Raw genomic sequence first — 113,281 nt, 5'->3', positions numbered from 1 at the left:
GCCTCTATTGTCGATGCCCTGCTGGCGGCGGGGCATGTGCGCATGCGTCCGGTGCTGTTGACGGCGGGTACAACGCTGTTGGGCAATCTCGTGATTATTCTCGACCCGGTCTTCAGTGGCCTGGCCCTGGCTATTATTTTTGGCATCATCGCGTCGACCCTGCTGACATTGGTGGTGGTACCGGTGGTGTATCTGCTGGTCTTTGACCGCGAGCGCGGGGAGGTTTCAGGCGATGCGTAGTATTTTGCGGTGGGTGCCCGCCGTGGCGGCAACAGCGGTGCTGGTGCTGCTGGTGGCGTGGATGGCGGGCGTCTTCGATAACCGGCTTGCGCCCGGGCTCAAGCCCCGCTCCGACCAGGCACAACAACCCGCCTTTCGGGTCGTGGAGGAGCTGGTTGCGGTCACCGAGCCGGTGCCAGGGTCCGTGGAGGCGAAGCAGGCAACGCTTGTGGCATCGCGGATCATCGCCCGCATCGAGCGTATTCTGGTGCGGGCCGGTGATACGGTCAGAGCAGGGCAGCTACTGCTGGAACTGGAGAAGACCGACCTGGAAGCGCGGGTCGCCCAGGCCGGCAACCAGATTACGGCGGCGCGGGCGCGCTTCACCGAAGCAGAGCGCAACTTGCAGCGCAGTATCGAGTTGCAGCAGCGCGGTCTGTTGTCAGCGTCTGACCGGGAGGCAGCGCAGGCAACACGGGACAGCCTGCAAGCTGACCTGCAACGCACGGAGCAGGGGCTGGAAGAGGCGCGCGCGGCGCTGGCTTACGCCTCGATTCACTCGCCACTCGACGGACGGGTCGTTGATCGCTTTGCCGAGCCCGGTGATATGGCCGCACCGGGAACCACATTGTTGTCGCTTTATAATCCGCTGTCGCTGCGGGTCGAAGCCAGCGTGCGTGAGCAGTTGGCGGTCACTCTTACCGTGGGCCAGGCTGTGTCTGTGAGCTTGCCGGCGCTGGATAGCGCCGTGCAGGGTAGTATCGAGGAAATTGTGCCAGCAGCCGAGCCTGGCTCGCGCAGCTTTCTGGTCAAGATCCGGTTGCCCTACGACGACCGCTTGTTGCCGGGGCTCTATGCGCGGGTTGACGTGCCGGCGGGCAGCGAGCGGCGCATGCGCGTGCCCGAGGCATTGCTGGCGCAGGTCGGCCAGCTTTGGGTGGCCACGGTCGCCGGCCCCGAAGGGCCTGAGCGACGCTTCCTGCGCGTCGGGAAACGCGACGGCGATGGCCGCGTCGAGGTGGTTGCCGGGCTGCAGGCCGGGGACGAGCTGCTGCCGCTGGCGCAGAGCAGTGAGCGTTAGTCAGCCGTCCTTGCGCAGGTTGTCGGGGCCCCAGTAGGCCTTCATGCTGCTGATCTTGCCCTCGTCGTTGAATTCGAAGACATCGATGACGTCAATCTGCATGCCCGGCATCACCACATGAAACGGGAAAGCAACCGCGTTACCCGCGCAACGCGCCTGTCCTGACAGGCGCAGTTTGGCGCCGGCTCCCAGCGCACCCTGATAGAATTCGCAGATAGCATCCAGCCCGTGGTGGGCGTCAGTGCCCACAGGGTCCTCCACAACCGCGTCCTGTGCGTACATGCTGCGAATGATCTCGACGTCGCCCTTTTCAAACGCCTCAACGTAACGCTCCACCATCGCGATCTTGTCTGCATTGTCCATAATTGCCCTCCGGGCTCTAAACAGTGTTATGTCAGTAGCCACACAGTGTTGCGTAGCGGTCTTTGTGGAAACCGGTATCGCCGAATATCTGCATGGCCGTGCGTGCGCGCTTGAGAAAGAAACCGATTTCCAGCTCATCGGTCACACCGATGCCACCGTGCATTTGCACGGCTTCATTAGTGGCGAGCTTGGCCAGTTCATTCAAATTGGCCTTGGCCAGACTGGCCATCAGCGCCAGCTGCCGGGGCTGCTCATCCACGGTAGACAGGGCCTGCAACACCACAGACTGCGCCAGCTCCAGCTCAGCCTGCAGGCGCGCCGCGCGGTGCTGCAGGGCTTGGAAGCTGCCAATGGGTACGCCAAACTGCACTCTCTCTTTGAGCCATGCCACGGTGCGTGCGAAGACTTCCTCAACGCTCCCCAGCATCTCCGCAGCCAAGGCGATTCTGCCACGATCAAGCACGTCCTCCAGCCATGTACCGGCTTCACCTGCGGTACCGATAACCTGTGCGCCGGAAATGGCGACATCGGTAAAGCGGATGTTGGCCGTATTCCGGCTGTCGGCCATGACGGTGCGCTCGATGGCAACACCGGCTGTGTCGCGCGGCACCATAACCACCGAGAGGCCGTCGCGGCTGCCGGGGTCGCCGCTGCTGCGGGCCACCACCAGCAGGGTATCTGCCGAGTGGCCGTCGAGCACAAATACCTTTTCTCCGCTGAGCGCAAAGCCATCGCCCGCCGTTTCCAGCCGCGTGGCAATATGCTGGGGTCGATGATGCGGTGATTCCTCCAGCGCGAGGGCCAAAGTGAGTTCACCCGCCGCGACCTGGGGGAGATACTCGGTTTTCTGGGCCGTGCTGCCGCCGAGCAACAGGGCCGATGCGCCCACGACCGCGGTGGCGAACAGCGGGCTCGCTGTCAATGTGCGGCCGCTCTCCTGTAGCACAACACCGAGGCCACTGAAGCCGAAGTCAAGGCCGCCAAACTCCTCCGGCAGTATCACGCTGGCCCAACCCAGCTCGGCCATTTGCTGCCAGAGTGTGGCGTCGTATCCCAGCGGGTCGCGGCTGTCACGCAGTGCGCGCAGTGCGCTCACGGGTGCCTGTTTCTGCAGGAATTCCCGCGCGGTCTCAGCCAGCAAGCGCTGCTCTTCATTCAATACCAGTGCCATGCTGTACTCCTCAGGACTCGGTGGCGGCTTTGGGCGCCTGCGGCAGTTGCAGGACGTGGTTGGCGATGACATTCAACTGCACCTCGCTGGTACCGCCGGCGATGGTCATGGCTTTGGACATGGCCCAGAGCCGCGTTGTGTCGAGTTCTTCCGTGGTGAACCCGGGCGCCTCCCAGCCCAGGGCGCGCGTCCCCATGATTGCCAGCAGTAGCTCGTTTTTGTCTTTCACGGCTTCTGTGCCGAGGTACTTCATTGCCAGGCCGACACTGCCCTTGATGCCCGCAGCGCGCTCTTCAAAGCTGCGCATGTGGGTCAGGCCGATGGCGTGCATGCGCATCTCGTAGTCGGCGAGGTCGCTGCGCAGTTGGTTGTCGGCGATGCGCCCGGCGCTGAATTCGAGGTAGCGTCGCGCGGCCTCGACGGGCGCGATTTCCTGACGTGGGGAGTCGCCGCCAATTTCCGCCATCAGTTTGCGCTCGTGCACCAGCAGCGCCTTGGCGACCGACCAGCCGTGATTCAGCTCGCCGACCAGGTTGCTCTTGGGCACGCGCACATTGTCGAAGAACGTCTGGCAGAACTCCGACTCGCCGCTGATCAGTTCAATGGGCGTCGTGCTGACGCCGGGGCTTGCCATGTCGATCAGGAGGAAACTGATGCCTTCCTGCTTTTTTACATGGGGATTGGTGCGCACCAGGCAGAAAATCCAGTCCGAGCGGTCTGCGCCAGTCGTCCAGATCTTGCTGCCATTGACCAGGAAGTGCTCGCCCTGGTCTTCGGCACGGGTTTGCAGGCTGGCGAGGTCAGAGCCGGCTGCCGGTTCAGAGTAGCCCTGGCACCAGCGGAATTCGCCGTTGACGATAGCGCGCAGGTGTTGCTGCTTTTGCTCTTCGCTACCGTATTCGAGCAGTGCCGGGCCGAGCATCCACAGCCCCAGGCTGTAGAGGGGCGTGCGCGCCTTGATGCGCTTCATCTCTTCTTTTAACACCCGGCCCTGCTGCGGGGTCAGGCCGCCGCCGCCATAGGCCGCTGGCCATTCCGGCGCGGTCCAGCCGCGGTCGCGCATGCGCTCAAACCAAACCCTGGCATCTTCGCTGGCAAAGCGGCCGCGGCGGCCGCCCCAGTACTGTTCTTCGGGTGTATTGGGCAGCCGCTGTGAGGCCGGACAATTGGCGTCCAGCCACTGCCGCGTCTCTTCTCTAAACTGGTCCAGGTCTTCCACGCTGTATCTCCTGTATGACGGCCCTGCGCACCTTCCCCGCAGGGCTCGCGCTTCGAGTGTGCCAAGGGTAATGACCGGGCGGCCATAAGCAACGATTGACCGCGCAGCGCAGGCCTAGATGCGGAGCTGGTATAGAGCAGCAAACCCTCCACACAGTAACAATCTCGGTAGCTGAGTTCAGTGCCGCGTACCGCGCGAATTGACGCTTCTATTGTGTCTGGTACATGCTCGCCGCCTGATTATCGATAACGAGGACAGACGATGCAGCGTTTCAGTAACAGGGTAGTTCTGGTCACGGGTGCCGGCAGTGGAATTGGACGTGCCGCCGCAGTGCGTATCGCTGCTGAGGGGGGCAGCGTGTACTGCGTGGATATCAGCCAGCCAGGGCTGGATGAGACCGTGGCGAGCATTACGGCGGCCGGCGGTGAGGCTGCGGCTCGGTGCTGTGATGTCGCGGATGAAAACCAGGTCAAGGAAACGGTCGCCGCCTGTGTGGCGCACTACGGCAGCCTGTATGCGCTGGTCAACATGGCGGGCATTCTACGTTTCGACGACACGGACGCGATCGCTGTTGAGGCCTTCCAGCGAGTCATTGCGGTAAACCTTACCGGTACGCTGCTATTGTGCCGGGAAGTGCTGCCACATCTCATGGAAACGAAGGGCAGTATTGTCAACGCTGCGTCTACAGCTGCTCTCACAGGTCTGCCGTGTGGAGCGGCTTATTCTGCCAGTAAGGGTGGCGTTCTGGCGATGACGCGCAGTATTGCGGTGGAATTCGCCAAGCGCGGTGTACGTGCCAACTGCGTGTGTCCAGGGGATATCAACAGCGGCATGACTACCGGGATCGAGTGGCCACCCAACATGGACTTCGAGTTGATTGCACGCATCACTTCCCTGTCCGGAGCCAAGGATGCGGAGGTGATGGCCGGTGTGATTGCCATGCTCGCCTCTGAAGACGCGGTACACATCACTGGTGAAGACATCCGGGTCGACGGCGGGATGTTGTCCTGATATGTCACTGTGCGCAGCGCGCCCTTTTTCCTGCGGGGCGGTGCTGCGTCTAGTCTGAATCACTCAACTCGACGCTGACATCGCGCTGCTCGTCGCCACGGCGTAGCGAAAGGCTGACTGTGTCGCCAGGCGTGTGTTGCTCAATCAGGCTCAGGTAGTCGTCGTTGCTGCGCACGGCTTTGCCATCGACGGCGGTGATGATGTCCCCCAGGAGAATTTCACCGCGGGCGTTGCGGTAGGCGCCGCGTATGCCCGCACGATCCGCCGGCAAGCCGGGGAATACCCGCACAACGGGTAGCCCTTCGATGCGGTAGCGACGTATCCAGCGGTCGCTCGCGAGCTCCAGGCCAAGGCTCGGCCGCTGGATGCGACCGTAGCTGATCAGCTGTGGCACCACTTCCCTGACCGTATTCACGGGAATGGCAAAGCCGATACCGGCGCTGGCGCCGCTGGGGCTGTAAATTGCCGTATTCACGCCGACCAGTTGACCCAGGGAGTTGAGGAGAGGGCCTCCCGAGTTGCCCGGGTTGATGGCGGCGTCGGTTTGAATCACGCCGCGGATAGTGCGGTTCCCCGGGGCACGGATCTCGCGCCCCAGCGCACTGACAACACCGGTGGTGAGGGTGGTATCCAGACCGAAGGGGTTGCCGATCGCGAGCACTTTGCGCCCGACACTGAGTTCCGAGGAGTCGCCCAGCGGCAGCGTGGTCAGGCCGGCCGGCGGGTTCTGGATACGCAGCACCGCGAGATCTTTCTCCGGCGCCACACCAATGACCTCGGCATCAAATTTACTGCGGTCCTGCAGGGTGACAGTCAAGCGGTGAGCCCCGGCGATGACGTGAAAATTGGTCACAATCAGGCCGCTGGGATCCCAGACGAAACCCGTTCCCGAACCACGCGGTATCTCGTGTACGTTGAGGGAAAACAGGTCGCGTCGCAGCGCCTTGTTGGTCACGAAGACGACCGCCGGACTCGCCTTGCTGAAAATTTCCGTGCTGTTGGCTTCGTCCTCGGTGGCGAAACTCAGGTAGTCCATGTTGGCAGCGAGGGCTGCTGGCCATAGCAATATCAGCCCCAATGCGGCCCACCACTGCTTCACAGCTGTCCCCCTTTATCCTCGGTGAAAGCTGTCTGGAAGGCGCGAATGCGCTGGGTATTGGCGCCGATATCACCCACCCCGACGCGTGAAACGGAACGCAGGTCGACAACGCTGCCGTCGGCAGTAGAGCGAATGCGTACCGCGACATCGTCCTTGAAGCCCATGATGGCGGTGGTGTCGACCGCTTCGAAGCGCCAGGCATCAGGGTCCTGCCAGACGACCTCCCAGCCCAGCTGTTCGGCGATGGCAAGGGCGTGACGGTAGGCGTTGTCCGCACTGCGCTCGCTGCGCAGGGATTGCAGGTCCGGGTAGGCTTCCTGTTGTGCGCCGAGGCTGTCAGGTTTGATGTCCAGCGAATTGCTCTGGGGCCCACGCAGTGTGGCGGCGTGAGAGAAGGTCGGCGGGTCACTCAAGTCCGTGGTGATGTCGTGAATGGCGGGGTAGTCGCCGCGCCCTGCCGCCAGCGAGAGGAACAGCAGGGTGCCGGGCAGGGCGCAGGCGATGCCGAGCAGCAGCTGCCTGCGTTGCGACCGGTAGCGCGGCAGTGCGCACAGTAGCGCCAGTATCAGGGCCGAGACGGTTGCCAACAGACAGGCCAGCGCGTACAGCAGCAGTCCCTGCTGCCACAGGCCAGCGCGCACGACCAGCACTGCCAGGGGCAATGCCAGCAGGAGCAGTGCCGTGAATGCGAGCAGCCAGACGGGCAGGCGGGGAGGACGTTGAGAGGCAGTCATGGTGAACTCCAGGCGAGTCGTGGTGGGGGATGAGAATACTATTACGAGCGGTGTTGTGCGAGGCCCGCAAGCGGTTCAACAGAGCAGCCATGCATCCCTGTTTTTCACGCCGCGCATTGAGCTTCGCAGGGGCATTTGCTTAACTCCGGCGCTCACAGTAATAACAGGCCCATAGCGGGCGAAGGAGCAGCAGTATGGGACGAGTCGCCGGAAAAGTCGCCATTGTCACGGGTGCCGCCAGTGGCATGGGCAAGGCGGATGCCGTTTTGCTGGCCGCGGAAGGCGCGTCGGTGGTTGTCGCCGACCTGAATGAAGCTGACGGTCAGGCCGTTGCCGACAGCATCGGCGAGCACGCCCGTTTCATGCGCCTGGATGTGTCAGACGAGGACAATTGGCGTCAGGTCATTGCCGATACCCTGAAGGTGTTCGGGCGCCTGGATATTCTGGTCAACAACGCCGGTATGCTGACCATCGCCTCGATTGTGGACACCGATCTGGCGATGTTCCGCAAGGTGCAGGCGGTCAACAGTGAGGGTGTTTTTCTCGGCTGTAAACACGCCATTCCCGCCATGGAGCAAAGCGGTGGCGGTTCTATCGTCAACATGTCGTCGGTGGCGGCCATTCAGGGCATTTCTTTTGCCGCAGCTTACAGCGCCAGCAAGGGTGCGGTGCGCTCCATCACCAAATCCATCGCCATGTACTGCAAGGAGCGGGGCAACGGTATTCGCTGCAACTCGATTCACCCCGATGGGGTGCGCACGCCCATGGTGATCAAGGCGGCCACCGGCAAGGATACCGCCTCCGAGGAGGAGCTGGCGTCGCTGAAGGATGCTGACATGTGCAACCCCGAGGATATCGCCCAGATGGTGCTCTATCTCGTCGCGGACGAGTCCGGTTTCGTCAATGGTGCCGAGATGTTGATTGACAACTGTTCTACCATTACGCCGCCGGTCGGCTTGTCCTAGGAGGTTCCATGGAGAAGGTGCAGTATTGCCTGTGGCGTGTGGCCGCAGTGGGAGAAGATGCGTTTCGTGCGGGACTGCTGGCGGATCTGGTGCCGGCATTGCAGCGCCTGGAGTCTGTGCGCGGTTTGCGTCTGGCAGTAGTGGATTCCGCTGTGGCGCCTGCAGCGGACAAACGCCTCGCCAGTGGCGGCCCCTTGCCGGATGCGCTGCTTTCAGTGTGGTTGGACGATGCCTGGCGCAGGCCGCAACCAGCGGCACTGGTGCCCGAGCTGGTTGCCCGCAGCCACGCGTGGCTGGTGGCCGAGGCCGAGCCGATCGTCAACGACACGCAGCCGCCGGGCGTTGACGCGCGCGTGACCGGCTTCTGCCAGGTCGCTCTGCTGCAGCGTCCTCCCCGGTTGACAGTGCCGGAGTGGCTCAATATCTGGAAAGGCAGCCACTGGCAGGTGGCCATCGACACCCAGTCCACCTTCGGTTATCGTCAGAATTTAGTGGTCTGTGCCCTCGATGAGGGTGGCCCGGCGCTCGACGCGATCGTCGAGGAGGACTTTCCCGCCGACGCTATGACATCCGCACACAGTTTCTACGCCGCGCAGGACGACGCGACGCTGGAGGCAAACCAGAATGCCATGATGGAAAGTTGTGCGCGCTTCATCGACTTCGACCGGATCGACGTGGTGCCGATGAGCGCGTACTGGTTCAGCCCTGCTGCAGGGCCCTGATACGATCCTCCAGCGGCGGATGTGAACGGAAGAGGGCGGAAAAGCCCTCCTTCATCTGCTCGCTGATGCCAAAGGCAGTCAGCTCACCCGGCAGATCCTGGGGCAGGCCCTGCTCGGCACGCAGGCGCTGCAGGGCTGCTACCATCGCGCCGCCACCGGCCAGCCTTGCGCCGGCCGCATCCGCACGGTATTCGCGCCAGCGCGAGAACCAGAACACGATCATGCTGGCGAGTAAGCCCAACACCAGTTCCGCAACGATCGTGACCACGTAATAGCCGATACCGTAACCGCGCTCCGTTTTGAAAATGACGCGGTCCACGGTGTGTCCGATAATGCGCGCCAGAAACATGACGAAGGTGTTCACCACGCCCTGGATCAGGGTGAGTGTCACCATGTCGCCGTTGGCTACGTGGCCGATTTCGTGTGCCATGACCGCGCGCACCTCAGCGGGCTGGAAGCGCTCCAGCATGCCGCTGGAAACCGCGACCAGTGCCGCGTTGCGGTTCCAGCCGGTGGCGAAGGCGTTGGCTGCCTCCGAGGGAAAAATCCCCACCTCGGGCATGCCGATGCCGGCCTCCTCGGCGAGTTCCCGCACTGTATCGAGCAGCCACTGCTCGTCTCGATTGCGTGGCTGTTTGATGATGTAGGTCCCGGTGCCCCGCTTCGCCAGCCACTTGGAGAGAAACAGCGAAATGAGTGAACCGCCGAAGCCGAACAGGGCGCAGAAGATCAGCAGCGGACCCAGGTTCAGGTCAACGCCGTTCGCGGCAAGAATGCCCTCAAGGCCCAGCAGATTGAAAATAATGCTGACCAGTACCAGTACGGCGATGTTTGTGGCAAGGAAGAGCAGGATTCTCATGGTCGTTGTTTCACCTCGTGGTGGTTGTTTTAGCCCCGGTTTGACCGGTAGCTCATGGATTCTGTTCCGTCTCTGTGAGTAAATCCTGCTCCGCGTTCGGTAGCGGGTGGTGGCTGGCTTCGATAACCGGTTCGCCGCGCCCATCGGTTGGCGCCGCCACGACTTCCCCGCGCAGTGCCACATCCTTGCTGCTGAGCTCGAACAGCAGGTTGACGCCCTCATCGTGATGCTTCAGGCGCGCCACCTGACGGGCGTCGCGACCGTCTACCCAGCTTTTGCTTTTGCCCCAGTAGTGGCCAAGCTGATTGCGGACGACAAATACCTCACTCATGACTCTCGGGCTCCTCTTAGCAGTGTGCGGCGCGCAGTGTAAAGAGTCGTCACGATGCACACCAGCCTGCATTGCGCCGCCTGCTCTACCCCAGCAGGAAGTCTTTGGCTTCGTTCACCTTGGCAGCAAGGTAGTGGTTGCCGCCGCGGTCTGGATGCAGTTTTTGCATCAGGCTGCGGTGCGCGGCAACAATATCATCATCCGTAGCCTCATCGCCGAGGCCGAGAATGGCCAGTGCTTCGCTGCGGCTGAGCCCGCTCTGGCTGTGCGGCGGCGGCCTGGAGCCCTGATGACCAAAATCGGTCTCGCCCGGGAAGCGCTGCTGCAGATAGCTGTCCAGAAGTTGTACAGAATCACTGTCCTCCTGCCGGCAATACTGCAGTAGGGATTCCAGTTGCGTACGATCCAGTTCATCGAGTCGCCAATCCTTGAACGGGCCGGTCAGCACCTCGCCACTGAGCTTGCCGCTGTCATGGTCCAGATGCATACGCAGCACGGCGCTGTCCACAGTGGATTGTCGGCCTTGCCCCGCGCTTGTCGATGAGTTGCGCAGTGAAGAGAGCATCGGAAACAGCCGTATCAGCAGGGGCAGTAGCTGCCTGCCTGCCACCAGCAGGCCGGTGAGCGCAGCGCCAACCCAATGCATGCGCCCGGTTAGCGTAAGAAATAAAACAACAATAGCGACTGCCGCCAGCCCGAGCTTGATGTACTGTGCCTTGCGCTTGTGGGGTGGCAACGATCGCGCGCGGACATAGAGGATGTACAGGACTGCGGCAATGGCCAGCAGGAGCAGAAGTCTCGGCACGTAGGCCCTCAGGGTTTCAACTGTTGAAGCAGCAGTCTAGCACCTTGGCCGGGGTGATTCTCCAGCGCTTCGCGGCCACCCGAGGCATAGCAGGCCACGGCGCCAAGCAGATCGGCCAGGGTGTTCGCGCTGTGCTGATCGAAACGCGCCCATGCCCCGCCGCTTACGCGCGCCATGGACTGAAAGGTGTTCTGCACAGCGGGGTCGCGACCTTCCTGGAACAGAAACAGCGGCAGTTTGCGCAGGCCGCACTGTCCCGCGAGCTGGCAGACATCATCTGCCGGCTCTTCCAGCGCATCGCCAATAAATACCAGGCCGCGTACGGGGTTTTCCTGATGTACGGTGAGGGCGTGACGCAGCAGGCGCCTGATTTGCGTGTGACCGCCCTGGCAGCGCACACGCGCCATCTGCTGCGCCAGGGCGTCGCTGTCAGTCAGCCACGGGCTTGCCTTGAATTCCTGAAAACCACGGTAATAGCACAGCTGAATGCTGATCGCGGCCAATTGGCTGGCACTGTGGAACATGGCGGCCTGTCGGTCGCGCGCCATGGCCCAGGTGGGCTCGCGACTGGCGGTGGCGTCGATGGCGAAGACAAGCCGTGGCTGTCGTTGCGCAAAAACGGCAACGGCCTTGGCGGTGCCGAGAAAAGCCTGGATGTCCTGTGAACTGGAGTTTCGCGCAGGAGGTTTCGCCATGGCGGAGGCTGCGTCAGTGCCGCGGGTCGAGCTTGCCCAGGCGTTCCAGCTCCGTGAGATACGTGCGCCGTTCGGCCAGCTCCGCAACGGCGCTGCGCAGGCTGCCCTCGTCCAGTTGCGGCTGTTGTTCCTGCCCGGCGACAAGTCGCCACAGTTTGCGGCTACACAGCGCTCCCGGGTTGAATGTTTCGCTATTTGTGTTCATGTTGAAGTCCTTGTTCTTCCCAGTCAGACCTGGCGCTGACACTTTGGTTCACTGCATGGGGGTGCTTCTGCCTGCACATTAGGGCAAAAGTGTGACAGTACAGTGGCAGCGCTGCGGGAATGCCGTCAGGACAGCTTACACCCGCTACACCAGAAACGGGAAGGGCAGTACACTGGCGTATTTATCAGGTAGAGGTTAGCCGCATGAGTCTGTTTGATATTCGCAAGAAACACGCATTGCCCGATGCCGGCTCCGCCTTGCCGGGCCGCAGTGAAGCCATGCCTGTGCCCGCTGCGCACTTCGTCAACGGCCACCCGCTGCAAGGGCCTTTCCCTGCGCCGTTGCAGCAGGCTGTGTTCGGCATGGGCTGCTTCTGGGGTGTAGAGCGCCTGTTCTGGCAATTGCCCGGCGTGTACATCACTGCAGCGGGCTATGCTGGCGGCCCTACGCCCAATCCCACCTATCAGGAAGTGTGCAGCGGTGGTACCGGGCACACCGAGGTTGTGCTGGTGGTGTTTGATCCCGCGCAGATCGCCTACGCTGAGCTCCTGCAGCGATTCTGGGAGGGCCACGACCCCACTCAGGGCATGCGGCAGGGTAATGACCGGGGCACACAATATCGCTCCGCCCTGTATACCTACGGCGATGAGCAACAGGCACAGGCGCTGGCGAGCAGGGATGATTTCCAGCGGGCGCTGGAGCAGTCCGGCTACGGTGCGATCACCACCGAGATAGCGCCGGCCCCCCCGTTTTACTACGCCGAAGAGTACCACCAGCAGTACCTGGCGAAGAATCCGGGTGGCTACTGTGGCCTGGGGGGGACGGGGGTAAGCTGTCCGGCGGGCGTGCATGCCAGGCGCGAAACCTGAAGCGCGAGGGGCGGCACCCAAAGCCTGCCACACTGCCCCGATCGCGGTATTTTGTCGCCTTGTCGGCGCGACGCAAAGCTTGCTTTAATCCAGACTAATCGCTGTTAGTATAAGCGATCGCGCTGTAACGATAATCATAATAGTGAGGTGCAATAGATGTTGATGGTGAAGCAGAAAACGTCCCGGATGTCCGTTCTGTCTCTGGCTGTGGCCGCTGCCTGCGCGGCAGCTGTGCCCAAGCCTGTGCTCGCCCAGGGCATGGTGCTTGAGGAGGTTGTCGTGACAGCACGCAAGCGCGCCGAGAGCCTGCAGGAAACGCCGCTGGCGGTGACCGCGCTGGATGCCACGGCCCTGCGTGAGGCGGGCGTACGCAACCTCGCCGATCTCAATACGCTGGCGCCCAATATCGACGTGGTTGAGGCCAACGGCTCGGCGCCGCTGGCGAGCGTATACATTCGCGGTGTCGGCCAGCGCAACACGGGGGAGAACATTGACTCTGGCGTGGGCATTTATATCGACGATGTGTACCTCGGCCGACCGGATGGCGCGTTGCTGGACCTGAATGACATACAGTCGGTACAGGTATTGCGCGGCCCCCAGGGCACCCTGTTTGGCAAGAACACCACCGGTGGCGCGCTGGTGTTTACCACCAACAAGCCGGTGGATGAGCTTGAAGGCTCGGTGGGCCTGCGGGTGGGGAACTATGACCGACTGGACACGGAGTTCGTGCTCAACGTACCGCTGACCGATTCAGTCTGGACGCGCGTGTCCGGAGTGACCCGCAAGCGCGATGGCCAGATTGAAAATCTCTTCGACGGCGAAGATTACATGGACGAGGATCGTCAGAGCCTGATCTGGCAGACCCGCTGGGCGGCCACGGAAGACCTGGTGCTCGACCTGAATCTGAACTGGGCCGACACCGACCAGAAAATGCGCCCGCAGAAGTGCGTCAACGTGGAGGGTGCCAACGGCTGGCAGGCGGCCCTGTTTAACACGATTGCGATTGGTCCCGCCACGGGCCGCACGTTGGCTGACTTCTGTGAGGACGCAGCACAGGCCGGTGGCGGCGATCCGCGCACCGTGATCTCCGACCTCGGCGGTGACTACAAGGCCGAGAACCGCGGGGCGTCCCTGGTGGCGGAGTGGGCCATCAATCCGGACCTCTCTCTCAAGAGCATCAGTGCCTATCGCTTCACCGAAGCGTCACAGAATGATGAGCTCGACCATACGGGCATACCGTTTCTGCACCGCACCAATACGGTACACCCGCAGGGTGGTGCCGGAGAAAGCGACCAGTACAGCCAGGAGTTCCAGCTCATTGGCAGTGCCTTCGATGATCGCATGCAGTATGTGACCGGTCTGTTCTGGTATCAGGAGGAGAGCGGCGGACGGCAGAGCATCAGTTTCCTGGGTCCGTTCGATCCGGCGATCGCCAACCTGTTCTTCCTCAATATTTCCCCCAGCAGCCTGACCGCGAAGAACGATGCCATCGCTGCTTACGCGCAGGTGGAGTGGGAGTTCACGCCGCAGTGGCGCACCACGCTCGGCCTGCGCTATACCGATGAAAGCCGCGACCTTCGGGTACAGGACTACGCGATCGACACTAGTACGCTGGATGCCAACGGGGGCGCAGCAATCCCGGTGGGGGGCGGTCTTTTCGTGGTGCAGCGACCGGGATTTGAGTACAACCCGGCTTTTATTCTCGATGAGAGTGACCTGCGCCAGCGCAAGATCTCCAACAGCGATGTCACCCCCATGGCCAGCGTTCAGTATCTGATCGGGGAGAGTGAGTGGCTGGATCAGGGCAGCCTGTATCTCACCTACAGCGAAGGCTTCCTGTCCGGGGGGCTGTCCGAGTCGCCCACCGGCGAGCTCGAGCCCTTCGAGCCGGAGGAAGTGCAGAATATCGAGCTGGGTTTCAAGCTGGACTTGCTCGATCGCCGGTTGCGGCTCAACGGCGCGCTTTTTTACAGCGACTACACCAACCGCCAGTTGACCACGCTGGTCATCAACCCGGAGGTGAACTCGCCGTCACCTGCCACCATCAACGCGGCGGATTCGACGATCAAGGGCTTTGAACTGGAGACTACCTGGTTGGCGACCGACAGGCTGATTATCGGCTTTAACGCGACCTTCACGGATGGTGAAATCAAGGAGTTCATGGACACGCAGATCACCATTGCGGACACTGCACAGCCACCGGCCGCGAACTGCGTGCGCGCCGACCTCAGCCTGATACAGGTCGATTCCTGCCCCAACGACCGTTCCAGTGAAAACCTGCCACGCCTGCCCGAGCAGAGCTACCTGCTGTCGGCGCAGTATGCACTGGATACCGCCTGGGGCACCTTCCTGCCGCGCATCCAGGCCAGCTGGAAGTTCGATATGGAGTTCTGTTTCGATGCGCTGAGCTGTACCACCGGCCTCTGGTTTGAAGATGAACAGTTCGAACTCAGTGCCCGTCTGGGCTGGACCTCTACCGATGAACGCTGGAGTGCTTCGCTCTACGGTACCAACCTCACCGACGAGGACTACATCAACGGGGGTATCGCCCTGGTGGAGTCTTCCGGTACCGGTGGTTTTGCGGTGGCGCCGCCACGCATGTACGGTGCTGAAATTCAGTACCGGTTCTAGGCGCGCCTACAGCGCTCGCGCAAGCAGTGCCGCGACCGCATTCTCCACCCGGAGAATGCGGTCGCCCAGTGTTATCTGACGACAACCCGCCATCAGTAACTTCTCCACTTCATAGGGAATGAAGCCGCCCTCGGGCCCGACAACGAGCACGGTGTTTTCCGTCAAAGCTGTAGGTGCCAGCGGTCCCGCGCCCGGATGCGCGAGCAAAGCGCACTGCCCTGCAATAAGTCCTGGAAGTACATCCTCGACAAAGGGCTTGAAACGCCGCTGCAAATGCACAGCCGGCAATACGGTGTCGCGCGCCTGCTCCAGCCCTTGCAGCAGATACGCCTCGATCACCTCCGGCGCCAGCACCGGGGTTTGCCAGTAGCTTTTCTCCACGCGGTAGCTGTTCAGCAGGTGAATCTCGCGTACGCCGAATTCCGCCGCGCTGCGCAGGATACGCCGCAGCATTTTCGGCCGCGGTAGCGCCAACAGCAGTGTCACCGGGCGTTTGGTTGGTGCGGCGTGCTGCAGCTGTACCTGCAGCGTGGCGCTGTGCGAGTCAATGGCTGCAAGCTCGGCCGTGCCCATAAGCCCGTCGATTTGCCCCACCTGCAGCACGTCGCCGGGTTTGGCCTGCAGCACCTGTCGCAGGTGTTGCGCGCGGCGGCCGGTGACGCGCAGCTCCCCCTCGGGTGAGCACTCATCGGGCCTGAACAGCAGCAGGTTCACCGCAGTGCTAGCCGGCCCAGAGGTCGTAATCGTCGGCGGCAGTGACTTCGGCTTCCACGAAGTCGCCGGGCTGGAGATCGGTGACGCCGTCGAGGTAGACCTTGCCGTCAATTTCCGGGGCGTCCGCCGTGGAACGGCCGATGGCGCCTTCGTCGTCCACTTCGTCGATGAGGATTTCAATCCTGCGGCCGATTTTGGCCTGCAATTTCGCGGCACTGATCTCCTGTTGCAGGGCCATGAAGCGCTCCCAGCGTTCCTGCTTCAGCGTTGCCGGCACCTGATTCGGCAGATCGTTGGCGGGTGCCCCGGCGACCGGCGAGTACTGGAAACAGCCCACGCGGTCCAGCTGGGCCTCGCGCAGGAAGTCCAGCAATACCTCAAAATCCGCATCGGTTTCCCCCGGGAAGCCGACAATAAAGGTGCTGCGCAGGGTGATGTCCGGGCAGATCTCGCGCCAGCGGTGAATACGCTCCAGGGATTTTTCCGCGGCCGCCGGCCGCTTCATGCGCTTGAGCACACTGGGGCTGCCGTGTTGAAAGGGAATATCGAGATAGGGAAGAATCTTGCCGTCCGCCATCAGCGGCAACACGTGGTCGACATGCGGGTAGGGGTAGACGTAGTGCAGGCGCACCCAAATGCCGAACTCCGCAAGCCCTTCGCACAGCGATTGCATGCTGGTTTTCATTGGCCGGCCGTTCCAGAAGCCTGTGCGGTATTTCAGGTCTACGCCGTAGGCGCTGGTGTCCTGGGAAATGACCAGCAGTTCCCGCACCCCCGCCCGCGCCAGCCGTTCGGCTTCTTCCATGACCTCACCGATCGGGCGGCTCACCAGGTCGCCGCGCATGTGCGGGATGATGCAGAAGCTGCAGCGGTGGTTACAGCCCTCCGATATTTTCAGGTAGGCGTAGTGACGCGGTGTCAGTTTCACCCCCTGGGGTGGCACCAGGTCAGTGTAGGGGTCATGCACCGGCGTGTGCGGCACGTACTGGTGTACCGCACCGACTACCTCTTCATAGGCGGCAGGCCCGGTCACGCTGAGCACCTTCGGGTGCAGCTGGCGGATGGCCTCGGCATCGGCCCCCTTGCCCATGCAGCCGGTCACGATCACCCGGCCGTTCTCGCTCAAGGCTTCGCCAATGGCATCCAGCGACTCCTGTTTGGCGCTGTCGATAAAACCGCAGGTATTGACCACCACGAGTTGTGCATCCTCGTAGCTCGGTACAATGTCGTAGCCATCCAGTTTGAGCTGGGTCAGGATGCGCTCGGAGTCCACCAGGGCTTTGGGGCAGCCCAGGCTGACGAAGCCAATGGTTTTCTTGTCGGTGTTGCTCATGCTGTTTCCTGTGGAGGACTCGCCTGCGGCGGTATCACCGCGCCGTCAGGGGGCGGTGTGTACGCTGGCGGGAGGCGTTGCTCGTGGGCGCGATGATACCCGATAGGCTGCCGTCGTGCAGAGTGAAAAACGCGGTAATGCTGCCCCAGCTGGGCGCCCCGGCTGGGCGCCCCCGGCTGGGCGCCCCCTAAAACGCCTGGCTGGCCTGTGAGGCGAAACTGCGCACGCGCAGTTCCCGCTGCAGCTGCTGTTGTAGCAGGAGCCCGTCATCCCGGTTGAGGAACTCTCCCACGCGGATGGATTCGCCGGCGCTTTGCAGGCTGAGTCCTGGCGCGTCCCAGGGGTGGCGCTCTGGCTGGATACTCAAGCCGGTTTGTGCGCGGGCAAAGGTCCAACTGTGCCGGGGCAGGTAAAAGCCTTTGTCGATGCGCACCGTGCTCGCGTCCAGGGTGATGACATGACGATACTGCAGTTTCCAGTTGACGTAATAGAGTGAGCCACCCAGCGCTGCCAGCTCCAGTCCGGCGAAGGGCAGAATGACCCAGGCGCCCGCCAGCGCAAAGCCGATGCCAGCCCCCAGCGAGGGTATAGCGAGCGCCAGCAGCACCAGCTTGTTGGTACGCCAGCTTGCGGACTGGTTGGGTTTGGCGACGATGGTGACGGTTTCACCCTCGCAGTTGCGAATGACCACGCGGCGGCCTCTGCAAAATTTGTCCCAGTCTAGTACAGTCGCGGCGCGCTGGCATGCATGTCCCTGTTTTGACCAGCGACAAAACGCCGCGTGTACGCTGGGCGCGGCCGGCCCTTGGCGCTACACTTGAATCATGAGTACCTCATCGACAGCCGAGCTGATCAACGCCCAGGCACTTGCCGCGACGACGGATGCCGTGGTTGTCGACTGCCGTTTCGTGCTGGGTCAGCCCGCGGCGGGATACGAGGATTATTTGCGCGGGCACATTCCCGGTGCGCATTACCTGCACCTGGAAAGGGATCTCTCCGGCCCCGTGGGGCCGCACGGTGGGCGGCATCCACTGCCCGCTGCGCAGCAGCTGGTCGTAAAGCTGGCGTCACTGGGTATTGCGCCAGGCACCCGGGTCGTCGCTTACGATGCCTCTCGCTTCGCCTTTGCCGCGCGTTTCTGGTGGCTGCTGCGGTCCCTGGGTTATCGCCCGCCCGCGTTGCTCGATGGTGGCTATGCCGCCTGGCTGGCTGCCGGCGGCACCAGCGAGCAGTGCGTGCCACAGCCCCAACCCTGCGCCGTGCCCGTTGTGGAGGGCTATGCCGGTGTCGTGGATATTGCCGAACTGGGGGTACTGCAGGCCGCCGGCTCGCCGCTGCTGGACTCGCGTGATCCGGCCCGTTATGCGGGCCTGGAAGAACCACTTGATCCGGTGGCGGGACATATACCCGGCGCGCTGAATATGCCCTGGCAAGCGGTGTCGGATTCCCGTGGGTTTTTGCTGGATGACAGGCAACTGGCTCAACACTTTGCGGCGCTGCCCGAAGGCGCGCCACGCGTGGTGTACTGCGGCAGCGGTGTCACCGCTTGCGTCAATCTCTTCGCACTGGCGCGCTCAGGGGACGAACGCGCGCGGCTGTATGCCGGCAGCTGGTCGGATTGGTGCAGTTATCTGCCGGCCGATTAACGCCTCAGAAATCGGGCGGGCAGGCTTCCTGTAGCCAATCGCCGGTGGTGGGGTGTGTGAAGCCGAGCTCGCTTGCATGCAGCAACAGGCGGGGCGCCATGGCCAAGGCGGCCTCATGGGCATACATGTCACAGCCGAGAATGGGGTGACCCAGCTCCCGGCAGTGAATACGCAACTGGTGTGAGCGGCCTGTCTGGGGCATGAGCTGCAGCCGTGTGCGGTCGGCTTCGCGCGTCACCACTTCAAACCAGGTAATGGCTTCGCGACCCGTCTCGAAGCAAATTTTCTGCAGCGGCCGGCGTTCCCAGTCGCTGACGATGGGCAGGCTGATTTCGCCGCGGTCGCGTGCTACCACACCCCACACCACCGCCTCGTAGCGCTTGTATACCAGTCTCTCCTGGAACTGGCGGCTCAGGTTGGCGTGGCAGGCGCGGTTCAGTGGAATCACCATGATGCCTGAGGTGTCCAGGTCAAGGCGATGCACCATACTGGCCTGTGGGTAAGTCTGCTGCAGTCGGCTGATCAGGCAGTCGCGGTTGAGGGGGTGGCGCCCCGGCACACTGAGCAGGAGGTGGGGCTTGCGCACCAGCAGCAAGTCGTTATCGGCGTAGAGAATGTGAATCGGCTCCTGGCTGTGCGGCACCAGGTAGGGCGGGAGTTCATCTTCACTGCTCACGCCGCTCAGGCGACCGTTTTGCCCAGTGCGCGCTGATAGGCGGCAATGGCGTTGGCGAGGCCCAGGCGCAGGGCATCAACGGTCAGGGCATGCCCAATCGAGACTTCGAGCAGGCCCGGCACGCGGCTGAATGCCGGCAGGTTGTGCAGGTCCAGGTCATGCCCGGCGTTCACCCCCAGCCCGGCCTCGGTCGCCGCTTCCGCAGCGCGGATGTAGCGCTGCAGTACGGCATCGACGTCGGTGCGGCTGGCATACGCCCGGGCATAGCTTTCGGTATAGAGTTCAACGCGATCGGCACCCAGCTCCGCGGCGAGGCGCATTTGTGCCGGCTCCGGGTCCATGAAGAGGCTGGTGCGGATCCCCAGTGCCTTGAGCTCCGCCACCAGCGGCGCAATCCTGTCGCCGTCCCTGCGCAGGTCGAAACCGTGGTCTGAAGTGAGCTGGTTGTCCCCGTCCGGCACCAGAGTTGCCTGTGCGGGGCGGATCTCGCGCACCAGCGCCATAAAGCCGGGGTAATCGCTGACACCCGCGCGGTCGCTCTTGCGCGGCCCGGTCATCGGGTTGCCCTCGATGTTGAATTCCACGCTGAGCGTGGCAGCCAGGTCGTAACAATCCTGCACCCGGATATGTCGCTGGTCGGGACGCGGGTGCACCGTGATGCCATCGGCCCCGGCGTCGATACAGAGCTGTGCGTGCAGCGGTATGTCGGGGTTGCGGGTATCGCGCGAGTTGCGAATCAGGGCAATCTTGTTCAGGTTGACGCTGAGAGCTGTCATTCGCTGCCCGCGCGCTGAATGCTCTCGATCAGGATGGGCTCCACGGGAACGTCCTGGTAGCCTGCCCACTGGCGCACGGGGCTGGACGCGATGTAGTCCACTACCGACATGCCCTCAATGACTTCCCCGAATACCGTATAGCCCTCCTGGCCCGGCGACCAGTCCAGTCGCAGGTTGCTGCGCTGGTTGATGAAGAACTGCGCAGTCGCCGAGTCCGGGTCGCCTGTGCGCGCCATGGCCACGGTGCCGCGGACGTTGTGCAGACGGTTGCGCGATTCATTGACAATCGGCTCGCCGGTTGCCTTTTCGGTCATGTCGGGCAGGAACCCGCCACCCTGCACCATGAAATCGGGGATGACCCGGTGGAAGATCGTGCCGGCGTAGTGTCCGCTATCGACGTAGCTGAGAAAGTTGGCAACAGTCACCGGCGACTTTTCCCGAAACAGGCGCAGGGTAATGTCACCTTCACTGGTCTTGATTGTCACGATGGGGTCATTGCCCGCCGCCTGTTGCGACCAGGCCGGGTTCAAAGCCAGCATCAACACAGCCAGCAGACTGAGGGTGTATTTCATCAGTGGAATTCTCCGTTGTGTCACTCAGGCCCAGCCATCATTGCGCCGGCGCTTTGGCCACAGGCGCGGCACCACCAGGGTGATCACCACCCCCAGCAGCACGGCCAGGGCGCCGTCGATAAAAGCGCTGCTGCGCAGATTTTCCTGCAGGCGCTGGTTCTCCGCGCCGAGCATGTCGGCCTGAGCGCGCAGGTTCTCCACATCTTCTACCAGGCGCCGGTTCTCGGCGTCCAATTCCAGTGAGCGCCCGGATATCTGCTTCAATTGCGCCAGCTCCTCGGTCACCGCCTGCAGTGTGCCATCGGCGCTGTCGATGCTGGTCTCAAGCTCGCCGCGCACCTGTTTCAGCTGGTTCAATTCCTCTGTAAGCCCTGCATTCTGCTCCGCCAGTTGCTCTGCACGCGAGCGCGCCGAGTCCACCTGGTTTCTGGCCGGGACACTGGTCATCAGGTATTGCGAACGCACCCAGCCGGTGGTGCCGCCCTCGGTGGTGATCTCTGCCCAGGTGCCGTCTTCCGACTCGCGGCTCACGGTGAGCTGAGTGCCGGAGGGGATGCCGCGGTGAACGATACGGAACTCGTTGCCCGCACCACTGCGCACGGGAATGTACTGGGTGTCACTGATGTAGCGGATATCCTGTGCCTGCGCCGCGGCGCTGCAGAGGATGGCGAACAGGGAAACTATCAGAATGTGCGGCAAAACGCGGGTCCTTCTCTGCAGGCGATCAGTAATTCGCCAGTTTATCACTGCATGCCGCTCAGGGCAGCACGCGCTTGTAGGGTTTGACGACAACCTGCCGGAACACGCCAGCGGCCACGTACGGGTCGCTGTCCGCCCAGTCCGTGGCTGCTTCCAGGCTGTCAAACTCGGCGATGATCAGGCTACCGGTAAATCCGGCGCTACCCGGGTCCTCGGTGTCCAGCGCCGGGTGTGGCCCTGCCGCCAGTAACCGGCCGTCATCGACCAGCTGCTGGATACGTTGCAGATGGGCTGGGCGGGCGGCCTGGCGCAGCGGCAGGCTGTTGTCGACGTCTTCACACATGATGGCGTAGAGCATGCAGCGTATTACTCCTGGTTCTCAGCAGGTTGGTCTTTCAGGTGTGGCGCCACCAGCCAGGCCGTCAGCCCGGTGAGCAGTACGGTGAAGAGGATGGCGGAGTAGAGTTTGTAGCTTACCCAGGTGGCCTCACTGTAGCCGTAGGCAACCACAAGATTGAGGCCGCCGACCACCGTGAAATGTGCTACCCAGAGCAGGTTGAGCCGGGTCCACACCGGGTGCGGTAGCTGGATCTGGCTGCCCAGGGTGCGCTCCATGAGGTTGCGCTTGCCGATGAACTGCGAGGCGGCGAATGCCAGCGCCAGGGCCCAGTTGAAAATGGTCGGCTTCCACATGATGAACAGTTCATTGTGCAGGAACAGGGTGGCGGCCCCGAATCCGCACACCGCGAGCCCCACCCAGAGCAGCCGTTTTTCCAGCTGGCGGGTGATCACCCAGGTGAGCAGTAGTTGCAGTACGGTCGCGGCCATCAGCACCGCGGTGGCGGTGAATATGCCGTCGATGGTGTGGCTCCACCCGTACAGGGTGACAGTGTCGCCGTCCATCTGGTAGACGATGAAGAACAGCGCGATGGGGAGAAATTCCAGCAGTTGTCTCATGAAATCAGCCTGGCCCTGGCATGTTAGGATGGACGCTTCAGGCGGCAGGGCCACTGCGCTGCGCGCCAGCCGTTTCCGCGATTTTGGAGTGTAGAGTCTGTGTTGATCGACTTCCATACCCACACCACCGCTTCTGACGGCGCCCTGTCTCCCGCCGCATTGCTGGAGCGGGCGCGTGACAGGGGTATACGCCTGCTGGCGATAACCGATCACGATACGGTGGCGGGTTATCGCGCGGTGGCGGAGGAGTATAACGCCACTGCCGGCGAGATGCGCGTGGTACCGGGTGTGGAGTTGTCCTGTGTCTGGTCCGGTGTGACCGTGCACGTGGTGGGACTGGGCATGGACTGCGACCACCCCGTGTTGGCCGCGGGCCTGGCGCGGCTTGCGGCGGCACGCTCGGAACGCGCTCGCGTTATTGCCGAGCGCCTGGCGAAGCTCGGTTTCCCCGGCGCCCTGGAAGGGGCTCTGGCAGAGGCGGGCGAAAGCCAGCTGGGACGCCCGCATTTCGCGGCCTGGATGGTCGCCTGCGGGCATGTAAGCAGTGTTGCCAGGGCATTCGACCGCTACCTCGGGCAGGGCAAGCCCGGGGACGTCAAGGCCTTCTGGCCCGAGCTTGCGGAGGTCACTGCGTGGATCGTGGCGGCGGGGGGCGTGGCAGTGTTGGCGCATCCGCTCAAATACAAGTTGACGCGCAGCAAGCTGCGGCGGCTGGTGGCTGATTTCACGAGCGCTGGCGGCAACGCTGTGGAGATACTCAACGGTCGCCAGACCCCGGATCAGAGCCGGCAGTTGCGCCAGCTGGCGCTGGAGACCGGGCTCGAAGTGTCCGCGGGCAGTGATTTCCACCAGGACGCCGCCTGGGGCGCCGAAGTCGGTGTAGAATTGCGCCATCTCGGTGGTTTGCGCGGCGTGTGGCAGCGCTGGCTGCCGCCCGATGGCTGCGCGGCAGGGGAGTCAATGTGAGCCAGTTTTTTCAGATCCACCCGGAAAACCCGCAGGCGCGATTGATTCGCCAGGCCGCGGACATCGTGCGGAGCGGCGGCGTGGTGGTCTACCCCACCGACTCCGCCTACGCGCTCGGTTGCCAGATTGGCGACAAGGCCGCGCTGGATCGCATTCGGCGTATCCGGCGCCTCGACGACCGGCACAACTTCACCCTGGTCTGTCGCGATCTTTCCGACATCGCCAATTACGCCCGGGTCGATAACACCGTCTACAGGCTGCTCAAGGCCTGCACGCCGGGTGCCTATACCTTCATTCTGCGCGCCACCTCGGAAGTGCCGCGCCGCCTCATGCACCCCAAGCGCAAAACGGTGGGCCTGCGCATCCCGGACAACATCGTGGCCATGGCGCTGCTGGCCGATCTTGGCGAGCCCATGATGAGCGTGACACTGATCATGCCGGGCGATGAATTGCCGCTGATCGACCCCTACGAGATTCGCGATGTGCTCGAGCACGAGGTCGACCTGGTGATCGACGGCGGCTACTGCGGGTTGGAGCCCACCACTGTGGTGGATCTGGCGGACGAACTGCCCATCATTCTGCGGGCCGGCAAAGGCGATGTGACGCCTTTCGAGGTCTGATCGGGTATACTCCCGCTTTGACCCGGTACAGGATTTTTCGTGAACGAGACCACGCCAGCCGCTGCCGCCACTGACAGCCCCTCCAGCGCCCGGCCGCAACAGGGGGAAATGCCCTTCGCCGTGGTGCTTGGCAAGGCGATGACCGAGCTGCCGAAGGACCTGTACATCCCGCCGCAGGCGCTGGAGGTATTCCTCGAGGCCTTCGAAGGGCCGCTGGATCTGCTGCTCTACCTGATCCGGCGCCAGAACCTCGATATCCTGGAAATCGACGTTTCCGAAATTACCGAGCAGTACATGCGCTATGTCGAACTCATGGACGCCATGCAGTTCGAACTCGCCGCCGAATATCTGCTGATGGCAGCCCTGCTGGCGGAAATCAAATCGCGCATGTTGTTGCCGCGAGCAGTGGACGTCGAGGACGACGAGGAAGACCCCCGCGCCCAGCTGATCCGCCGCTTGCAGGAGTACGAGCGCTTCAAGAAGGCCGCAGAGGACATCGAGGAGCTGCCCCGGCTGGAGCGTGACACCTGGGTGGGCAGCGCCGAGCCACCGGATCTCGACCGCGCCCGCCCCGACCCGGAAGTGGACATGCGGGAGTTGCTGCTGGCACTCAGCGAAGTGTTGCGGCGCGCCGACATGTTCGAAAGCCACCATATCCAGCGTGAGGCGCTATCCACGCGCGAGCGCATGTCCGAGGTGCTGGAAAAGCTCTCGGGACGTCAGTTCGTACCCTTTGTCTCGCTGTTTTCCGCCCGCGAGGGCCGGCTGGGTGTGGTGGTCACCTTTCTCGCCGTGATGGAGCTGATCAAGGAGGCGCTGGTGGAGATTGTGCAAACCGAAAATTTCGGCCCCATTCACGTCAAGGCGAGGTCCGAATAATGTCCGATTCGGCATCCATGCTGGTACAGGTCATCGAAGGGGCGCTACTGGCTGCCGGTCGCGCACTGACCGTGGCGCAGCTCGGTGAGCTGTTTGAAGACGGTGAGCGTCCCTCCGCGGCTGATATTCGCGAGGCGCTGGGCGTGGTCAGCGAGCGCTGTGAAGACCGCGGTTTCGAGCTCTGTGAGGTCGCCAGCGGTTTTCGCTTTCAGGTGCGGCAGTCGTTGAGCCCCTGGGTGGCTCGCCTGTGGCAGGAACGGCCCCAGAAATATTCGCGGGCGCTGCTGGAAACACTGGCGCTGATTGCCTACCGACAACCCATTACCCGCGGCGAAATCGAAGAGATTCGCGGCGTGGCAGTGAGTTCAAACATCATCAAGACCCTGCACGAGCGCGACTGGATTCGAGTCGTCGGTCATCGCGATGTGCCCGGTCGTCCCGCCATGTACGCCACGACGCGGCAATTTCTGGATTACTTCAACCTGAAAAACCTGGATCAGTTACCCGCACTGGCGGAAATTCGCGACCTTGAGACGCTGAACGCGGAACTCGGTTTCAATGAGCCGCTGGCGCCTGCCGCCAATGACGCAGCACAGACCGGCGACGAGCCCGATGCAGCGGCCACATCGCCAGCGACCCTGCTGGACGGGGAGCCGTCAGCGGCCGACCACGGCGGTCATGCGGGCGATGCCGCCGATGCAGCCGACGATGATGATGAAGCGTCAGCAGGGCCCGGTGTGCAGGGGAGCGGACAATGAGCCGTCGTCGTCTTTCACCCGCCGATGACGCAAGTGCGCCCGCGGCTGCGGAAACCGTGAGTGGCGAAAAGCTGCAGAAAGTCTTGGCTCGCACGGGCCTCGGTTCGCGGCGTGAAATGGAGCGCTGGATCGAAGAGGGCCGCGTGGAAGTCGAAGGGCGCCGCGCCTCACTGGGCGACCGGGTGTCCGGGCGCGACCGCATCAGCATCGATGGCAAGCCACTCGAGGCGGCCCCCGCGGAGCAGACGCGCTGTATTATCTACCACAAGCCCACCGGTGAAGTGTGCAGCCGCAAGGACCCGCAGGGCCGGCGCACGGTGTTCGAGCGGCTGCCAAAGCTGAAGTCCGGCCGCTGGATTTCCATTGGCCGTCTTGATTTCAACACCTCCGGGCTGTTGCTCTTCACCACCGATGGTGAGCTGGCGAATGCGTTGATGCACCCGTCCTCGAACATTGAGCGGGAGTACATGGTGCGCGTGATGGGCGCCGTGGACGAAGATATTCTCCAGCGCCTGCTCGATGGCGTCATGCTCGATGACGGCGCGGCGCGTTTCACGGACATTCAGGATGGTGGTGGCGATGGCATCAACCACTGGTATTACGTGGTGTTGATGGAAGGCCGCAACCGCGAGGTGCGACGCCTGTGGGAGTCCCAGGGCTTGACCGTGTCGCGCTTGAAGCGGGTGCGCTACGGCAATGTATTCATTCCGTCACGCGTCAAACAGGGCCAGTGGACCGAGCTGGAGACCAAGGAAGTCAAGGGTCTGTACGACCTGGCGCGCCTGCCGGTAAAACAGGTGAAGCGTTCCACCATCAAAGAAAAGGAAGTGATGGAGAGGCAGTTCGGCAAACGCAAGGCGCCCGCGGCAACGGCCGGCCGCAAGCCACCCCGGCGGCCGCACAAGAAGCGCTAGCGTTTCCAGTCGGCCTTCATCCCTGCGCGTTGAAGGCCTCGCCCGTTCTCCCGGCACTGTCGTCGCTCATCAGGTACAGATACAACGGCATGATGGCTTCCGGGGAGGGGTTGGTGGTCGGCGCCTCCGCCGGGTAGGCCGTGCGGCGCATGGCGGTATTGGTGGCGCCCGGGTTCAGGCTGTTTACCCTCACTCGCGACGTGTTCTCCAGTTCGTCCGCCAGCACCTGCATAAAACCTTCCGTGGCAAACTTGGATACGGCATAGGCGCCCCAGTAGGCGCGCCCGCGCCGTCCCACGCCGGATGACGTCATGACGATGGCAGCCTGCGGGGCCTGCTCCAGCAGCGGTAACAGCGCCCGGGTCAGCAGGAACTGGGCGTTAACATTCACTTGCATCACCTCAGCCCAGGCAGCCCAGGAGGCGTTCGCCACCGGGCGCCGTTCGCCCAGAACGCTGGCGTTGTGCAGCAGGCCGTCCAGGCGGCCGAAGGTGCCTTCAATGGCGCTTGCCAGGCCCGCGTAGTCGTCTTCCCCCGCAGTGGACAGGTCCAGTGGAAACAGCGCCGGTTGTGGGCCGCCGGCGCGCTCAATGGCATCGTAAACCGCTTCCAGCTTCTCCTGTGTGCGCCCGAGCAAAATGACGGTCGCGCCGTGGTCGGCAAAGCATTCCGCCGCGGCACGCCCGATGCCGTCACCGGCACCGGTCACGAGCAGGGTCTTGCCGGCCAGCAGGTTGGGCGCAGGGGTGTAGTCGTCGGGTAGTCCGGGGCAGTTCATGTGCGTTCCTCAAGCGGGTAGGGGGTGCCGAGTAGCAGGGGGGCGAGATCCTCGCTGTGGCGAACACTCGCGTCGGCCCCCCACAGGGTGGGGTTGTCGCCCGCTTCAATATAGCCATAGAGTGCTGCCACGGTGTACATGCCGGCGCGCCGGCCCGCCTCGATGTCGCGTAGGTGGTCGCCAATATATATGGCCTGCTCGGGCAGGCAGCCGAGTTCTGCACAGTTGCGCAGCAGCGCTTCGGGGTGAGGCTTGCGCTCGCGCACATCATCCGGACACACCAGGCTGCCGATAGTCGGTTGGATGGCCAGGCGCTCCATCAGCGGTGCGGCGAAGGCGCGAGGTTTGTTGGTGGATACACCCCAGGCGATGCCTCGTTCCGCCAGTGCAGCGAGCAGCGCGGGAATGCCGGGGTAGGGCTGGGCGGTGCTGCCGAGAACCTCGCCATACAGGGTCAGCAGGCGCTGTCGCTGGGTTTCGAAATGTGGCTCTGTTTCCTGTGTACCCAGGGCGAGGGTGACCAGCGCCCGCGCCCCGTTGGAGACACTGGCGGCGATGAGCGCGGCTTCCAGTGGCGGCAGTCCGTATTCAGCGCGCAGCGCCTGCACGACCACCACGAATTCACTGGCTGTGTCGACCAGGGTGCCGTCAAGATCAAACAGCACCGCACGCAGCCCTTCCAGTGGTGGTGGCCTCACAGGGTGTCCGGTTTGCTGGCCCGCAGCATGTAGTTGACCGAGACATCGCGCTCGTGGAGCCGATACTGGCGGGTCAGTGGATTGTAGAGCAGCCCGGTCATCCCTTCGACACGCAGGCCCGCGGCGCGTACCCAGGCCGCGAGCTCGGAGGGCTTGATGAATTTGCTGTATTCATGCGTGCCTGCCGGCAGCAGTTTCAGCAGGTATTCCGCGCCGACAATGGCGAATGCAAATGCCTTCGGGTTGCGGTTGATGGTGGAAAAATAGAGGCTGCCGCCGGGTGCTGCGAGCTCGGCGCAGGCCGCGACCACGGCCGCCGGATCGGGCACGTGTTCCAGCATCTCCAGGCAGCAAACCACGTGGTAATGGGCGGGCTGCTCGACAGCCAGTTCCTCGGCGGTCGCCTGGCGGTAATCGACGTCAACCCCGGACTCAAGCTGGTGAATGCGCGCCACGGCAAGTGGTGCTTCCCCCATATCGATGCCGGTGACGGTGGCGCCGCGTTGCGCCATGGATTCCGCCAGTATGCCGCCGCCGCAGCCGACATCAACCAGGCGCTGCCCGGCAACCGGCGAATGCTCGTCGATATAATTGGCGCGCAACGGGTTGATGTCGTGCAGGGGTTTGAACTCGCTGTTGCGGTCCCACCAGCGCGAGGCCAGTGCCTCGAATTTGGCGATTTCCTGAGGGTCTACGTTGGCACGTGCGGTCATTGCTGTGTTCCCGTGATGCGTTGTTGCCAGTATTCGGTATGCGCAGTAATGGCGGCCAGGTCAACGCCCTGCAGCTCGCGCTCGCGCAGGCGCAGTTGCCCGCCGATCCAGCTGTGCGTGACCTGGCTGCCGTTGCAGGCGTACACGAGTTGTGAAACCGGGTTGTAGACTGGCTGGGTTTCGGGGCCGCTCAAATCCACGGCGATCAGGTCGGCGAGTTTGCCGGTCTCCAGGCTGCCGATCTGCTCATCCAGGCCCAGGGCCCGGGCGCCGCCCAGGGTGGCCATATACAGCGCCTGGGTTGCCGACAGGGCGCTGGCATCACTGCTGGTCAACTTGGCGAGCAGGGCGGCGCTGCGCATCTCTCCGAAGAGGTTCAGGCCGTTGTTGCTGGCGGCGCTGTCGGTACCCAGCGCCACATTGACACCCGCGGCCAGCAACCGCGCGACCGGGCAGGCGCCGGAGGCCAGCTTCATGTTGGATTGCGGGCAGTGCACCACATGTGCGCCGGTCTCAGCGAGCAACGCAATATCCTGCTCCCCGAGGTCGGTCATGTGTACACATTGGGTTTTTGGCCCCAGCAGTCCCAGCCGGTGCAGGCTGTCCAGCGGGCGTTCGCCGTGTGCCTCCACAGCCTGCAATACCTCACCGCGTGTTTCGTGCAGGTGGATCTGGATGCTGGCGTCCAGCTCCGCTGCCAGCATGGCCACTTTGGCGAGATTTGGGTGACTTACGGTATAGGGGGCATGCGGTCCAAAACCCACACTGATCAGACGGCTGTGTTTGACCGCATCACGCAGGGCCAGCCCTTTGCTGATGTAGTCGTCCGCATCGCGCGCCCAGGCCGTGGGGAAGTCCAGCACGGGAAAGCTGATCTGGCAGCGCATGCCCATGCGCTGCGCAACGCGCGCGCAGGCGTCCGGGTAGAAGTACATATCCGAAAACGTGGTGGTGCCGGCGCGCAGCATCTCGGTAATGGCCAGAGCAACCCCGTCGGCGACAAACTCATCGCTCACATGCCGGCCCTCGACGGGCCAGATATGCTGCTCCAGCCAGGGCATGAGTGACAGGTCGTCGGCATAGCCGCGCAGCAGGCTCATGGCGGCGTGCCCGTGCGCGTTGATCAACCCCGGCAGCAGGACGTGATTGGGCAGCTCGAACACCTCGGCAGCCTGCAACTTTGCGCTCTCGGCACGAGGCATCACAGCGACGATCTGTTCGCCGCGAATGGCCAGGCTGTGGTTGCGGAGTATCTGCCCGGCGGGTGCCACGGGGATAATCCAGCCGGGATGTAGCAGGGTGTCGACTGTCTCGGCGGGCGTGTTCATGAGGCCTCAATCGGGGACTTCTGGTCCGGGGTTGGCGGTTCCAGCCCCGTGGGGTTGCACCGTCGCTTGCATTCATCCGCCAGTATAACCGGAAATCGCCAAATGCCGCCCAAACGGCCGCTATAATCCGCAAAAACATGGCGGCAATCCGGCTTCTCCCGTATAATTCGGGGTTTGTGTCGCGCGTTTGCCGAGGCCCCTTGCCAGGGCTGTCAGCGCGGCCTGAGTTCGTCCCGGTGCCGTGCCGTGATGGCTCCCCGCAGTCATACAAGGAAGCTTTAGTACATGGGTGAATTAGCCAAGGAAATTCTTCCCGTCAATATCGAGGACGAGCTCAAGCAGTCGTACCTCGATTACGCGATGAGCGTGATTGTCGGGCGGGCCCTGCCCGATGTGCGCGATGGCCTGAAACCGGTTCACCGGCGGGTGCTGTTCGCCATGAACGAGCTCAACAACGACTGGAACAAGGGCTACAAGAAGTCCGCCCGTGTGGTCGGTGACGTTATCGGTAAGTACCACCCCCACGGTGACTCAGCGGTCTACGACACCATTGTACGTATGGCCCAGCCTTTCTCCATGCGTTACATGCTGGTCGATGGACAGGGCAACTTCGGTTCGGTGGATGGCGACTCCGCCGCCGCCATGCGCTACACCGAAATCCGCATGCGCAAGATCTCCCATGCCATGCTGGCTGATCTGGACAAGGAAACCGTCGATTTCGTCGACAACTACGACGGCACCGAACGCATCCCGGTCGTGTTGCCCACCAAAGTCCCCACGCTGCTCATCAATGGCTCCTCGGGTATTGCCGTGGGCATGGCCACCAATATTCCGCCGCACAACCTGCGTGAAGTGGTGGGCGGCTGTCTGGCGCTGATGGCCAACCCGGATATTACCGTGGATGAATTGATGGAGTTCATCCCCGGGCCGGATTTCCCCACCGGCGGCATCATCAATGGCCGTGCCGGCATTATTCAGGCCTACCGCACGGGGCGCGGACGCATTTACGTGCGTGCCAAAGCGGAGGTGATTCACGAGGAGAAAAAGGGCCGGGATGTCATCATCATCCACGAAATCCCCTACCAGTTGAACAAGGCGCGCCTCATTGAGCGCATTGCGGAGCTGGTAAAAGAGAAAAAGATTGAGGGCATTTCCGAGCTGCGCGACGAGTCCGACAAAGACGGCCTGCGCGTGGTTATCGAGCTGCGCCGCGGCGAAATCGGTGATGTGGTGCTGAACAACCTGTACGCGCAAACCCAGCTGCAATCGGTGTTTGGCATCAATATGGTGGCGCTTGTCGATGGCCAGCCACGGGTGCTGAACCTGAAGCAGATCATCGAGGCCTTCATTCGCCACCGGCGTGAAGTGGTCACCCGGCGCACGGTGTACCTGCTGCGCAAGGCCCGTGAGCGCGGCCACACGCTGGAAGGCCTGGCGGTGGCGCTGGCCAACATCGACGCGGTCATCGAGTTGATCAAGGCATCGCCGAGCTCCGCCGAGGCGCGCGAAAAACTGATTGCCCAGGCCTGGGCGCCCGGCGACGTGCTGGCGATGCTGGAGCGCGCCGGTGAGGACGCCTGCCGCCCGGACGAGCTGGAGCCGCAGTACGGCCTGGTTGACGGCCAGTACCACCTGTCGCCGGTACAGGCCCAGGCCATTCTTGACCTCCGCCTGCATCGCCTGACCGGGCTCGAGCATGAAAAACTGCTCAACGAATACGACGAAAAACTGCGGGAAATCGCCGACTACCTGGACATTCTCGCCGACCCGGACCGCCTGAAGCTGGTTATTCGCGAAGAGCTGGAAGAAATCGTCACCGAATTCGGCGATGAGCGGGTCACTGAAATCAGCGCCTCGCAGCACGACCTGACAGTTGAGGACCTCATCACCGAGGAAGACCGGGTGGTGACAATTTCCCACCTGGGGTACGCCAAAACCCAGCCGCTGTCGGATTATCAGGCCCAGCGTCGCGGTGGTACGGGGCGTACCGCCACCTCGGTGAAGGACGAAGACTTCGTTGAACACCTGGTGATTGCCAGCACCCACGCCACGATTCTCTGTTTTACCGATCTGGGCAAGGTCTACTGGCTGAAGGTGTACCAGATTCCGCTGGCCACGCGTAACTCCCGCGGCCGCCCGATGGTCAACCTGTTGCCACTGGAAGCCGGGGAGCGTGTTACCTCTATTCTGCAGGTGAATGAATATACCGAAGGCTGGTTCATCTTCATGGCCACGGCCAACGGCACGGTAAAGAAAACCGCGCTGACGGATTTCTCGCGCCAGCGCAGCGTGGGCTTGCGCGCCCTGGCACTGGATGAGGGTGATGTGCTGGTGGGCACCGCGCTGACCGATGGCAGCTGCGATGTCATGCTGTTCAGCAGCGGCGGCAAGACCGTACGCTTCCGCGAGGACGATGTGCGAGCCATGGGCCGCACGGCGCGCGGTGTGCGCGGTATTCGTCTGGGCGAAGGTCAGCGCCTGATTTCGCTGATCGTGCCGCAGGCGGGCGGGCGCATCCTCACCGTGACCGAAAATGGCTACGGCAAGCGCACTGAGGCCGGCGAATTCCCCACCAAGGGCCGCGGCAACAAGGGCGTGATTGCCATGTCCACCAGCGACCGCAACGGTGCCCTGGTGGGCGCCACCCAGGTGTTCGAGGGCGATGAACTGATGTTGATTTCCAATCAGGGCACTCTGGTGCGCACACGCGCCGATGAAGTGTCACTGTTGGGACGCAATACGCAGGGCGTGCGGGTGATCCGCACCCGCGCCGACGAACATCTGGTCAGCGTGGAGCGGGTAGCCGAGCCAGAGCTGGATGCTGCAGAGGATTCCGGGGAAGACGGCGAGTAAACCGCGCCTTCCCCTCACTTCAAGGAAATGACTGAAATGACGCGCTTGTACAATTTTTGTGCTGGCCCGGCGGCCTTGCCGGAGCCGGTGCTGGAAACCGCCCGCAACGATATGCTGGACTGGCACGGTCGCGGCCTGTCGGTGATGGAAATGAGCCATCGCAGCAGCGAGTTTGTTGGCATCGCTGAGCGGGCCGAGTCCACCCTGCGCAGCCTGCTGTCGATTCCGGACGACTACGCTGTGCTCTTCCTTCAGGGCGGTGCCAGCCTGCAGTTTTCTGCCGTGCCGCTGAACCTGATGCCGGAGGGTGGCGCTGCGGATTACCTGAACACCGGGCAGTGGTCCAAGAAGGCCATCGCCGAAGGCAAACGGTTCGGCACAGTCAACGTGGCGGCCAGCGCGGAAAACACGCATTTCAGCAGCATTCCACCCCGGGACAGCTGGCAGCTGTCGACGGACGCCGCCTATTTTCACTACACGCCCAATGAGACCATTGGCGGCGTGGAGTTTCACTGGGTGCCGGACGTAGAGGCACCGCTGGTGGCGGACATGTCATCGACCATTCTTTCACGGCCGATCGATGTGTCGCGCTTCGGGGTCATTTATGCCGGCGCGCAGAAAAATATCGGCCCGGCTGGCCTCACTCTGGTTATTGTGCGGCGCGATCTGCTGGGCCGTTCCCGCGAGGCCTGCCCGGTCATGCTCGACTGGAAAACCGCCGCTGACAACGATTCCATGTACAACACACCGCCGACGTTTGCACTCTACCTGGCGGGCCTGGTGTTCGACTGGTTGCAGGGTTTGGGCGGGCTTGACGCGATGGCTGAGATCAACCGCCGCAAGGCCGAGAAGCTCTACGCAGCGATCGACGGCAGCGACTTCTATGCCAACCCGGTTGAAGTGCCCAGTCGCTCGCAGATGAACGTGCCTTTTACCCTGGCGGATGCCAGCCTCGACACGCTTTTTCTGCAGCAGTCTCTCGAAGCGGGCCTGCTGAACCTGTCCGGGCATCGCTCCGTGGGCGGGATGCGCGCGAGCATTTACAATGCGGTGCCCGAGGCGGCAGTTGATGCGCTGATCGCTTTCATGCAGGATTTCGCGCAACGCAACGGCTGATATGGCGGCATTCTGATGGCAGATACCAGGGATCTCGACCAGGTCAGGGCGGACATTGACGCCATCGACCGGGAAATCCAGAGTTTGATCCAGCGCCGTGCCCAGTGCGCCCAGCGGGTGGCTGAGATCAAGTTGGAGGAAGTGCTGGCGCTGCGCGAGCGGGGCGAAGTGGCCCCCGAGGTAGTGTATTACCGCCCGGAGCGCGAGGCGCAGGTGCTACAGCGCATTATCGACCGCAACGGCGGGCCTCTGGAGGGCGTCGCGGTTGCGCACATTTTCCGTGAGATCATGTCCGCCTGCCTTGCGCTGGAGCGTCCTCTGCAGGTCGCTTACCTCGGTCCGGAAGGCACCTTTACCCAGGCCGCCGCACTCAAGCATTTTGGCCATGCCGCGCTCTGCGTGCCGCAAAACACCATTGATGGCGTGTTCGCACAAGTGGAATCCGGTGACTGCAACTACGGGGTGGTCCCGGTGGAAAACTCGACCGAGGGCATGGTCAGCCACACGCTGGACAACTTCATGGATTCGCCGCTGAAGATATCCGGCGAAGTCGAGATGCGGATCGTGCATCATCTGCTGGTCGCGCCGGGTACCGCCGAGGCCGAAGTGACGCGGATCTGTGCACATCAGCAGGCGCTCGCCCAGTGTCGGAACTGGCTGGATACGCACTGGCCACGGGCCAAGCGCGAGGCGGTGAGCAGTAACGGTGAGGCGGCCAGGCTGGCGGCGACCACACCCGGGGTTGCGGCGGTGGCGGGCGATATGGCGGCGGAACTCTATCATCTGGACCGCCTTGCCGAGCACATTGAAGACTACCCAGACAACACCACACGCTTTCTTGTGGTGGGCCGCGAGGAAGTGCCGCCCAGTGGCCGGGATAAAACCTCCCTCATCGTTTCCAGTCGCAACAAGCCCGGCGCCCTGTTTACCCTGTTGGACCCCTTTCGCCGCGCCGGCGTGAGCCTCACCCGCATTGATACCCGGCCCTCGCGGACCGAAAAGTGGGCCTATGTGTTCTTCATTGAATTCGAGGGACACATGCAGGACGAGGTTATTCGCGCCATTGTCACCGACCTGGAAGAGCAGTCCATTCTGCTCAAGCCACTGGGCTCCTACCCGCAGGCGGTGCTGTAATCGTGGCGCAGCCGACGGTGGTTGTACTGGGGCTGGGGCTGATCGGCGGTTCGCTGGCTGCGGCGTTGCGCGCCAATGGTTTCGCCGCCTCCTGCATTGGCTGGGGGCATCGCGAGGCATCGCTGCGGCGCGGGGTGGAGCTGGGCGTGATCGACCGCTATACGCTGGACCTGGACGAGGCCGTCGATGCGGCCGATATACTGGTGATTGCCACACCCACCCTGATAGCCGAAGAGATGCTGGAGCGTATCCTCCCGCGGCTGCTTGAGCGGGCCCAGCCGCCGGTGATCACCGATGTCGCCAGCGTCAAGGGCAGCCTGCAGCGCGCCGCTGAGCGTGTGTGGGGCGCCATGCCACCGCGGCTGGTGCTGGGCCACCCTATTGCCGGCTCCGAGCGCAGCGGTGTGGATGCTGCGAACGCCGCGTTGTTTGCAAAGCACCGGGTGATTTTAACGCCGGTAGCGGGGAATGAACCCACCGCGGTGGAGCTGGTAAGTGCCATGTGGGCCAGCACCGGTGCAGAGGTCGTGGAGATGACCGTGGCGGAGCACGATCGGGTACTGGCCGCGACCAGCCATCTGCCTCACGTGCTCGCCTATGCGCTGGTGGATGCACTCGCGAGAAGTGATGCCAGCGATGATGTTTTCCGCTTTGCGGCGGGTGGCTTTCGCGACTTCACCCGCATTGCGTCCAGCGACCCCGTGATGTGGCGGGATATCGCCATTGCCAACCGACCGGCCCTACTGCAGTCTATTGATCTGTTTTCCGCCCACCTTGAGGAACTGCGTGCAGCGATCGAGGCCGGCGAGGGTGATACCCTGCTGCAGACCTTTTCCCGCGCCAAGGCGGCGCGCGATGAATTTGCCGCCCTGTTGGCGGCGCGTGGCCAGACGGCGACCTGAGCCCGAGAACTCCAGAGAGAATCCTGCATGGAATTTCAATTAATGCCCGGTGGTGTGATCAGCGGTGAAGTCCGCGTCCCCGGGGACAAGTCCATCTCACACCGCTCGATCATGCTGGGTGCCCTCGCCGAGGGCACTACCCGGGTGAGCGGCTTTCTCGAGGGAGAGGACGCCCTGGCAACGGTCGCAGCATTTCGCGCCATGGGTGTCGCGATTGAGGGTCCCGAGGACGGCGAGGTCACTATTCACGGTGTGGGTTTGCACGGCTTGCAAATCCCCCCGGCCGCCCTGGATATGGGGAATTCAGGCACCAGTATCCGGTTGCTGAGTGGCCTGCTGGCCGGGCAGGCCTTCGATACTGAACTCACGGGGGATGTATCTCTGTGCAAACGTCCCATGGGCCGGGTGATGGACCCCCTGAAGTTGATGGGCGCCCATATCGAGGGTGTTGAAGGTGGCAGGCCACCGCTGCATATCACTGGCGGCCAGGCGCTGCAGGGCATTCATTACGATCTGCCTATGGCCAGTGCGCAGGTCAAGTCCTGTGTGCTGCTTGCCGGACTGTACGCCGAGGGTAGCACCTCGGTGACCGAACCCGCCCCGACGCGCGATCATACCGAGCGTATGCTGCGAGGGTTTGGCTACACCGTGCGCAGTGAGCAGGGTGTTATCAGCCTCACGGGTGGCGGTCGCCTGTTGGCAACCGACATAGACGTGCCTGCGGATATTTCGTCTGCGGCGTTCTTTCTCGTCGCGGCGAGCATCGCACCGGGCTCGGACCTGCTGCTTACCCATGTCGGCATCAACCCCACGCGCATCGGTGTGCTGAATATCCTGCGCGCCATGGGTGCGGACATCACCCTCAAGCACGAGCGGGAAATCGGCGGGGAACCCGTGGCAGATATTCGTGTGCGCTACGCTCCCCTGCAGGGCATTGAAATCCCGCTGGACCAGGTGCCGCTGGCGATCGACGAATTTCCGGCGCTGTTTATTGCCGCTGCCTGTGCCAGTGGCCGCACGGTATTGCACGGTGCAGAGGAGTTGCGAGTGAAGGAAAGCGATCGCATTGCCGCGATGGCGGCGGGCCTTACCACCCTCGGGGTGGTCAACGAGGTGCTGGACGACGGCATCATCATTGAAGGTGGCCCAATTGGCGGCGGTGTCATAAACACCTTTCACGATCATCGTATCGCCATGTCGTTTGCTATTGCGGCACTGCGGGCTGACGAGGAAATTCGCATTCTCGACTGCGACCACGTCAGTACTTCCTTTCCGGGCTTTGACGCCCTGGCACGTGGCCTCGGCCTGCAAATATCCGCGCGGGTCGACTGATGGGGCGCCAGCCGGTGCCAGTGATCACGGTCGACGGTCCTAGCGGGGCCGGCAAGGGGACGCTCAGTCACCTGCTCGCAGAGGCGCTGGGCTGGCACTTTCTGGACAGCGGTGCCCTCTACCGGGTGACCGGGCATGCCTGTGTGCTGGAGGGCGTTGCCTGGGACGACCACACGGCCGTGGCAGCTGTCGCCCGTCATCTGGATGTGGTCTTTTCCCTCGATGCAGCCGGTGAAGTGCGCGTGGCTTATAAAGGCAAGGATGTCAGTCGTGCCATTCGCACGGAAGAGGGGGGGCGCGGCGCCTCCACCGTGGCGGTGATTCCCGCGGTCCGCGAAGCGCTGCTGGAGCGCCAGCGCGAGTTTTGCCAGGCCCCCGGGCTGGTGGCGGACGGCCGCGACATGGGCACGGTTGTATTCCCCCGCGCATCGCTCAAGATCTTCCTTACGGCCAGCGCCGAAGAGCGGGCGCGGCGGCGTTACCGGCAGTTGCTCGACAAGGGAGAAAATGTTAGTCTCCCGCGCCTTCTCGAGGACATCGAGGAGCGCGATGCGCGCGATAGCAGCCGCTCCGTTTCCCCGTTGGTTCCCGCTGAAGATGCCATTGTCATTGACAGCAGTTGTTTGCCTATCGGCGATGTGTTCTCTGCTGTCATGGAGGCGGCGCGTGAGCGCGGCTTGGTGTGACCAGGCCGGTGCATTGCAGCCGGCTCTGGCAATGGCGCTAGTCTCGCTGCCTCACGGTCGGTTCCAGAAGTGGCCGGGGGTGGTTTTAACGGATGACCCGTGCCAGCTGGAGGCGCGGCAAGGCGGTTAACCGCCGTACTCTCACAAACAGGTAATGTGTAATGAGCGAATCGTTCGCTGAACTCTTTGAAGAAAGCTTGAAGACCGTCGAGATGGTACCGGGCAGCATTGTCACCGGCGTGGTCATCGACATCGATAACGAGTGGGTCACCGTCCATGCCGGGCTGAAGTCCGAAGGCGTGATTCCTCGTGCCCAGTTCGTTGACTCTGCGGGTAACTGCTCCCTCAGCATCGGCGATGAAGTCCAGGTTGCGCTGGAAACCGTGGAAGACGGTTTCGGTGAGACCAAGCTGTCCCGCGAAAAAGCCAAGCGTGCAGAGTCCTGGAAAGAACTCGAAGCCGCGCACGAGGCGGACGAAGTGGTCAAGGGTATTATCAATGGCAAGGTCAAAGGTGGCTTTACTGTTGATATCAATACCATCCGCGCGTTCCTTCCCGGCTCGCTGGTTGACGTACGCCCGGTTCGTGACACCGCGCACCTGGAGAACAAGGAACTCGAATTCAAGGTCATCAAGCTGGACCAGAAGCGCAACAACGTGGTGGTATCCCGCCGCGCCGTGATGGAAGCGGCCAACAGCGTTGAGCGTGAAGCCCTGCTCGAGTCACTGCAGGAAGGCATGTCCGTCAAGGGTATCGTCAAGAACCTCACCGACTACGGCGCGTTCGTGGATCTGGGTGGCGTCGACGGTCTGCTGCACATTACCGACATGGCGTGGAAGCGCATCAAGCACCCCTCCGAGATCGTCGAAGTGGGTCAGGAAATCGACGTCAAGATCCTCAAGTTCGATCGCGAGCGCAACCGGGTTTCCCTCGGCCTCAAGCAGCTGGGCGAAGATCCGTGGGTCGAAATCACCAACCGTTACCCCGAAGGCAGCCGCGTCAAGGCGCGTGTGACCAACCTCACCGATTACGGCTGTTTTGCCGAGCTCGAAGAGGGTGTTGAGGGTCTGGTTCACGTCTCCGAAATGGATTGGACCAACAAGAACGTGCACCCGTCCAAAATCGTCCAGCTGGGTGATGAGGTCGAGGTCATGGTGCTGGATATCGACGAGGAGCGTCGTCGCATCTCGCTGGGCATCAAGCAGTGCATGCAGAATCCTTGGGACGCCTTTGCTTCTCAGTACGCCAAGGGCGACAAGATTGCCGGCAGCATCAAGTCGATTACCGACTTCGGCATCTTCATCGGCCTGGAAGGCAACATCGATGGCCTGGTTCACCTCTCCGACATCAGCTGGAACGAAGTGGGCGAGGAAGCGGTGCGCAATTACAAGAAGGGCGACGAGATTGAAACCGTCATTCTGTCCATCGACCCCGAGCGTGAGCGTATCTCGCTGGGCATCAAGCAGCTCGAGGACGACGCGTTCTCCGGCTTCGTCGGTGAGAATGATCGCGGTGCCATCGTCACCGGTGAAGTGATTGCCGTGGACGCGCGCAGCGTAACCGTGCAGCTGGCAGACGAGGTTGAGGGTATTCTCAAAGCCTCCGACATCAGCCGTGAAAAGGTTGAAGATGCCCGCAGTGTCTACAAGGTGGGCGACAGCGTCGAAGCGAAGATCATCTCGGTCGACCGCAAGAACCGCAGCGTTGTGCTGTCGGTGAAGGCGAAAGACTACGACGACGAGAAAGATGCCGTGAAGTCGCTGAAGGATCAGGAAGAGTCCTCTTCCCCCGGCACCATCGGCGACCTGATCAAGGCGCAAATGGAGAAGTGATACTGTTGCGGGGCGCGCGCTCCGCAGTCAGGCAAGGGGGCGCAAGGATGTCCCCGACGCCTCACTCCTCGCAAAGGCTCACCACGTTGGTGGGCCTTTTTTCTATATAAAATAACGAGTTGCGTAACTGCGCGGGCGGCGTCACAATAGTTTCCCTGAGCACGACCGATAGCGGTCTGGCGAGAGCGCAGGTGGATAGGGGCCCCGCGATGACGAAAAGTGAACTCATTGAGGCAATTGCCGCCCGGCAGGCACAGCTGTCGCTGAAAGACGTGGAGCTGGCCGTCAAGACGATTATCGAACACATGTCCGAGGCACTCTCCGGTGGAGAGCGCATCGAAATTCGGGGTTTTGGCAGCTTTTCACTGCACTACCGTGAACCGCGCCGTGGCCGCAACCCGAAAACCGGTGACACGGTAGAACTGACCGGCAAGTACGTTCCCCATTTCAAGCCCGGTAAAGAGCTGCGGGAGCGGGTCAACCTGGGATTGCAGGCGGGGTTGTGAGCATGGCCACCACCGCTTCCAACGGCGCGGGTCGTCTGGCGAGGATTCTCCGCCGGCTGATTCTGGTGCTGGTTGTACTGGCGATGCTCGCGGCGGGCGTGTTGTTCGCCGTGCAAAATCCCGAACCGGTCGCTCTCGACCTGCTGGTGGTGGACCTGGCGCCGCGTAGCCTCGCGCTCTGGTTGCTCGCCACGCTGGCGCTGGGCGGTCTGCTGGGGCTGTTGGCCTCGAGCATCATTATTCTCCGGTTGCGCGGCAAGCTTGTTCTGGCACGGCGCAAGCTGGAGAAGTGCAAAGTGGAACTGGATCGTCTGAGGGTCGCTGGGCTCAAAGACGGTGAATGACCTGCTGGTATTCGCGCTCCTGTTTGCCGCCATCGGTATCGGTTGGTGGCTGGGGCGGCGCAGCGCGAGTGCGCAGGCGTCTGAAGTGCCAGGCCAATACTACAAGGGATTGAATTACCTGCTGGATGGCCGCCCGGACGGCGCGGTGGACGCTTTCATCGACGCCCTCGAGGTCAATAGCGAAACGCTGGAAACCCACATTGCGTTGGGCAACCTGCTGCGCAAGCGCGGCGAGGTTGACCGGGCCATACGCATACACCAGAATCTGCTGGCCCGCCCCAGCCTGCCCCGCCCGCAAATTCACCAAGCGCATCTCGAGCTGGCCCGCGACTACATCAGTGCGGGGCTGTTTGATCGCGCCGAGCGCCTGCTGCTGGATCTGGTGAAGGATTCTCCCGAACAGCGGCGCGCGAGCCGCCGACACCTGCTGGACATCTTCCAGAGCCAGCGGGAGTGGGCTCAGGCCGTTGATGTGGCAACGGCCCTGTTGCCACGCAAGTCGCTGCTCGGCCCCACCCCACCGGCGCCCAGTGGCGCGAGCCGTCAGCCGGTGGCAGTTGCGCTGGCGCATTACCACTGTGAGCTCGCGGCGGAAATGCTGGAGCAGGGCGACCTGCAGGAGGCGCGCAAGCAGTTGCAGCAGGCGTTGCACCACGATCGTCGCTGTGTGCGTGCTTCACTCATGTTGGGCGAGCTTGAATGCCAGGCCGGGCAATACAAGGCGGCGATCAAAGCCCTGCGCAAGGTGCAGCAGCAGGACCCCGATTACATCCCCGAAACCGTGCCCGCTCTGCACGAGGCCTATAGCCAGCTGGGCGACACGACACCGCTGCGGCAATACCTGCAGGAGTGCCTGCAATCCAGCCCGGCTACTGGCCTTGTGGTGGCGGTTGCCGATGATGTGCGTGCCACACAGGGCGATCAGGCCGCCATGGAGTTTCTCTCGGGGCAGTTGGCGAAAGCGCCCTCGCTGGGCGGATTGTCGCGACTGATTGAACTGCAGGCAGCCAATACGGAAGGTTCCGTGCGCGAGAATCTTGCGGCACTGCAGAAACTGGTGGCCCGGTTGCTGGCGGAGCGGCCGAGTTACCGCTGCGGCCACTGTGGCTTTGCTGGCCGCCAACTCCACTGGTTCTGCCCCGGCTGCAAGCACTGGGGCACGGTCAAATCCATTCGCGGTAACCGTGTCGACTGAGCACGGCCGCAGTTATTGAAGGTGTTCTCGATGCACTCTCCCATTCTGGTGGCTCTGGACTATCCCGATGAAGCCTCGGCGCTGGACCTGGTCGAGCAGCTGTCGCCGCGGCTCTGTCGGCTCAAGGTGGGCAAGGAGCTGTTCACGCGCACCGGGCCCGGTCTGGTACGGCGTCTGCAGGGTCAGGGCTACGATGTGTTCCTGGATCTCAAATTTCATGATATCCCCAACACGGTGGCTTCGGCGGTGCGTGCCGCGGCCGACCTCGGCGTGTGGATGGTTAATGTGCACGCCAGCGGGGGCCGCCGCATGATGGAGGCGGCAGCCGCGGAACTCGCCGGCCTGCAACAGCCGCCGCTGCTTATTGCCGTCACGGTCCTGACCAGCATGACCGATGAAGACCTGCGTGAGCTCGGTTACCTTGAGGGCGCGCTGGCACGCGTCGCATCACTGGCCGGCCTGGCGGCGGACTGTGGGATGCAGGGCGTGGTGTGCTCGGCCGAGGAGTGCCCCACACTGCGGGAGCAGCGCGGCAAAGACTTTGCCTTGGTCACACCCGGCATCCGTCTCGCGGGTGACTCGCCGGGTGACCAACGTCGAGTCGTCACACCCGCTGACGCGCGCAGGCGAGGGGCGGATTATCTCGTGGTCGGTCGTTCAATTACCGCGGCGGCCGACCCGCTGGCGGCCCTGCAGCGGGTGCATGAGGAATTGCGCACGGCGGGCGGATAGCGTCGGCGCCCCGGCGCATTCAGTCAGATGTGACCAAAGGCACCCCGCTTGTCCGGGTGCCTGCTAGACTTTGCTTCGATACGGATGTGCAGGGATGCCACAACGTCATACGGAGATAACGCCATGTCACTCAAACAACACATCATGCATGTTTATCGGGCGTTTCAGCCCGACTCACTCGTCCAGCGCGGGTTACAATCACCCGGGGGGAAACGCCGGCAGCGGTGGCCGGCTTTGCTGGGCGCCTTGGCCGTGTGCCTCAGTCTGGGCGGCCTGTCCGCCCCGGTATCGGCGGCGCCCGATGTGCCGCCGCTTGCTGCCGAGGTCGCGGTACAGCGCGTTAATATCAACACTGCGGATGCCGCCACTCTGGCCGCCATGCTGCAGGGTGTAGGGCTGTCGCGGGCGCAGGACATCATTCGCTACCGGGAGGCCTATGGGCCCTTCACAGCGGTGGAGGAGCTGGCGGACGTCAAGGGCATTGGTCCCGCCACACTGGAAAAGAACCGCACGGTCATAACACTGGATTAGGCGCCGGGCATCCGTATCATGGGGGCCTTGGCCCCCACTTTTTTTTGCGGGTGCGGAAACGCTGCTGAAGGGAAATGTATGTCCGCACAATACGTCGGCACGGCGCAAGGCAACAGGAAACGGGCGGGGTGTACATGTCGGTGCTGGTGACCGGTGCCAGCGGTTATATCGGGCAGGCACTGACGGCGCGACTACAGCAGCAGGAGCTGGCGCCCGTACTTGTCAGCCGCCGGGGTGGAGCTGCCCGCGGCGGCCTGGCGAGGCACGCCGTGGATTTCGCTACGGAGAGTCTGGACGAATCCCTGCTGCAGGGTGTGAGCACCGTTTATCACCTTGCGGGTATCGCCCACACGCAGGCGCCGGCCGCGCAGTATGCCGCTGTGAACTGCCGCGCGACCCTGGCACTCGCAGCTGCAGCCGAGCGCGCAGGCGTACACCACTTCATTTTTGTCAGCAGCGTCAAGGCGATGGGCCCTTCGGCAACATCCATGCCACGGCGGGAAATGGAGGTGTCTGCACCCGCGGACGCCTATGGTCGCTCCAAGTGGGAGGCCGAGTGCGCGCTGCGCGAGCGCTTTCACCACAGTGCCATGACGGTCATTATTCTGCGCCCGGCACTGGTGTATGGCCCGGAGCCGAAAGGCAACCTGAAGTGGCTGTTGCGTGCTGCGCGATTCGGTTTGCCAGCGCCGCCGGCGGGCGGCGCGCGTTCCATGATTGGTCTGGACGACCTGGTCGAGCTCCTGTTGCTGCTGCCCGGTACTGGCCTGAGCGGGGTGAACACCTTCAATGTCGCGGATGGTCGGGCCTACAGCACCAGAGAGACGTATCAGCTGTTGCGAGCCGCGCTGGGCAAACAGGGTCCGGGTGTCTCAAGCCCCGCCTGGCTATGGCGCGTGCTCGCTTCCCTGCTCGATCTGGTTCAGCGGCAGGCACAGGGGGCCAGCTTCGACAAGTTGTTCGGTGCCGAGCGTTACGACAACCACGCGCTTTTGCAGGCAACCGGCTGGGTGCCGCGCGATACCCTGGCTACCGTCGCACCCGCCATGGCGAGCGCGGGGGAGTGTCCTCCGTGATTGCGGCCATGCTGTCGGCACCGCTCGCAGCCGCGTTGCTCTGTGCGCTCTGGCTGCAGCTGGCGCGGCGCGGCCAATGGCTGGATAGCCCGGGTCAGCGCAGCTCGCACAGCCTGCCTACGGCAAGTGGCGGCGGTGTGGGGATTATTCTGGCGTTGGTGCTCGCCATGGCGGTGGCGGCGCAGGCCGGGGTGGTATGGCCACCGGTGTACGGTCTGTTGCTCGGACTTGCGGTGCTGCTGATGTTGGTGGGCTTGCTGGATGATCGCTACAACCTGCCGGCGCGGTTGCGGTTGGGTGTCTACTGCGCAGTCTGTGCGCTGCTCGTCACTGCTGTCTTTGCCGCTGCTCCGGGTAGCGATGTGCTTTTCGGGTTGCCGTTTCCCCTCTGGGTGCAGGCGCCGCTACTGGTGTTGGCGCTCCTGTGGCTGGTCAACCTGTACAATTTCATGGACGGTATTGATGGCCTGGCCACCCTGCAGGCGTTTCTTGCGGGCATGGGAGGGAGCTTGCTGGCATTGCTGGCCGGGGATCTCACACTCGCCCTGATGTGCGTCCTGCTGGCGTTGAGTCAGCTGGGCTTTCTCTACTGGAACTGGCCACCCGCTCGCCTGTTCATGGGGGATGCGGGCAGTGTGCCCCTGGGTTTTTTACTCGGCGGTCTCGCGGTGATCGGAGCCGGTCACGGCACCTTGCCACTGGCGTGTTGGCTGGTTTTACTTGCTGCCTTTGTCACCGATGCCACCTGGACCCTGCTGACGCGCTGGCGAGCAGGGGCACGCGTGTTTGAGGCGCATCGAGAGCATGCTTATCAGCGTCTCAGTCGCCACTGGGGTTCTCACCTCGCGGTGGATTTCCTGCTTGTGGCGCTGAACGCATTATGGCTTTTCCCACTGGCGTGGACGATCTGGCGCTGGCCTGAATTCCAGCTTTTCTTGGTAATTTTGGCATACCTTCCCCTCCTGCTCGGCATGGCGAAGTTGCAGCGATTGACGTAACATCGGGGTCTCCGGGTTCGCGCCACAATTAATCACTTCAAGCGAGCCTGTCACGATTATCCGGAGCGGGAGGGATTTTGCTGAATCGGCTTGGCAATGGTGTGCTGCAAGCGATTTCCGGGGTGCTTGGAAGCGTGCGGGATGCACTCGAAAAACTTATAGAGCTGCCGCGGAATATCAAGCAGGCACTTCTTCTCGCTCTCGATATGGTGTTTGTCAGCGCGGCCATGTGGTCCGCGGTAGCGCTTCGCCACGGCAGCACTGAGTTCACGCTGGGCACAACGGAAATAGCGTGTGCTGCCATCACCGTGGTTATCAGCGCCATTATCTTTTTGCGTCTTGGTCTCTATCGAGCGGTTATCCGCTTCATGGGCCAGCAGGCGATCTGGGCAGTGATTACCGCTGTCACTTATTCCACGCTGATACTTGCCGCTTCTGTGTTTGTTGCGCAGGCTGAAGTGCCGCGCACCATGCCGTTTTTCTACTGGGGTATTGCCCTGTTGCTGATTGGCGGTACGCGCCTCACGGTGCGGGCATATTACCAGGCCAAGCTGCGCTCGCTGTCGCGCAACGTCATCATTTATGGTGCGGGTGAGTCAGGGCGGCAATTGTTGACCGCCTTGCACCATGGCGACCAGTACCGGGCGGTGGTGTTCGTGGATGATGATGTGCGGCTGCAGCACTCGGTCATTAATGGCCTGCAGGTGGCGCGCCCCGAAGAGATCAAGCGGCTTATAGGCGAGCACAATATCACCCAGGTGTTGCTCGCCATTCCAGCGGCTTCGCCGGAGCGTCGCCGGGAAATCATTAACTCGCTGGTCGGGCTGCCGGTGCATGTGCGCACCGTGCCGAAGATCAATGAACTTGTCGCCGGTCGCGCGAGCGTCAATCAGATCCAGGATATCGATCTCGATGATCTGCTCGGGCGCGACCCGGTGCCGCCGCACCCCGAGCTGATCGACCGCTGTATTACCGACAAGGTAGTGATGGTTACCGGTGCGGGTGGTTCTATCGGTTCGGAGCTGTGCCGTCAGATACTGACTTCAGGCCCTCGAGAGCTCGTCCTGCTGGATAACTCCGAGTACGCGTTGTACCGCATTGAGCGCGAGCTGCGCGAGATGGGGCAGGCGCTCGGTTCCGGGGTCGAGGTCATCGCATTGCTGGGGTCCGTGCAGGACCAGCGGCGGCTGGAAACGGTGTACCGCACCTTTGCTGTTCAAACGGTCTATCACGCCGCGGCCTACAAACATGTACCCATGGTTGAATACAACGTTGCCGAGGGTGTTGCCAACAACGTGTTCGGCACCTGGTACGCGGCGGAAGCTGCGCGCAAGGCCGGGGTGGAGACATTCGTTCTGGTTTCCACCGACAAAGCCGTGCGGCCCACCAATATCATGGGTGCTTCCAAGCGCTTTGCGGAAATGGTGTTGCAGGGACTCGCTCAGCGCGACTCCGGTACCCGCTTCTGCATGGTGCGATTCGGCAATGTGCTGGGTTCCTCCGGTTCTGTGGTCCCGCTATTTCGCGAGCAGATTGAGGGCGGTGGCCCGGTAACCGTCACCCACCCGGAAGTCTCGCGCTATTTTATGAGCATTCAGGAAGCCGCGCAGCTTGTGTTACAGGCCGGTGCAATGGGCACGGGCGGCGATGTGTTCGTGCTGGATATGGGCGAGCCGGTGCGGATTGTGGATCTCGCGCGGCGTATGATCCGTCTCAGCGGCTACGAAATGCAGCACGACAGCCACGCACACGACCATATCCAGATCGAGTTTATCGGTTTGCGCCCCGGGGAGAAGTTGCGTGAGGAGCTTTTGCTCGGCAGCAACGTGACCGGGACCGGGCACCCCATGATCATGCGCGCCGAGGAAGAGTGTCTCTCCTATAACCAGATTCACCGCTTGTTGACCGAGCTCATGCATTACTGCGATACGATGGATTGTGCCGGTATTACCTCAATCCTGAACGCCGCTGTGAGCGGGTTTAATTTACACGAAGTGCGCTACGACCATGTCTGGCGCAAGCAGGGCATGGCCGGCCGTCCCACGCTTGCCAAGCCCAAGCAAAAACCGGCCGCCGTCGGTTTGTCTAACGTTCAGGAACTGTTCCCCGACAAGTCCTGATCTCAGCCGGAAGGAATCAGAATGAACTATGACGTCTTTAACGGCGATGCGGATGGCCTGTGTGCGCTGGTGCAGCTGCGTCGCGCGGAGCCTCTCGATGCGGTACTGGTAACCGGTGTCAAACGCGACATCGCCCTGCTGCAGCAGGTTGAGGCCGGGCCCGGCGACCGCGTGACCGTGCTGGATATCTCACTGGACAAGAATCGCACCGATCTACAGCGCGTGCTTGCGGCCGGTGCCGATGTATTCTATTGCGATCACCACTTTGCCGGAGAGATCCCCGCCAGCCCGCAGCTCGAGACCTTGATCAATCCCGCACCCGACGTGTGCACCAGTCTGCTGATCAATGGCCGGCTACAGGGGGCATATACGGCTTGGGCCGTGACCGGTGCCTTTGGTGATAACCTGCGCGATTCCGCGCAACGGCTGGCGAAGACACTGGGTTTGTCTGCCGCGCAGGTGCAGGCCCTGGAAGATCTGGGTATCTATATCAACTACAACGGTTATGGCCCGGCCCTGGAAGATCTGCATTTCGCCCCCGCGGAGCTTTACCAGCTGCTCGCAAGGCACGATGACCCGTTCCAGTTCATGGACGCGGAGCGCGGCCACTTCGAACGCCTCGAAACGGGGTACCGGGAAGACATGGCGGCAGCTGCGGCGCTTGAGCCCATTCACCGTGGAGAGAGTGCAGCGGTGTACCAATTGCCCGACGCGGCCTGGGCACGGCGGGTGAGCGGCGTCTTTGGCAACGACCTGGCCAACCAGGATCCGGCGCGAGCACACGCCGTGGTGACAGCGCGAAAAGATGGAGATTATCTGGTCAGTGTGCGTGCGCCTCTTAACAACAAGACCGGCGCGGATGCACTGTGCCGGGAATTTCCCACGGGTGGCGGCCGCGCTGCGGCGGCGGGTATAAACGCTTTGCCAGCGGATCAGCTGCAGGCTTTTGTCGAGCGTATCGCGGCGTTCTACGCGTAGACGCTCCGCTCCCCGGCGGCTCACCGTAGACTGTCACGCAGGCCGCGGAAGCGGTCTTGCAGGGAGAAACAGAGTGAACTGGGATGACATGAAGGTGCTACTGGCGTTGGGTCGTCGGGGCTCTGCGCGCGGGGCAGCCCAGCTGTTGGGGGTAAGCAACTCGACGATAACGCGTCGCCTCGACGACCTGGAAAGCACGTTACACACGCGCCTTTTCGATCGCACCCCTGATGGCTACCGGATGACGGCAGCGGCGGAAGAGCTGATGCCAGCGGCGGAGCACGTTGAAGAGCTTATGCTGGCAGCCGAGCGTCGTATCACGGGCACCGACCAACAGCTGCAGGGCAGCATCCGCCTCACCATGCCGGATCGTGTGGAATTTCTGCTCACTCGCCTGGCTCGCTTTGCGGAGGATTACCCGGGAATTGAGCTCGAGCTCATGCCCAGTAACCTCGCGCTTGATCTCAGTCGACGCGAGGCGGACATCGCGGTGCGTGTATTGCCTGCAGGCACCCGGCCGCCTGACAATCTGATTGGTCGCAACCTGTGCCCGCTCAGTGCCTCGACTTACGTACACCGAGCGCTGCTGCGCGAGGATGCACCGCACGACGTGTCGCACCTCACATGGGTGGGGCGCTACCCCCAGGGTCAGCGCGAGGACTGGTTGCGTTACAGTGGCCTCGAGCATTTGCCTGTGCGACACGCCATAAGCGATCTCAACCTCATGCAAATGGCTGCGCGCAGCCGCATGGGGCTGGTCTTCATGCCCTGTTTTCTGGCCTTTGGTGATCCGGAGCTGGTGCGGGTTCCCAATGCGCCTGTCGTACACCAGTCAAACGTGTGGGTGTTAACGCATCGCGACCTGCGTTTGAGCGCACGGTTTCGAGTGCTGAGAGAAGTTATTGCTGAAGAGTTCGCCAAGGTGGCATCGCAACTGGATACCCGCTGACGCGCCCTGTCAGATCGACTTCGGGTTCTGGATGCCCCCGGTGACCGCGATGCGCATTGCTTCCTCAACGCTGAGATCAACGGACTCAAGCTGGCTCGCTGGCAGATAGACGGTATATCCCCCCAGCTGGTAGCTCATGGGCAAATAAACACCGACCACTGATTCATCCACAGCGCCGCGCAGTCGTGTGCTCGGCTCCCGCGAGGTCACAAATCCCAGCAGTCGCATGTTGTCGCCGAGGGTTACCATCACGACCGAGTCCGCCTGCTGCTTGTTGGCGATGCTGAATGCGCGCAATACGTCCTGAATGGCCCCGTGAACCGATTTGACCAGTGGAATCCTGCTCAGCAGCGTGTCCCCCAGGCGCAGCAAGTGGCGAACCACGTAGGCATTCACCAGCAGGCCAATCAGCATCAGCAGAATCAGGCCAGAAATCAGCCCGAGGCCCTGAAAGTACCAGTCCCCAGGCAGGACCGCGCGCAGTGCCGCGCCGGTCATGGTTTCCAGCGTCACCAGTAGCCAATACACCAGGTAAATAGTCAGCGCGACGGGGAGTACGGCCACCAGGCCCTGCAGCGTGAGTGAGACAAGACGTTTCATGGGTATCCTTCGGTTGCTACTGGACTGAGAACACGCAGATAGCGTACACGGTTACTGCGGGCGGTACACGCCGCGTGGTTGGCATGCCCAAAAATGCAGCGAATACGATCATAATCGGCCACTTCCATCAAATACGGCTAGGGGTATCCTGAGTTTCGTTACCTACAGGGAGAGCGTGTTATGAAAACATTCAATGCATGGGTGCTCAGTTGTACATTGATGGGCCTGACGGGTGCCGCATTAGCCTCGGATAAGAGCGCCGACCTCGCCGTGTGCAAGGCGGGGGTTGAGGCGGCGCTGGGTGCGGAAGGTCGCACCAAGCTGGTGGGCATCAAACGTCGCCGCGGTCCGGATCAGCTACGCCTTGTTGTCATTCCTGGTCAGGGTGAACGGTTTATCGTGCACTGCCTGGTGGATGAGCGCGGGCCCCGGTTTCTGGATCGCGATGGCGTTGCACTGCAATTGGGTGAGTTCCACGGAAAAAATCCGGTCAGTATGCAGCCTTAGTATGCGTACTCCCCGCTGACCTCGCGGAGCGGGCAGGCTACACTGTGAAAAAAACAGTGGGGGAGTCGCGTATGCAGCAGATCGATTTAACGGGCAAAGTGGCCCTGGTAACGGGGGGTAGCCGAGGTCTTGGCCGCGCCATGTCTATCGGCCTCGCCGCTGCGGGCGCCGCTGTGGTTGTGGCGAGCCGCAAGTTGGATGCCTGCGAATCCGTGGTCGCCGAGATAGAAGCGGCGGGGGGGAGTGCCCTCCCCATTGCCGCTCACACCGGCCGTACAGAGGAGCTGGATGCGTTAATCGAGGGTACCCTCGGGCACTACGGACGGGTGGATATACTCATCAATAACGCCGGCATCAGCCCAGCCTGGGGTGGTCTGGACAAGCTTAGCCCCGAGCTTTTTCAGAAGATGTTCGACGTCAACACGATGGGGCCATGGTACCTGGCTTCGCGGTTGGCGCCGCACATGGCCGAACAGGGTGGAGGCGTGGTCGTTAATGTCATTTCCGTGGCAGCGCTAAAACCGCCGGCCAATATGGGGTTCTACGCAGCGACCAAGGCAGCTCTGCAAGCCATGACAAAAGTGATGGCGGCGGAGTGGGCGCCCTTGAAGATTCGTGTCAACAACCTGGCTCCGGGAAACTATCACTCGGACCTGTTCGACAGCGCCGCGCAGAATCCTGCGTACTTGCAGGGGGCTATAGACGCGTGCCTGCAAAAACGGGTTGCCGAGACAGAGGAAATCCTCGGGCCTCTGCTCTATCTCGTGAGTGACATGTCAGCCTTCACAACAGGTGCTACGCTGGTGTCCGATGGCGGCTTCCTGGTCCAGTAGCGACTTCCCGCAGGATATCTTCCAGTTCACCTTGCCAGCCCAGCGCATTGGCCGTTGCCTCGAAATCGGCACCTGGCCGGGCGCGCAGGCGCAAGGTTGACCCGTGTTCCGGGTGCTGTAACTCCAGCGCCGTGCAGGCCAATAGCAACCTGTGGCAGTTGAAGTGTGTCTGGAAAAACCGGTTGTGTATTCCCTTGCCGTGGTTGGCGTCGCCGATAATCGGGTGGCTGATATGTTTCATATGCCTTCGCAACTGGTGCCTGCGCCCGGTAACCGGCTGTAGTTGTACCAGGCTATAGCGAGAGGAGGGATAGCGATCCACGGTAATGGGCAGCTCGGCTGTGCCCAGGCGGTAAAACCGCGTGGTTGCCGCTTGCGTGCGTGTGGGGAACGTGTCGGAGCCGGGTTCTGCCGGCCGTTCCGTCAGCGGGTGTTCAATCACTCCCTCTGGCGCGCACCAACCGCGCACAATGGCAATATAGGTTTTGTGCACACGACGCTGGGCAAACTGCTCCGCGACTGCGCGCGCGGCGGCGGGTGTCTGCGCAAACAGCAACACGCCCGACGTGGGCTTGTCGAGGCGGTGTACGGGGTAAACCCTGTGTCCCAGCTGATCGCGCAGCAGCTGCAGGGCGAAGCGGGTTTCGTGTCGATCAATGGGACTGCGGTGTACCAGCAGCCCGGAAGGCTTGTTCACTGCGACGAGGTGCTCGTCGCAGTGAAGTAGTTCCAGCACGCTCGGGGCGCCAGACGCAGTGTATCAGCTTTTGATAGCGCAGCTCTCTCGTGAGTTTCCAGCATCAAAGTAGGCTTGAAACACCTTCGGCGTGCGACCGCGGCCCGTCCATTCATGTTTCTTGCCGTCAATGACGAGGCGGTACTTCGCAGGCACTGCGCCGATTTTGCGGCTTTTTCCAGTTGCTTTGCGTTTGCGTGCTGTGGACGCGTTCTTTTTCAAGTCTTCAGGCTTGAGGCCGCTTTCCGCCAACAAGTCATTAACTTTGCGGATTGTGGCAACGCGATCTTTTTCCTGTTTCTTTTTCGTCTTTTCCTTTTCCGCCTTGAGTGCTTCATTCAAGGAGGCGATAAGTTTTTCCAGCTCTTCCTGGCTGAGCCGACGCGCTTCCGCCTTGGCTTTCACTTTTGATTTTGCAAATACCGCCAATGCCGATGGTTTGACTTTCATTTGAAGTCTCCTGATTAATAATGCGGTAATTATATTCGAATCACATTAATTAACGCAAAGACCCTGTGCATTCAAATTATCGCCTTTCTGCCTGAGATTTTTTATCCGGAAATACTGGCCCTGGAGTCTTCCTGGTTTTATCTATCGAATCATTCCGGCGTGAAATACGCACCCGTTAGCTACTCCACGGGCACCTCGCTGCGCGAGGCCGTTATTACCAGTAGCCAGATGATGCCGTTTTGTCTTATGGCATTGATGTCATTATCGGGGTAGCTCACGATCTCAATGGGCCAGTCACAGAATTCCTTGTGCGACGGTTCGTAACGTTCCAGCGGCGTATGATTCTCTCGCCAGCGCTCGATATTGACGTCCCGCCAGTAAGCAGTTGTAAACATGTCGCGTATTTTTGCAACGTCACCCATTATGAATATTTCATTGCCGTGTAAATGAATTGGCGCATCGAAATAAATGCGACCTCCAGGTTTGGTTACCCGCGCAATTTCGCGCAGGCAATCTTCATACTTTGCAGGTTCACGCTGTGCTCCCGCACGCTGCCCCCAGTGCTCTATGGATTGCACCCCAAACACACGATCAAAAGTCTGGCTTTCGAATGGCAGTGCATCGGCGAGGCCGTGACCTCCTGTTCCGAGTCGAGCTGGCCGTGAGGTGGGTTGTTTCGGGTCTATTCCAGTCCAGCGGCCACCGCTGCGGTTTATCAGGTTGCGGGCCAGTTTGAATCGCCCGAATCCAATTTCCAGTGCCTCCTCGCCGGCACAGTCATGAAAATGCGCCTCAAGGCTTGAGACAACGCATTTGCGCAGTGGCGTGCCGAAGCCAATGCTGCAACGTTGTTTGTGCGAGTCAAAGCTCCTGCAAGTGGCGCAGGATACGCTGCGCTCGTCACCACTTGACTGCTGCCAGTACTGGCCCTGCCATTTGTGGGCACAGCGGGTTGGCGATATTGTCGCGCTGTGCAGGCGTTTGCGTAGGGATTCGCGTTTGGAATGCATTCTGTTTGCTCCTGAATCACGTCGTTTTTCAGAAAGGAGCATACCGGATGCAGCGGTAACCTGTCCTCTGCCGCAGGAGGGATGTGAACACGCGTGCAGAGCGCCGCGAGAATCTCGTTAGGGCTGGAATTCCGCTGGAGGTACCCGCACGGACCAATTAGTGTTGGTTACTGGCAGGCGTAGAGATGGTTGTCTGAACCGAGAGCGGTTCCAGGGTGTGGCGGGTGCCTGAAAAACAGTCGAAGATCCGCGCCAGCGAATAACTAACGCTTGTTTTTTTCATCACGGCGAGCCCTTTTGGTCAGGGGTATACCATCGGCATCAACGGTACTTTTCGGCTTCTCGCCCTTGGCCGTCTTGGAAGCGCGGCTGCGAATAATCAGGCTCAACGTTTCCTGATCGCGCAATTTGATTGCGTTCTTCTCCAGAGTATCGAGCTCTTCGAAGCTGTATACGTCGTTTTTGAGCTTCTCTAATCTATTCATATTGCGCTCTTATGGGGGAATGGGCGAAGTCGGTGGCTGCTTGCTCTAAAAGTCGCCACCTGCTCTGACAGTTATACGCCGGATCAGGCCTGAGCCGGCGTACTGATCAAGCCGCCGCTGACTCTTCCTTCGCCTCGCTTGCAGGCGCTTCGGTGGCTCCAGCTTCGGCATCGGCGATTTTCGCTTCCAGTTCGGCCACTTTGCGCTTCAATTCCGCGTTCTCTTTCTTCGTCTCGCCGAGCGTCTTCTGCAAGGTATCAGCCGCAGCGGTTTTCTCTACCAGCTTCTTCTTGCTGGCGTCGAGATTCTTCTTCATGCGTACAGGGTCGAACTGGGTCAGCGCCTTGTTCTCTTCGCGCACCGCCGCCAGATCCTTCTGCAGGATCTTGATCCGTTGCTTCAGTTCGGCGATTTCCGCTACCAGTCGTTCGCTGCGATTGTGCAGTTCACGGGCGCGTTGCTCGGCCTTCTGGCTGTCAGTGGCCTTGCCGGTCAGCTCGGTGATGGTTTCCAGCTGCTTGTCGACGGCGGCCTGGAGTTCTGACTCCCGGGCGCTGAGGCGGTCGATCTCGGCGGCCTTGGTGTCGAGCTGTTGCTGGTACTCGGCGCGGAGGCTGGCTTCGAGTTCCATGATTTTTTCAAGTTTGCTGGCTGTAAGCATAGTGTCCTTAATCTCGTGTAATGGGATGATCTTGGGGCGTGGTTGGGTTATCGGTTCCGTATCCGGCGCATGCCGAAGAGTGCCAACAGGCCGGTCAATAGTGACAGCCCCGCAACCGGCAGTGCCGGTATGGCGGTCGCTGATGTTTCACCGGCTATGCCAGCCCCCACGGGATCGACAATGACGCCATTGCTGCTGCCGTCGGCATCATTCGGTCCACCGTCGGTCACGGAGTAGCTCAATACGCTCCCGCTGACGGTGGCGCCCGCGATCGGCGTCCAGGGGTCGGTCTTCCACGCGGTGGCGTCTGCCGGCAGTGGCTCGCCGAAATCTATCGTGACGTCAATCTTGGCATCGGAGTCGCATCCATTCACGGTGAAAGCGACAACGCCGTAGGGAAAGTCAACCCCCTTGGGCGGATCGATAGCGGCGGTGAACACGGGGTCGGTAGCGAACGTGCAGTTCGCATCGGTGGTGGTAAAGCGGAGCGTGCCCGCGCCGCCGCCCGGCAGCTGGCCGACGAACTCGCGCCGCAGCGGTAGCAGCAGATGCAGCGTGGATTCCTTCTGAATGTTGTAGTCAGACAGTGTGCGACCGTCTTCGAGTTGCTTGCCTGCGAAGAGCAGGCGTTGCTGGTCCGGCGGGATGCCTTCTTTATCCTGAATCTTTTGTTTGACGTTCTCGATCGTATCGCTGGGTTCGACGTCGAGAGTGATGTTCTTGCCGGTGAGTGTTCTGACGAAGATCTGCATCGCATTGGCGTTGACGGCGCCAAGCGCCAGCAGGAGTGCCAGTAAAAAATGCGCTGAGGTTACGGCCTTGGCTTTGTGCAATGAGGGGCTCCGGGGCGGTTTGGGGCAGGCAAAAAAAAAGGGCCACATTGCTGCAACCCCTTTCTTTTCTCAGAATATGGCTCCGCCTGCTGGGCTCGAACCAGCGACCCATTGATTAACAGTCAATTGCTCTACCAACTGAGCTAAGGCGGAATGGTGTCAACCGAGGCCGCGTATAATAATGATGCGCCACAGGCAGGTCAACAGCTTGTCGGGGATTTTTCGCAATGCGTTTGGCGCATATCCCACGCAGTCGCCACCCGGCTGCAATTCTGCCCCTAGTGGACCATAATGGTCGGTTTCCAACTCTCCGGGCCGACTGCTTATGTCCAAACCGTTCAAGGTGCATTCCAGCTACTCGCCTGCGGGTGACCAGCCTGCGGCCATCCGGGGGCTGGTGGAGGGGGTGAATGCGGGGCTGGCTTCGCAGACGCTGCTCGGTGTAACCGGCTCCGGCAAAACCTTCACCATGGCCCATGTGGTGGAGCAGTTACAGCGCCCGACGATCGTCATGGCACACAACAAGACGCTCGCGGCGCAGCTTTACGGGGAGTTCAAGGAATTCTTTCCGGACAACGCCGTGGAATATTTCGTTTCCTATTACGATTATTACCAGCCCGAGGCGTATGTGCCTTCCTCGGATACCTTTATCGAAAAAGATGCCTCGGTAAACGAGCATATCGAACAGATGCGCCTGTCAGCCACCAAAGCACTGATGGAACGCCCGGATTGCCTGGTGGTGGCGACGGTGTCGGCGATTTACGGTCTGGGTGACCCGAAATCCTACTTCAAGATGGTTTTGCACCTCTCGCGCGGCGAGATGATCAACCAGCGCGAGGTGCTGCGTCACCTTGCCGAGTTGCAGTACACGCGCAATGACGTCGATTTTCATCGCGGCTGCTATCGCGTGCGCGGTGATGTTATCGACATCTACCCGGCGGACTCCGAACGTGAAGCGGTGCGCGTGGAGCTGTTCGATGAGGAGATCGACAATCTCTATTTCTTTGATCCGTTAACCGGGGTGGTCGAACGCAAAGTACCCCGGGTCACCATTTTTCCCAAGAGCCACTACGTGACATCGCGCGATGTCATGCTCGATGCCGTGACACATATCGAAGCCGAGCTGGAGCAGCGGGTAAAACAACTTAAGGACAATGAAAAGCTGGTTGAGGCACAGCGCCTGCAGCAACGCACGCGCTACGATGTCGAAATGATTCGCGAGCTGGGTTACTGCAACGGTGTGGAAAACTACTCGCGCTACCTGTCGGGGCGCGGCCCGGGTGAGCCGCCGCCAACCTTGTTTGAATATCTGCCGGAAAATGCGCTGGTCATCATCGACGAATCCCACGCTACCATCCCGCAAATCGGCGGTATGTACCGCGGCGACCGGTCGCGGAAAGAAACCCTGGTCGAGTACGGGTTCCGCTTGCCCTCCGCGCTGGACAACCGCCCCCTGCGCTTTGAGGAATGGGAGCGGCTGGTGCCGCAGGCTGTGTTTGTCTCTGCCACGCCGGGTCCCTATGAACTGGAACATGCGGGGCGCACCGTGGAGCAGGTGGTACGTCCCACCGGCCTGATAGACCCGGAGCTGGAGGTACGCCCGGCGAGCACCCAGGTCGACGATTTGCTGCAGGAGATTCACACCACGGTAGCGGCGGGGGACCGGGTGCTGGTAACCACACTCACCAAACGCATGGCAGAGGATCTGACCGAGTATCTTTCCGAACACGGCGTCAAGGTGCGCTACCTGCACTCCGACATCGATACGGTGGAGCGCGTGGAAATCATCCGCGATTTGCGTCTGGGTGAGTTCGATGTATTGGTGGGTATCAACCTGCTGCGCGAGGGTCTGGATATGCCGGAGGTCTCACTGGTGGCCATACTCGACGCAGACAAGGAGGGCTTCCTGCGCTCCGAGCGTTCCCTGATCCAGACCATCGGGCGTGCCGCGCGCAATCTGAAGGGCCGTGCCGTGCTCTATGCCGACAAGGTCACGGGATCGATGGAGCGGGCGATGGCGGAAACCGCACGGCGCCGCGAGAAACAGCTGGCCCACAATGCAGAACACGGCATCACGCCGGTGGGTGTAACCAAGTCAGTCAAGGACATTATGGAGGGCGCTCGCCGCATGCCGACCCGCGGCCGTGCCAAGGGCAACAAAGTGGCCGAGCAGGCCCTGGCCTTCAGCGCCGATATTGCGCGCTTGAGCCCGGCGGCTCTCGCACGCAAGCTGCAGCAGATGGAGGTGCAGATGCAGGAGCACGCGCGCAACCTCGAGTTCGAGCAGGCCGCAGCGTTGCGCGACCAGTTGGCCGAGGCGCGCCAGCTGGCCTTTATCAGCTGACGGCGCTGCGATCCCTGGGCAGCAGCAGTGTGAATACAGCTCCGTTGCCCTCGTCCCGCGTTGCGGCATGGGCGCTGCCGTGATGGTATTCAGCCACCAGGCGAACCACATAAAGTCCCAGCCCCAGGTGCACGGTGTCGGCCTTGCGCGGTTCGCGCAGTGACACCATGGCCTCAAACAGTCGGCCGCGCATGTCTGCAGGCAGCGCGGGACCGGGGTTGCTGACACTGATTGCCCAATAACCGTCGTGTGGCAGCAGCCGTAAGGTGATCGCACTGCCAGCCGGCGCAAAAGAGGCGGCGTTGTCCACCAGCTTGTCCAGCGCCTGTACCAGCAGATCGGCTGCGCCGTGCACCCAGGCGTCGTCTTCGGGCGCTTGCAGAATGAACGCATGCTGCGGGTACGCGCCGCGGTATGCGGCACAGAGTGATTCGAGCAGGGGAACGAGGTCCAGCCGGGTGAGCTCGCGCTGGCGGATGCTCTCTTCCAGCCGCGTTGCTTCGGTCATCGCGTCAAGAATACCGCTGAGTCGGGACAGTCCCTGGTGTGCCCGCTGGACGTAGGTAGCGCGGGCGTCCGCCTGATCCGCTGTGCCCAGGTTGTCCAGTGATGACTGGATGACCGCGATCGGTGTGCGCAGTTCGTGTGACAGCTTGCGGCTCAGCGTGCGCAGGTACTCATTGTATTCATGCAGTTCTGCCAGCAGATGAGCGTAACTTCGTGACAGGTCGCCTATTTCGTCACGCGCGCGGCTGCGGGGGAAGTGCGCAAGCTCCATGCCCTGGCTCCCCAGTACGCTGCGGGCGGCCCGGCTCAGGCGGCGGATACGCCAGGAGAGCATGCTGGCGAACAGGAGCAAGCCCAGCGCGGCTACCGCCAAAGCCAGCGCGCTGTAGCCAAGCAAACGGCTGAAAGCGCGGTCTGTGAGAGACAGGTATTGATCGCTACTCTGCTCTACGATGACTGCACCTATCACCTGGTCTCCACTGCGTATGGGTGCGGCGCCTGCCAGCAGGCGTCGCCCCGGACTGTCGGTGCCGTACCAGTGCTGGGTGGCGCGGCCCTCGAGGGCTGCGGCGACCTCCGGTGCTCGCAGATAACCTGTACTCGCCGGTGCTTCTCTGGGTTCCAGTGCTTCCTCGGCGAGCGCGCGTCGATACAACGCCTGCACCAGCCAGAAGGTGTCATCGCTGCCGCCCACGCCAGGCGCTTTCGGTTCGCGGGCTTCCGCCAGCAGGCGGGCGTGGCGGTCTGTCACGCGCAGGTGCTGGCCGGCCTGTGCAAACCGCGCCAGGTCTGCCTGCAGCGCCCCCGGTGGATAGATCAGCCAGGGCGGCGCCACCGGCTGCAGAGGGCCGGTATTGCCCGCCGTGCGCCAGCCACTGCTGCGGTGCCCGTCGACATCCACGGCGTACACCCCGAGGCGCTGGCCGGTTATCGCCAGCGGCAGCGCAAGCTCAACGGCGTAGCCTGCGCGGGTATCCTGCCAGAAGCCGCGGATCTGTCCGGCGTCGACTGCGGGGTGGCGCGGGCTAGCGTATTGGGCGCGCACACTGCCGGGAGCAGGCGTCGCAATCACATAGTCCTGGCGTTTGCCGTCCAGCCAGGTGCGCAGGATGAGCCGATCCCCGTTTGGTTCGGGGCTCAACCCCGGGTCATGGTAGGTGACCGAACGATCCGTTATCTGCAGCATCAGGTAGAGCGTGTCGGCGTACACACCGGCGCGGTAGCCCAGGCTCGGGATGCGCGTTTCCAGGCCGCTGTAGGTCTGCTGCACAGGTTCGCTCCAGCCGTCTTCATAGCCGTCCAGTAACGGCGGGCTTTCCAGCAGCGGCGCATACAGCGAGCCGCTGGCGTCGTCGGGGCTGCGCAGGCGATCGCGATTGGGGTAGAGCGCATCGGGGCGTTCGGCAAGGCTGGCGGCGACGGCGGCCGCGGTGGCGGCGACTGCCTGCGCCTGGCCCTGGCGCAGTGCCGTTTCCATTTCGCGCAGGAATTGGCACCCGGCCCAGGGCAGTGTCAGCAGCAGCAGGCTGACCAGAATAAGCTGGCGGCGCAGGCTCACGCGCTAGTGACCCAGCCAGCGATAGCCCATGCCATAGGCCGTTTCAATGCAGTCGAACGCGGGGTCCAGGGCGGTAAACTTGCGCCGGATGCGTTTGATGTGAGAGGTGATGGTGTTGTCGTCCAGTACGACGTTGGCGCTGTCCATCAGCTGCTGGCGGTTTTTCACGTGGCCGCGGTGTCTTGCCAGCGTGTGTACCATCCAGAATTCCGTGACGGTGAGCGGCACCGGCACGCCTTGCCATTGCGCCGTCATGCGCTCCAGATTCAGGCTCAAAAAGCCCTGCTCCAGGACATGCTCCCGTAGCTCGGGTGTCCGCAGGGCCTGTACGCGGCGAAACAGGGCCACAATGCGCGCCAGCAGATGCGCCTGGCTGATGTTCTTGGTCAGGTAGTCGTCGGCCCCCAGGCGCAGCCCGGAAATCACATCGAGTTCACTGTCGCGGGCGGTGAGGAAGACGATAGGTACCACCGGGCACAGGCTGCGCAACTCGCGGCAGAGTTCAAAACCGCCTTCGATGTCGTCACCCAGGCCGACATCAATGATGGCGAGGTCCGGTAGTTGGCGACGAAACTCCGCGCTGGCGGTCGGGCGATCGCCAAACAGCGACACCCGGAAACCCTGCCGCTGTAGTGCATCGCGATAGTTGGCCGCCAGGGCAGCTTCGTCTTCGACAATAGCGATGTGGTGTCGCATACGGGTTTACCCGGCGGGAAAGGCTGCCATGGTTCCAGAATCAGGGCGGTTGCTCAAGCGTTGCCACAATTGGTCACATTTGCACATCAGTCCGCCACAGGTCTGCCACGGGATGGACAGCTCCCGGCGCTTCAATAGAGGTGTCCAAACTCAGGGAGAGATGTTGATGATGACCATACAGCCAGTGCACCAATTTTTGGCGGCGCGCGCGCTGCTGCGGCTTTGCTTTGTGCTTTTGCCCCGGTTGGTGGCGTTGTTTCTTTGTGGCTTGCTACTCAATGCGAGCATTGCACGTGCGGAGGTGGGTATCGAGCCCGGGTCCGGTCAGCTTCTGCTACAGCGTCCCGGGTTACCTCCCGAGCCGGCCCTGCTGCAGCACAGTCGCTTTGCTGTGCAAATAGCGGGCATGGTCGCCGTGGTGCGGTTGCAGCAGACCTTCGAGAATACCAGTGGGGACTGGGTGGAGGGCGTCTACGCGTTTCCTCTGCCGGGGGACGCTGCGGTGCGGCACATGGAAATGCACGCCGGAGGGCGGCGCATTGTGGGCAAGGTGCGCGAACGGCAGGAGGCGCAGGCCATTTACCAGCAGGCGGCCAGCAGTGGGCGCAAGGCCTCTCTGGTGTCGCAGCAGCGCCCCAACCTGTTCCAGAACCGCATTGCCAATGTGGCGCCCGGGGAAACGGTCAGCGTTGAGCTCGAGTTTGTGCAGCCGGTCGAGTTCGCCCGGGGCCGCTTCAGCCTGCGCCTGCCCATGACGTTGACCCCTCGCTATATTCCCGGTATTTCACTGCCGCGCGCAGAAAATGGCGCAGCGCAGGCGGGTTATCTGGCTTGGCATGCGGCGACGGACCAGGTGCCCGATGCCCCTATGATAGCCGCGTGGCAACACCCGCAGGCGGGCTCCGATGCCCTGCCGCTGAACCCCGTGGAAATTGCCGTTGAACTGGACGCGGGTTTGCCCCTGGCACAGGTGGATACGCCCAGCCATGCCATGCGCCTGTCCCGGGAAGGCAGTCGCTATGCCTTGCAACTGGCCCGCGGGCCGGCGGAAATGGATCGCGACTTCGTGCTGCGCTGGACGCCGGCCACCGGCAGTGAGCCCCGCGCGGCGTTGTTTACCGAAGCGGTTGACGATGAGCATTACGGGATGTTGATGGTTGTACCACCCGCCCTGACCCAGGCGGCTACGGCGATACCTCGCGAACTGGTGTTTGTGATTGACACGTCCGGTTCGATGGGCGGTGTGCCATTGCAGCAGGCGCGCCACAGCCTTGCCGCGGCGCTCGATAGCCTGCGCCCTGCAGACCATTTCAATATCATCGCTTTCGACCACGAGTACCGGTCACTGTTTGCGAACTCGCGTCAGGCGCTACCCGATGCATTGCAACAGGCGCGACGCTTCGTCAGCAAACTGGAGGCCGGTGGCGGAACGGAAATGCTGCCGCCGCTGCAGCATGCGCTACAGCAGGGTCTTGCCGCCACGCACGAGCGGTTGCGCCAGGTCGTTTTCCTGACCGATGGCGCCGTGGGCAACGAGCAGGCCATCATCGATATGATTGCAGCGCGGGTCGGGGCCTCCCGCCTCTTTACGGTGGGTATTGGCTCCGCCCCCAACAGCTGGTTCCTGCGCGAGGCCGCCGCACTCGGGCGCGGTCGGCATCTTCACGTGGGTGAGTCGAGTGAGGTCAGCACGCAGATGGATGCACTGGTTGACTACCTTGCAGCCCCCTTGTTGACCGATATACGTGTGGACTGGCCACAGGCGGTGGCGGAGGCCGGTGGCCCCGTGCCTGACTTGTACGCAGGCGCACCCCTGATACGCTCAGTGCACTTCAATACCCCGCCGCAGGCAGGCCTTATTCGGGTGTCGGGCAGGCTCAACGGCCAGCCATGGCGGCAGGAGCTTGAGCTCGGCGGCAGTGCCCAGCAGCCGGCGCGCGGAGTTGGCAGCCTCTGGGCGCGCGCGCGTATCCAGGCGCTGCTTGATGAACGCTATACAGGGGCGCGGGAAGCGGTGATTCGAGCCAATGTGCTGGCAGTTGCGCTGCAGCACCAGTTACTGAGTCCCTATACGAGTTTCGTCGCCGTCGAGGAGCAGGTTTCGCGGCCGACGGACGTGCCCCTGAAGCCTGATGCGGTGCGCAATACCCGACCCAGCGGCCAGTCCTCGCAGGGTTTCGCCTACCCGCAAACCGCCACTACCGCAAGTTCCAAGCTCTTCTTCGCCTGCCTGTTGCTCTTTGTCGCGCTGCTGTTCTGGGTGATGCGCGGCCCCGAGCTGGACCACGTGCCCGATGATGCCGGCCGTTAATGCCCTGCGCCGTCCGGCGCTCGTACTGCTCCTGCTGCTGGCCGGCTGGCAGCTCTGGGGTGCGGCGTGGATACACACCAAAGCCGCGCTGGCACAGTATCTCTTGGTACGTGCCTGGGATTCCGCCCAGCGGGAAGGCGAGGCGCAAAAACCCTGGCCCTGGGCGGATACATGGCCGGTGGCGCGCTTGCAGCTGCCCGCGCTGGCAGCGGACTATCGCGTGCTGGCAGGTACATCGGGGCAGGCACTGGCTTTCGGGCCGGGTCTGCATGAGGTGTTTGACGGTGCTGCGGGGCGTTGGTCCGTGATCGCGGGGCATCGCGATACCCACTTCCAGTTCCTGCAGTCGGTGCAGCCTGGCATGGCGCTCTGGCTGGAAGATATGGCGGGGTCGGTTCGCACGTTTCAGGTCGCTTCGGTGCGCGTGGTAGATAGCCGCGTAGAAACGCTGCAGCCGCCCTCAGCGGGGCCTGCCGGGCTGCTTCTGGTGACGTGTTACCCATTCGATGACTGGCGGCCCAACGGGCCGTTGCGGTACGTGGTTGAGGCCATACCTAGTCCAGCAGTGCACCCACTTGCTCGGGGTTCAATGGACGGCTGAAATAGTAGCCTTGGCCCTGTACACCGTGTTGATGGCGAATGAAGTCAGCCTGTTCCGCGCTTTCTATCCCTTTGGCAACTACGCTCATGCCCAGTGCGCGTCCCATGGCCATGACCGTATTGGCGATAATTGTCTGCTCCTCGTCTGCCGGTACACCGTGCATAAAGGCGGCATCAATCTTGAGCGTGGTGACCGGCAGTGCGCGCAGGTACTCCAGAGCAGCGTAGCCTGAGCCGAAGTCATCCACTGCGATGTCGATACCCAGGCGGATCAGGGCCTGCAGGCAGTCCCTTGCGGCGGGGCGCTCGCTCAACAGGGCCAGTTCCTTGACTTCGACCTGCAGGTGGTGTGGCGGGATCGCGTAGTTACGCAGAACGGCTTCCATGGCTTCTGGCAGTGTGTCGTCGGTGAGCGAGTGAATGCTCAGGTTGACGCTGACGCGGCCGGGATCATGCTCTTCCTGCAGCCAGCTGCGCAGTTGCTTGCAGGCCGCCTCCAGTGACCAGCGATCAAGGCGCCGCGCCAGCCCCGCCTGCTCCGCCAGCGTAATGAAGCGCCTGGGTCCGAGGGTGTCACCCTCTGGGCGCGTCCAGCGGGCCAGCGCTTCCACACCCACCGGCAGGCCAGTGTTGCAATCGTATTGCGGTTGGTAGAGCTGGGTCAGGCTGTTTTCGTCCAGGGCTGTGCGCAGGGCTTCCACCAGGGCGAGGTGCTCCACAGCGGCACGGGTCATGTCCGCCGTATAGAAGCGCCAGTCGTTGCGGCCCTGTTGCTTGGCGCGGTACATGGCCGTATCTGCATAGCTAAGCAGGTGCGACGCGTTTTCTGCATCGTCCGGGAAAATACTGATGCCGATACTGCAGCTGATAACGACCTCGGTGCCCGCCAGATCGAATGGAGCACACAGGTCATCCATCAGTTTACGCGCTACGCCGGAGGCGCTGTCGATGCTTTCCAGATCGTCCAGTACCACCACAAACTCATCGCCCCCGACCCGTGCCAGAGTGTCACTCTCGCGCAGTGTGCCCTGCAAGCGCTCCGATGCCAGCTTCAGGAGCCGGTCGCCTGCAGCGTGCCCCAGGGTGTCGTTAACATCCTTGAAACGGTCCAGGTCGATGAACATCACGCCCATGCGCTGGTTGTTGCGTCGGGCGGAACGCACGCTTTGCTCCAGCAGTTTGTCAAGCAGTGCGCGATTCGCGAGCCCGGTCAGCGCATCGTAGTGCGCCATGGATTCCAACTGCTGCCGGGCCTCGTGCAGCTCGGTGAAATTGCGTACCACGCATACCGCCTGTTGGTGGTCATGCAGGGCAGTGATGCGCGCCTCGAACCACGCCTTGGCACCGCGTACGGTCAGCTGGTACTCAAAGGAGATAACTTCATTCGAGTGCCCGGCCTCCGCCAGTGCCTGCACGAACTGCGCGGCTAGCTCCTCTGGCAGCACCTCGGCGACATGACGACCGAGAAACGCTTCTGGCGGCACGAACAGCTGGTCCAGTTGGCGGCCGCGGAAATCATCAATGACGCCGTCCAGCGTCAACAGGAAGTACAAATCTGGCATCGCTTCAAACAGGGCGTTGAGAAAATCGACCTGCAGATACTGGGCTGGAATGCGTGGAAGTGTCACTGCAACGGGCTGCCTGGCGTTCTGGGGTTTCCGGGTGTGCGCATGTCGTCGCTCTCGAAAGGGGTGAGCTGTGCACCACACTATAGCCCAGCTGGGCGCTTTTTCCCGCATGTCGTGCGTTTTACATGCGCGGGTGCTTGTGCTGGGGTCGAGCGCTGTAAGGTGGTGCGCTCGACCCGGGCGCCGTTTGTTTTGTGACCTCTTTCACTGCTTGTGTTAACATATGTCGCCCGATTTCAGCTGCATGGGGGTTTACGGACTCCTGCCCTCGATTATTGATTGCAGCCGGCTCACGTGGCCTTTAGTAGGGGCCACCACTGACACCAAGGAAAACGCATGCCTTCTATTACCCTCCCCGACGGAAGCCAACGTCAGTTTGACAGCCCCGTCTCCGTTCACGATGTCGCCAGTGCCATTGGCCCTGGCCTTGCTAAAGCGGCCCTCGCCGGTGTGGTGGATGGGCGCGAGGTCGATACCAGCCACGTTATTGACGGTGATGCGAGCCTGGCGATTATCACCGAGCGCGATGCGGCGGGCCTCGAGGTTATTCGTCACTCCACAGCGCACTTGCTGGCCATGGCAGTGCAAGAGCTCTTCCCCGGTACGCAGGTGACCATCGGGCCGGTGATTGAAGACGGCTTCTACTACGACTTTGCCAGCGGACACCACTTCACCCCCGAAGATCTGCAGAAGATTGAGCAACGCATGGAGCAGATCGTCGCCGACGACCTGCCCGTGCAGCGTGTGGTCATGAGCCGCGAGCGGGCCATCGAGTTGTTTCGCAACATGGGCGAGCACTACAAGGTGCAAATCATCGAGGCGCTGCCGCAGGGGGAGGAGCTGTCCATCTACCAGCAGGGTCCCTGGATGGATCTTTGCCGCGGCCCGCATGTGCCCAGCACTGGCAAACTCAAGGCGTTCAAGCTCACCAAGGTAGCGGGTGCCTACTGGCGCGGCGATTCCAACAACGAAATGCTGCAGCGCATTTATGGTACGGCGTGGGCGAACAAGAAGCAGCTCAACGAATACCTGACCCGTATCGAAGAGGCGGAAAAACGCGACCACCGCAAGATCGGCAAGAAGCTGGACCTGTTTCACACCCAGGAAGAGGCTCCCGGCATGGTGTTCTGGCACCCGGATGGCTGGACCCTGTATCAGGCTATCGAACAATATATGCGTCAGGCTCAGCGTGCGCACGGCTATCAGGAAATCCGCACGCCGCAGCTGGTTGATATGTCGTTGTGGGAGCGCTCCGGGCACGCCGACAAGTTTGGCGACGACATGTTCACCCTGCAGTCAGAGGATCGCCAGTTCGCGGTCAAACCGATGAACTGCCCCTGCCACGTGCAGGTATTCAACCAGGGTTTGAAGTCTTACCGCGACCTGCCGCTGCGGCTGGCCGAGTTCGGCAGCTGCCATCGCAATGAGCCCTCCGGCTCCTTGCACGGCATAATGCGGGTACGCGGTTTCACTCAGGATGACGCGCACATTTTCTGCACCGAAGAGCAGATCCAGCCCGAGGTGGCATCGTTCATCGACTTCCTGCACGCCGTGTATGCCGACTTCGGGTTCAGCGAGGTGATCTACCGGCTGTCTACCCGTCCGGAACAGCGCGTCGGCTCGGATGCCGACTGGGACCGCGCGGAAAAGGCCCTGGCCGATGCGCTGGACGCGCATGAGCTGCCCTGGCAGGAGTTGCCGGGAGAGGGCGCGTTTTACGGCCCGAAAATTGAATTTTCATTGAAAGACTGTATCGGGCGGGTCTGGCAGCTGGGCACCATCCAGGTGGACTTCTCCATGCCCGGTCGCCTCGGTGCGCAGTACGTGGCAGAGGACGGTTCGCGCCAGGTGCCGGTCATGCTGCACCGCGCGATACTCGGTTCCTTCGAGCGGTTCATCGGGATTCTCATCGAGCACTACGAAGGTGTGTTCCCCACCTGGCTGGCACCAACCCAGGCCGTGGTGCTGAATATTACCGATAAACAGGCTGATTATGCCCGGTTTGTGGAAGATTCCTTGAAAAACAAGGGCTTTCGGGTTCAATCGGACTTGAGAAATGAGAAGATCGGCTTTAAAATCCGCGAGCACACTCTCCGCAAGGTGCCCTTCCTGTTAGTGGTCGGGGACAAAGAGGTGGAAACACAGACTGTGGCCGTGAGGTCCCGTCGTGGTGAAGATCTGGGTTCATTGAGCCTGGAAGCGCTAGAGGCGCTGATCACCGACGATGTGGCGCGTCGCGGCCGTATTGTATTGGAGAATCAGCATTAAGAAAGACATGGGAAAGGGCGCCTCCAAAAAAGCCCTGATAAATGACCAGATTACTGTCAGTCCGGTGCGCCTTGTTGGCCCGGAGGGTGAGCAGGTAGGCATTGTGCCCCTGCAAGAGGCCTTGGCTGTCGCGGAGCGCGCGGGTCAGGACCTCGTGTTGATCGCGGATTCTGATCCCCCGGTCTGCAAGGTGATGGACTACGGGAAGCACATCTTCGAAGCGAAGAAGCAGAAGAACCTGCAGAAGAAGAAGCAGAAACGTACACAAGTAAAGGAAATGAAGTTTCGTCCAGGGACGGAGGAAGGAGACTACCAGGTAAAACTACGCAACCTGGTGCGTTTTCTCGAGCAAGGCGATAAGGCCAAGGTCACGCTGCGGTTTCGCGGTCGTGAAATGGCTCACCAGGAAATCGGCATGGAGCTACTCAAACGGGTAGAAGCTGATCTGGCCGAATTGGGCTCTGTCGAGCAATTCCCGAAAATGGAAGGCCGACAGTTGACCATGGTGATCGCACCCAAGAAGAAGAACTAGGGCCTGTGAATGCCTTTTTTCTTCACTTTTTATTGATGCCAATGCGGAGTATCTGACGATGCCAAAAGCAAAAATTCACAGCGGGGCAGCCAAGCGTTTCAAGAAAACGGCTGGCGGCTATAAGCGCAAAAGCGCTTACAAAAGCCACATCCTGACCAAGATGACCACCAAGCGTAAGCGCCAGCTGCGCGGAACCTCCATGGTTCACGCCAGCGACAAGGTGCACGTAGACCGCATGATGCGGGCCTGCTGACGCTCAACCATCTGACCTTAGGAGTAGACTATGCCTCGCGTAAAACGTGGTGTAACGGCTCATCGCCGTCACAAGAAGATCCTGAAACAGGCCAAGGGTTACTATGGTGCCCGCAGCCGAGTGTTTCGTGTTGCCAAACAAGCTGTTACCAAGGCCGGCCAGTATGCATACCGTGACCGCCGTCAGCGCAAGCGTCAGTTTCGCGCGCTGTGGATCACGCGTATCAACGCCCAGTCCCGTGCCAACGGCCTGAGCTACAGCCGCCTGATCAACGGTTTGAAGAAAGCCGATATCGGCCTGGATCGTCGCGTCCTGTCGGACCTGGCGGTGCATGACAAACCGGCTTTTGCAGCGATTGTGGAGCAAGCGAAGGCCGCATTGGCCTGAGCCCGCCCTGCCGCTTGCGCGGCTCGCTGGTGATACGTGTAAGACCAGAAAAGGGAAAGGGCAAAGCTCTTTCCCTTTTTTGTTTATCGGACCTACATCGCAAGCACGGAGGGAGTCCGCGGGGGATAGCTGCGTTTTGCGGGACCGTTGGCGACAAGGATGTCGCCACCGAGCCTACATGGACGTATTCACGGCGCGTCCCGCAAAGCGCAGCTATCCCCCGTGGACGGCGCCAATGCTCCCTCACCTTAGCGTAGGGCAGCCCCGGCGCGAGCTTGGTCTCAACCACCAACCGTGAACACACCAACAGCAGAATGTGAGAACACATGGACAACCTGACCCCCCTGGCTGAAGAGGCCAAAAGCGCCATTGCCGGTGCCGGCGACAGTGCCGCACTCGAGCAGCTGCGCGTCGACTTCCTCGGCAAAAAAGGGCGCGTTACCGAACTGCTCAAAGGCCTTGGCCAGCTCTCCGCCGAAGAGCGGCCAGCAGCGGGCGCCAGGATCAATGTGGTCAAGCAGGAACTGCAGGCGCTGATCAACGAGCGCAAGGCGGCGCTGGAAGCCGCCGCCCTCGCCGAGCAACTCGGTCGTGAAACCCTCGACGTGACGCTCCCCGGCCGGGGCCAGAGCACCGGCGGCATTCACCCCGTCACCCGTACCATCGAACGCATGGAAGATTTTTTCGCGGCGGTCGGCTTCGAGGTGGTCGAAGGGCCAGAGATCGAGGACGACTACCACAACTTCGAAGCGCTGAATATTCCGGCTCACCACCCGGCCCGCGCCATGCACGACACCTTCTACGTCGACCCCACCACGGTGCTGCGTACCCACACCTCGCCCGTGCAGGTGCGGGTCATGGAGAACAGCCAGCCTCCCCTGCGGGTGATTTGCCCCGGGCGAGTATACCGCTGCGATTCGGACCTGACCCACACGCCCATGTTTCATCAGGTCGAAGGGCTGCTGGTGGATGAACGTTCCAGTTTCGCCGACCTCAAGGGCCTGATTGAAGACTTCCTGCGCGTGTTTTTCGAGGAAGACCTGTCCGTGCGCTTTCGTCCCTCCTATTTCCCGTTCACCGAGCCATCGGCAGAGGTGGATATCCAGTGCGTGAATTGTGCGGGTGCCGGCTGTCGGGTGTGCAGCCAGACTGGCTGGCTTGAGGTGATGGGCTGCGGCATGGTGCACCCCCGGGTGCTTGAAGGTTCAGGCATCGACCCCGAACGCTACACCGGCTTTGCCTTTGGCATGGGGGTCGAGCGCCTGGCGATGTTGCGTTATGGCGTGAACGACTTGCGCCTGTTCTTTGAAAACGACCTGCGCTTCCTTGAGCAGTTCTAGCAGACCACGGAGAAACGATCAGTGAAAATCAGCGAACAATGGCTCCGTGAGTGGGTAAATCCATCGCTATCGACCGAGGAACTGGCGCACCAGATCACCATGGCCGGGCTGGAAGTGGATGCTATCGAGCCCGTCGCGGGCCAGTTCAGCAACGTGGTGGTGGCCGAAATCCTTGAGGCGGTGCAACACCCCGATGCCGACAAGCTGCGGGTGTGCACCGTCAATGCAGGGGCGGAGACCGTGCAGATTGTCTGCGGGGCACCCAATGCCCGCGCCGGCATCAAGGTGCCACTGGCGCAAGTGGGCGCGTTGCTGCCGGGTGATTTCAAAATCAAGAAAGCCAAGCTGCGCGGCGTTGAGTCGCGGGGCATGCTCTGCGCCGAAGCCGAGCTGGGCCTGTCGGAGGCCAGCGAAGGCCTGATGGAATTGCCGGCTGATGCGCCCCCAGGCGCCGATTTGCGTGAGTATCTGCAGCTGGATGATCACCTCATCGAAATTGGTCTCACGCCCAATCGCGCAGATTGCCTGGGCATCGCCGGCATCGCCCGCGAAGTCGGCCTGCTGAACAATTTACCGGTTGCGGCTGTGCTCTGTGAGCCGGTGCCGGCAACGATTACCGATTCCCTGACGGTAAGCCTGGAGGCAGCGGAGCGCTGCCCGCGCTATGCGGGGCGGGTAATCCGCAATGTGGATGTGTCGCGGCCATCACCCCTCTGGCTGCAGGAAAAGTTACGTCGTTGTGGATTGCGCAGTATTGATGCGGTGGTGGATGTCACCAATTATATCCTCCTCGAGCTGGGCCAACCGATGCACGCTTTCGACCTGGACAAGCTGGAGCAGGGCATTGTGGTGCGTACGGCGCGGGAGGGGGAGTCCCTGCAGCTGCTTGATGGTCAGGTTGCAGAGCTGCGCGCCGATACGCTGGTGATTGCAGACAACAGTGCACCGCTGGCCCTGGCGGGGATCATGGGCGGCGAACCGAGTTCGGTGGGAAGCAGCACCCAGCACCTGTTTCTGGAGTCGGCGTTTTTCTCACCGGACTACCTGGCGGGTGAGGCGCGCCGCTACGGCTTGCACACCGATTCCTCACACCGTTTCGAGCGCGGTGTCGACTTCAACCTGCAGCGCGCTGCGCTGGAGCGCGCCACGCAACTGATTCTGGACGTTGTAGGCGGGGAGGCCGGCCCGGTGACCGAGGCTGTGTCCGAAGCGCATCTGCCCGCACGCCCCGATGTCGTGCTGCGCCGCGCACGTATCCGCCGCCTGCTGGGCTTTGAGCTCGCGGATGGGGAGGTGGACCGTATCCTGGCTGGCCTCGGGCTCGGTGTGACGACTGTGGCAGAAGGCTGGTGCTGCAGCGTACCCAGCTGGCGTTTTGATATCAGCATCGAGGCGGATCTCCTGGAAGAGCTGGCGCGGGTGTATGGCTACAACCGCTTGCCCGTGAGCCACGTACAGGCGGACCTGGTGATTCCCGCCCAGCCGGAAACACAGCTCTCCCTGCGGGGTGTGCGCCGCCACTTGAGCGCGCGCGGGTATCGCGAGGCCATCACCTACAGTTTTGTCGACCGCAAACTGCAACAGCTGTTTGATCCTGATGTGACCCCTATCGCCCTCGAGAACCCCATCTCCGCGGAAATGGGCGTGATGCGCAGCAGCCTGTTGCCGGGATTGGTCAGCGCTGTGCAGCGCAGTGTCCATCGGCAGCAGCCGCGCGTGCGCCTGTTCGAGACCGGGTTGCGCTTTATCCCCGGTGGCGAGGGCAATGGATTGCAGGGGCTGCGCCAGTCTCCATCACTGGGGATGGTGGTCAGCGGTCGCCGCTTCGACGAGTCGTGGTCGGTGGCGTCCGGGGCGGCGGATTTCTATGACATCAAGGGTGATCTCGAGAGCCTGCTGGGCCTCGGGCGCTGTGCCGAGCAGTTCACGTTTGCCGCGGCGACGCACCCGGCATTGCATCCGGGGCAGACAGCGGCCATCAGTCGCAACGGTGAGCAGGTCGGCGTGGTAGGCGCGCTGCACCCGGACGTGCTGGGCGCGCTCGATATCCCGGGGCCGGTGTTGGCCTGTGAGCTGGACCTGGATGCACTGCTGGCGGCGCAGCTGCCCGCCTTCAGCGAGCTGTCCCGCTTCCCGGAAGTCAGGCGAGACATCGCGATTATTGTCGACAAGCACGTACCGGCGGCGGAGCTGATGCAGAATGTGAGAGCGTCGGCAGGCGTTTACCTGCGTCAGTTAAGGTTGTTTGATGTCTATGAAGGCAAAGGTATTGATCCTAAACGAAAAAGCCTTGCATTTGGTTTGACTTTCAGGGACCAATCGCGCACTCTAAGCGACGATGTGGTTAACCAGTCCATGAAACAAGTCATTGATTCATTGGAAAAAAACTATAACGCTGAGCTCAGGAACCAGGCGCTGTAAAGACGATGACCGCTCTCACCAAATCCGAAATGGCCGAACGCCTGTTTGAAGAGCTGGGGCTCAACAAACGTGAGGCCAAGGAGATTGTGGAGCTGTTTTTCGAGGAAATCCGTGCCAGCCTGGAGGGCAACGAGCAGGTGAAGCTTTCGGGCTTTGGTAATTTCGATCTGCGCGACAAAAGCCAGCGTCCCGGTCGCAACCCCAAAACGGGGGAGGAAATTCCCATTTCAGCGCGGCGGGTAGTCACTTTCCGTCCAGGGCAAAAGTTGAAGGCGCGAGTAGAAGAATATGCTGGAACCGAGTCACAATAACGAATTACCCGCCATCCCGGGCAAGCGCTACTTCACCATTGGCGAAGTGAGCGAGCTGTGTGCGGTGAAGCCGCACGTGCTGCGCTACTGGGAGCAGGAGTTTCCGCAGCTCAAGCCGGTCAAGCGCCGCGGCAATCGCCGCTATTACCAGCGTGAAGACGTGCTTACCATCCGCCAGATCCGCAGCCTGCTTTACGATCAGGGCTACACCATCGGTGGCGCGCGCCAGCGCATGACCACTGAAGAGCCCGATGCGCTGCAGCTGGATATGCAGGCGGTTATCAAAGAGACCATTGAAGAGCTGGAAGATGTACTCAAGGTGCTCGCGCCGGGTAAATAGGCTTGTCATCAGAGGCCCATTCAGTATAATGCCGGCCTCGCATTCGCGACTTCTCGGGGCGTAGCGCAGCCTGGTAGCGCACCACACTGGGGGTGTGGTGGTCGCAGGTTCAAATCCTGCCGTCCCGACCAATTTTCCATGGTCTGTACCGGAGACATCCTTTACAGATCATACCGGGCACATGGTTTACAGTCCCGGTACGAAGGGATTGGTAGCGGGTTCTACCCGCCCCACATCCTCGTCAAAGAATCCTAGATCATACGGCTCTACCCAGTTAACGTGGGATGGGTCGATATTCACTAGATCCGTTGAGAACGCCATTGTAAAGTGGGGTCACCGTTCGTCGGTCTCATGCGCAACATCTGCATCCCATTGTGCAGAGTCAAGTCTGGCTGAGAGTTTACCCACATGTCCTGACAGGGCAGACGCATATTTCTCTCTGAATACAGCAGTCATGTCCTTAAGTGGAATATCGAGGAATTCCCCGCGGTCATTTAGATACTGCATATGCCGATTCCCGGCATTGTCATACTCGTGATACAAGCTGTCGATACGTCCGTCGAATTCCAGTGGTTTGAGCCCGAACTTGTCGCACAGTTCAATGTTGAACGCCGGCGTTGCTTTTACCCAACGTCCGCCGAGATACAAGGACGTGTAACCGTGAAAATAGAAAATATCCGTCCCCATGGTCGAACGCAAGCGTTCAGTTGACAAGTGGTTGCGAACATCCGAAAACCCCAAGCGGGCGGGTATACCGGCATATCGACAAAGCGCCGCTAGAAGTATCGCTTTGGGGACACACCATCCCTCTCCAGATTTTAGAGTGTGACTGGCGGACAACATGGCGGGGTCAAGGTCAATTCCGTAAGGGTTGTAACGTATGCTATCGCGCACCCAGTAATAGAGTCTTTGCGCGTTCTCCACGGTGTCGGTATTAGCGTCGAGTAAATTGTCGGCGCAATTACCTATGGCAGGGTTGGAACTGTCAACCGTGAGACTCGGTTCCAGATATTTTCTCACTTCTGCAGAGTTTCTCATGGAGCACCCTCTATGGCGTTGCGACTTATAGACATGGGAAGCTTTATCCAACCACTGAGTACGGGTACGGGAATTCGTTTGCCATTCTCAAAGCTCAACTTCATATAGGGAATTAGATCGACAATCGTTTCAAAAGCAACTCTCGCTTCAAGTCGAGCTAGCGCTGAGCCCATACAAAAATGTACTCCTTTTCCCAGCGCCAAATGATTTCTGTTCCGGCGATGGAGGTCAAATCTCTCGGGTGCATCGTAAGCGCGTGAGTCAAGATTCCCTGACGAGAAGAGCAGCCAAAGCGTGTCTCCTTTCCTGATAGCTTTGCCTCTAAACTCAACGTCCCTTGTAGCGTTACGAAACAGACCCATTACAGGGCCGTTGAAGCGCAACATTTCCTCAACAAATTCAGGAATAAGCTTTTTGTCACGCCGCAATTCCTCCAATACTTCGGTGTTATTCAGTAGAAATACAGTACCGTTGCTGATCAGATTGGTGGTGGTTTCATTTCCTGCGAGCCACAACAGCTTACTCAGACCTAATATTTCGCCTGGGTGTAGATTCTCTCCTTTCTCCGAAGCATTGAGCATGGCACTGATAAGGGTATCTCCCTGCGGCTTGTCACGGGCTTTCGAAATAATGGCGCTCAGGGTCGCGGTCATTTGCTTGCGGGAGCCAAGTTTTTGTTCAAGGGTGTACGCTTCGTCTGCGCCGATTGCTAGTGAATCGGACCACATGCGTAATTTGTGTCGCTCCGACAAAGGAATTCCCATCATCTGTGCGATGACATAGACCGGTAGAGGGCTGGCAAAATCGTCTACTAGATCGAGGTCTCTTCCGTCGCGAATTTTTTCATGAATTTCTGCTAGTAAGTTGTTGGCGATAGCGACTACCGTCGGTTCCATTTCGGCGATTCGCTTTGGTGTAAAAGCGTTGGCAAATATTGAGCGTACTCTTGTGTGTTCCGGTGGATCATTCTGGATCATAGGTAAGAACCCTATACCGCCATTGTCTTTTTCCGGAGCGCCATCATTTCCTGCCGTCAATCCACCGCCCGGGCCACCGGCTGATGAATAGGTGTGGGGGTCCTTGAGCATTTCAAGAATGTCCCTATGCCTGGAAATGACCCAAAAGCCGTAGTCCTTCGCGTAATGGACAGGGTCTGAGTCTCTCAGTTTTTCCCAGAAGGGTTGAGGGTGTGCTGCATACTCAGCTGAGAGAAATGGGAATTCAGTATACATAGTACATACCTCTGTATTGATGGGTTGGGCATCTGAAGCAACCCGTGAGAGTCTGTGTCGTTGTGCGTGAGCTTATTGACCCTGCGGAACGTCCGGCGACTCGATCGTGCAGCTGATAGTTTCTCTTTCACGTATTAAAAAATGAGCGCGAGCGATAGCGGTGGGCTCTTCGTATTGTTCTTGCCAAGCTATGACGCTGACATTGCCGATATAACGCCCTTGTCGTGTCAGGGTGCATTGGGCGTAGGTGTCACATAGCCGAGCGGGACGTAGATAGTCTAGGGAAAAGTTAATAATCGTGGGTAATACTGGTTTATCCATTTTAGCTATCAGGTGGAACGCGGCCGCCTGTTCCATAAAAGCACCCACCACACCGCCGTGAATCGCAGGCAGAGTAGGGTTGCCGATCAGTTTGCCGTCTTCGGGCAGGATAAACCGAATATCATTGTCATTGACCTCGGCTTTGATACCTAGGTACGCGGCGTACGGCACTTTTTTAAGCCAGCGCTGCAGCGTAGTGGCATTCGGCTGCTGACGTATGATTTGTGATAGCGTCATAGCTGCGTGCCCAAATCAGTTGAGGTCAATATCTGGGAGATATCCAACTCGGGCATGAATACCCACGTGCCAGTGGCTTTGGCTATGGGCTTGTCCCGGGATTCACAGTAAGCAAATCCGTCAGAGAATACGATTCTGCGCGTTACGTGGTAAACCCGGCCCACGGCGAAAATGTCTTTGCCTGCTGGAGCGACTCCCAGATGGTCGATTCGTAGGTCTAATGTAGGCGTAATAGTGGTGCCAAGCTGATCGCAGCAAAGGCTGGCTACACCGAGCGTGTGATCCAGCAGCACTGTGAGGGCACCACCATGGATGGTGCCGGTCTCGGGGTTTCCGACTAACTCATTCCGAAAAGGCAATCTTAAGGTTAACTCTTCTCCATTTATCTCTTCCAGACAAATACCCTGTAAGTGGGTATGTGGAATAAAGCCGGATATCCCGGTGATAAGCTTCGCTTTTGCACTGGCAGAGAGTGTGGACACGAATATCTCCTATAGCGGTTTTTCGCGTGTTTCGCGGACGTCAGCGATCTTTAACCATGGTGCCAACAATGAGTAGGCGACTGGAACCACAACCAGCGTCAACAGAGTTGAACTGATCACGCCGCCAATCACCGCCACCGCAAGAGGACCGTATTGTCCCGCGCCTGCACCAACGCCCAGTGCAGCCGGAGACATTGCCAGCACAACCGTCAAGGAAGTCATGAGTACCGGACGCATTCGTCTCGGGCATGCGGTTCCAATTGCGGTTCGGGTATCCATACCTTCCTCTCGATAACGGTTGATCAGGTCCACTAGTAAAATCGAATTCTTCGATACCAGGCCCACTAATAGAATTAAACCAATCATTGAATAAATGCTGAGGGTGTAGTCCGTCACCCAAAGGGCGAATACGCCGCCGACGATCGCGAGTGGTTGCGCGAGCATGACCAATACTGGCTGTAGAAAGGAGTTGAATTGACTAGCCAGAACCATGTAGATCAACAAGAGGCCAGTGCCGAATAAAAATAGCAAGTAGCCCTTCGATTTCTCAAGTTCATCTGCCTGTCCCCCAAGCACGAGTCTGTATCCAGGTGTCAGCGTTTTTTCGGTGACGCGGCGCAGCATAACCATCGCTTCAGCGAGTGATACGTCCGGCGTACTGAGATACTCGGCGGCAAAGTTGAGATTCATGCGATTTACTGCGGCGGGCCCGTAGTCCTCAAAAATACCCACCACCGAATCGAGACGAACAAGGTTTCCCGTGGGGCCCCGCAGATAAATGTTTTTTAGATCATCAGCATTCCGCATCTCCGCACGCTGCGCTGCGACACGAATATCGTAGCGTTCTCCGTCTCCCGGCACTTCACTGTATTTCGCGATGTCGGCACCGCCGGCCAGAACGCGTAGGGAATCACCGAGTGTACTGCTGTCGATGCCCAGCGCCTTGGCGCGATTGCGGTCTATCTCAAAGCGCAGCATCGGCCGATCCAGCTGCAGATCCATACGGATATCACCCATTCCCGGTATCTCCGCCAATTGTTCGAATACTAGCCGTGACAGCCGCGCGAGTTCGTAGAAGTCGGGGCCGCTAACATAGACCTGAAGGGGCGCGTCACTCATGCCGGAAATAAATGGAAAATTTGCTACGTAGGACTGCAGCCCGGGTATGGATAGCAGCTCTTTACGTATCTGGTTCATTACCTCTCGTTGGGAAGTGTCGCGCGATGCTTTCGGTTGAAGCATAACGTTGACTGTGCCCTCATTTACGTCGTCAGAATTTGCCGAACCGATGGTGGTGAATATGTGTTTCACTTCTTCGTGGCGTGTGACGAGTGCTTCAACCTGGTCGATTTTCGATTGCATATATTCCACGGAGGAACCAATGGGTGCTTTCACGGTGATCATGAATCTGGATTCATCGTCTTCCGGAAAAAACTCCGCGCCCAGTTTCTGGGCAAAAAACCCGCTGCTCAGCACCACCAATGCGGTAGCCATTACCACTACCCAGCGGTACTGTAGACACCAGCTCAGTGCAGTGCCGTACACTGTGTCTGTCCACGAATGAAAGCGTTGTAATGAACTGACTAGCCGGTTTCCATCGTTGCTGCGCGCGACCAGGAAGCGCGCGCACAAGGCCGGTGTAAGCGTCAGGGACACAAACAGAGACGCTATCACGCCGACCACTACAACTACGGCAAAAGAACGCATGAAGATACCGACCATACCTGGCATGAAAATCACAGCCGTGAACATGCAAACCAGCGTCAGGGATGCTGCGATAACGGGAAACAGCACCTCGCGAGTGCCCACGCTCGCAGCCTGTTCTGGACTGACATTATTTAGGTCATGTTGTCGGTGAATATTCTCCAGCACAACGATGGCATCATCGACCACCACCCCTATGAGAAGTAGTAGACCCGACAGGGTCATAATGTTGAAAGTGTAATCACCGAAGTACATGACCACCACGGCGCCGGCGAGGGAGACCGGGATAGCAGTGGCAATGATCAGGGTTGCCGGAAGATTTAACAGATAGAACAGCACCACGAGCGCTGCAAGAAGAGTGCCCTCCATTACGTGATTTTTAAGAGCTGTTACTGTAGCCTCAATTATGTCGGATTCATCAGTCGCGACGATCAACTCCACGCCATCGGCTAAAGATGGCCTGACAATCTCGTCAAGCCGTGCAGATACCTCGCGCACCAACGCTACTGTATTCGCGTTCTGCACTTTTTGAATACCGATTGCGACACCTTCGCTGCCATTGAAGCCGGCGAGGCTGCGTTTGTCTGACAGACCGTCACTAATAGCTGAAATCTCTCCCAACTTCACCGGGATTTGATCACGCCAGATGACAACCAGGTTTCCGAGTTCCGTCACACTGTGATACTCCAGGTCCAGATGGAGCAGCTTTTCGAGATTGCCGCTCACCAGGTAGCCTCCCGGAATTTGGATATGTTCGCGGGCGAACGCTGCAATGACATCTTGCGCCGTTAATCCCAGTGCCGACATTCTTGCCAGATCGAGATCCACGCGTATCTTGCGCTCACGTCCGCCGCCGACCAACACCTCGCCTACGCCGTCGATGTTTTCCAGCAGCTTTTTTACCTCGTGTCGCGCTATCCTGTTGAGTTCGTTCAACGGGCGATCGCCCGTCAGTACCAACCACATCACGGGAATAGCATTGGGGTCGATCTTGGCCACGATTGGCGTTTCCGCTTCCTCCGGCAGATCGTTGATCACCTGGTTAACCTTTGCCTGTACTTCGTTGAATGCAACGTTGGCGTCTTTGCTGAGTTCGAACGAGACCCGCACTTGTGACACACTGGGCACAGAGCGTGAACGCACGTAGTCAATAGCAGAGATCGAATTGACCGACGCCTCGATTACGCTGGTGATGCTGCTGTCCATTATCTCTGGGCTCGCGCCCGGGTTGACGGTGGTTACGGTGACTACAGGAGGGCTGACGTTGGGCATGCGGTCGAGTCCGATGTCCCGCAATCCTATCAGGCCAAACAGGATGATGGCGGCGCTGAGCATGTATGCCAGTACGCGGCGACGGACAAAAACATTCACAAAATTCATCGCGCAGAATTCTTGGGCGTGATGCTGAGCAGGCTGCCATCGCTAATGAGTGCCGAGCCTTCAGTGACCACCTGGTCCCGTTCCTCCAGACCCTCTAGTACCTCCACCCAAGTCTCTTCTCGCCAACCCAGTTTCACCGGTTGCTGATTCGCGTGGCCCCCCTCGACGACGAAAACGGCATCGCCGTGATCGCGTCGAACGACACTGATGAGAGGAATTGTCAGGGCGTCGTGGCGCCGCTCTAATATCATCGTGGCGTCAACGCTTGCGCCCGGATACCAGCCGCCCGGGTTGTCAAACTCGACCAGAACGTTCAGGGCCCGGCTCATCGGATTGATACGCGGATTTACGCTGGTTACCATTCCAACTGCAGCGGTCGCTGGAGATGCCGGAGATTCCAGTCTTACGTGTTTTCCGACATGAATACGGGCGGCATGGTGTTCGGGAAAAGCCAGTCTCGCTTGTAATTTACTGACCGAAACCAAATCGAATAGGGGTTGTCCCGGCGTGACGTAGTCGCCTCTGGAGATGTGTCGCTTGGCGATTAACCCTTCCCTGGGCGCTGTTACCTTTGTTTTGGATTCAAGGTGAAGCGCCTGCTGGCTTTGTTTCCTCGCGACCTCCAGCATCGCTGACAACATCTCTAATTGAGATTGCTCATCATCCAATTGATCCTTGGAAACCGATTGAGACTTTGCCAATCGTTGCAAATGTTCGACTTCGCGCTGCTGGTTTTCAACTAATACACGTTGGCGCTTTAATTCGCCTGCCGCCTTGTCTGCCTCTATGCTGTGCAAGGTGCCGTCTATCGTCGCGAGCAGCTGCTGTGACGCGATAGATTGACCCTCACTCACCTCAATGCTGACGATCCGGCCTGAAGTTTCCGCAGATATCGTCGGATTATGGATGCTTTCAACAGAGCCCAGTGCCGTCAACGTGTATTCGATTGAGCGTCGTTTTGGGTTGGTGACCATTACCCGAGTGCCGGTCTTCGTAGACGTTACGCCTACATCAGGTCCTGAGGATGCCTCGCACCCCAAGAGCGTCAGCGCGAAAAGGCCCAATACGAGACATTTCATGAGGAGGTTACGCCATGCAGAATCAGGTTCGTGATATGTTCCGCCAACGAAGGAATTGCGGTAGCGCCTTCGGCAGTATGTGGCAAGTGAGGGGCTAGCTTGCGCGCGTCGAGATGATGGAAAATCATCCCGGTCATCGAGAAAATCAGGAGCTGTGGATTGGTGTTGGGGGCCAGTTCTCCCATTAGCGCGTACAGGGGTTCATAGAACGCGGTAAATGCACTTTGTGCGATAGCTTTTAATTTTTTTTCGTCCCCTTCCAGCAGCTCTCGCATGTAGATGCGCCTGAATCTTGGATCCTCAGCAGTAGCCTCCATCATGGCGCTTACAAGGAGCTTCAGCCGCTGGGCGGGGTCATCTATTGCGGCCATTTTCTCGCTGATTCCTAGTGTCTGTTGCTCAAACAGGTAAGTGACGGTCGCGATGTACAGAGCTTCTTTACTGGAGAAATGGTGGTAGATTGCAGCCTGCGTAATGCCCACGTCCCGGGCGATATCCCGCATTGATACACCGGTGAAACCTTGCTTCGAGAATAATTGCGCTGACACATTGAGTAGGCGCTCTTGAGTTTGCTCCATGTGTAATCCTTACTAAACGTTCGTTAAGATGCTAGCTGGATGCCGGGGCTTAGTCAACACACAGGTAGGCGTGAGCGCCCGAGCTATTGTTACGGTGCGCCCTAAGGTGGTTGGGCTTGCAGCTCCGGTTTTTTGTTGCTGTGGGTAACCTGTCAAACAGAATAACTATCGATTTATTATCGATACCGGGCGACCCCGCCGACTCATCTTTAATCAGGACGTCTCTTGCAGTAACACCACATCGTCGTGACCGGCTTTAGTATGGATGTGAGGCGCGCGTTTTCAAGAACTCCGGTGAAACTTGAGCGGTACCAACGACAGTTTGCGCTACTTCTCACGACATCGCAGACATCATCGACTGAATATCATCCTCGCCGGCTTCCAGCGTAGCGCGCAGTGTATTTGCGTCCATTCTCAGCCGCGCCAGTGAATCCAGGTCCCCAAGGTGCTCCGCTGCCTTGACGCCAGCGCGGGCGATGATGTTCGCAATCAGCAACACGTCGCTCAAGTCTGCACCGTCGATGCGGTTCTTTTCTTTAACTTCCTGCTCGTCGACAGCCTGGGCAACGGTATCTGGAAACTGCCAGGATTCGACAATGGCGCGAGCGACGCCGGTGTGCCACTGTGCGATCAGGCGATCCAGCGCGCGGCGGTCGGCGAACAATTCGACGTGATCGGCGGCCTTGGTGTAGATGTAGAACTTGCCCACCGAGCTCAGCAAGCCAGCCAGCATGGCCTCGTCGGGTTTGCGCAGGCTAGGTGCCTCCTTCGCCAGCACATAGGCGATTGCTGCCACCTTGACGCTGGTCTGCCGCAAGCTGTTCAACTCGCTGACGCAGGCACTGCCGGGCGGGGCCTTGAAGGCCTCCCGGGCGGCAAAAGACATGGCCGCATTCTGTACCATGGTCATGCCGACGCGCGAGATTGCGGTGGGTATGTCGGTGACTTCCATGGGGCCGCGCCGCATCAGCGCCGAGTTTGCCATGCGCATCAGTCGTGCAGCGAGAGCGGGCTCCGTCGCGATCACGGCAGCGAGTGAACGGTTGTCCGCCGCAGGGTCCCTGATGCACTGCTGTACTCGCAGTGCGGTGTCGGGGAAGGGCGGAAGGTCGAACTCCCCCTGCTGTAGGTCGGAGGCAAGTTGTTTGACGAATTCCAGCGCGTTCTGATCAATGACCCGCTCCTGCGCCACCTTCTCCTCCGGCTCCTCTTTAAATGGATTGAGATGCTTGGAGGAAATATCCCGTATCACTTTTCCCATGTTGTAGTCCTGAGCCCCATCTATTTAACTCGAGTATAAAATAAAAAAGCGGCCTGTGTTGCACTGCCGGCGCTGCTGGCGATAGGCGGTGCGGTTCCACTTATACCCTCTATCATCAAACTTCGCGGGAACTGCTGTACCCGACTACACTCAGTTATGGCTGCGAAGCAGCCAGGGTTCGAATTCGGCCATGCTGTGGCCGAGTTCGATACAGCAAAACACACTATGCGGCTTGCCGCATGAGGAAACAGTCAATGAGAATAACCAATAAGAATGTCTTTGGCGGGCTCGTTCTGGGCGCTGTATCGCTGCTGCTGTCTACGCAGGCTATGGCGGAGGAAGAATGGCCCATGTACGGCGCCGATTATTGGGACGTTACGGCAGTTGATGTAAAGGATGGCGGTAGTTGGAAATATACGAATTGGCTCTCGGATGAATGGCGCAAGAACAGTGAGTTCGCCAAGTCCAAAGGATGGATCAAGGACTACGTGATACTCTCTAATGTGCACGCCCGCAAGGGAGAGCCAGACCTTTACATCATTCGCATCATTGAGAGTGTTCCCAGTGGTGCCGAGGGCGAAAAGCGTCAGAAGGAATACGCCGCGTGGAGTGAAAAGAGCGAGCAGGCGATGGTGGATGAAAGCGGTAATCGTGCAGAATACCGTGAAGTTCAGGGTTCCTCACTGCTACAGGTTCTCAAGTTCCGCGAATAACCGGCGACATCGCGGAGGCCGGGGTTGCCCCCGGTCTTCTGCTTGCTTCCCGCGCAAACCGGTAAAATTCCGTCTAGCGGTCTTCCCGAGAGGCGAGTATAACAACGCCAATCTGCTGACCGAGTCCATCAAGTCACAATGTCTATTATCCGCTGGCTGGCACCCGTTGCACTCTGTGGTAATCACCTGCTGCTAACGCTCGCCCTGATCGGGGGGTTACTGATCTCGGAGCAGCAGCCGGCGAGTCAGGGACAGCTGGAGCCGTTTTTTGATACGGGCGTTGCACTTCCCGCAGAAAGCCGGTCCCTCGATAATCCAGATGATGTCGAGCTGGTAGCATCTCGCCTCACGCCTTTTGCGGCTTTTCTCCCGGAGAGCATAAGGGCATTCCCGCTTGCGGCAGGCGCGCTGCGCCTGCACATCACACGTTCCTCGCGTGTACCCCAGGGGCCTCCCGGAATTATCTGAGCAAGGCCTTTTGCTGTGCAGCGCACGATACCCGGGCTACCGGTATTGTTTGCGCTGGAATCTTGGGTACATCTTCGCGAGTAATTGCTCATGCGTGTCATTGATTTTATGGGCTGGCGCAGGATTGCGCTGGCTATTTCGGTCGGTTTTTTATTGCTGTCGGTAGCGTCTTTCTTTACCCGGCAGTTGGCTTGGGGCCTCGATTTTACCGGCGGCACCCTGGTTGAAGTACATTTTGCGGAAACGGCGGAACTGGCCCGTGTGCGGGCCGGTCTGGAGCAGGGTGGTTTTCCCGGTGCCACCGTTGTGGCATTCGGTACAGACCGGGACGTGTTGATTCGCCTGCCTCAAGGGCATACCGAGATGGCGGGCGATGCTGTGCTGAAACTGCTGCGGCAGGATGCCACTGGTGGGGTGGAACTACGGCGCACGGAGTTTGTGGGCCCGCAGGTTGGCGACGAACTGCGCGAGCAGGGGGGGCTGGCAATGCTGCTGGCGCTTGGCCTGATTACCCTCTACATTGCATTCCGCTTTCAGCTCAAGTTCGCGGTCAGTGCGGTGATTGCGCTGGTGCACGATATTGTTATCACCCTGGGCTTCTTTTCGCTCACCGGGCTGGAGTTTGATCTTACCGTCCTGGCGGCCATTCTCGCGGTTATTGGCTACTCTCTGAACGATACCATTGTGGTGTATGACCGCATCCGCGAGAACTTCCGTAAGCTGCGCGGCCTGTCGCCAATGGAGGTCGTGAATCGATCGATTACGGAAACGCTGGGACGCACGCTGGTGACATCCCTGACCACCGTGCTGGTGCTGGTGTCGCTGGCAATTTTCGGTGGCGACATGATCTTCGGTTTCGCCCTCGCGCTGTTGGTGGGCGTGACGGTGGGAACCTACTCGTCCATTTACATGGCGTCCAATATTCTCTTGATGCTGGGTGTCACCAAGGAGGACTTGATGCTTCCGGTGCGCGATGGCGCTGATCAGGATGAGCTCACGCCGTGACCACTAGACGCTGGCGAGCACCCTCAGCTCGCCAGCAGTCTCTTAACGGCGGGCGCGCAGGCAATTTCGCCGCGGTTGAGGAAGGCCTCGTGGTGCTCTTCAACTTCCTCCAGATCGTAGTCGTAGTTCACCAGCAGGCCGGCAGACTGCTGCAGGCCCTTGGCGGACGTGTCACCCAGCCAGTTGAGCCGGGCCACACTGGCGCCGTTGCCCAGGTGAAAGCGCGCCACGGGGTCGAGTGGGGCAGTGCCGCGTTTTTCCCGCAGCAGGTAGCGTGCGCAGAGTCGCATCAGTAAGGGCTTCAGGCGTGCCTGCAGGGCCGTGTCTTCCAGCCAGCGCGGTGTGTCCAGGGCGGTGAGGAGCGAGGCATCTTCGGCTGAAAGCAGCGGTTGTTGATCGTTGGCCAGTACCGAGTTCAGCCATTTGCGGAATCCGGGTATGGGCGAAAGCGTGGCGAACTCGGTGAGTTGCGGCATGTCTTCCTTGAGGCGCATTACCACCTGTTTGATCAGGAAGTTACCGAAGCTGATGCCACGCAGGCCGGGTTGGCAGTTGCTGATGGAATAGAAAATCGCGGTACTGATGCGCTCCTGTGCAACGAGCCCCTCGTGAGGTGCGAGGATGGTTTGCACTGAACTGGATACCGCCGGGACAAGTGCGACTTCGACGAAAATCAGTGGCTCGTCCGGCAAAGCGGGGTGAAAAAAGCCGAAACAGCGCCGGTCTTTCGCATCCAGGCGTCGCCGCAGGTCGTCCCACCCCTGCATTTCATGCACGGCTTCGTATTCGATCAGCTTCTCCAGCACTGCTGCGGGGCTGTCCCAGTCCATGGTGCGCAGTTGCAGGAACCCCGGGTTGAACCAGGAGGTCAGTAGATGCTGCAGGTCGTCATCGACCAGGCGCAACTCCGGGTGCCCGGACAGGTGTTGTAGCAGGTCCTCGCGCATGTCAATGACGGTGCGAGTTCCGGTCGGCGCCATGTTGATGCGTCGGAACAGGGTCTGTCGCGGCGATTCAACCGCCTGCGCCAGGGCGCGGTAAGTCTCAGGTGTGAGCGCGCTGCGGTAGGCCTCGGCGCAGCGATTGATCAGTTCCGGGTCGGGGCTGTAGTCGCGTAATAACACGTTGAAGAATGTTTTTTTCTCATCGCCCTCGAGCGCGGCGTAGGCGTTAACCACCTCGTCGGCCAGGGCGATGCCCAGCGCCTCACCCTTGTTGGAGTACAGTTCGCTGCACAGGGACGCCATCGAATTGCGTTCCCGTGTGGATCGACGCAGCAGGTGTTTGCCTGCGGAGGCAACGGAGTTCAGCCAGCGGTTGATAACCATGCGGTGTTCCTGTGGGTGTATGCGGCGGCGCTACTGCCGGCAGCCCGCAGGCGCAGTGCAATGCACATCGTCTACGGTTTCGCTGTTGATGATGGACCGGACCCAGTCAACGGCGCTCACGCCATTGGTGCTGCGGCTGTAGAGCTCGCTGTAGCGCAGCAGCGTATGAAACTCCCCGGCGCTGACATAGCTGCGGAGTGAGGGGATATCGGCCTGTAACTCGGCGACGTTGGCATCCAGGCCGGGCAGCAGGTCGGCGGGGTAGCCGAGCATGCGCAGGAAATCTTCCTGTACGGCATCATAGGCGTGGTCAAACAGGTGAAAGCGTACCCCGGGTGCAGCGTCGGCGGCCAGCCGGTAGAGGTCTGGCATGGTGAGCGTCTCTGGGGTCTTGCCCCGGGTGTTATACCACTCGGGAAACGCCGCGAAGACATCCCACTGTTGCCATAATGCGGCGGGAGCCGGCAGACGATAGCCGCCCGCACCACCGGCGAAATGGGTGACGCGCACCCCGCTGTAGTGTCTCGCGACGATTGCGGCGAAGAGTGGGGATGACAGCGCACCCGCACTGCCGCCGGACACCACCAGGTGCTCGGCGGCAGGGAAGCTGCTGAAGAGGTACTCCAGCGCGGCGCTACTGTTCGCCCATCCCTGGTGTGCAATGCTGAACGTGCTGCCATCTTCCCGGGTGTATTCGCGATCTGTCGTGCCCAGGTGCACGTCCCCGGTGCAGTAGGATACAAAGATCTGAGACCAGTCCAGAAACGGATTTTCAGGGTTGTTCAGAGCAAAGGCGCCGTCATAGTGGCGTGGGTCGTTGCCTGCCTCTGTGTTGGCGAAGGGGCGGTAGGTGGGTTTCCCGCTGATATCGCAACTGCCCGCGTTCCAGCAGGCGCCGCCGCCATTGAAGAAAATCATGACTTTTTTCGGGTCCGCCCGGCGCACATGGAAGCTGTAGGGGGTGCCGGTGGCGCATTGTGTGGCGCCTCCGGGGTAAATGGTCTGCCAAGGATCGCTATCCCCCGCTGCGGCGAGAAACGGCGCACTGGCGAGCGCGCCACCGAGCAGGGCGCAGAAAACGGCTCGCAGCGCGCTCATGGTGCGGTTGCGTCGCGATCTGCGGCAATACACTCCACTTCAGCGCGAGCGCCGAGGCCCAGTCCCGTAGCGCCAAAGGCACTACGCGCCGGGTAGGGTGGCGTGAAGAAGCTCCGATAGACCTCGTTGAAAGCGCCCCAGTCGGCCATGTCTGCGAGCATCACGGTGCACTTGACGATATCACTCATGGCGAGGCCATTGGCTTTGAGCACGGTAGCGATGTTTTCCATGGTTTGCCGTGCTTCTGCCTCCATGCCTCCCTCTACCAGCTCCATCGTGCCGGGTTTAACCCCCAGCTGTCCCGAGAGGAAATACAGGTTCCCGACGCGAACCGCATCAGAGAAGGGCAGGTTCGCGGGTAGCGCACCACTGGCGTTGAGGAATTCAACCTCTGCGGCGTGCGAGCTTGACAGGGTGGTGACCGCCAACAGTGCGCTGGCGGCAAGTGTACGCAGGTGTTTACGCATCGAGAGAATCCTCAGGGCTATGAAGGGAGCAGCGCCAGACATTATCCCGGTTGCGCGGTGCAGTAAACAACCCTCACCTGTTCACTCGCGGTCAGAAGGCGTAGCGCAGCTTCACCCAGCCCTGTCTTCCGGGCTCATTGACGCGTACCGCTTCCGGGTTGAACGGGTCCAGATTGCCGGCGTTCACATGGTAGGCATAGGCCTTGTCAAAGACGTTCTCAACACCCGCCTCCAGTAGCAGCTGACCGGTCAGGTTCCAGTGGCCATAGAGATGCAGTACCCCAAAGCCCGGCGTGGCCTCATCAACGTCCACAGCAGGGTCGAAATGGTTCTGACGTTGTGCAGTGACCCACTCCAGTCCCAGTGCCCAGTCTGCGATCTGATAATCCAGGTTCAGGCGCGTTTCCAGGGGGGCAATCTGTGCCAGGTCGCCGTTGTCGCCGTGGCCGCGGGTGTAGGCGATGCCTATTCTGGCACGCCAGCGCTCGCTGATTTGGAGGGCGGCGTCGAGTTCCGAGCCAAACAGTGTGGCATCGATGTTGCGGTAGAGGTCGGCGCTGCCCTCAGCGTAGCGTTCGATATAATCGTCAACCTCATCCACGAACAGGCTTGCGTTCCAGCTCAACCGGCCGCTCTCATGCATCAGCGTCAGGTCCAGTTGCTGGTGGATTTCGGCGTCCAGTGTGGGGTTGCCCACCCAGAACGCGCCATTGGCGCTGCGCGCTATCCACTGTTCCGAGCTGTCCGGTGTGCGCACCGAGCGGCTCAGGTTCACACTCACCGTATGTGCCGGATCCAGGCGCCGGTCCCAGCCCAGCACCGCGCTGAGGCCGTAGTCATCGGTGCGTGTCTCGGTGGTGGTGTAGAACTGTTCGTAGAGGCGAATGGGCGTTGCACTGCCCATCATGCCGGCACTCAACGTGGCTTCACGCACCTGAGAATCGAACCGGTCCAGGCGCAGCCCAAGGCGCAGCGTGTCGTCTGGGCTGCTGCGATAGTCCATCTCCGCGAACAGTCCCGCCTGGCGCTGCTCGGCTGCAGGCCACATACGCGCGACCAGCATGTCGTAACTGCCATCCTTGCCCATGTCCATGTACAAGTCAGCGCTGCGGTCATTCGCGCGGTAGTCAATGCCGCTGCGCAGCTCGGCCTGCTGCGTTGTGACGGTCGCCAGCAACCGGCCGCCCCAGGTGGTCGAGGTCGACGGCGCTGCTGCGCCATTTGGCATCATGGAGCGGTTGCGTACGCTGTAGTTGTCCATCAGGTGGTCGACATCGCTGAGGTAGGCGGTCAGCTCCAGCGTGTCGATGGCGCCCACAGATTGCTGCACCCATTTGGCACTGGTGCTGGCCGAGTCGGCAAATACGGCATCCATGCCGTTGCCGGCATACCAGACATCATCTTCGCTGGCCTGCTCATGGCTGATTTCGAGGTAGGTGTTGGGGTGCAGATCAATGCCCGCAACCAACCCGGCGCTGGTCGAGTCAAAGGCTGATGCCACGCGATCGCCATTGCCGTCTTCGTAGTTGTTGGATTCCCGAATGGCACCGAAGACGCGTACGTAGCCTTTTTCGTTGCCGAGGGCGAAGTCCCCCCCCACGCTGCTCAGGTCCGAGTTGCCGGTGTAACCGGTCGTGAATGAACCGGTCATGCCATTGACGCCAAGCTCCGGGCGCAGGTGTTCAAAGATCAGCGTGCCGCCGCTGCCGCCCGCGCCGTAGATGACCGAGCGGTGGCCCTTGATCACGGACACGGAGTCGAAGCTGTCCACGCCAACATAGGTGCTTGGTGGGTCCATACGGCCGGGGCAGGCGCCGTAGCTGTAGGCCCCGTTGGCGATGACGTTGAGGTTACTCTGGCTCTGCCCGCGGATAATCGGGTCGAACCCGCGGCCGCCGCGACGCAGCGCCGTCATGCCGGTTACCGAGCGCAGCAGTTCGCCGGCGTCGTGAGTGGGGCGCGTAATGGGCGTCTCGCTGAGCAGCGTGTTGCCACCGGCAGGTTCTGCGCGCGCAGTCACCTCGACCAGCTCAATGGCCAGGTCGTGCCCCTGCACAGGAGCAACGAGGGCTGCACTGGCGAGAAATACGGCTGTCGCCAGCGCGTGGGGTGTGCGGTCCAGTGACATGGGTCGGTGTCCTCGTTGGCGTATTCGGGCGCACATTATAGAAATCCTCGCGCCCGGTGGAATGCGACATATTGGCGCACCTCTCACCCATTTGAAGGAGGACAAAACAACCTCGCCGATGCATTATCATGGGTTGTACGTTGCCCCGGAGTTGCTCCCATGACCTTGCCTTCCACGCCCGAACTGCAGCCGATTACGGAAAGTCCGGAGGTAATCGCCGACTATCTCAAGGAACTGAATACGGCAGCGCTGGTCATGTCAGTGGTGCATATGACGGGTGACACCGCCTTGCTGAACGCATTGCCGACACCGCGCACGCTGGACGTGGTGGCGGCCGGTGCCGAGGGCGGTGAGGATTTGCTGGAGGGCGGCTACACAGCGGCTCAGGTGGCGCAGGTACACCACTGGACACTGTCTGCGATTGCCGACTGGCAAGCGCGTGGTTGTCCTCTCGAACCGCTTACCGCTGACACCATTCAGGCCCTCTACCGCTTCATGTGTGGCGCGGACGTCGATCCCGAATACCTCGAGTTTATCGATGAAGAGGTGGCGCTAGACGGTGTTGACCGGCGCGGTCTGCAGTTTGATGATCCGGAGCTCAAGGCGCGCGCGGCACAGTTCCCCGTAGTCGTGATTGGCGCTGGCATGGGGGGAGTGCTGGCGGGCATACGGCTGGCGGAGGCCGGTATTCCTTACACCATTATTGAGAAGAATCCCGGCGTGGGTGGAACCTGGTTCGAGAACCGCTATCCGGGGTGCCGGGTCGATGTACCCGGGCACAGCTACAGTTACTCGTTTGCCCCCAATCATGCCTGGAGCAGCCACTTCCCACTGGCGGATGAAATTCGTGCGTACTTCGACAGCTGCGCGCGGCGTTTCGAGGTAACGCCCCATATTCGTTTTAGTACAGAGGTCGTGGCGGCGCATTACGATGAAGACACCGCCTGCTGGCAGGTACAGGTGCGGGATGGGCAGGGCGAGGAATCTGTGCTTTCGGCGCGCGCCGTTATCAGTGCAGTAGGCCAGCTGAATCGACCAAAAATGCCCGAGATTCCCGGCCTTGCTGATTTCGCCGGCCCGGTTGTGCACTCCGGCGCCTGGCCCGAGGGGCTGGACCTTGCCGGCAAGCGGGTGGCGGTCATCGGGTCGGGCGCCAGTGCGTTCCAGATCATCCCTGAACTGGCAGCGACCGCTTTACAACTGGTAGCGTTGCAGCGTTCACCGGTGTGGATGTTCCCGAACCCCGGCTACCACATCGAGGTGGGAGCAGGGCAGCGCTGGGCGCTGGAGAAACTGCCGTACTATTCCAAGTGGTACCGTTTCTGGCTGTTTTACACGTCGGTCGAGGGCGTTTATAACCAGACTCTGGTGGACCCTGAATGGCGCAGTACCCGCTCAGTGAGTGCCTCCAACGACGCCATGCGCGAAGCTCTCACCGCCTGGATACAGTCACAGATACAGGATCCGGACCTGCTGGAGAAGGTGCTGCCCACCTATCCCCCGTTTGGCAAACGTATTCTGCAGGACAACGGTTGCTATCTGGAGGCGCTGCAACGCGACAATGTGGAGGTGGTCACCACGGGTATCCGCGCTGTTGACGCGCAGGGTGTGCTGACCGAAGACGGGCGGCATCACGCGGTAGACGCCATTGTCTGCGCTACCGGTTTTCATGCGGACCGTTTTCTTTTCCCCATGCAATTCACCGGTCGCGGCGGTGTGCAGCTGAACACGCAGTGGGCGGAAACCAATGGTCGTGCCTATCTGGGCATTACGGTACCCAACTTCCCCAACCTGTTCTGCATTTACGGCCCCAACACCAACCTCGTGGTGGCCGGCAGTATCGCGCACAATGCGGAGTCCCAAGTGCACTATATTCTGGAGTGCATCCGCCTGTTATTGGAGGATGACCTGCAGAGCCTGGAGTGCCGCCAGGATGTGCACGACCGTTACAATGAGCGTGTTGATGCCGTGAATGCGGGTACGGCGTGGGGGTCACCGCTGGTCGATAACTGGTACAAGAACGCTTCGGGCCGAGTGACGGCCAATCTGCCCTTCCGTATCATCGATTACTGGAAGATGACTCGCCACGCAGACCCCGACGATTTCCTGTTGCAGTGAATGGCTCCCGGTGGCTGTGCAGCGTCCGGTAGCTCCAGTATTCTGTGTAAAATGCACTGCGTGTTCAGGCGCCGTTTGACGGCGCAACAATAAACGAGAGGGAAGGAGAGTCCCCATGCATCTGGGCTTCAGTTTCATGAACACCCCGCACGATCCGGACCCGCGCGACCTGGCGCGAGCGCTGGAGGAACGCGGCTTTGAATCCTTGTGGACCGGTGAACACAGCCACATCCCGGTTTCGCGAAAAACGCCGTATCCGGCAGGTGATGAATTGCCGGAAGCCTACAAGCTCATGGGTGACCCCTACATCACGTTAATGGCGGCGGCCTCGGTCACCACCACGCTGAAGCTGGGCACCGGTATCGCCCTGTTGATGGAGCGCGAACTGTTCTCCCAGGCCAAGACCATCGCCAGCCTCGATCGCCTCAGCGGCGGGCGGCTGATGATCGGCACCGGTGTCGGCTGGAACGAGGAAGAGTTTGCCAACTGCACACAGCAGCCCTGGGGTAAGCGCTACGGGGTGATGCGTGAGACGGTGATGGCGACCCGCGCGCTATGGCGCGACGACGAGGCGGAGTTCCACGGCGACTATATCGATTTCGACCCGGTCTGGTGCAACCCGAAACCGGCCCAGGCGGGGGGGCCGCCGGTGATTTTCGGCGCCATGGGACCACTCGGCGTGAAGCATGCCGCTCAGTGGGCAGACGGTTGGATGCCGGTAGATGTGGCCATGGGTGATGTGGCGGAAGGGCTCAGTGCGTTTCGCGCCCAGGTGTCGGCCAATGGTCGCGACCCGGACGCTGTGCCGGTGACCCTGCAAACGCTGATCACGCCCGACCTGGATACGCTAAAGCGTTACCGTGACATGGGCGTAGAGCGGGTGGTAATCGGTGTTGCCGTGGACATGTGGGATCAGCCTGAAAAAATCATGCCACTGATCGACAAGTTCGCCGGATTGATCCCGCAGATCAACGCCTGACGACGCTGCGGCAGGCGCTTGCGGGGGTTAAAGCCCCCCGCGCTCTGCGTAGTCCATGGCAAAGCCCACCAGTGTGCGCACACCCACAATCAGCGCATCTTCCTGCGCGGTGAAGAAGGGCGAGTGGTTGGACGGACGCTCGCTGCGCGGTACCGACGGGTCACCCACGCCCAGCATGATGAACATGCCGGGGATGTGTTCTTGGTAGTAGGAGAAGTCCTCCGCGCCGGTAATCAGGTTACCTTCGAAAACGCGGTCTTCCCCCGCCGCCCTGACCAGGGTTGGCATCATCTGGCGCAGTAACTGCGGGTCATTGCCGGTGACGGGCGTGGAGTAGGTGACATCGACGGTGGCACTGGCACCGTTCGCTTCGGCAATGGCTGTGACCGTTGCCCGCAGGCGCTCCAGCAAACGCTCTCGCTCACCGCGGTCGAAGGTTCTGACAGTGCCCAGCATCGTCACGTCATCGGGAATGATATTGCCGCGCACACCGCCTTGAATGCTACCAATGGTCAGCACGGCAGGGCCGCGGGTGATATCGATGTGGCGCCCGGGTATGCCCTGCAGCGCGCTCAGTACCTGGCCTGCCACGTAGATGGGGTCAACGCCCAGCCAGGGCGAGGAGCCGTGAGTCTGGCGTCCGGTGATGGTGATTTCAATACTGTCGGCCGCAGCCATAAAGCTGCCGCTGCGATACACCAGCGAGCCTGCATCATCGGGCCAGACGTGCAGGCCAATGATAGCCTCCGGTGCATCGGGGCCTTCCAGAACCCCCTCTTTTACCATCAGCGCTGCGCCGCCTTCCTCACCGGGCGGAGCGCCCTCCTCCGCGGGTTGGAAGATGAATTTGACGGTGCCGGCCAGCGCCTCGCGGTGTTGCGCCAGTATGTGTGCGGCGCCCATCAGCATGGCGACGTGGGTATCGTGGCCGCAGGCGTGCATGACCGGTACATCCTTGCCCATGTATTCGCCGCGGGCACTGGAAGCGAAGGGCAACCCGGTTTGCTCCTGCACGGGCAATCCATCCATGTCCGCGCGCAGCGCGATCACCGGCCCGGGCTTGCCGCCGTGCAGCGTGCCCACGACGCCTGTGTGTGCCACACCTGTTTCAACGGTGTCGAATTTCAGGGCGCGCAGGTGCTCCGCCACTTTCTCTGCGGTGCGGAATTCACGATTGGAGAGCTCGGGGTTCTGGTGCAGGTCACGGCGCCACTCAATGACGCGTGGCTCCACGGCGGCGTAGGCCGCATCGAGTGTTGCGTTATCGATTGCCGCCTGTACGGTGCCGACAGCGAACAGTATCGCGGCCGGGAAAAACAGTGATTTGAAGTGCATGAGCGCGTCCCCGCAGTGTCGTCGCTGTTGAGTGTAGCGTGACCGTCCGCGGGGTTGAAGGAAACGCGCATAAAAAAGGGGGCATACGCCCCCAAGGTCTCCTTGTCGTTGATGGCTGCTCAGCGGTGACCGATGTGCCCGCGTGCGCTGCGGTGCCGCTCGCGGCAGCTGCTGTCATGATGATCGTGTGCCAGGCTATAGGTCAGGGCTGAGCCCAGCAAAAAGGCGCCTACGGTGTGCCGACGTCTATCGCTGTGCGAATACACTTCCCTGCGCCAGTGGCGCAGATCGTTCTCGTATCGATGCTTGTAGGCGTGCCCAGGGTAGTGTCGATGGTTGTGCTGCAGGACGACCTTGTGGCCTGTGGAGTGATAGTGCTTGAACGTCCTGTGAGCTGGATCCGGCCCCGCGACCGCGGAGGCCGAACCCAGCAACGCGAGCAACGCGGAAATAACCAGGGGTTTGTGCATGCTTGTACTCCTTCTATCGGTGCCTGTGATGGCCATACTGGCGCCTGCCGCCTGAACCGGGCCTGAATGCAGGGCGTCTTGTTTGCCGGGTGCATTCAGCTGCGGTTCAGCTTGTAGGGACTAACCTGCTCGCGTTGGAAATTCCGGGGGCGCCAGCCAGCGCTACCGCGGAGGGGGCCGCATCTGGCACACTGTCGTGCGGTGTGTCTGGCGTCTGCCGGAAGGAGTAACGCGTGAGGGCCATGATGGGTAAACGTATAGGCGTGTTCCTGCTGCTTGCTTGTGTGCTGGTCGTTGCTGGCGGTTGGCTTGCGCCTGCGCCGGCAGCGGCGCAACAGGCGGGCGCCAGTGCCCAGAAAACCACCATGACCCCGCGCGAAGCCGCGGCAAAGGCGCGGGCACAGCACGGTGGCAAGGTGCTCAATGTTTCCCGTCAGGGCGGCGTCTATCGGGTGAAGCTCTTGCTCGACTCGGGCCGAGTGATCACTGTTACGGTCAAGGGCTGACAGTTGCGCATGCTGGTAGTGGAGGACGACGCCCGGCTGCGTGTACGGCTGGCGGCGCACTTCAGCGCACAGGGCTGGGTGGTGGATGAGGCGCAGAAGGGGGCGGAGGCGGACTATCTCGTGCGTGAGTTCCCCTGTGACCTGGCGATCGTGGACCTGGGCTTGCCCGACGTGCCCGGTGTCGAACTGATTTCCCGTTGGCGCCTCGCCGGTCAGGTGTTTCCCGTACTCGTGCTTACCGCGCGCGCGGATTGGCAGGAAAAAGTGCAGGGACTCGAAGCCGGTGCCGACGACTACGTCACCAAGCCTTTTTATCTGGAAGAACTTGAAGCGCGGGTGAACGCGCTGTTGCGGCGCGTGTCCGGGCGCACAACCGAGCGGGTGGATTACGGGCCTGTTGCTATCGATTTCAGCGCGCGAACGGTCAGCCTCAATAACGTGGCACTGGAGCTCACTGCGTATGAGTACAACACGCTGGCCTATCTGGCTCATCGCGCGGGTACTGTGGTGTCCAAAACCGAGCTGACGGAACACCTCTATCAACAGGACCATGATCGTGACAGCAATGTGATTGAGGTGTTTGTTGGACGGCTGCGGCGCAAGCTGGACCCCGGTGGGCAGCTGCAGCCGATTGAAACCGTGCGTGGTGCCGGCTACCGGTTTGCACTTGTGCCGGTGGCACGGTGAGAAGTGGGCTCTCGCTCGCAGCGCGTCTCGCTTTGGCCAGCGCGCTGCTGTTGCCGTTGTTTCTGGGGGCTACCGGCTGGTTTCTCGAACGCAGTCATCGCTTGAGCCTGGAGGCGGCGCAGGCCGAGCGCCTGGAGCTACAGCTCCTCAACCTGTTGGCGCAGGCAGAGTTTGACGCCGTGCTGGAAATGCCGGTCGATCTGCTTGAGCCGCGTCTGGCGCAACCCGGCTCGGGGTTCTACGCGCTGATAAGCGATGCATCCGGCAGCTTGTTATGGTCGTCTCGTTCTGCCCTCGGCCTGGATCTCGGCACAATACAACTGGCAATGCCTCCCCTGCGTCCTGGCGGGAGCGCCAGCGCCCGGATCAATGGGTTGCTGCGTGTTTCGCTGCAGGTACTCTGGGAAACGCCCTCCCGGGCGGATGTGCCCCTGCGCTTCACGGTGCTGGAGACAACCGCACCGATTGAGGCGGATCTGGCGCAATACAGGCGCAGCCTGCTGCTCTGGCTGGGCGGCTCCGCGCTCGCCTTGCTGGCCTGCCAGTTGCTCATACTGGGTTGGGGGCTGCGTCCCCTGCGGGCGCTGGCAGCGGATATCGCGCAGCTGGAGGCGGGCGAAACAGCGTTGCTACAGCGACCCTATCCACGTGAGGTGCAGGTGCTCACGCGCAATCTGAACACGCTTTTACTGGGTGAGCAGCAACGGCGGGAGCGGGTGCGGCGCACCCTGGGTGACCTGGCGCACAGCCTGAAGACGCCCCTGGCGGTGATTCGAACAGCGGATCCGCATGCCCTGGACTATCCAGCCGTGGTAGCGGAACAGACCGACCGCATGGAGGAAATCGTCAATTATCAATTGCAGCGCGCCACCGGCGGCAGTGCGCGCCTGCTGCAGCGGGTACCGGTAGCACCGGTATTGGAACGACTGCGCGACAGCCTGCTCAAAGTGTACGCGGGGCGCGCGCTCGATATGCAGCTGTTGGTAGAAACCGGGTGCATGTTTCGCGGTGACGAGCGAGACCTCATGGAGATGCTCGGCAACCTGATGGACAACGCCTGCAAGTACGCCCGGCGCCGTATTCGCATCAGCGCTGCGGGTGGAGACGAGAACCCGCTGGACATTATCGTGGAGGATGACGGGCCGGGTGTCGCGCCGGCCCTGTGTCGGGCGATTCTGCAACGCGGCTTTCGTGCGGATAGCCGTGGCGAGGGCCAGGGTATTGGCCTGTCAGTAACGGCGGACATCGCCGCGAGCTATCAGGGTGGCCTGACGATTGATTCAGCCGGACAGGGCGGGGCGCGCGTCCGGTTGCGTTTTAATTGATGGCCTGGGGCCATTTTTGCTGGAGGAAGAAAACATGATGAAAAACTGGCTGATTCACGGTTATATGCTGCTACTTTTCTCGTTGGGGCTCGCACTGCCGGCCGCCGCCGCGGAGACCGCTCCCTATCCACAGATCCGCGTCAGCGGTGAGGGGGTGGCCAGCCTCGCGCCGGACATTGCAGTGCTGTCGCTTGCCGTCACCCGCGAGGCCCCAACGGCCCAGCAGGCTCTGGACGCAAGCTCATCGGCTATGAGAGAGGTGCTTGCGGCCCTGCGCAAGGCGGGTATCGAGGAGCGTGACCTGCAAACGGAGCAGTTTGCCATTCAGCCACGCTACCGTGATGAACCGGCGCAGGTGAAGGGTGAGCCCTCCGCACCGCGTATCGTCGGTTACACCGTGAGCAACGCGCTCAGTGTGCGCGTGCGCGATCTTGGCAGACTGGGAGGCATCATAGACATGTCGGTGCGTCTCGGCGTGAATCAGGGTGGCGGAATCCGTTTCCTGAACGAAGATCCGGCCGCGGCGCTGAGCGCGGCACGCAGTGCCGCCATGCAGGACGCCCTGTCCAGGGCCCGTACCCTCACCGCGGCAGCCGATGTGGGCCTGGGCAGAATTCTCGAAATATCCGAGCAATCCTATCAGCCCCGCCCAATGATGATGGCGAGAACAGAGATGATGGCGGATGCGGGCTCCGTCCCCATTGCCGGCGGTGAGAACAGCTACCGGGTGACGGTAAATGTCACGTTCGCCCTGGAGCAGTGAGCGGCCGCAAAAAAATTCAGGCTTGCAGGGAATAAGCGGCGTTGGTCGTACGTCTTAGATGTGAAAGTGGAGTGAAACACTACTTAGAGGGGGCGGCGAAGCGCCGATTGGGTAGTGGCTTGTGCACTTCGGTGCCCAGTCACACGGCCTTCCCCGCCAGCCTCCATTTTCGTTGGAAGTCCGCTGAACCTCAGCAAGCAGAAGGTGCTAACCAACCGGCTGAATGTGAAGGGAATGAGACGTTCAACGCCTCAGGACAGGATGGGGAACGCTAGCCCCCCAGCCCTGGAACTACAGGGTTTATTGCCAGCTTCTGGTAATAAGCCCTGCTTCTCTTTTTGCCCCTGCCGCATCACCACTCGCATTGGTCTCCACGAAGGTGGCGATCGGGTCGCTGTCTGCCGCGCTCGCCGGACGGTAGGCGTCACCCTCGGCATCGTGCATGATCGTTTGCGTCGTGGCGACACGGGTTTCCCACTGGCCGTCGTTGCGACAGGCAACGCCGCGAACGGTTTTCTCCGGGTTGTGCAGCAGGTATTCGCGACACCAGCTGCCGTCCTGGCTGGGGAAGCTGAGTACGGGGCGCAAGCGGCTGCCATCGGGCAGGATTTCCCAGCCATCGGCGCTGGAGGGCACCTTTTCCAGAGCGGCGGAAAGCAGTGCTGCGGAGTTGCTCTGCGGTTCCTGCTGCCACTGCGGAACCAGCAACAGAGCCGCCGCGGCAACCAGTGATGCCGCCACGGCGAAACCGCGGGCCCCGCCGTGGGTAAAGCGGTGCAGGCGGTGTGGCTCGGAATTGATGGTGACGGGCGTTGTATCCAGCAGGGATTGAACAGGTTCAGGCAGGGGGCGGGCGGTATTGGCGGCGTGCAGCGTGTCGTGCAGTTGCTGTTGCAGCGCCTGCATTGCCTGCAGGTTGGCTGCCAGAGTGGGCTCCTGTGCCAGGCGCTGCTCACAGGCCTCGCGCGCCGCCTGTGGCAACTCGCCATCCAGGTACGCTGACAGTAATTCCCAGTCCTGTTTCGTTGTGGTGCTTTTCACATCGTCCTCAATCCGGGGTATCCCGGTTCTTCAGCAGCGTTGCCCTCGCTCGGGCGATCCTGCTCATGATGGTGCCCACCGGCACCTCCAGTATGTCTGCGGCCTCGGCGTAGCTCTTGCCTTCTACCGCCACCAGTGAGAGCGCCATTCGCTGCTCCGGCGGCAGTGCACTGAGCGCCACAGAGACCGCTTCCAGGGCGCGCTCGACATCCGCGTCGTCCTCGGCAGAGGGTGCTTCGTCCGTGTCCCATGCCATCTGCAATGGGTAGCGCTGGCGCACTTCACGCGAGCGCAGCTCATCGATCCAGGCGTTTCTGCACACGCGATACGCCCATTTCGCTGCATCGGCATCCTCCGGCATGCCTTTTTCCAGGATACGTTCTACAGTGGCCTGCAGCAGATCGTCGGCGTCGGCCGGCGTTCCGCTCAGGGACAGGCAGAACCGGCGCAAGCTGCCTAGCTCCGCCATCAGAACTTCTCGCTGTGAGTGGCTCAGCGATGGCATAATGATCCTGTTACTGGAGATGACGATTAGCCGCCGGATTCTATTCCATTTGGGGGAATTAATCGCGCTATGATTCGTCTTTACTATAGATGGCGTTTGCCATGTGGAGGGTGAAAGCCGTGCGACAGTCTACCGGAATGTCCGTTTTGCAGGTTGTGAGTCACGAAGCGAGCTGCTTGCTTCGCGTTGGCTCGCGCTTCATTACGGCGTGCACGTTCGCCGCCGTCATTGCCCTGCTCGCGCCCGCTGCCGTGAATGCCCAGGTGCCCTGCTGCCTGGATGAAGATGAGTTCGCGGAATACATCGACGAGTCCATAGAAGAAGAAGTCGCCGAGAACGTCGAAGAGGAGGTGGTCGACAACCTTGAAGAGGAGCTCGAGGTTGCCGTCGACCAGGCCGTTGGCGAGACCATCGAGGACTCCATTGAAGATTCAATCGAGGAGACCATCGACGAGTCGGTGGAGAAGTCGGTCGAGGAAACCGTCGCCGACAGCGTCGAGGAGTCGGTGGAAGATGCGGTGGAAACCAGTGTTGAAGAATCGGTAGCGGGTGCCGTCGAGGAAGCAGTCGAAACCACGGTAGAGGAATCGGTCGCGGGGGCGGTAGAGGACTCCGTCGAGACCACGGTCGAGCAGAATGTCGCCAGTGCCGTCGAGAAATCCGTTGAGGAGACGGTCGAGCAGTCGGTGACCGCTTCAGTAGAAAGTGAGGTCGAGGTCGGCATTGCAGCGGCCATCGAGGAACGCCTGGAGAGCGAAATCGCCACCGTACTGGAAGACCTTGAAAGCCAGCTGGAAATCGACGAGGCCCGCATCAAGACGCAGCAGTGGCTGGTGATGGCCGAGCCGGAGGTATTCGATGAGCTGGCGGTGAAGGGGTATCTGTTTGATCGTGTTACCGACTTGCCGGGTATGGGCCTCTTGCTGGCAGAGGTCGAGGCGCCATCGAGTTTCGAGATCTACGACGTGCGGGAAGGCGTGATCGACGTGGTCGGCCGCGGACGCGCAGAGGTTGACCTGAATCATATCTACACTGCGGGAGCCCCGGTGCATCACACCGTCGAGGGCGCCAGTCCGCGCAACGTGCTGCATTTCCCCGCCGGAATGGATGATCTGGCGCTGCGTTTGGGCATGATCGACAGCCTTGTCGATACGGCGCACCCGGCGCTGCAGAAAGCGAATATCCACAGTCGTGCGTTCGCCTCCGAGGGTGCAGTATTGCCCGCTTTCCACGGCACGGCCATCGCCTCGATTTTTGCCGGCCGTGATACGGATTATGTCGGGCTGGCCCCCAGCGCCGAATTGTATGCGGCTGCCGTGTTCGAGCAGGATGCCGCGCGGGGTGAAATCGCCAGCACAGTGAGCCTGGTGCGCGCCCTAGACTGGCTGATTTCGTCCGGTGTCGACGTGGTGAATATCTCCCTTGCCGGCCCGCCAAATCGCTTGCTGGAAAAGGCGCTCAGCCGCGCTGCAGGTCGCGGGGTGCTGATTCTTGCGGCAGCCGGTAACGGTGGGCCCATGGCCAAGCCCATGTACCCGGCGGCCTATTCATCGGTGATGGCGGTGACGGCGGTTGACTCACACGGGCGTGTGTTCCGGCTGGCGAACCGCGGCGATTATGTGGATCTTGCCGCACCCGGTGTTGGCCTGTTGCATGCCCGCTCCGGCGGTGGCTATGCCACCTCGTCGGGCACTTCGTTTGCGGTACCCTTCGTAGCCACCGCCGCCGCCAGGTTGCGTTTGCTCACGCCCTACGAGGATGTGCGCGAGGCGTTGCTCAGTAGCGTGCAGGACGAGGGTGTGCCCGGGCGAGATGACGTTTACGGCTACGGTGTACTGCGCGTAAACGGCTGATCACCAGCGGTAGACGTAGCGGCTGCCGACGATTCCCTGGTCGAAGTCACTGATGGGGAAATTGGATTGGTAGTCACCGTAAGCCAGGTATAGCTGCAGGGCGCCCTGTTTGGTCACTGGGTACTCCAGGTCGATCTGCACCCGGTGGCGTTCGTCCTTGCGCGGTTCACCCTCTATGCTGCCAATGCCCGGCGTTACGCCGCTGTAGTCGCGGTTTTCATAGCGGTACGCCATTTCCACCTTGAGTACTTTGCGGCCAACATCCACGCGGCGAATGTAACGCAGTTTGGCCGCGTGGGAGGTAAAGTCCAGGCGCTCGAGATTGGCGTCTTCATCGCGGAACCGGTAACCCATGTTGTAGTAGCTGCGCAGTCCCCGGGCAAAAAAGTAGAGGTCGATTTCCCCGGTGTGCGTTGTGGCATCGCGCTCCGCTCTCTCCTTGATCTGCTTGTCGGAAAACACGTAGGCCACGCGGCTGAACCATTTCTGGCTGAGAAAGCCCGAGACATAGGGCGAGGCCCGGTACAGTTCCAGAAAGCCGTTGCCGTCGAGCAGGGAGTTGACGTAGAAAGTCGAGAATCCGGCGTCGAAGCTACCGGGCTGGGTCTTGAGGTTGGCACCAACAATATGCGTTTGCCTGTTCAGGTCTGAAAAGTCCTGATACATATCCTGATTGAAGTCGTAGGTCAGGCGCAGGTCGGTTTTCGGACTGAAGTAGGTACGCATGCCCACCTTGCCTTCAAGGGTGGCGGCCGCATCGCCTTCCCGAGTACTGGCGTCCAGTTCATCAATGGTGACGTTGGTATCGTACTCGGCACCAATACCGAGCTCGGCAAAATAACGGGTTGCCGGGATTGCAGGTGCTTCCTCTTCGGCTGCGACACCCATAGACATCAAGCACGCAGTCAGGGTGACGACTCCGGACAGGTGAATGCTCGGCTGTTGCATGCCAAGGGTCCTGATGGCGGTCGAGACGGAAATGCGAGACTAACCAATGCCAGCCTGTGCGACAAGGCCTTGCGCCGCGCCGCCGCGTGTGCTCATTGATCAATGCGCAGTGGAGCGACGCGCGGTTTGCCCCGAGGGCCACAACCGCGCAGAATGCATTCCCTCATTCAGGAGAGCTGTGCTGCGTGCCATTGCCGATTCCCTACCTTCCCCACCTGCGCAATCCGACTGTGCTGAGCATGGGGCTCGCGCCGCTGAATACGCGCACCTGGATTGAGCCGGATGACGCGCTGCCACGTTTCTTCCGGCATAAGCAGGCCGTACGCAGCAGGCTCGGCTCCCGGGTGTTTCGCGCACTCCCGGCGTCCTTGCCGGCGCAGCGTGAGGCCAGTCAGCTGCTTGCGGCACACCTCGAACGTGATCATCCCGCGTTTTATCGCAGGGACGGGGCGTTTCTGCACTCTGCGGCAGGCGCTATCAGTGTCGAGGCGCAGAGTGCTGAGCCGCTTTGGGCCATCTCCCTGGCCGTTGCCGATGATCTCTTGCTGCTGCAGCAGCGCGATGATGAGTATCTGTTAACCGCTGCCAGCCTCTGCAGCCCGAGCCACTGGCGCCTGGAAGACAAATTCGAGCAGCCGCTGACCGCCATTCACGGTGATGTTCCCGGGTTTGCGCATGCACTGCAGCCCCGCGTGAACCGCTTCCTGCAGCATCTGCGCCCCGAGCATCCCGTGGTGCGGTTCAACTGGGGCTTGCAGTGCGGGGATGCCCTCTGCGTCAGGGAGGGTGGCACAGCGTTAGGGCCGTTGCATTACCGCTGCGAACGCCAATCATTGCGTCGCCTACCCGACACAGCCGCGATTCTCTTCACGATACGCGTGTATCTGTTTCCGCTCGCTGCCCTGGCTTCGGTTCCCGATGCGATACCCTCTTTATTGCAGGCGGTTGATGCCTGCCCGACTGAGCTAGCGGTGTATAAGGGATTTGACCGCATAGAAAGGGAATTGGCGTTCTACCGGAGTGCGCATGGCTGATCTCGCCTGGTGGCAAATGACCCTGATCGGGCTGCTCTTTATCTGGGGCGGTTTTGTGCGCTCGGGTCTTGGCTTCGGTGGAGCGGTGCTCACCTTGCCCTTTTTGCTGATGGTGTATAACGCACCGCTGGTTTATCTGCCCATCATCTCTGTGCATTTACTGTTCTTTTCCGGGCTGACCATTGTGCAGGCGCATGTGCGGGGACGCGGAGCCACCCGCAGCGACCCCGGCACCGTGAACTGGCCTTTTCTGCGCTACGCCCTGGCGCTGATGCTGGTGCCTAAACTCATCGGTGTAGCCGGTGTGCTGACACTGCCGGCATCGGTGGTCAGCAGTTTCATTTTCGTGGTGGTCGGTGTCTATGCCGTCAGTTACATCCTGCAACGACCCTTCAAGAGCAACAGTCGGCGGGTAGATGCCGGCCTGCTCATGTTGGGTGGTTACGTCAGTGGCACATCCCTGATTGCTGCACCGCTGGTGGTGCCCGTAGCGGCGAGCCGGGTGGCCCGTCACGAACTGCGCGATACGCTATTTGTACTCTGGTTTGTACTCGTCGCCATAAAGCTGGCCGCCTTTGCCTGGACGGGTGTCGACCTGCAGTGGCGGCAGCACCTCTGGCTGCTGCCCTGCGCTGCCATCGGCCATGTGTTGGGCCTGCGCTTTCATGCCTATACCCTGCGCGCCGATACCGCAGTGTTTTTCCGCGTGCTCGGCGCTGGCCTGCTGGCGGTCAGCCTGGTTGGGCTGGCTCGGATGATAAGCCAGCTGCTGCACTGATCCCCGCCGCGGTTACAGGGTCAGACTTTTGGTTTGCGTTTGCCTGGCTTGTGGTCGGGCTTGCCGGTGCGCTTGCGCACTGCCGCCGGCTTGTCGTTACCAGCCGGCGTTCCCCCCTGGTCCCGCTGCAGGTTCAGCTTCTGTCCGCTCACCCAGACATTGCGCAGATGATCGAAGATCTCTTCGGGCATGCCCTCGGGCAGGTCGACGGTGCTGTGGCTGTCGTGGATGATAATGCGGCCGATGTGTTCGCTGTCGATATCCGCTTCATTGGCGATGGCACCAACAATGTTGCCCGGCTTGACCCCGTGCGTGTGGCCGACGGCAATGCGGAACCGTTCCATACCTTTTGCCAGTTCGCTGTCGCGCTCTTGCCGCCGCGGCTTGTCGCGTGGTTCGCGGGCTTCCCGCGGTGGCCGGGTATCGCCACGTGACGGCTTTTCACGTCCGACCGCTACCGGGGATGAGGGGCTGTTCTGCGCGGTGGGTGCAGGGCTATCGGCTTTGCCGCCGGCCAACAGCACCAGCGCTGCGGCGACATCCAGCATGGGCACGCCGTATTCATGCTGGTAGTCGCTGACCAGCTTGCGCGCGGCGTCCAGATCGCGTGTGTCCAGTGTCTCTGTGATCTGTTGCTTGAAACGGTCACTGCGTTTGTCCTGAACCTCCTGCGCACTGGGTAACTGCATGGGTTCGATAACATTGGAGGTGGCACGCTCAATGGCTTTGAGCAGGCGGCGCTCGCGGTTGGCGGCGAACAGGATGGCCTCACCCTTGCGCCCGGCACGGCCGGTGCGGCCAATGCGGTGTACGTAGGCTTCTACATCCTGCGGAATGTCGTAGTTGATGACGTGGCTGATGCGCTCGACATCCAGTCCGCGCGCCGCAACATCGGTGGCCACCAGAATATCCAGACCGCCATTCTTCAGGCGTTCCACGGTTTTTTCGCGCTGTTGCTGCGGAATATCGCCGTTCAGGGGCGCCGCTGAATAGCCGCGGGCGGCAAGCTTTTCAGCCAGTTCCGTAGTGGCGATGCGGGTGCGCACGAACATGATAATGGCGTCGAAGTCTTCCATTTCCAGAATGCGGGTGAGGGCATCCAGCTTGTGCACGCCGGCCATCATCCACACGCGTTGACGGATGGCTTCGTTGGCCATCGATTTCACCTGAATGGTGATTTCTTTGGGTGATTTCAGGTGTTGCTGTGCAATGCGGCGAATGGCCGTGGGCATGGTGGCGGAAAACAGGGCCACCTGGCGCGTGGGTGGTGTCTGCTCCAGAATCCATTCGACATCATCAATGAAGCCCATGCGCAGCATTTCGTCGGCCTCGTCCAGGACCAGCGAGCGCAGTCCGCGCAAGTCCAATGAGCCGCGACGCATATGGTCCATGACACGCCCCGGTGTACCCACGATCACATGCACACCACGCTGCAACTGGCGCAACTGGCCGCGGTAGTCGGAGCCCCCGTAAATGGGCAGAACATGAAACCCGGGCAGGTAGGCGGCGTATTTCTGGAAGGCTTCAGCCACCTGAATGGCCAGTTCCCGCGTGGGAGTGAGCACCATGACCTGGGGCGTTTTCTGCTTGACGTCCAGCCCGGCGAGCAGCGGCAGGGCGAAGGCCGCCGTCTTGCCTGTGCCGGTCTGCGCTTGCCCTACCAGGTCACAGCCCTCCAGCAGCGGTGGTATGGTGCGTGCCTGAATCGCCGACGGCGTTTCGTAGCCAACCGCGGTCAGTGCGCGCAGGAGGAAATCGGGCAGGTTCAGGTCCGCGAAGCGAGTCGCGTCAGGGAGTTCGGCGGTCATGGGGAGTACCTTGGGGGTGGGGCGATCAACGGGGCGATAGTATACAGGCTATCGCCGAGGCGACAACGCGGCTGCAGCGTGAATATGCCGTGTTCGGGAGCGTGTGTGCGCTTCAGCGGGGCCCCACCTCGGCTATACTGGCAGTCATTACTCACTTGTGGAGAACCCTGTATGTCGCAACCCACTACGGTCAGAGACTGCATGCACCGCCAACCGCTCACCATACGGCCGGATGCAAATCTGGTAGAGGCGGTGAATATTATCACCGAGCACGGCCTCACGGGGCTCACGGTCACCGATGCCACGGGCGCGGTGCAGGGTGTGCTCTCCGAGCTGGATTGCCTGCGCGGCATATTGACCTCCATCTACAACGATGGAGATCCCGAGCACGCGCTGGTCAGCGAGGTGATGACATCGATGGTCAATGCCTGCAGTGCGCAGGACAGCATCGTGGAAGTGGCGCAATCCATGCTGGAGACCCGTCAGCGCCGCCGCCCCGTGGTTGAGGACGGCGTGCTGGTGGGACAGGTGAGCTCACGAAACATCCTTTGGGCGTTGATGGAACACTCCCGGCGGCGCTTTCGCGAGCAGCGTGGATAAGCTATTTGCTGCGCTTCACTCCCCCTTTGCGGCTGTGCCGGCTAGCCGGCGCAGGACGTAGTGCAGGATGCCGCCGTGGCGGTAATAGCTGAATTCATTGGGTGTGTCGATGCGGATGAGAGCCCGGAATTCGCTCTCCTTGCTGTCTTTACTGCGCACCTGCACGGTAACGTGTTTCTGTCCAGGCTCGACCGCGGCAATGCTGAACTGTTCCTCGCCCGTCAGGCCCAGTGTTTCCGCATTCTCTCCTTCACTGAACTGTAGTGGCAGTATGCCCATGCCTACCAGGTTGGAGCGGTGAATACGTTCGAAGCTCTCGGCAATGACAACGCGCACGCCCAGCAGCGATGGCCCTTTCGCCGCCCAGTCCCGAGACGATCCCGTGCCGTATTCCTTGCCGGCGAGAACCAGCAGCGGGACGTCTTCTTCGCGGTAGCGCTCCGCGGCCTCGAAAATGGACATTTGCTCGCCGTTGAGGAAGCAGGTGGTCCAGCTGCCCTCGGTGCCCGGCGCCAGCACGTTGCGCAGCCGGATATTGGCGAACGTGCCGCGCATCATCACCTCGTGATTGCCGCGGCGAGAGCCGTAGGAGTTGAAATCATCCACCGCAATATCGCGGCCCTGCAGGTACTGGCCGGCGGGGCTGTCCGGTGCGATGGCGCCCGCCGGTGAGATGTGATCGGTGGTGACGCTGTCGCCCACCATCACCAGGCAGCGGGCCGCATTGATGGCCTGTACGTCAGCCGCCTGCGGTGGCATGCCGTCGAAAAAGGTGGGCTTGCGCACGTAACTGGATTCCGGCCAGGGGTAGCGTTCGCTGTCGGCCACGGGGAGGTCATTCCAGATCGTGTTGCCGCTGTAGACGTCGGCATATTTCTCTCTGAACATCCCCGCGTTTACGGCACCGTCGACAATGTCGCGAATTTCTGCGTTGCTCGGCCACAGATCGGCAAGCGTCACCGGGTTGCCGTCCGCATCCTCACCCAGCGCATCGTTGAACAGATCGACATCCATGTTGCCGGCCAGTGCATAGGCGACAACCAGCGGTGGCGAAGCCAGGTAGTTGGCACGCACATCCTGGTGTATGCGGCCCTCGAAATTGCGGTTGCCGGACAGCACCGAAGTCACCAGCAGGTTGCCCTTGGCGATGGCGGCGCTGATGTCGTCCGGCAGCGGCCCCGAATTGCCGATGCAGGTGGTGCAGCCGTACCCCACGAGGTAGAAGCCGAGGGCCTCCAGGTCGTCCATGAGCCCCGTCTTCTCCAGATACTCAGTGACGACTTTGGAGCCGGGCGCGAGGCTGGTCTTTACCCAGGGGCGGGAGCGCAGGCCCAGCGCCCGGGCCTTGCGTGCAACCAGACCGGCCGCAACGAGCACGGCGGGGTTGGAGGTGTTGGTGCAACTGGTGATGGCCGCAATGACCACGGCACCGTGCTGCAGCTGGAATGATTCCCCCCCGCGTTGCACGGTTATGCCGTTCAGGGCGGTGGCCTCCTCGTCATTGACCGTGCCACCCTCCTGCTCCCAGCCGCCTTCATCCTCCGATACCACGGTGAGGTCCTGGAATTCCTGCAGCACCTGCGTAAACGCCTGCTTGGCCTTGTTCACCGGCACCCGGTCCTGGGGTCTTTTCGGGCCCGCAATGCAGGGTTCAACGTTGCCGAGGTCCAGCGTGAGTGTGGCACTATAGCGGGCGTCCACGCTATTCGCGTCGTGCCAGAGCCCCATGGCCTTCATGTAGCGCTCCACCAGCTCCAGCTGTTCCTCACTGCGACCGGTGAGGCGCAAATACTTCACGGTTTCCTCATCGACCGGGAAAATGCCGCAGGTCGCGCCATACTCCGGTGCCATGTTGGCGATGGTGGCGCGGTCTGCCAGGCTCAAATGGGCGAGACCGGGGCCAAAGAACTCGACGAACTTGCCGACCACGCCGTGCTTGCGCAGTTGTTCGGTGACGGTGAGCACCAGGTCGGTAGCAGTTGCCCCTTCAGGCAGCTGGCCCTGCAAGCGAAATCCAACCACCTCCGGGATCAGCATGGTCACGGGCTGACCGAGCATGGCGGCCTCCGCTTCAATGCCCCCCACACCCCAGCCGAGTACACCGAGGCCGTTGATCATGGTGGTGTGCGAATCGGTGCCAACCAGTGTATCCGGGTACGCCAGGGTCTTGCCGTCCTGTTCCGCACTGAACACGCCGCGCGCCAGGAATTCGAGGTTGACCTGATGCACAATGCCCGTGCCGGGCGGCACCACCTTGAAGTTGTCGAAGGCCTCCTGCCCCCAGCGCAGGAACTGGTAGCGTTCCCGGTTGCGCTCGATTTCAACCGCCGTATTGCGCTCCAGAGAGTCCTCCCCACCAAAATAATCGACCATGACCGAGTGGTCGATGACCAATTCAACGGGTGATAGCGGGTTGATCTTGCCCGGTTCGCCGCCAAGGTCCACCATGGCATCGCGCATTACGGCAAGGTCCACGATGGCCGGCACACCGGTGAAATCCTGCAACAGCACCCTGGCGGGCACAAATGCGATCTCCTGGCTCGGCGGTGCATCGGGGTCCCATTGCGTCAGCGCCTCAATATCGGCGTCGGTGACGTAGGGTTCGTTGCCATGGCGCAGGAGGTTTTCCAGCAGCAGCTTGAGGGAGTAGGGCAGGGTTTGTGTGTCGCCGCCGGCGCCATCCAGTGGGAAGATGGTATAGCGTGTGCCGTCCACATCCAGGGACTGCTCCCTGCGGTATTTTGTACTCATGCTGATACCTCTCATTCGAGTGAACAAGCGGGAACCTTGCGTCCCGTTCAGTTACCCTAGCACAGGTCAGCGCGTCTGGCAGATTGAGACGACCGGGCGTGCTTTGCGTAAGCTTGTATCATCAGCGGGGCAGCCACTGCGGCGGTGCCGACCTTCAACGAGACAGGGGAGACCGAGTGCATTATTTTACGCGACGGGCAATGGCGGGACGCACCGGTAGCTGGGCGCTAGTGCTTTGGTTCCTGGCGGGGGTGTGCGCGGCGGATACCGGGGTTCGTGTGGGGCTGGCTACTGTCGAGACCACGGATATCCTGCGCGAGCTGCGTCTGACCGGGACGGTCACGGCGCAGCATGATGCGAGCCTGTCGGTGGCTGCGGCAGGCCTGGTGGCGGAGATTGTGGTAGATACCGGGGCGCAGGTCGCTGCGGGGGATGTGCTGTTGCGCATGGATGCCGAGCTTGCCCAATTGCGTCACACGGCCGCCCAGGCCCAGGTGGCGCAGGCAGAGGTCCGCGCGCGGGATGCCCAGCGGCGGCTACAGGAGGCGCAGTCACTGCTGCCGCAACGGAGCATTGCCGAAACCACGGTGCGGGAATTGGTCGCCGACCACGATGCCGCGCGGGCGACACTGCAGCAGGTCACCGCCGAGGCTTCGCTGGCGCAGGCGCTGTTGGCCCGGCATACGCTGCGCGCTCCCTTTGCCGGCGTGATCAGCCTGCGCCGCACAGAGCGCGGTGAATGGCTGACGCCGGGTCAGGCGGTCTTCGATCTGGTTGGTCTCGAGGACCTGCGCCTGGATTTTGCCGTACCGGAGGACTATCTCGCCTCCTTGCAGGAGGGCGCCCCCATTACCTTCACCACGGCGGCCAGGCCGGCGCAGGAATTCACGGGTACGGTGGCCAGCCTGGTGCCGGTATCCGATACAGCGGCGCGTACCTTTCTCTTGCGCATCGCACCGGCCGACAGTGCACGCGCTGCCTTGTTGCCCGGAATGTCGGTCAGTGCGCGTCTGGCCCTCGCCACTGGACGCAAGGGTATTTCAGTGCCACGCGATGCGCTCGTGCGCTACCCGGATGGCCGGGTTGTGGTGTGGACTGCCAAGCCCGAGGGCGGGGCGCTTGTGGCACGGGAGAATACGGTGACCACCGGCCTTGCGTTCGGCGGCCAAATCGAAATCACCCGGGGATTGACGGTAAACGAGCAGGTGGTGGTGCGGGGCAATGAAGCCCTGCAGCCCGGCCTGGCGCTTGCACCCACGGGAGACACGCCGTGACGCAGGGTTCAGCCGGCGTCTTCGAGCGTATCGTGGGCCGGGGCACACTGGTGACCGTTGTCGCCCTGATCGTGACGGTCGTGGGTATTATTGCGGCGCTGCGTATACCCGTACAGATGATTCCGGATCTCGACGTGCGCGTGATCAGTGTGCGCACCACCTGGCCTGGTGCCACGCCGCAGGATGTGGAGAAAGAGATCCTCATCGAGCAGGAGGAGTACCTGCGCAACCTCCCCAGCCTGTCGCGGATTGTGGCGACCGCGCGCGCCGGCCGCGCGGAAATCGAACTGGAATTTCCATTTGGCACCGATATCACGGAAATGCTGATTCGGGTCAGCAACGCGCTCAGCCAGGTGCCGGACTACCCGGAGAACGTCGACGAGCCGCGCATTTTTGCCAATTCGTTCTCGGCCAACGCTTTCATGTTTTTCAGCATAACGCCGTTGCCGGGTAACCCACGCCAGGTGGATGTGAACCTGGCACTGGATTTTATCGAGGATACCGTGAAGCCGCGCATGGCACGGGTGCCCGGCGTTTCCGAAGTGAGTCTTGGCGGGGGCGCTGAGCGACAGATCCAGATTTTGATCGACCCGGCCCGTCTGGCACAGCGTGGACTGACGCTGACTGACGTGCGCAACGCCGTACGTTCCCGCAACCGCGACCGCTCCGCCGGCGATGTGCAGTCGGGCAAGCGAGAGTACCTGTTGCGCACCGTGGGCCGCTTCGCGGACCAGGCCGCTCTGGAACAGCTGATTCTGTTGCGTCGCGGGGATGCGATTACCCGCTTGAGCGATGTGGCGGACGTGACACTGGGCAGCTTTGAATCCCGCAGCCTCTCGTTTTTCAACGACCAGACCAACATCTTCCTGTCTGTGCGCCGCGAGTCCGGTTCCAACGTCATTGCCATCAAACGCGCGATGCTGGATGAACTCGACGCCGTCAATCAAGAGGTACTTGAGCCGGCGGGACTGCAGATGGTGCCAGTCTCCGACGACGTACGTTATGTTCAGGATTCGGTGCGTAACGTCTGGCAGAACCTCATCCTGGGCGCGTTGTTTGCCACCCTGGTCATGTACCTGTTCTTGCGTTCTGCCCGCGCCACGCTGGTGGGCGTGATAGGCGTGCCCCTGTGCATCATTGTGGCCTTTCTCGGCCTTCTACTGGCGGGGCGCACCGTTAATGTTATTTCCCTGGCAGGTATCGCTTTTGCCATTGGCATGACCCTGGACAACAGTATTGTCGTGCTGGAGAGCATCGCCCTGGAACGTCGGCGCGGTGCGTCTCGCCTGCGCGCTGCGGTCGACGGGGTGCGCCAGGTGTGGCCCGCTGTGTTTGCCTCCACCGCAACCACGATCCTGGTGTTCATTCCGGTCATGTTTGTGGAAGAGGAGGCCGGCCAGTTGTATTCGGATGTGGCCATCGCGATATCCGCGGCCATTCTGGCCTCCATGCTGGTGGCCATCACCGTGTTGCCGGCCGCAGCGGCGCGCCTGACCCTTGGGCGCGATGATACGGTGCAAACATCGCGACCGCGCTTGCGGGACATGACGTTGCAGGGGGTTGCCTGGTTGCTTGCCACCGGCGGCCGCCGGGTGGGCTGTGTTGCGTTGGTGGTCGCTGCCAGCTCTTTCGCAGTGATCACGCTCACGCCTGCCGCCGAGTACCTTCCCGAGGGTGAAGAGCCGAAAGTTTTTGCCCTGATGAGTGCGCCCCCGGGCTACAACCTTGATGCCATGGCGGAGATCGCCGCGGAAGTACGCACTGCCTTGTTGCCGTATGTGGATGCCGACCCGGATGCGTTCGCCCGCGGCGACGCCAGCATGCCGGCACTTGCCTACATGAATATGCGCGTGGCGCCGGACCAGTTACGCATCATTGCTGAACCACTCAACGCCGCCGAGGTGGATGCTCTGATGGACGCGCTCAGCACCGCATTTGAGCGCTACCCGGGCATGCGGGCCTTCGCGGCGCGAGGCTCCATTATCACCAGCAACGACGGGGGCACGCGCAGCGTAAACCTGGATGTTTCCGGGGCCGAGTTGACCGATATCTACAGGGTGGCGCTGGCCGCGTACCGGCGTGCCGAGGCGGCTTTCGAGAATCCGCGCATCCAGAGCCGGCCGTCGTCGCTGACCCTGGCCCAGCCGCTGGTTGAGGTGCACCCTGACTGGGAGCGCGCCGCCGAACTGGGACTCGATGCAGAGGCGATAGGTTTCACCGTTGCGGCATTGACCGATGGCAGCTATATCGATGAGTTCTTCCTCGCCGACGACAAGGTGGATATTTACCTTTACAGCGACGCTGGCCAGTCGGGCTCACTTGACGCGCTGCCTCATCTGCCCGTCTACACCCCGGTGGGAACGGTGGTGCCCCTGGGTTCTCTGGCAACCATCACCGAGACGGTAGACACCGCACAGGTGCGGCGAGTCAATGGTCGGCGCACGGTGACGCTGAATATCATCCCCCCGAGGTCGGTGCCCTTGGAAACCGGGGTCGCCATTGTCCGTGAAGAGGTGGTGGATGCCCTGACAGCCGCGGGTGAGGTGCCCGCCGGTGTGAGCCTGGCAATTTCCGGCGCTGCGGACCAGCTCGATGCAACCCGTGCTTCGCTGCTGAGCAATTACCTGGTGGCGCTGCTTATCGTCTACCTGCTGCTGGTGGCGATATTCAGCCATTGGGGGTATCCCCTGTTGATCATGACGTCGATCCCACTGGGCATTGCTGGAGGCATGGTTGGCCTGTGGCTGCTGAATGTGGTGGGCGGGTGGCTGCCGCTGTTCGGGCTCGCGCAAATTGTGCAGCCATTTGACATGATTTCCATGCTTGGCTTCCTGATCTTGATGGGCACAGTGGTCAACAATCCCATTCTTATCGTTGATCGTGCTGTCGCCAATGTAGCCGACGCGGGCATGGAGGTGGTTGCGGCGGTACAGGAAGCTGTAGAGGCGCGGCTGCGGCCTATTGCCATGTCTACCATTACCACGCTCAGCGGCCTCGCACCCCTGGTGCTGCTGCCGGGCGCCGGCACCGAGTTGTATCGCGGGGTAGGCGTGATTGTGATGTTTGGTATTCTGGGCTCTGCTGCT

General features: G+C 61.3%; 110 protein-coding genes and 2 tRNA genes (2 of these 112 cut by a window edge). 59 read left to right on the top strand and 53 right to left on the bottom strand.

All coding sequences use genetic code 11. From position 1 onward, the window contains the following. A protein-coding gene (locus EGJ68_RS14485; protein ID WP_123035257.1) for an efflux RND transporter permease subunit crosses the window boundary here: on the top strand, window positions 1–240 show its 3' portion. 3,078 nt of this gene lie to the left of the window's left edge; 240 of the gene's 3,318 nt are visible here — the last part of the coding sequence; the start codon falls outside the window, past its left edge; its stop codon occupies window positions 238–240. Beyond that, window positions 233–1,300 carry an efflux RND transporter periplasmic adaptor subunit gene (locus tag EGJ68_RS14480; RefSeq protein ID WP_123035256.1) on the top strand — a complete coding sequence of 356 codons (1,068 nt, stop codon included), beginning with the start codon at window positions 233–235 and terminating at the stop codon, window positions 1,298–1,300. Before EGJ68_RS14485 ends, EGJ68_RS14480 begins: the two co-directional genes overlap by 8 nt. Here the strand turns inward: EGJ68_RS14480 and EGJ68_RS14475 are convergent, their stop codons facing one another. From EGJ68_RS14475 to EGJ68_RS14465, 3 genes are read right to left on the bottom strand one after another with little or no spacing between them, the layout of a single operon-like run. Continuing rightward, window positions 1,301–1,663 (bottom strand): nuclear transport factor 2 family protein, encoded by a 363-nt coding sequence (locus tag EGJ68_RS14475; RefSeq protein ID WP_123035255.1) that lies wholly within the window; start codon window positions 1,661–1,663, stop codon window positions 1,301–1,303. A gap of 31 nt (window positions 1,664–1,694) precedes the next feature. Next, window positions 1,695–2,834, bottom strand: coding sequence for an acyl-CoA dehydrogenase family protein (locus tag EGJ68_RS14470; RefSeq protein WP_123035254.1), 1,140 nt, complete (start codon window positions 2,832–2,834; stop codon window positions 1,695–1,697). Window positions 2,835–2,844: 10 nt separating this feature from the next. Then, window positions 2,845–4,053 (bottom strand): acyl-CoA dehydrogenase family protein, encoded by a 1,209-nt coding sequence (locus tag EGJ68_RS14465; protein WP_123035253.1) that lies wholly within the window; start codon window positions 4,051–4,053, stop codon window positions 2,845–2,847. A gap of 261 nt (window positions 4,054–4,314) precedes the next feature. Between EGJ68_RS14465 and EGJ68_RS14460 the strand changes: the two genes are divergently transcribed. Beyond that, window positions 4,315–5,064, top strand: coding sequence for an SDR family NAD(P)-dependent oxidoreductase (locus EGJ68_RS14460; protein ID WP_123035252.1), 750 nt, complete (start codon window positions 4,315–4,317; stop codon window positions 5,062–5,064). 49 nt (window positions 5,065–5,113) lie between these two features. Here EGJ68_RS14460 and EGJ68_RS14455 read toward each other — a convergent pair whose 3' ends face one another. Then, window positions 5,114–6,100, bottom strand: a complete 987-nt coding sequence (locus tag EGJ68_RS14455; protein WP_123035351.1) for a S1C family serine protease — start codon at window positions 6,098–6,100, stop codon at window positions 5,114–5,116. 59 nt (window positions 6,101–6,159) lie between these two features. Continuing rightward, window positions 6,160–6,897: a DUF1499 domain-containing protein gene (locus EGJ68_RS14450; RefSeq protein WP_123035251.1), complete on the bottom strand. Its 738-nt coding sequence runs from the start codon at window positions 6,895–6,897 to the stop codon at window positions 6,160–6,162. 194 nt (window positions 6,898–7,091) lie between these two features. Here EGJ68_RS14450 and EGJ68_RS14445 point away from each other — a divergent pair, with 194 nt between their 5' ends. Then, a complete protein-coding gene (locus EGJ68_RS14445; RefSeq protein WP_123035250.1) occupies window positions 7,092–7,862 on the top strand; it encodes a glucose 1-dehydrogenase in 771 nt (256 codons plus the stop codon). A gap of 8 nt (window positions 7,863–7,870) precedes the next feature. After that, window positions 7,871–8,584 (top strand): EthD domain-containing protein, encoded by a 714-nt coding sequence (locus tag EGJ68_RS14440; protein ID WP_123035249.1) that lies wholly within the window; start codon window positions 7,871–7,873, stop codon window positions 8,582–8,584. On the opposite strand, the gene htpX is transcribed toward EGJ68_RS14440, so the two are convergent. From htpX to EGJ68_RS14415, 5 genes are all read right to left on the bottom strand, one after another. Further along, on the bottom strand, window positions 8,562–9,443 hold the full coding sequence (gene htpX / locus EGJ68_RS14435) for a protease HtpX (protein WP_123035248.1): 882 nt from the start codon (window positions 9,441–9,443) through the stop codon (window positions 8,562–8,564). The genes EGJ68_RS14440 and htpX overlap by 23 nt on opposite strands. Window positions 9,444–9,495: 52 nt before the next feature. Beyond that, entirely contained in the window at window positions 9,496–9,774 is a 279-nt protein-coding gene (locus EGJ68_RS14430) for a hypothetical protein (protein WP_123035247.1), read from the bottom strand. An 85-nt stretch (window positions 9,775–9,859) separates the two neighbouring features. Further along, window positions 9,860–10,579 (bottom strand): J domain-containing protein, encoded by a 720-nt coding sequence (locus EGJ68_RS14425; protein WP_123035246.1) that lies wholly within the window; start codon window positions 10,577–10,579, stop codon window positions 9,860–9,862. A gap of 8 nt (window positions 10,580–10,587) precedes the next feature. Further along, the gene (locus EGJ68_RS14420; protein WP_123035245.1) at window positions 10,588–11,274 is read right to left on the bottom strand and encodes a VWA domain-containing protein; all 687 of its coding nucleotides are present in this window, start codon (window positions 11,272–11,274) and stop codon (window positions 10,588–10,590) included. A gap of 13 nt (window positions 11,275–11,287) precedes the next feature. Further along, window positions 11,288–11,479, bottom strand: coding sequence for a hypothetical protein (locus tag EGJ68_RS14415; RefSeq protein WP_123035244.1), 192 nt, complete (start codon window positions 11,477–11,479; stop codon window positions 11,288–11,290). Window positions 11,480–11,682: 203 nt separating this feature from the next. Here EGJ68_RS14415 and msrA point away from each other — a divergent pair, with 203 nt between their 5' ends. Both msrA and EGJ68_RS14405 read left to right on the top strand, forming a co-directional pair. Further along, window positions 11,683–12,348 (top strand): peptide-methionine (S)-S-oxide reductase MsrA, encoded by a 666-nt coding sequence (gene msrA, locus EGJ68_RS14410; protein WP_123035243.1) that lies wholly within the window; start codon window positions 11,683–11,685, stop codon window positions 12,346–12,348. A gap of 156 nt (window positions 12,349–12,504) precedes the next feature. Then, a complete protein-coding gene (locus tag EGJ68_RS14405) occupies window positions 12,505–14,979 on the top strand; it encodes a TonB-dependent receptor (RefSeq protein ID WP_123035242.1) in 2,475 nt (824 codons plus the stop codon). Between the two features lie 6 nt (window positions 14,980–14,985). On the opposite strand, the gene EGJ68_RS14400 is transcribed toward EGJ68_RS14405, so the two are convergent. The 3 genes from EGJ68_RS14400 to EGJ68_RS14390 all read right to left on the bottom strand — a co-directional run bounded on the left by EGJ68_RS14400 (window position 14,986) and on the right by EGJ68_RS14390 (window position 17,717). Then, the gene (locus EGJ68_RS14400; protein ID WP_123035241.1) at window positions 14,986–15,693 is read right to left on the bottom strand and encodes a 16S rRNA (uracil(1498)-N(3))-methyltransferase; all 708 of its coding nucleotides are present in this window, start codon (window positions 15,691–15,693) and stop codon (window positions 14,986–14,988) included. Between the two features lie 7 nt (window positions 15,694–15,700). Continuing rightward, the gene (rimO, locus tag EGJ68_RS14395) at window positions 15,701–17,026 is read right to left on the bottom strand and encodes a 30S ribosomal protein S12 methylthiotransferase RimO (RefSeq protein WP_123035240.1); all 1,326 of its coding nucleotides are present in this window, start codon (window positions 17,024–17,026) and stop codon (window positions 15,701–15,703) included. Between the two features lie 187 nt (window positions 17,027–17,213). Further along, a complete protein-coding gene (locus EGJ68_RS14390; protein WP_123035239.1) occupies window positions 17,214–17,717 on the bottom strand; it encodes a DUF2244 domain-containing protein in 504 nt (167 codons plus the stop codon). A gap of 133 nt (window positions 17,718–17,850) precedes the next feature. Between EGJ68_RS14390 and EGJ68_RS14385 the strand changes: the two genes are divergently transcribed. Next, the gene (locus EGJ68_RS14385) at window positions 17,851–18,672 is read left to right on the top strand and encodes a sulfurtransferase (RefSeq protein ID WP_123035238.1); all 822 of its coding nucleotides are present in this window, start codon (window positions 17,851–17,853) and stop codon (window positions 18,670–18,672) included. A 4-nt stretch (window positions 18,673–18,676) separates the two neighbouring features. On the opposite strand, the gene EGJ68_RS14380 is transcribed toward EGJ68_RS14385, so the two are convergent. The 6 genes from EGJ68_RS14380 to EGJ68_RS14355 are packed head-to-tail and all read right to left on the bottom strand — an operon-like array spanning window position 18,677 to window position 22,352. Beyond that, window positions 18,677–19,348, bottom strand: a complete 672-nt coding sequence (locus EGJ68_RS14380; RefSeq protein WP_233248839.1) for a pseudouridine synthase — start codon at window positions 19,346–19,348, stop codon at window positions 18,677–18,679. Window positions 19,349–19,353: 5 nt separating this feature from the next. Next, window positions 19,354–20,124, bottom strand: coding sequence for a pyridoxine 5'-phosphate synthase (locus EGJ68_RS14375; protein ID WP_123035236.1), 771 nt, complete (start codon window positions 20,122–20,124; stop codon window positions 19,354–19,356). Beyond that, a complete protein-coding gene (locus EGJ68_RS14370; protein ID WP_123035235.1) occupies window positions 20,121–20,696 on the bottom strand; it encodes a peptidylprolyl isomerase in 576 nt (191 codons plus the stop codon). The genes EGJ68_RS14375 and EGJ68_RS14370 overlap by 4 nt, the downstream gene beginning before the upstream one ends. 24 nt (window positions 20,697–20,720) lie before the next feature. Next, window positions 20,721–21,395: a TIGR04211 family SH3 domain-containing protein gene (locus EGJ68_RS14365; RefSeq protein ID WP_158283681.1), complete on the bottom strand. Its 675-nt coding sequence runs from the start codon at window positions 21,393–21,395 to the stop codon at window positions 20,721–20,723. A 58-nt stretch (window positions 21,396–21,453) separates the two neighbouring features. Next, window positions 21,454–21,753, bottom strand: a complete 300-nt coding sequence (locus EGJ68_RS14360) for a YciI family protein (protein WP_123035233.1) — start codon at window positions 21,751–21,753, stop codon at window positions 21,454–21,456. A gap of 8 nt (window positions 21,754–21,761) precedes the next feature. Beyond that, window positions 21,762–22,352 (bottom strand): inner membrane-spanning protein YciB, encoded by a 591-nt coding sequence (locus EGJ68_RS14355; protein WP_027949042.1) that lies wholly within the window; start codon window positions 22,350–22,352, stop codon window positions 21,762–21,764. Between the two features lie 99 nt (window positions 22,353–22,451). Between EGJ68_RS14355 and EGJ68_RS14350 the strand changes: the two genes are divergently transcribed. From EGJ68_RS14350 to rluB, 5 genes are read left to right on the top strand one after another with little or no spacing between them, the layout of a single operon-like run. Beyond that, window positions 22,452–23,318, top strand: coding sequence for a PHP domain-containing protein (locus EGJ68_RS14350; RefSeq protein ID WP_123035232.1), 867 nt, complete (start codon window positions 22,452–22,454; stop codon window positions 23,316–23,318). After that, on the top strand, window positions 23,315–23,938 hold the full coding sequence (locus tag EGJ68_RS14345; protein ID WP_123035231.1) for an L-threonylcarbamoyladenylate synthase: 624 nt from the start codon (window positions 23,315–23,317) through the stop codon (window positions 23,936–23,938). The genes EGJ68_RS14350 and EGJ68_RS14345 overlap by 4 nt, the downstream gene beginning before the upstream one ends. A gap of 39 nt (window positions 23,939–23,977) precedes the next feature. Continuing rightward, window positions 23,978–24,817, top strand: coding sequence for a segregation and condensation protein A (locus EGJ68_RS14340; protein ID WP_051229988.1), 840 nt, complete (start codon window positions 23,978–23,980; stop codon window positions 24,815–24,817). Beyond that, window positions 24,817–25,575 (top strand): SMC-Scp complex subunit ScpB, encoded by a 759-nt coding sequence (gene scpB, locus EGJ68_RS14335; protein WP_123035230.1) that lies wholly within the window; start codon window positions 24,817–24,819, stop codon window positions 25,573–25,575. The genes EGJ68_RS14340 and scpB overlap by 1 nt, the downstream gene beginning before the upstream one ends. Beyond that, window positions 25,572–26,489, top strand: coding sequence for a 23S rRNA pseudouridine(2605) synthase RluB (gene rluB / locus EGJ68_RS14330; RefSeq protein WP_123035229.1), 918 nt, complete (start codon window positions 25,572–25,574; stop codon window positions 26,487–26,489). The genes scpB and rluB overlap by 4 nt, the downstream gene beginning before the upstream one ends. 16 nt (window positions 26,490–26,505) lie before the next feature. Here rluB and EGJ68_RS14325 read toward each other — a convergent pair whose 3' ends face one another. Genes EGJ68_RS14325 through EGJ68_RS14310 form a run of 4 tightly spaced genes read right to left on the bottom strand, consistent with a single transcriptional unit; the run spans window position 26,506 to window position 30,006 of the window. Then, complete coding sequence (locus EGJ68_RS14325) at window positions 26,506–27,267, bottom strand: YciK family oxidoreductase (RefSeq protein ID WP_123035228.1); 762 nt, start codon at window positions 27,265–27,267, stop codon at window positions 26,506–26,508. Beyond that, a complete protein-coding gene (locus EGJ68_RS14320; protein WP_233248838.1) occupies window positions 27,264–27,965 on the bottom strand; it encodes an HAD family hydrolase in 702 nt (233 codons plus the stop codon). The genes EGJ68_RS14325 and EGJ68_RS14320 overlap by 4 nt, the downstream gene beginning before the upstream one ends. Then, the gene (gene ubiG / locus EGJ68_RS14315) at window positions 27,962–28,678 is read right to left on the bottom strand and encodes a bifunctional 2-polyprenyl-6-hydroxyphenol methylase/3-demethylubiquinol 3-O-methyltransferase UbiG (protein ID WP_123035227.1); all 717 of its coding nucleotides are present in this window, start codon (window positions 28,676–28,678) and stop codon (window positions 27,962–27,964) included. Before ubiG ends, EGJ68_RS14320 begins: the two co-directional genes overlap by 4 nt. Beyond that, the gene (locus tag EGJ68_RS14310) at window positions 28,675–30,006 is read right to left on the bottom strand and encodes a TRZ/ATZ family hydrolase (protein WP_123035226.1); all 1,332 of its coding nucleotides are present in this window, start codon (window positions 30,004–30,006) and stop codon (window positions 28,675–28,677) included. The genes ubiG and EGJ68_RS14310 overlap by 4 nt, the downstream gene beginning before the upstream one ends. A 285-nt stretch (window positions 30,007–30,291) precedes the next feature. Between EGJ68_RS14310 and gyrA the strand changes: the two genes are divergently transcribed. The 17 genes from gyrA (at window position 30,292) to EGJ68_RS14230 (ending at window position 49,290) form a co-directional block, all read left to right on the top strand. Further along, window positions 30,292–32,859, top strand: coding sequence for a DNA gyrase subunit A (gene gyrA, locus EGJ68_RS14305; RefSeq protein ID WP_123035225.1), 2,568 nt, complete (start codon window positions 30,292–30,294; stop codon window positions 32,857–32,859). Window positions 32,860–32,895: 36 nt separating this feature from the next. Next, a complete protein-coding gene (serC, locus tag EGJ68_RS14300; protein ID WP_123035224.1) occupies window positions 32,896–33,975 on the top strand; it encodes a 3-phosphoserine/phosphohydroxythreonine transaminase in 1,080 nt (359 codons plus the stop codon). Window positions 33,976–33,990: 15 nt separating this feature from the next. After that, complete coding sequence (gene pheA, locus EGJ68_RS14295; protein ID WP_123035223.1) at window positions 33,991–35,109, top strand: prephenate dehydratase; 1,119 nt, start codon at window positions 33,991–33,993, stop codon at window positions 35,107–35,109. A 2-nt stretch (window positions 35,110–35,111) separates the two neighbouring features. Continuing rightward, a complete protein-coding gene (locus tag EGJ68_RS18370; protein ID WP_233248837.1) occupies window positions 35,112–36,011 on the top strand; it encodes a prephenate dehydrogenase/arogenate dehydrogenase family protein in 900 nt (299 codons plus the stop codon). A 27-nt stretch (window positions 36,012–36,038) separates the two neighbouring features. Beyond that, window positions 36,039–37,343, top strand: coding sequence for a 3-phosphoshikimate 1-carboxyvinyltransferase (aroA, locus tag EGJ68_RS18365; protein ID WP_233248836.1), 1,305 nt, complete (start codon window positions 36,039–36,041; stop codon window positions 37,341–37,343). Beyond that, on the top strand, window positions 37,343–38,029 hold the full coding sequence (cmk, locus tag EGJ68_RS14285) for a (d)CMP kinase (protein WP_123035222.1): 687 nt from the start codon (window positions 37,343–37,345) through the stop codon (window positions 38,027–38,029). Before aroA ends, cmk begins: the two co-directional genes overlap by 1 nt. 161 nt (window positions 38,030–38,190) lie before the next feature. Beyond that, window positions 38,191–39,861 carry a 30S ribosomal protein S1 gene (rpsA, locus tag EGJ68_RS14280; RefSeq protein ID WP_123035221.1) on the top strand — a complete coding sequence of 557 codons (1,671 nt, stop codon included), beginning with the start codon at window positions 38,191–38,193 and terminating at the stop codon, window positions 39,859–39,861. Between the two features lie 191 nt (window positions 39,862–40,052). Further along, window positions 40,053–40,367: an integration host factor subunit beta gene (locus EGJ68_RS14275; protein WP_269845670.1), complete on the top strand. Its 315-nt coding sequence runs from the start codon at window positions 40,053–40,055 to the stop codon at window positions 40,365–40,367. A 2-nt stretch (window positions 40,368–40,369) separates the two neighbouring features. Continuing rightward, window positions 40,370–40,711, top strand: a complete 342-nt coding sequence (locus EGJ68_RS14270) for a lipopolysaccharide assembly protein LapA domain-containing protein (protein ID WP_123035220.1) — start codon at window positions 40,370–40,372, stop codon at window positions 40,709–40,711. Continuing rightward, window positions 40,704–41,906 (top strand): lipopolysaccharide assembly protein LapB, encoded by a 1,203-nt coding sequence (gene lapB, locus EGJ68_RS14265; protein WP_123035219.1) that lies wholly within the window; start codon window positions 40,704–40,706, stop codon window positions 41,904–41,906. The genes EGJ68_RS14270 and lapB overlap by 8 nt, the downstream gene beginning before the upstream one ends. Before the next feature lie 30 nt (window positions 41,907–41,936). Next, on the top strand, window positions 41,937–42,638 hold the full coding sequence (gene pyrF, locus EGJ68_RS14260) for an orotidine-5'-phosphate decarboxylase (RefSeq protein ID WP_123035218.1): 702 nt from the start codon (window positions 41,937–41,939) through the stop codon (window positions 42,636–42,638). A gap of 123 nt (window positions 42,639–42,761) precedes the next feature. Continuing rightward, the gene (locus EGJ68_RS18425) at window positions 42,762–43,169 is read left to right on the top strand and encodes a ComEA family DNA-binding protein (RefSeq protein WP_332888890.1); all 408 of its coding nucleotides are present in this window, start codon (window positions 42,762–42,764) and stop codon (window positions 43,167–43,169) included. Window positions 43,170–43,303: 134 nt separating this feature from the next. Beyond that, entirely contained in the window at window positions 43,304–44,245 is a 942-nt protein-coding gene (locus EGJ68_RS14250; protein ID WP_158283680.1) for an NAD-dependent epimerase/dehydratase family protein, read from the top strand. Beyond that, on the top strand, window positions 44,242–45,243 hold the full coding sequence (locus EGJ68_RS14245) for an MraY family glycosyltransferase (RefSeq protein WP_158283679.1): 1,002 nt from the start codon (window positions 44,242–44,244) through the stop codon (window positions 45,241–45,243). Before EGJ68_RS14250 ends, EGJ68_RS14245 begins: the two co-directional genes overlap by 4 nt. A gap of 77 nt (window positions 45,244–45,320) precedes the next feature. Then, window positions 45,321–47,363 (top strand): polysaccharide biosynthesis protein, encoded by a 2,043-nt coding sequence (locus EGJ68_RS14240; protein ID WP_035526522.1) that lies wholly within the window; start codon window positions 45,321–45,323, stop codon window positions 47,361–47,363. 21 nt (window positions 47,364–47,384) lie between these two features. After that, window positions 47,385–48,341 carry a DHH family phosphoesterase gene (locus tag EGJ68_RS14235; RefSeq protein WP_123035215.1) on the top strand — a complete coding sequence of 319 codons (957 nt, stop codon included), beginning with the start codon at window positions 47,385–47,387 and terminating at the stop codon, window positions 48,339–48,341. Window positions 48,342–48,414: 73 nt separating this feature from the next. Beyond that, window positions 48,415–49,290 (top strand): LysR family transcriptional regulator, encoded by an 876-nt coding sequence (locus tag EGJ68_RS14230; protein ID WP_123035214.1) that lies wholly within the window; start codon window positions 48,415–48,417, stop codon window positions 49,288–49,290. 9 nt (window positions 49,291–49,299) lie between these two features. Here the strand turns inward: EGJ68_RS14230 and EGJ68_RS14225 are convergent, their stop codons facing one another. After that, entirely contained in the window at window positions 49,300–49,890 is a 591-nt protein-coding gene (locus EGJ68_RS14225) for a DUF502 domain-containing protein (RefSeq protein ID WP_123035213.1), read from the bottom strand. A 180-nt stretch (window positions 49,891–50,070) separates the two neighbouring features. Here EGJ68_RS14225 and EGJ68_RS14220 point away from each other — a divergent pair, with 180 nt between their 5' ends. After that, window positions 50,071–50,397 (top strand): hypothetical protein, encoded by a 327-nt coding sequence (locus EGJ68_RS14220; RefSeq protein WP_123035212.1) that lies wholly within the window; start codon window positions 50,071–50,073, stop codon window positions 50,395–50,397. Window positions 50,398–50,468: 71 nt separating this feature from the next. After that, window positions 50,469–51,230 carry an SDR family NAD(P)-dependent oxidoreductase gene (locus tag EGJ68_RS14215; RefSeq protein ID WP_123035211.1) on the top strand — a complete coding sequence of 254 codons (762 nt, stop codon included), beginning with the start codon at window positions 50,469–50,471 and terminating at the stop codon, window positions 51,228–51,230. On the opposite strand, the gene EGJ68_RS14210 is transcribed toward EGJ68_RS14215, so the two are convergent. The 7 genes from EGJ68_RS14210 to EGJ68_RS14180 form a co-directional block, all read right to left on the bottom strand. Beyond that, window positions 51,193–51,966 (bottom strand): pseudouridine synthase, encoded by a 774-nt coding sequence (locus EGJ68_RS14210; protein WP_199228056.1) that lies wholly within the window; start codon window positions 51,964–51,966, stop codon window positions 51,193–51,195. The genes EGJ68_RS14215 and EGJ68_RS14210 overlap by 38 nt on opposite strands. Window positions 51,967–51,990: 24 nt before the next feature. After that, a complete protein-coding gene (locus EGJ68_RS14205) occupies window positions 51,991–52,416 on the bottom strand; it encodes an H-NS histone family protein (RefSeq protein WP_123035210.1) in 426 nt (141 codons plus the stop codon). Between the two features lie 179 nt (window positions 52,417–52,595). Beyond that, complete coding sequence (locus EGJ68_RS14200; RefSeq protein ID WP_123035209.1) at window positions 52,596–53,468, bottom strand: methyltransferase domain-containing protein; 873 nt, start codon at window positions 53,466–53,468, stop codon at window positions 52,596–52,598. A gap of 221 nt (window positions 53,469–53,689) precedes the next feature. Next, entirely contained in the window at window positions 53,690–53,911 is a 222-nt protein-coding gene (locus EGJ68_RS14195) for a hypothetical protein (RefSeq protein WP_123035208.1), read from the bottom strand. 106 nt (window positions 53,912–54,017) lie between these two features. Next, window positions 54,018–54,572, bottom strand: coding sequence for a hypothetical protein (locus tag EGJ68_RS14190; RefSeq protein WP_123035207.1), 555 nt, complete (start codon window positions 54,570–54,572; stop codon window positions 54,018–54,020). 47 nt (window positions 54,573–54,619) lie between these two features. After that, complete coding sequence (locus EGJ68_RS18260; RefSeq protein WP_199228055.1) at window positions 54,620–55,405, bottom strand: ubiquitin family protein; 786 nt, start codon at window positions 55,403–55,405, stop codon at window positions 54,620–54,622. A gap of 77 nt (window positions 55,406–55,482) precedes the next feature. Next, window positions 55,483–55,558 (bottom strand) — tRNA-Asn (locus EGJ68_RS14180). 172 nt (window positions 55,559–55,730) lie between these two features. Here EGJ68_RS14180 and uvrB point away from each other — a divergent pair. Continuing rightward, window positions 55,731–57,749, top strand: a complete 2,019-nt coding sequence (uvrB, locus tag EGJ68_RS14175; RefSeq protein WP_123035206.1) for an excinuclease ABC subunit UvrB — start codon at window positions 55,731–55,733, stop codon at window positions 57,747–57,749. Here uvrB and EGJ68_RS14170 read toward each other — a convergent pair. Continuing rightward, window positions 57,742–59,814, bottom strand: a complete 2,073-nt coding sequence (locus EGJ68_RS14170) for an ATP-binding protein (RefSeq protein ID WP_123035205.1) — start codon at window positions 59,812–59,814, stop codon at window positions 57,742–57,744. The genes uvrB and EGJ68_RS14170 overlap by 8 nt on opposite strands. A 3-nt stretch (window positions 59,815–59,817) precedes the next feature. Beyond that, window positions 59,818–60,510 (bottom strand): proteobacterial dedicated sortase system response regulator, encoded by a 693-nt coding sequence (gene pdsR, locus EGJ68_RS14165; RefSeq protein ID WP_123035347.1) that lies wholly within the window; start codon window positions 60,508–60,510, stop codon window positions 59,818–59,820. A gap of 166 nt (window positions 60,511–60,676) precedes the next feature. On the opposite strand from pdsR, the gene EGJ68_RS14160 reads away from it, so the two are divergent. Both EGJ68_RS14160 and EGJ68_RS14155 read left to right on the top strand, forming a co-directional pair. Continuing rightward, window positions 60,677–62,821 (top strand): marine proteobacterial sortase target protein, encoded by a 2,145-nt coding sequence (locus tag EGJ68_RS14160; RefSeq protein WP_158283678.1) that lies wholly within the window; start codon window positions 60,677–60,679, stop codon window positions 62,819–62,821. Next, the gene (locus EGJ68_RS14155; protein WP_233248835.1) at window positions 62,805–63,422 is read left to right on the top strand and encodes a class GN sortase; all 618 of its coding nucleotides are present in this window, start codon (window positions 62,805–62,807) and stop codon (window positions 63,420–63,422) included. The genes EGJ68_RS14160 and EGJ68_RS14155 overlap by 17 nt, the downstream gene beginning before the upstream one ends. On the opposite strand, the gene EGJ68_RS14150 is transcribed toward EGJ68_RS14155, so the two are convergent. Next, window positions 63,376–65,049, bottom strand: a complete 1,674-nt coding sequence (locus tag EGJ68_RS14150; protein WP_158283677.1) for a putative bifunctional diguanylate cyclase/phosphodiesterase — start codon at window positions 65,047–65,049, stop codon at window positions 63,376–63,378. The two genes, EGJ68_RS14155 and EGJ68_RS14150, sit on opposite strands and share 47 nt — an antisense overlap. A 336-nt stretch (window positions 65,050–65,385) precedes the next feature. Between EGJ68_RS14150 and thrS the strand changes: the two genes are divergently transcribed. The 9 genes from thrS (at window position 65,386) to EGJ68_RS14105 (ending at window position 73,032) form a co-directional block, all read left to right on the top strand. Then, window positions 65,386–67,317 (top strand): threonine--tRNA ligase, encoded by a 1,932-nt coding sequence (gene thrS / locus EGJ68_RS14145; RefSeq protein ID WP_123035201.1) that lies wholly within the window; start codon window positions 65,386–65,388, stop codon window positions 67,315–67,317. Window positions 67,318–67,324: 7 nt separating this feature from the next. Beyond that, window positions 67,325–67,849: a translation initiation factor IF-3 gene (infC, locus tag EGJ68_RS14140; protein WP_123035200.1), complete on the top strand. Its 525-nt coding sequence runs from the start codon at window positions 67,325–67,327 to the stop codon at window positions 67,847–67,849. Window positions 67,850–67,907: 58 nt separating this feature from the next. After that, entirely contained in the window at window positions 67,908–68,102 is a 195-nt protein-coding gene (gene rpmI / locus EGJ68_RS14135; RefSeq protein ID WP_123035199.1) for a 50S ribosomal protein L35, read from the top strand. 30 nt (window positions 68,103–68,132) lie between these two features. After that, entirely contained in the window at window positions 68,133–68,489 is a 357-nt protein-coding gene (rplT, locus tag EGJ68_RS14130) for a 50S ribosomal protein L20 (RefSeq protein WP_027949006.1), read from the top strand. A 326-nt stretch (window positions 68,490–68,815) separates the two neighbouring features. Continuing rightward, complete coding sequence (pheS, locus tag EGJ68_RS14125) at window positions 68,816–69,829, top strand: phenylalanine--tRNA ligase subunit alpha (protein ID WP_123035198.1); 1,014 nt, start codon at window positions 68,816–68,818, stop codon at window positions 69,827–69,829. Between the two features lie 21 nt (window positions 69,830–69,850). After that, window positions 69,851–72,250, top strand: a complete 2,400-nt coding sequence (pheT, locus tag EGJ68_RS14120; protein ID WP_123035197.1) for a phenylalanine--tRNA ligase subunit beta — start codon at window positions 69,851–69,853, stop codon at window positions 72,248–72,250. 5 nt (window positions 72,251–72,255) lie between these two features. Then, window positions 72,256–72,561, top strand: a complete 306-nt coding sequence (gene ihfA / locus EGJ68_RS14115) for an integration host factor subunit alpha (protein WP_101521943.1) — start codon at window positions 72,256–72,258, stop codon at window positions 72,559–72,561. After that, window positions 72,539–72,901 carry a MerR family transcriptional regulator gene (locus tag EGJ68_RS14110; protein ID WP_027949002.1) on the top strand — a complete coding sequence of 121 codons (363 nt, stop codon included), beginning with the start codon at window positions 72,539–72,541 and terminating at the stop codon, window positions 72,899–72,901. Before ihfA ends, EGJ68_RS14110 begins: the two co-directional genes overlap by 23 nt. A gap of 54 nt (window positions 72,902–72,955) precedes the next feature. Further along, window positions 72,956–73,032 (top strand) — tRNA-Pro (locus tag EGJ68_RS14105). 202 nt (window positions 73,033–73,234) lie between these two features. Here the strand turns inward: EGJ68_RS14105 and EGJ68_RS14100 are convergent. The 8 genes from EGJ68_RS14100 to EGJ68_RS14065 form a co-directional block, all read right to left on the bottom strand. Next, window positions 73,235–73,939: a transglutaminase-like domain-containing protein gene (locus EGJ68_RS14100; RefSeq protein ID WP_123035196.1), complete on the bottom strand. Its 705-nt coding sequence runs from the start codon at window positions 73,937–73,939 to the stop codon at window positions 73,235–73,237. Beyond that, a complete protein-coding gene (locus tag EGJ68_RS14095) occupies window positions 73,936–75,171 on the bottom strand; it encodes a cytochrome P450 (protein WP_123035195.1) in 1,236 nt (411 codons plus the stop codon). The genes EGJ68_RS14100 and EGJ68_RS14095 overlap by 4 nt, the downstream gene beginning before the upstream one ends. A 72-nt stretch (window positions 75,172–75,243) precedes the next feature. Further along, window positions 75,244–75,729, bottom strand: a complete 486-nt coding sequence (locus tag EGJ68_RS14090; protein WP_123035194.1) for a PaaI family thioesterase — start codon at window positions 75,727–75,729, stop codon at window positions 75,244–75,246. Beyond that, entirely contained in the window at window positions 75,726–76,211 is a 486-nt protein-coding gene (locus tag EGJ68_RS14085; protein WP_158283676.1) for a PaaI family thioesterase, read from the bottom strand. Before EGJ68_RS14085 ends, EGJ68_RS14090 begins: the two co-directional genes overlap by 4 nt. 9 nt (window positions 76,212–76,220) lie before the next feature. Next, window positions 76,221–79,295, bottom strand: a complete 3,075-nt coding sequence (locus EGJ68_RS14080; RefSeq protein WP_123035192.1) for an efflux RND transporter permease subunit — start codon at window positions 79,293–79,295, stop codon at window positions 76,221–76,223. Further along, on the bottom strand, window positions 79,292–80,269 hold the full coding sequence (locus EGJ68_RS14075; RefSeq protein ID WP_158283675.1) for an efflux RND transporter periplasmic adaptor subunit: 978 nt from the start codon (window positions 80,267–80,269) through the stop codon (window positions 79,292–79,294). Before EGJ68_RS14075 ends, EGJ68_RS14080 begins: the two co-directional genes overlap by 4 nt. A gap of 101 nt (window positions 80,270–80,370) precedes the next feature. After that, the gene (locus EGJ68_RS14070) at window positions 80,371–80,952 is read right to left on the bottom strand and encodes a TetR/AcrR family transcriptional regulator (protein WP_123035190.1); all 582 of its coding nucleotides are present in this window, start codon (window positions 80,950–80,952) and stop codon (window positions 80,371–80,373) included. Between the two features lie 334 nt (window positions 80,953–81,286). Next, complete coding sequence (locus tag EGJ68_RS14065; protein ID WP_233248834.1) at window positions 81,287–82,213, bottom strand: HDOD domain-containing protein; 927 nt, start codon at window positions 82,211–82,213, stop codon at window positions 81,287–81,289. Between the two features lie 254 nt (window positions 82,214–82,467). Between EGJ68_RS14065 and EGJ68_RS14060 the strand changes: the two genes are divergently transcribed. The 3 genes from EGJ68_RS14060 (at window position 82,468) to secF (ending at window position 84,399) form a co-directional block, all read left to right on the top strand. Further along, a complete protein-coding gene (locus EGJ68_RS14060; RefSeq protein WP_123035189.1) occupies window positions 82,468–82,926 on the top strand; it encodes a hypothetical protein in 459 nt (152 codons plus the stop codon). Window positions 82,927–83,064: 138 nt separating this feature from the next. Next, complete coding sequence (locus EGJ68_RS18160; RefSeq protein WP_158283674.1) at window positions 83,065–83,394, top strand: hypothetical protein; 330 nt, start codon at window positions 83,065–83,067, stop codon at window positions 83,392–83,394. A 90-nt stretch (window positions 83,395–83,484) separates the two neighbouring features. After that, window positions 83,485–84,399 carry a protein translocase subunit SecF gene (secF, locus tag EGJ68_RS14050; RefSeq protein ID WP_123035188.1) on the top strand — a complete coding sequence of 305 codons (915 nt, stop codon included), beginning with the start codon at window positions 83,485–83,487 and terminating at the stop codon, window positions 84,397–84,399. Between the two features lie 23 nt (window positions 84,400–84,422). Here secF and EGJ68_RS14045 read toward each other — a convergent pair whose 3' ends face one another. The 4 genes from EGJ68_RS14045 to EGJ68_RS14030 all read right to left on the bottom strand — a co-directional run bounded on the left by EGJ68_RS14045 (window position 84,423) and on the right by EGJ68_RS14030 (window position 89,420). Beyond that, window positions 84,423–85,727, bottom strand: coding sequence for a malonyl-CoA decarboxylase (locus EGJ68_RS14045; RefSeq protein ID WP_233248833.1), 1,305 nt, complete (start codon window positions 85,725–85,727; stop codon window positions 84,423–84,425). 30 nt (window positions 85,728–85,757) lie between these two features. Continuing rightward, a complete protein-coding gene (locus EGJ68_RS14040; protein ID WP_123035187.1) occupies window positions 85,758–86,825 on the bottom strand; it encodes a pectin acetylesterase-family hydrolase in 1,068 nt (355 codons plus the stop codon). Next, window positions 86,822–87,292: a RidA family protein gene (locus EGJ68_RS14035; protein WP_123035186.1), complete on the bottom strand. Its 471-nt coding sequence runs from the start codon at window positions 87,290–87,292 to the stop codon at window positions 86,822–86,824. Before EGJ68_RS14035 ends, EGJ68_RS14040 begins: the two co-directional genes overlap by 4 nt. Window positions 87,293–87,383: 91 nt before the next feature. After that, complete coding sequence (locus EGJ68_RS14030) at window positions 87,384–89,420, bottom strand: TonB-dependent receptor domain-containing protein (RefSeq protein WP_158283673.1); 2,037 nt, start codon at window positions 89,418–89,420, stop codon at window positions 87,384–87,386. A gap of 159 nt (window positions 89,421–89,579) precedes the next feature. On the opposite strand from EGJ68_RS14030, the gene EGJ68_RS14025 reads away from it, so the two are divergent. Both EGJ68_RS14025 and EGJ68_RS14020 read left to right on the top strand, forming a co-directional pair. Then, a complete protein-coding gene (locus tag EGJ68_RS14025) occupies window positions 89,580–91,538 on the top strand; it encodes a flavin-containing monooxygenase (protein ID WP_123035184.1) in 1,959 nt (652 codons plus the stop codon). A 115-nt stretch (window positions 91,539–91,653) separates the two neighbouring features. Then, entirely contained in the window at window positions 91,654–92,517 is an 864-nt protein-coding gene (locus tag EGJ68_RS14020) for an LLM class F420-dependent oxidoreductase (protein ID WP_123035183.1), read from the top strand. 27 nt (window positions 92,518–92,544) lie between these two features. Here the strand turns inward: EGJ68_RS14020 and EGJ68_RS14015 are convergent, their stop codons facing one another. Both EGJ68_RS14015 and EGJ68_RS14010 read right to left on the bottom strand, forming a co-directional pair. Next, window positions 92,545–93,852, bottom strand: coding sequence for an amidohydrolase (locus EGJ68_RS14015; RefSeq protein WP_123035182.1), 1,308 nt, complete (start codon window positions 93,850–93,852; stop codon window positions 92,545–92,547). Between the two features lie 119 nt (window positions 93,853–93,971). Further along, a complete protein-coding gene (locus EGJ68_RS14010; RefSeq protein ID WP_123035181.1) occupies window positions 93,972–94,322 on the bottom strand; it encodes a hypothetical protein in 351 nt (116 codons plus the stop codon). 242 nt (window positions 94,323–94,564) lie between these two features. Between EGJ68_RS14010 and EGJ68_RS14005 the strand changes: the two genes are divergently transcribed. Genes EGJ68_RS14005 through EGJ68_RS13990 form a run of 4 tightly spaced genes read left to right on the top strand, consistent with a single transcriptional unit; the run spans window position 94,565 to window position 97,603 of the window. Continuing rightward, window positions 94,565–94,828 (top strand): PepSY domain-containing protein, encoded by a 264-nt coding sequence (locus EGJ68_RS14005; protein ID WP_123035180.1) that lies wholly within the window; start codon window positions 94,565–94,567, stop codon window positions 94,826–94,828. A gap of 3 nt (window positions 94,829–94,831) precedes the next feature. Further along, entirely contained in the window at window positions 94,832–95,515 is a 684-nt protein-coding gene (locus EGJ68_RS14000; RefSeq protein ID WP_123035179.1) for a response regulator transcription factor, read from the top strand. After that, window positions 95,512–96,840 carry an ATP-binding protein gene (locus tag EGJ68_RS13995; protein ID WP_158283671.1) on the top strand — a complete coding sequence of 443 codons (1,329 nt, stop codon included), beginning with the start codon at window positions 95,512–95,514 and terminating at the stop codon, window positions 96,838–96,840. The genes EGJ68_RS14000 and EGJ68_RS13995 overlap by 4 nt, the downstream gene beginning before the upstream one ends. A 34-nt stretch (window positions 96,841–96,874) precedes the next feature. Next, window positions 96,875–97,603 (top strand): SIMPL domain-containing protein, encoded by a 729-nt coding sequence (locus EGJ68_RS13990; protein WP_199228054.1) that lies wholly within the window; start codon window positions 96,875–96,877, stop codon window positions 97,601–97,603. Window positions 97,604–97,903: 300 nt separating this feature from the next. On the opposite strand, the gene EGJ68_RS13985 is transcribed toward EGJ68_RS13990, so the two are convergent. Together EGJ68_RS13985 and EGJ68_RS13980 are read right to left on the bottom strand one after the other, a co-directional pair. Beyond that, the gene (locus EGJ68_RS13985; protein ID WP_123035177.1) at window positions 97,904–98,644 is read right to left on the bottom strand and encodes a hypothetical protein; all 741 of its coding nucleotides are present in this window, start codon (window positions 98,642–98,644) and stop codon (window positions 97,904–97,906) included. A gap of 7 nt (window positions 98,645–98,651) precedes the next feature. Next, window positions 98,652–99,113: an RNA polymerase sigma factor gene (locus EGJ68_RS13980; protein WP_233248832.1), complete on the bottom strand. Its 462-nt coding sequence runs from the start codon at window positions 99,111–99,113 to the stop codon at window positions 98,652–98,654. Window positions 99,114–99,268: 155 nt separating this feature from the next. On the opposite strand from EGJ68_RS13980, the gene EGJ68_RS13975 reads away from it, so the two are divergent. Beyond that, window positions 99,269–101,002, top strand: a complete 1,734-nt coding sequence (locus tag EGJ68_RS13975; protein WP_233248831.1) for a S8 family serine peptidase — start codon at window positions 99,269–99,271, stop codon at window positions 101,000–101,002. Here the strand turns inward: EGJ68_RS13975 and EGJ68_RS13970 are convergent, their stop codons facing one another. Further along, on the bottom strand, window positions 101,003–101,950 hold the full coding sequence (locus EGJ68_RS13970) for a surface lipoprotein assembly modifier (RefSeq protein WP_233248830.1): 948 nt from the start codon (window positions 101,948–101,950) through the stop codon (window positions 101,003–101,005). 185 nt (window positions 101,951–102,135) lie between these two features. Here EGJ68_RS13970 and EGJ68_RS13965 point away from each other — a divergent pair, with 185 nt between their 5' ends. Together EGJ68_RS13965 and EGJ68_RS13960 are read left to right on the top strand one after the other, a co-directional pair. Then, a complete protein-coding gene (locus EGJ68_RS13965) occupies window positions 102,136–102,984 on the top strand; it encodes a heme-dependent oxidative N-demethylase family protein (RefSeq protein ID WP_123035173.1) in 849 nt (282 codons plus the stop codon). After that, window positions 102,977–103,762 carry a TSUP family transporter gene (locus EGJ68_RS13960; RefSeq protein ID WP_123035172.1) on the top strand — a complete coding sequence of 262 codons (786 nt, stop codon included), beginning with the start codon at window positions 102,977–102,979 and terminating at the stop codon, window positions 103,760–103,762. The genes EGJ68_RS13965 and EGJ68_RS13960 overlap by 8 nt, the downstream gene beginning before the upstream one ends. Before the next feature lie 20 nt (window positions 103,763–103,782). On the opposite strand, the gene EGJ68_RS13955 is transcribed toward EGJ68_RS13960, so the two are convergent. Further along, window positions 103,783–105,570, bottom strand: a complete 1,788-nt coding sequence (locus tag EGJ68_RS13955; RefSeq protein WP_123035171.1) for a DEAD/DEAH box helicase — start codon at window positions 105,568–105,570, stop codon at window positions 103,783–103,785. A gap of 171 nt (window positions 105,571–105,741) precedes the next feature. Here EGJ68_RS13955 and EGJ68_RS13950 point away from each other — a divergent pair, with 171 nt between their 5' ends. Next, window positions 105,742–106,170: a CBS domain-containing protein gene (locus EGJ68_RS13950; RefSeq protein ID WP_233248829.1), complete on the top strand. Its 429-nt coding sequence runs from the start codon at window positions 105,742–105,744 to the stop codon at window positions 106,168–106,170. Between the two features lie 15 nt (window positions 106,171–106,185). On the opposite strand, the gene acnA is transcribed toward EGJ68_RS13950, so the two are convergent. Next, window positions 106,186–108,921 (bottom strand): aconitate hydratase AcnA, encoded by a 2,736-nt coding sequence (gene acnA, locus EGJ68_RS13945; RefSeq protein ID WP_123035170.1) that lies wholly within the window; start codon window positions 108,919–108,921, stop codon window positions 106,186–106,188. A 176-nt stretch (window positions 108,922–109,097) separates the two neighbouring features. On the opposite strand from acnA, the gene EGJ68_RS13940 reads away from it, so the two are divergent. After that, a complete protein-coding gene (locus EGJ68_RS13940; RefSeq protein WP_158283670.1) occupies window positions 109,098–110,195 on the top strand; it encodes an efflux RND transporter periplasmic adaptor subunit in 1,098 nt (365 codons plus the stop codon). Further along, window positions 110,192–113,281: the 5' portion of an efflux RND transporter permease subunit gene (locus tag EGJ68_RS13935; RefSeq protein ID WP_123035168.1), read on the top strand. 87 nt of this gene lie beyond the right edge of the window; only the first 3,090 of its 3,177 coding nucleotides appear in the window; its start codon is at window positions 110,192–110,194; its stop codon lies beyond the right edge, outside the window. Before EGJ68_RS13940 ends, EGJ68_RS13935 begins: the two co-directional genes overlap by 4 nt.

The organism is Haliea alexandrii (assembly GCF_003719295.1).
Taxonomy (GTDB): domain Bacteria; phylum Pseudomonadota; class Gammaproteobacteria; order Pseudomonadales; family Halieaceae; genus Haliea; species Haliea alexandrii.
Note: the sequence above shows the minus strand (reverse complement) of the source record. Positions and strands in the feature narration are given on the sequence as shown.

Coding starts and splice junctions, on each gene's coding strand:
- EGJ68_RS14405 (WP_123035242.1), top strand. CDS start 12,505: ATGTTGATGGTGAAGCAGAAAACGTCCCGGATGTCCGTTCTGTCTCTG.
- rpsA (WP_123035221.1), top strand. CDS start 38,191: ATGAGCGAATCGTTCGCTGAACTCTTTGAAGAAAGCTTGAAGACCGTC.
- EGJ68_RS14025 (WP_123035184.1), top strand. CDS start 89,580: ATGACCTTGCCTTCCACGCCCGAACTGCAGCCGATTACGGAAAGTCCG.
- EGJ68_RS14375 (WP_123035236.1), bottom strand. CDS start 20,124: ATGACAGCTCTCAGCGTCAACCTGAACAAGATTGCCCTGATTCGCAAC.
- EGJ68_RS14385 (WP_123035238.1), top strand. CDS start 17,851: ATGAGTACCTCATCGACAGCCGAGCTGATCAACGCCCAGGCACTTGCC.
- EGJ68_RS14270 (WP_123035220.1), top strand. CDS start 40,370: ATGGCCACCACCGCTTCCAACGGCGCGGGTCGTCTGGCGAGGATTCTC.
- EGJ68_RS14470 (WP_123035254.1), bottom strand. CDS start 2,834: ATGGCACTGGTATTGAATGAAGAGCAGCGCTTGCTGGCTGAGACCGCG.
- scpB (WP_123035230.1), top strand. CDS start 24,817: ATGTCCGATTCGGCATCCATGCTGGTACAGGTCATCGAAGGGGCGCTA.
- rplT (WP_027949006.1), top strand. CDS start 68,133: ATGCCTCGCGTAAAACGTGGTGTAACGGCTCATCGCCGTCACAAGAAG.
- EGJ68_RS14220 (WP_123035212.1), top strand. CDS start 50,071: ATGAAAACATTCAATGCATGGGTGCTCAGTTGTACATTGATGGGCCTG.
- EGJ68_RS14360 (WP_123035233.1), bottom strand. CDS start 21,753: ATGCTCTACGCCATCATGTGTGAAGACGTCGACAACAGCCTGCCGCTG.
- uvrB (WP_123035206.1), top strand. CDS start 55,731: ATGTCCAAACCGTTCAAGGTGCATTCCAGCTACTCGCCTGCGGGTGAC.
- EGJ68_RS14460 (WP_123035252.1), top strand. CDS start 4,315: ATGCAGCGTTTCAGTAACAGGGTAGTTCTGGTCACGGGTGCCGGCAGT.
- EGJ68_RS14430 (WP_123035247.1), bottom strand. CDS start 9,774: ATGAGTGAGGTATTTGTCGTCCGCAATCAGCTTGGCCACTACTGGGGC.
- EGJ68_RS14100 (WP_123035196.1), bottom strand. CDS start 73,939: ATGAGAAACTCTGCAGAAGTGAGAAAATATCTGGAACCGAGTCTCACG.
- EGJ68_RS14015 (WP_123035182.1), bottom strand. CDS start 93,852: ATGCACTTCAAATCACTGTTTTTCCCGGCCGCGATACTGTTCGCTGTC.
- EGJ68_RS14370 (WP_123035235.1), bottom strand. CDS start 20,696: ATGAAATACACCCTCAGTCTGCTGGCTGTGTTGATGCTGGCTTTGAAC.
- EGJ68_RS14035 (WP_123035186.1), bottom strand. CDS start 87,292: ATGCGTAAACACCTGCGTACACTTGCCGCCAGCGCACTGTTGGCGGTC.
- EGJ68_RS14110 (WP_027949002.1), top strand. CDS start 72,539: ATGCTGGAACCGAGTCACAATAACGAATTACCCGCCATCCCGGGCAAG.
- EGJ68_RS14195 (WP_123035208.1), bottom strand. CDS start 53,911: ATGAATAGATTAGAGAAGCTCAAAAACGACGTATACAGCTTCGAAGAG.
- EGJ68_RS14030 (WP_158283673.1), bottom strand. CDS start 89,420: ATGTCACTGGACCGCACACCCCACGCGCTGGCGACAGCCGTATTTCTC.
- EGJ68_RS14235 (WP_123035215.1), top strand. CDS start 47,385: ATGAACTATGACGTCTTTAACGGCGATGCGGATGGCCTGTGTGCGCTG.
- EGJ68_RS14070 (WP_123035190.1), bottom strand. CDS start 80,952: ATGGAGCAAACTCAAGAGCGCCTACTCAATGTGTCAGCGCAATTATTC.
- EGJ68_RS14190 (WP_123035207.1), bottom strand. CDS start 54,572: ATGCTTACAGCCAGCAAACTTGAAAAAATCATGGAACTCGAAGCCAGC.
- infC (WP_123035200.1), top strand. CDS start 67,325: ATGGGAAAGGGCGCCTCCAAAAAAGCCCTGATAAATGACCAGATTACT.
- EGJ68_RS14060 (WP_123035189.1), top strand. CDS start 82,468: ATGAGAATAACCAATAAGAATGTCTTTGGCGGGCTCGTTCTGGGCGCT.
- secF (WP_123035188.1), top strand. CDS start 83,485: ATGCGTGTCATTGATTTTATGGGCTGGCGCAGGATTGCGCTGGCTATT.
- pyrF (WP_123035218.1), top strand. CDS start 41,937: ATGCACTCTCCCATTCTGGTGGCTCTGGACTATCCCGATGAAGCCTCG.
- EGJ68_RS14205 (WP_123035210.1), bottom strand. CDS start 52,416: ATGAAAGTCAAACCATCGGCATTGGCGGTATTTGCAAAATCAAAAGTG.
- EGJ68_RS13970 (WP_233248830.1), bottom strand. CDS start 101,950: ATGCAACAGCCGAGCATTCACCTGTCCGGAGTCGTCACCCTGACTGCG.
- EGJ68_RS14445 (WP_123035250.1), top strand. CDS start 7,092: ATGGGACGAGTCGCCGGAAAAGTCGCCATTGTCACGGGTGCCGCCAGT.
- EGJ68_RS14010 (WP_123035181.1), bottom strand. CDS start 94,322: ATGCACAAACCCCTGGTTATTTCCGCGTTGCTCGCGTTGCTGGGTTCG.
- rluB (WP_123035229.1), top strand. CDS start 25,572: ATGAGCCGTCGTCGTCTTTCACCCGCCGATGACGCAAGTGCGCCCGCG.
- EGJ68_RS14040 (WP_123035187.1), bottom strand. CDS start 86,825: ATGAGCGCGCTGCGAGCCGTTTTCTGCGCCCTGCTCGGTGGCGCGCTC.
- EGJ68_RS14065 (WP_233248834.1), bottom strand. CDS start 82,213: ATGGGAAAAGTGATACGGGATATTTCCTCCAAGCATCTCAATCCATTT.
- EGJ68_RS13990 (WP_199228054.1), top strand. CDS start 96,875: ATGATGAAAAACTGGCTGATTCACGGTTATATGCTGCTACTTTTCTCG.
- EGJ68_RS14095 (WP_123035195.1), bottom strand. CDS start 75,171: ATGTATACTGAATTCCCATTTCTCTCAGCTGAGTATGCAGCACACCCT.
- EGJ68_RS14355 (WP_027949042.1), bottom strand. CDS start 22,352: ATGAGACAACTGCTGGAATTTCTCCCCATCGCGCTGTTCTTCATCGTC.
- EGJ68_RS14160 (WP_158283678.1), top strand. CDS start 60,677: ATGATGACCATACAGCCAGTGCACCAATTTTTGGCGGCGCGCGCGCTG.
- pheA (WP_123035223.1), top strand. CDS start 33,991: ATGGCAGATACCAGGGATCTCGACCAGGTCAGGGCGGACATTGACGCC.
- acnA (WP_123035170.1), bottom strand. CDS start 108,921: ATGAGTACAAAATACCGCAGGGAGCAGTCCCTGGATGTGGACGGCACA.
- thrS (WP_123035201.1), top strand. CDS start 65,386: ATGCCTTCTATTACCCTCCCCGACGGAAGCCAACGTCAGTTTGACAGC.
- cmk (WP_123035222.1), top strand. CDS start 37,343: ATGGGGCGCCAGCCGGTGCCAGTGATCACGGTCGACGGTCCTAGCGGG.
- EGJ68_RS14450 (WP_123035251.1), bottom strand. CDS start 6,897: ATGACTGCCTCTCAACGTCCTCCCCGCCTGCCCGTCTGGCTGCTCGCA.
- EGJ68_RS13960 (WP_123035172.1), top strand. CDS start 102,977: ATGGCTGATCTCGCCTGGTGGCAAATGACCCTGATCGGGCTGCTCTTT.
- EGJ68_RS13955 (WP_123035171.1), bottom strand. CDS start 105,570: ATGACCGCCGAACTCCCTGACGCGACTCGCTTCGCGGACCTGAACCTG.
- EGJ68_RS14005 (WP_123035180.1), top strand. CDS start 94,565: ATGATGGGTAAACGTATAGGCGTGTTCCTGCTGCTTGCTTGTGTGCTG.
- EGJ68_RS14080 (WP_123035192.1), bottom strand. CDS start 79,295: ATGAATTTTGTGAATGTTTTTGTCCGTCGCCGCGTACTGGCATACATG.
- EGJ68_RS14415 (WP_123035244.1), bottom strand. CDS start 11,479: ATGAACACAAATAGCGAAACATTCAACCCGGGAGCGCTGTGTAGCCGC.
- EGJ68_RS14455 (WP_123035351.1), bottom strand. CDS start 6,100: ATGGACTACCTGAGTTTCGCCACCGAGGACGAAGCCAACAGCACGGAA.
- EGJ68_RS14045 (WP_233248833.1), bottom strand. CDS start 85,727: ATGGTTATCAACCGCTGGCTGAACTCCGTTGCCTCCGCAGGCAAACAC.
- EGJ68_RS14420 (WP_123035245.1), bottom strand. CDS start 11,274: ATGGCGAAACCTCCTGCGCGAAACTCCAGTTCACAGGACATCCAGGCT.
- EGJ68_RS14475 (WP_123035255.1), bottom strand. CDS start 1,663: ATGGACAATGCAGACAAGATCGCGATGGTGGAGCGTTACGTTGAGGCG.
- EGJ68_RS14075 (WP_158283675.1), bottom strand. CDS start 80,269: ATGGTCACCAACCCAAAACGACGCTCAATCGAATACACGTTGACGGCA.
- EGJ68_RS14225 (WP_123035213.1), bottom strand. CDS start 49,890: ATGAAACGTCTTGTCTCACTCACGCTGCAGGGCCTGGTGGCCGTACTC.
- ihfA (WP_101521943.1), top strand. CDS start 72,256: ATGACCGCTCTCACCAAATCCGAAATGGCCGAACGCCTGTTTGAAGAG.
- rimO (WP_123035240.1), bottom strand. CDS start 17,026: ATGAGCAACACCGACAAGAAAACCATTGGCTTCGTCAGCCTGGGCTGC.
- rpmI (WP_123035199.1), top strand. CDS start 67,908: ATGCCAAAAGCAAAAATTCACAGCGGGGCAGCCAAGCGTTTCAAGAAA.
- EGJ68_RS14155 (WP_233248835.1), top strand. CDS start 62,805: ATGATGCCGGCCGTTAATGCCCTGCGCCGTCCGGCGCTCGTACTGCTC.
- EGJ68_RS14310 (WP_123035226.1), bottom strand. CDS start 30,006: ATGAACACGCCCGCCGAGACAGTCGACACCCTGCTACATCCCGGCTGG.
- htpX (WP_123035248.1), bottom strand. CDS start 9,443: ATGAGAATCCTGCTCTTCCTTGCCACAAACATCGCCGTACTGGTACTG.
- EGJ68_RS14250 (WP_158283680.1), top strand. CDS start 43,304: ATGTCGGTGCTGGTGACCGGTGCCAGCGGTTATATCGGGCAGGCACTG.
- gyrA (WP_123035225.1), top strand. CDS start 30,292: ATGGGTGAATTAGCCAAGGAAATTCTTCCCGTCAATATCGAGGACGAG.
- EGJ68_RS13950 (WP_233248829.1), top strand. CDS start 105,742: ATGTCGCAACCCACTACGGTCAGAGACTGCATGCACCGCCAACCGCTC.
- ubiG (WP_123035227.1), bottom strand. CDS start 28,678: ATGACCGCACGTGCCAACGTAGACCCTCAGGAAATCGCCAAATTCGAG.
- EGJ68_RS13980 (WP_233248832.1), bottom strand. CDS start 99,113: ATGGCGGAGCTAGGCAGCTTGCGCCGGTTCTGCCTGTCCCTGAGCGGA.
- EGJ68_RS14440 (WP_123035249.1), top strand. CDS start 7,871: ATGGAGAAGGTGCAGTATTGCCTGTGGCGTGTGGCCGCAGTGGGAGAA.
- EGJ68_RS14215 (WP_123035211.1), top strand. CDS start 50,469: ATGCAGCAGATCGATTTAACGGGCAAAGTGGCCCTGGTAACGGGGGGT.
- EGJ68_RS18425 (WP_332888890.1), top strand. CDS start 42,762: ATGTCACTCAAACAACACATCATGCATGTTTATCGGGCGTTTCAGCCC.
- msrA (WP_123035243.1), top strand. CDS start 11,683: ATGAGTCTGTTTGATATTCGCAAGAAACACGCATTGCCCGATGCCGGC.
- EGJ68_RS14200 (WP_123035209.1), bottom strand. CDS start 53,468: ATGCTCCTTTCTGAAAAACGACGTGATTCAGGAGCAAACAGAATGCAT.
- pdsR (WP_123035347.1), bottom strand. CDS start 60,510: ATGCGACACCACATCGCTATTGTCGAAGACGAAGCTGCCCTGGCGGCC.
- serC (WP_123035224.1), top strand. CDS start 32,896: ATGACGCGCTTGTACAATTTTTGTGCTGGCCCGGCGGCCTTGCCGGAG.
- pheS (WP_123035198.1), top strand. CDS start 68,816: ATGGACAACCTGACCCCCCTGGCTGAAGAGGCCAAAAGCGCCATTGCC.
- EGJ68_RS14325 (WP_123035228.1), bottom strand. CDS start 27,267: ATGAACTGCCCCGGACTACCCGACGACTACACCCCTGCGCCCAACCTG.
- EGJ68_RS14090 (WP_123035194.1), bottom strand. CDS start 75,729: ATGACGCTATCACAAATCATACGTCAGCAGCCGAATGCCACTACGCTG.
- EGJ68_RS14480 (WP_123035256.1), top strand. CDS start 233: ATGCGTAGTATTTTGCGGTGGGTGCCCGCCGTGGCGGCAACAGCGGTG.
- aroA (WP_233248836.1), top strand. CDS start 36,039: ATGGAATTTCAATTAATGCCCGGTGGTGTGATCAGCGGTGAAGTCCGC.
- EGJ68_RS14020 (WP_123035183.1), top strand. CDS start 91,654: ATGCATCTGGGCTTCAGTTTCATGAACACCCCGCACGATCCGGACCCG.
- EGJ68_RS18160 (WP_158283674.1), top strand. CDS start 83,065: ATGTCTATTATCCGCTGGCTGGCACCCGTTGCACTCTGTGGTAATCAC.